Source organism: Isoptericola maris (assembly GCF_048065335.1).
Taxonomy (GTDB): Bacteria; Actinomycetota; Actinomycetes; order Actinomycetales; family Cellulomonadaceae; genus Isoptericola; species Isoptericola rhizosphaerae.
Window position 1 is genome coordinate 669,086 of the sequence record NZ_JBLUNY010000001.1, and the last position, 114,717, is coordinate 783,802.

Below are 114,717 nucleotides of genomic sequence, written 5' to 3' on the forward strand. Positions count from 1 at the left end.
CGTACCACGCGCTCGCCGAGGCCGCTCCCCTGGTCGACGAGCTGGCGCTCGTCCTGGGGGCCACCGGTCGGGTGCGGGACGCGAGCGACTGCCACCGCGCCGCGGCGGAGATGCGTCGCCGCATCGGCTCCGCCGAGCCTGGGGACACCGAGACGATGGGCGGTCAACCGGCGCTCTCGATCGCGGAGGTGGTGGCGCTGGGCCGTCGCACGACGACCCGCAGGCGTGGCGCGGCCGTCCTCACCCCGCGCGAGCTCGAGGTGGCCGAGCTCGTGGCCGAGGGCCTCACGAACCCGCAGATCGCCGAGCGCCTCGTCATCTCCCCCGGCACGGCCCGGACGCACGTCGAGCGGATCCGCACCAAGCTGGGCGTCGGCTCGCGTGTCCAGGTGGCTCGATGGGTGCTCGAAGAATACGTCGAACGACAGACGCGCTGAGCCCTCCGGCGGCGCAGGATGGAGCCAGATCGGGTGCGGGGTTCGAGGCGCCGTGCCCGAGACGGTGCGAGCCGTTCCCCCGGCGGCTCACCTGGCACCACGGTGGCGTCGGCGCTGTCGGCGCCACCGATGTCATCCGCCCCTCGCGCAGGTGAGCACCAGGCCGCCCTCGCGCACCGCGAGCGCCGACGTACCGCACTCGTCCGTGCGCACGAGGCGCGAGCCCACCGAGGTGTACATCGCGAGCGCCGCCTGCGTGGGGTGGCCGTAGTCGTTCTCCCCGACGGGCACCAGCGTCACGCGCGGCGCCAGCAGCCGCGCGAGCTCCGCGGACTGCGACGCCGAGCCGTGGTGGGCCATCTTGAGCACCTCGACCGGCTCCTCCGGGAGTCCGGACGCCTCCAGCAGCCGCACCAGCCGTTCCTGGCCCGGCTGCTCCAGGTCGCCGAGCGTGACGACGTCGATGCCGCCGGCGGTCCGCAGTGTCAGCACCACGCTCGCGTCGTTCGCCCCGGCCGCGCCGCTCGCGGACGACGCCTCGGGCGCCAGCACCCGCCATGCCACCGTGCCGGCGACCCCCTGCTGTTCGGGGCTGCCGACCACGACGGGCACGCCGGCGTCGGCGAGCGCACGCCGGGCGCGCTGTGCCGGCGCCGCCGGTTCGTCGAGCGGTGAGACGACTGCGGCGCGCACGCTGCGTCCGGCGAGCACGGCGTCCAGCCCGCCGACGTGGTCGGTGTGGAAGTGGCTCAGGACGAGCAGGTCGATCCGCTCCACCCCCAGCCGCCCGAGGCACCGTGCGGCGGCATCGCCCGGTGGGCCGACGTCGATGACGACGCCGGCGCGTGCGCCGCTGCGCACCACCAGGGTGTCGCCCTGGCCGACGTCGCAGGCCACCACCTGCCAGTCGTCCGGCGCCTCACCGGGGCCGCCGGGGACGAGCCGTGGCACCACCAGTCCGACCAGCAGCGCGCCCGTGACGAGGAGGCCGACGCACAGCACGCCGCGGACCCGGCGTCCCGGGCGCCGGTCGAGACGGCGCGAGCCCCGGGCGACGTGGCGCACCGCCTCCGCCAGGAGCTCGTGGGGTGGGCGCCGCCACCCCCGGCCCGGCGGCCTGCGCAGCAGGACCCACAGCACCGCCGTCGTGGCCGCTGCGAGCAGGAGGGCACCACCGACCCCGCCCGGCCACGGCAGGCTCGCCCCGGGCAGCCCGGCGAAGAACCGGGCGACCGCCGCGATCCACGCGGTCGCCATCCCCGCGAACCACGCCACCACGCCCGCCGTCGCCGGTGCCCAGGGCGCCAGGAGCGTGGCCACCAGCCCCAGCACCGTGGCGGGTACGAGCGCCGGTGCCGCCAGGAGGTTGGCGGGCACTGCCGTCGCGGGAAGCGCAGGGTCGAGGAGGACCAGCACGGGCCCGCACGCGGCCTGCGCGGCGAGCGGCACCGCGACGGCGAAGGCGAGGGCTCGCCCGCACCACGGCGCGAGCCGTCGGACGACCGGCCCGGTGAGCAGGATGATGCCGGCGGTCGCGGCGCACGACAGCGCGAACCCGAACGACCGTGACATCCACGGGTCGACGAGGAGCAGCACCGTCGAGGCCACCGCGAGCGCGGGCGGCCCGGCAGCGGGACGCCCGAGCGCCAGGGCGAGCAGCGCGACGGCGCAGGTCCAGGCCGCCCGGAGCACGCTGGGCTCGGGACGGACCAGCACCACGAAGCCTGCCGCACCGAGAACCAGGAGCACGACGCGTGCGGCGCGGGGTACCCGCAGGAGCACGCAGGCGACGGTGAGCGCTGCCACGACGATCGTGAAGTGGCTGCCGGAGACGGCGGTGACGTGCGTCAGCCCGGTGGCCCGCATGGCCTCGTCCAGGTCGTCGGGGAGCCGGGTGGTGTCTCCCACCGCAGCGCCCGGCACCAGTCCGCGGGCCTGCGGCGACAGCCCGTCGGTGACCTCCAGGAGCTCCTCGCGCAGGATCGTCGTCGCTCGCAGCACGGCACCGGGCGGGGTGGTGGTGCGTACCGCTGTCGCGGCCGCGGACGCGACCGTCCCCGCACCGATGCCCGGCGGGCCGAGACGCACGTCAACGACGACCGTGGCCCCGTAGCGCGGCGGAGGACCGGGCGCCGTGACCTCGACGTGCCCCCGCGCCGCCGACCCCGTGCCGCGGGCCCACACCTGTGTCACGGCGACCTCCCAGCGGGTCCCGGCACCGAACGTCGCCGGCCGCGGCTCGGAGACGACCGTGCCGCGCAGGGTCGCGACGGCACCGTCACCGGCAAGCTCCGGCAACGGGGCACGTGCCGCGACCTGGGTGTGCACCGAGACGCAGAGCGCGACCAGGCACACGCCGGCCAGCAGGAGGTGGCCGATGGCAGGCCGCCGGGACCGGCGCACGGCGACGAGACACCCGAGCGCGACCGCCGCGGCGAGGAGCGCGACGGCGAGCACGGCACCCCTGCCGGTGTCACCGCCGTCGTCCGCACCGGGCTCGACGGTCCCGGTGAGGCACCACGCCGCGACCCAGACGACGAGTGCCGTCGGGGCGAGCCGCAGGTCCGACGTCACAGCACGACGAGGTCGCGCACGTCCGCGAGCAGCGCGGGGCCGATCCCCGAGATCTCCGTCAGCTCCTCGACACGCGTGAAGGGGCCGTGCTCGTCGCGCCAGGCCACGATGCGCTCGGCGATCACCGGTCCCACACCGGGAAGGGAGGTCAGTGCCTCCGCCCCGGCGGTGTTCAGCGCCACGGGTGCGCCGCCCGCGCCGTCCGCCGTGCCGTCCGTCGAGCCTTCCGGGACGGGTGCCGGCACGGCGGGCGGGTCCTCCCCCGGCGCGGGGACGTGGACCTGCTCGCCGTCGACGACGGCCCGGGCGAGGTTGAGCGCCGCCAGGTCGGCGTCGTCGCCGGCCCCGCCCGCGCCCTCCACCGCGTCGGCCACCCGGGCTCCGGCCGGCAGGTCGACCAGGCCGGGTTCGGCGACCTCGCCGGTCACGTGGACGACGACGGCCGCCGGCGCCGTCGCGGACGCCGCAGCCGGCGCCGGGCTCGCCGACCCGTCCACGACGCCGGGCTGCGGGGCGAGCAGGTCCGTCACCGCCTCCTCCTCCGCGGGCCCCGCCTGCGGTCCACCGACGGCGACCCCCAGGTCCTCGCTGCTCGCGCCGGAGAGGTAGGCGAGCGCTGCGACGGTCAGCGCCAGGGCCAGGGTCACACCGCAGACGGCGACGGCGACCGGACCGGACAGCGCCCAGCGGCGACGCACCCCGCCGTCGTCCGCCGTCACCGGGTGGCCGTGCGCCGCGCTGTACGCGGCGGCCACGTGCCCGGCCGACCGGCGGGATCGCAGGCGCTCGACCAGCTCGGGGTCCGGCACGTCGGGCGCCATGCGTGCACCCGTTCCCGGCAGGGGTGCTGCCACGGGTGCGGACGGTTCCGCGACCGTCTCGTCGAGGGCTGCTCGCAAAGCGTCGAGTCGTGCGGCGGCGTCGGGGGTGCGCGGCGTGGCGGAGGTGGTCACGACGCGACGCTAAGGACCTCGTCGACCGTCGTGCCGCCGTCGACCGCTGATCTGTGGACGTCCCCGCCCGGGGGTGGCCTCTGGCGCTCGGGCCTACCAGGGACCGCCCGGCTCGAGGTCGTGGACGTGCCCGCCGCGGTCGACGACCATCACCGCCAGCGCCCCCGGCCCGACGTGCGCCCCCAGCACGGCGCTGACCGGCGTGACGACGGGCCGCAGGCCCAGCCGGTCGGCCAGCACCTCGGCCACCTCAGCGGCACGCTCCGGAGCGCCGAGATGATGCACCGCGACGGCCGGCCGGGTGGCCCGGCGCGCACGCTCGACCGCGATCGCCACGAGGCGCGCGACGGCGGCCCGGCGGGTGCGCACCCGCTGCACCAGCTCGACGCGGCCGTCCCGCACCCCGAGGATCGGCCGGACGCCGAGCGCCGTGCCCAGTGCCGCCGCGGGGGCCGAGAGCCGCCCACCGCGGCGCAGGTGGTCCAGGGAGTCCACCAGGAACACCGCCTCGGCCGAACCGGCGACCTCCGCGGCACGCCGCGCGACGTGCTCGGTGTCACAACCCGCGGCGGCGCACCGGGTCGCCTCGACCGCCGCGAACCCGAGGGCCATCGCCGCGGTCCTCGAGTCGACGGCGCGCACCGGGATCATCGCCCGGTGCCCGGCACGCTCCGCCGACGCGAAGGTCCCCGACAGCTCGCCCGACAGGTGCACGGAGACCACCGAGCGGGCACCGTCGGCGGCGGCCGCGCGGTAGGCGTCGGAGAGCTCGACCGTCGAGGGCTGCGACGTCGTCAGGCGCTCGCCACCGCTGATGCGTGCGGCCACGTCCTGCGGGCTGACGTCCACACCCTCGCGCAACGTCCCGTCCTCGGTGACGACCCGCAGCGGGACCACCATCGGGCCGCGGTCCAGCCCCTCCCAGAGCTCGGCATGTGCCGCGTCGTCGGGCGCGGGCAGGCAGGCGGTCGAGTCGGTCACGACGCGCACGGCGACAAATTCAGGCATCGCTGCCGAGTGTAGCGAGGCCCACGCCGCGCACCACGGCGCTCGCGGTCGTGGCGACTCCTGCGCGCGCGAATCACGCCGAGTCACGTTAGCGTGCACGACATGCCCGACGACGACAAGCCTGCCGCCCACGCCGCGGTCCGGGCCGTCGGAGGTGCCGGGGAGCACACCGGCCGGGCGCTCGTCACCGCCGGCAACGCCGTCGTTCCGGAGGAAGGGAGGCACGCACCAGGGCGTGCCCGACACCACCGTCCGGACCACGGCCGCCGGCCACGTCCCTGACAGGGGGAGCGATCGTCGGGGGGGGGGGGGGCCCCCCCCCCCCCCCCCCCCCCCCCCGCGCGGGGGGGGGGGCGCCCCCCCCCCCCCCCCCCCCCCCCGGGGGCGCCCACGGCGGCTCATGGCGAGGGCAGCACGCCCGCGTGCCAGACGCGGTCCAGGTAGTCCCGCATCGAGCGGTCCGAGGAGAAGAATCCTGAGCGGGCCACGTTGAGCACGGCGGATCGGCTCCACGCGTCCGGGTCGCGATAGGCCTCCTCGACCCGCTCCTGGGCGGCCAGGTAGGACCGGAAGTCGGCCAGGACCATGAAGCGGTCCTCCCCCAGCAGGTTGGACACCACCGGCTCGAAGGTCGACCGGTCGCCCCCGGAGAACTCCCCGTGCGCCACGAGGTCCAGCGCCCTGCGCAGCAGCGGGTCCGACTCGTAGTACGACGACGGCCGGTACCCGGCCTCCTGCATCGCGGCGGCCTCGGGCTCGGTGAGCCCGAACAGGAAGAAGTTGTCGTCCCCCACGAGCTGGCGGATCTCGACGTTCGCGCCGTCGTCGGTGCCGACGGTCAACGCGCCGTTGAGGGCGAACTTCATGTTCCCGGTGCCGGACGCCTCCTTGCCCGCCAGCGAGATCTGCTCGGACAGGTCCGCAGCCGGGATGAGCGTCTCGGCGACCGTGACGTTGTAGTTCGCCGGGAACGCGACCCGCAGCACCTTCGAGACCTCGGGATGGGCACCCACCACCGCTCCGACGTGGTTGATCAGCGCGATGATCTCCTTGGCCATGACGTACCCGGGCGCCGCCTTGGCGCCGAAGACGACGGTGCGCGGCACCACGTCGTCGACGTCGAGCTCGCCCGAGACGATCCGGTCGTAGACGCTGATCACGTGCAGGATCTTCAGCGTCTGACGCTTGTACTCGTGCAGGCGCTTGACCATCACGTCGAGCATGGTGGACGAGTCGACCTCGATCCCGTCCCGGCGCGCCAGGAGCTCGACGAGCCGGTCCTTGCCGGCCGCCTTGACCTCGCGGAAGCGGCGACGGAACTCGGCGTCGTCGGCCAGCGGCTCGAGCTCGCGCAACCGGTCGAGGTCGGTCACCCAGCCGTCCCCGATGGCCTCGGTGATCAGTGCGGACAGCCCAGGGTTGGCCAGCCGGACGAACCGGCGCGGCGTGACGCCGTTGGTCACGTTGGTGAACTTCTCGGGCCACAGCCGGGCGAAGTCCGCCAGGACCTTGTCCCGCAGGAGCTGGGAGTGCAGCTCCGCGACGCCGTTCACCTTGGTCGCGGCGACGGTGGCCAGGTGGGCCATCCGCACGCTCCGCGAGGGGTGCTCGCCGATGATCGACATCCGCCGCACCAGCAGCTCGTCGTCGCCGGAGTGCTCCCGCACGCGGGCCAAGAACTCGTCGTTGATGCGGTAGATGATCTCCAGGTGCCGCGGCAGCAGGCGCCCCAGCAGGTCGACGGGCCACACCTCCAGCGCCTCGGGGAGCAGCGTGTGGCACGTGTAGGCGAAGCAGCCCTGCGTGACCTCCCAGGCCTCGTCCCAGTCGAACCCGTTCTCGTCCACGAGGATGCGCATCAGCTCGGGCACCGCGATCACGGGGTGCGTGTCGTTGAGCTGGAAGCAGATGCGCTCCGGCAGCCGGTGCAGGTCGAAGTCCTCCGGCAGCAGCTGGTCGATGAAGTCCCGCAGCGAGCACGCCACGAAGAAGTACTGCTGCTGCAGCCGCAGCTCCTTGCCCTGCGGCGTCGAATCCTCCGGGTAGAGCACCTTGGAGATGTTCTCGGCGAAGGTCCGCGCCCGCACCGCGTCGGCGTAGTCGCCGTGGTTGAAGATCTTCAGGTCGAAGGCGTGCGTCGCGCGCGAGCTCCACAGTCGCAGCGTGTTGACCTGCCCGTTGCGGTAGCCCGGGACCATGTAGTTGTACGGCACGCCGAGCACCTGCCAGCCAGGCACCCAGCGCGTGCGCTCGCGCGCCGTCTCGCCCTCGCCCTCGGTGTACGTCTCGGTGCGCCCGCCGAAGCTGACCGTCACCTCGTGCTCAGGGTGCGCGAACTCCCACGGCGACCCGCCGGACAGCCAGTCGTCCGGCTCCTCGACCTGCCGGCCGTCGACGAACGTCTGGCGGAAGATCCCGTACTCGTAGCGGATGCCGTAACCGATCGCGGGCACGGACATCGTGGCCAGCGAGTCGATGAAGCAGGCCGCCAGCCGGCCGAGGCCGCCGTTGCCGAGGCCCGGCTCGACCTCTGCCTCGCGCAGCACGGCGAGGTCGATGCCCAACGAGGCGAGCGCCTCGGCGGCGATCTCCTCCAGGTCGGCGGCGACGAGCGCGTTGTCGAGCTGCCGGCCGAGCAGGAACTCCGCCGACAGGTAGGCCACCGCCTTGGGCTGGCGGCGGTAGTGCTCGGTCGTGGTGGTGATCCACCGGGCCATGAGGTAGTGGCGCACTGTGCGTGCCAGGGCGAGGTACTGGTCGTTGACGCTCGCCCGCTGCAGGATGGTGCCCTGCGCGAAGTTGAGCTCGCGCAGGTACTCGCGGACGAAGCCCTCGACGGTGTGCTCCGGCGTGGCGATCAGGGGGGTCGATTCGGTCACGGTCTCGACATTACCCACCGCCCGGCCCCGTGTCCCGGCACTCTATGGTTCTGCTCGTCCTTCCGCCCCCGACGTCGTGGAGCTCCGGTGACCGGTACCGCCCGACATCGTCTGGCCGATCGGCTGACTCGATCAGGCGCCGACGAGCGTCACCAGTCGTGAGCGCCCCGCAGCGTCCTTGACGGCCTGCAGCACGACGTCGACGTGCGGCTCGAGCGCGCTGACCTTGTCCAGCGGCGCACCGATCACGAGCTGGAAGCCCAGTCCGCGCCACGCGCCCACAGCTCGCCCGGCGAACCGCGCGTCGGCCTTGATGAACGCCTCGTCGAGGAACACCGGCGCGTACCGCGGGCGCTCGGCATCGGCGTCACCGAGCTGGTAGCGCAGCGCCGCCCCGACGATGAACGCCACGAGCTCCTGCGACTCCCCTCCGGACTTGCCGGCGATGTGGTCGTAGACGCTCACGTGGTGTCCTGCGAGGTCCACGCACTCGGCGCTGATGCGCACGTGCTCACGGACGTCCACCAGTCGGCGCCGCTCCGGCGAGTCGGGCCGGATCCGATCGACGAGGCGCGCCATGCGCTCGTACCTCCGCTGGCGCTCCGCGGGCGTCTGCTCGCCCGGGTCGCCGGCCAGGTCGCGCAGCTGCCGGCGGAACGAGGCCACGTCGCGCGCCTCGGTCACCTGGGCGGTGATGCGCAGGCGGTGGGTGTCGTCGCGGAACGGCAGCGTGGCCAGGATCGCGTTGACGGGTTCCATCCGCTCGCGGATCTCCGCGACCGACCGGTTCATCACGTTGCCGAGCAACGTCAGGTCGTGCCCGCTGAGCCGACCCAACGTGCGCGACCAGCGCTCGGTGAGCTGGTAGAGGCGCTGCTCCTCGATCTCGTCGAGGATCCGTGCGAAGTCGTCGTAGGACTCGTCGGGGTCCGTGCCCAGGTTGGGGTTGGGCCACGCGTCGCAGAACCGCTCGAACACGTTGCGCAGCGCCGCCCGTGCGGAGCGACCCGCCTCGAGCGCCTCGTCGCGGTCGCGCACGAGCTCGCGCACGACGCCGGCGGTCGCCTGCTCGAGCGCGGCGAGCGACAGCGTCTCCGGGTCCGACGGCGCCACCGCGGCCAGCGCCGCGTCCAGGCGGTCGCGCTGAACTGACGACGGCGCCACGTCCGCACGCTCGGCCTGGTCGACCGAGTCGGTCACCCGGTCCACGAGGTCGGTGATGGCCGCCCACTGCTCACCCAGCTCGCGCACCCGGTTCTCGGCGTCGGCTCGCTCACGGTAGAGCTCCGTGAGGCGGGAGCGTAGGCGCTGCTCGTCCTCGGCGAGGCCTCGCACCGCGTCGGATCCGTCGCGCAGCGCCGCGAGCCGTTCGGTGCGGTCGGCCACCGCCTGCTCGGCGCCGGCGACGTCGACGTCCTCCCAGGACAGGCGGAGGACCTGGCTGGCCGCCACGAACTCGTCGGTGTGCGCCGCCTGCCGCAGCCGAGCCCCCTCCAGCGCGGCACCGGCGTCGCGCAGTGCCGCCCGAGCGTCATCGACGTCGTGCTCGATGCGCGTGCGCCGGCGGGTGTTCGAGAACCCGAGCACCGACGCGCGTCCCGCACCGCCGTGCGCGCCGCGGGCGCCGTCGGACATCTGGCCCGTGCGCGTGAGCGCCCGCCGGTGGGCGCGCAGCTCGGTGGGGTCGTCCACGCAGACGTAGGCGAACTGCTCGGCCAGGCGTCGGGCGAGCCAGCCGCCGAACGGGCCGGCCTTGACCTCGAGCCGGCCGGGCAGGGTCGACGGGTCGGCGTCGTCGTCGAGCGGCAGCCCGGTGGGCACCCCCTCGAACCGGACGCGCCGGCGCAGCGGCACCCCGTCGATGGCTGCCCGGAAGTCCGCCAGCCGCTGTGCGTCGACGAGCAGCGTGGTGGCGAACCCGCCGAGCGCGACGGAGACGGCCTCGCGCCAGGGCTCGTACTCGCCGCGCACCTCGATCAGCTCGCCCACGAACGGCAGCTCGTCGACCTCGAGGCCGGCCGCCTCGGCCAGCGCGAGCCGCGCCGCGTGGTCCTCGGCCGGCATGTTGCCGCGACGTCCGGACAGCGACGCGCGCTCCTGCTCGAGCCGCGCGAGACGCTTCTCCGCCTCGGCCACCGCCTGGCGGGCAGCGAAGACCTCCTCCTCGTGCTCCCCGGCCCGGCGCGTGCGCGACTCGACCAGCTCGTGCGCGCGGCGCAGCACCCGGTCGAGGTCCCGGCGCGTGGCGACCTGCTCCTGCAGGACCCCGAGGTGGGTCTCCAGGCCGGTACGGGCCGTACGGGTCTCCTCCAGAGCCTCGGTCCGACGCCGGATCTCCCGCTCCGTGGACTCGATCGCGTCGCCGCCCTGGCTGCGCAGGGACGCCCGCACCTCCTCGAGGTCCGCCTCGGCCGACGCGATCCGCGCGACCGCGGCGGTACGACGCTCCTCGGCGGCACGGTGCGCCGACCTGTTCGCGCCCTCCTCCGCGCGCACCAACGCCAGCCGGCGATCGTCCCGCCAGGCACCGAACACCGTGGGGCCGGCGGACTCGCCCCCTGCACCGTTGTCGGGCACCCCGAGGGTGTCCAGCAGCGCGACCGAATGCTGCGCGGCCTCCGCCTGCTCGCGCAAGGTCCGCATCGGGCGGAGCACCTCGACCTGCCGGTTCGCGGTGAGCATCTCGGTGCGCACGGCGCTGAGCTCGTCGAAGTGCTCGACGGCGCGGTCCGCGACCTCGAGCGTCTCAGGCTCGGTGAGCACCATCGCCTTGTACAGCGCGTCGACGGTGGTGATCGCCTGCCCCGCCTGGATGCGGCCCAGCAGCTGCATCGCCTTGTGGCCGTCACCGGCGGCGCCGATGCCGAGCGCCGAGTGCAGCCGCGTGGCGAAGGCGACATCCGTGTCGTACGTCGTGAGCCCTGCGTCGGTCAGCCCTGCCCGGGCGAACCGCCCGGCGGCCAGCGGCTCCAGCTCGCGCAGGTCGAACGTGTCGTCGGCGGTGGCGCGCACGACGACGCACTCGTCGTTGCGGGTCGCCCCACGGGGCACGTACCAGGCGCGCAGCGCCGTCAGGACCCCGCCGGACTGGTCGGACCACGACATCGCGATGGCGGTCCACGTGTCCGCCCCGTCCCCGCGCAGCACCTGCTCGCGGCTCGTGGTGCCGTCCGCGCGGGACTCGTCGAGCTTCCCGCGCGCATAGGACAGCACGTTGCGCTGCTCGCGTCCTCGCGCCCGGCCGGCCGCAGCGCCGTTCGAGGCGCCGTTGAACGGCGTCGTGTGGCTCATCATCAGCGCGATGTAGGCGTCCAGCAGGGTCGACTTGCCGGAGCCCGACGCACCCGAGAGCAGCGTCGCCGCCGCGGAGAAGCGCACCTCGTGGTGCCCGTGGTAGCCGCCCCAGTTCACGAGCTGCATCGACCGGGCCGTCCACTGCCGGCCGTCCGAGGCCGCGGGGATCAGCCCGAACAGGGAGTCGTTCATCCGTGTCGGGGTCGTCACGCTCATTCGTCCGCCTCCTGCGGGCTCGCCGCGATGTCCTCGTCCGGCTGCGGGGCAGGCACGGCCTGCTCGTCGGCCCCGTGCAGCCACCGGGTCAGCTCGCGCAGCCGGTCCACCGGCAGCAGGATCTCCACCACCGGCAGGATCCGGTAGCGACCGGTGGCGACCTCCTCCAGCACCCGCTCGCGCGCCAGCGCCGCCACCGCGTTGTCGATCTCCCGCCTCCGTGCGGACAGGTTGGTCTCGTCGTGCGCCAGGAAGCCCAGCGCGTAGTCGGCCATCTCCTCGGCGTCCACGTAGGCCGCCGCCTGGCCCGCGCCCTGTTCCTGACGGAACCGGTTGCGCACGAACAGCATGAGCAGGGTCTCGACCCGCTTGTACGGCTCGTCCTTCAGCAGCACCGGGATGGTCAGACCGTCGGAGCGGACCTGCCGCTTGTAGGCGATCTCGTAGTCTCGGTCCACCACCAGCTCGACGAACAGGTCGTGCAGGCGCGAGGACACGACCTGCTGGTGGGTCAGCAGCGCCTTCCACTCCACCGGGTGGTCCGCCGCGGCGAGGTAGCGCCGCTGGAGCAGCAGAGCCAGCACCCGGCGGGCCTCGAACGGCAGCACACCGGTGTCTCCCGGGAAGAGCCCCGGATCGTCGTCCTCCACCGCCAGGGCCTCGACGAACGTGCCCGACGGCGCGGCCTCGTCCGGATCCGGCACCTGCGCCGCGCGTGACTCCGTGTCCAGCTCAGTCATCCGTCCTCCTGATCGGGGTGCGGGGCAGCACGAAGTCGCGGACCGTCCCGTCGGGACGTCTCGTGGCGACCTGTTCGAGGCCGTCCGCCGGGACGTCGCCCGACGCCCCGCCGTCGTCGGCGGCGAGGTCCAGGTAGCCGAGCAGCTCCACCGGGCGGCGCAACGACCCCGGGCCGGCGGCGAACGCCTGGCCGATGCTCGACGCGCCGTCGATCGTGCCCAGGTGCGCGAGGATCTCGGCGTGCTGCGGTCCCCCCATGGCGCGCAGGTCGGCGATCTCGTCGCCCGGGACGAGGCCGTCGGACCAGTCCTCCAGATCGTCCGGCGGGGTCTCCGGGCGCAGGTCGTGCAGCGCGGTGCGAAGCCGTCCGGGCCGCGCACGCTCGAACCAGCGCAACGGGTCGACGCGGGCCGCGCGCCCGGACGAGGGGAACCAGTCGGCCATGGCGGCGGTCGCCTCGCGCAACGCGTCGTCCAGCTCGCGGTCCCGCAACGGGTTGTGGTGGCGGATCTGCGCGGTGACCGTCCGCGAGGCACGGGCCTGTGCGGCCAGCACCACCTCGATCGCGCCGACGAGCTGGGCGCGCAACGTCTGCAGCATCGCCCGGTGGTCCGGGGGCAGCGCGGTCGCGAACGGGTGCTCGAGGATCGACCGGACCCGGTGCTCGAGCCCGTCGAGCAGGTCCGGGTCGCCGAGCAGCTCCATCGCGCCGGCGAACGCCCGGCCCTCCGGGGTGCGCTCCAGAAGGTTCTCCGAGGCGTCCAGGTAGTCGGCGACGACGACGCCGGTGGTGCGCTCGTCCTGCCGCAGCCTCGTCACCATCTCCCGCTGCAGGGTGGAGATCGACTCGGCGACCCGCGTGAAGTCGGCCGGCAGCTCGCGGACCAGGGACAGCACGTGGTCGTACTGCTCCGCCAGCCGTGCTGGCTCGACCGACTCCACCTCTCCGCCGGCCTCGAGCCTGGCCAGCTCCGTCCGTGCGTCGTCGATGCGCGAGCGCAGCTCGCGCATCCGCGCGTCCCGGTCCGGGTGGGCGTCGCGCGCGAGGTCCTCCACCGTCACGAGCAGCGTCCGGATGCGCGACTCGCTCACCAGACCGCGGGTCCCCTGGGTGCGGGCCACGACGTCGAGCGCTTCCGCGGCGTAGCTGGAGAGCTGATACCGCTCCGCTCCCACGTCGTCGAGCGACCGCACGAGCCAGCGCTCGCGGACCCACCGCGTGCACAGCACGCGGGCCGGGTCGCCGGGGACACCGGGGACACCGGGTGCGGGAGCGTCGGTCGCGTCGGCGGCGGGGACGGCCGTGCGCAGCTCGGCCAGCAGGTCGTCGACCTCCACGTGCAGCTGCTCCGTGGCGACCGTGGGCCGGTCCGGGGTGAAGACGCAGCGCAGCACCGCCACCACCAGCGGGGCCTCCGCCTTGTGCAGCAGCCCGAGCGTGGGCGCGGCGAAGGCGCGCCCGACCCCGGCGAGCGCCGTCGCCAGTCGTGCGCTCGTCACGAAGCCGCCAGACGACCGTGCCCTGCGTCGTCCGAGCCTGCGGTTCCGCTCCGGCTCAGACGACAATGTTCACGAGCTTCGGCGCACGCACGATCACCTTGCGGATCTCGGCGCCGTCGATCGCACGCTGCACGTTGGGCTCGTCCAGCGCGGCGGCCTGCAGGTCAACGTCGGAGATGTCCGGCGCCACCTCCAGGCGGCCCCGCACCTTGCCCCGGACCTGCACGACGCAGGTCACGGTCTCCGCTACCAGGTACTGCTCGTCGGCGACGGGGAACGGCTCGCGGGCCAGCGACTCGTCGTGCCCCAGCCGCTCCCACAGCTCCTCGGCGATGTGCGGCGCGATCGGCGCGACCATCTGCACCAGCGGCTCGACGGCGGCACGCGGCACCTCGCCGAGGCCGGTCAGGTGGTTGTTGTAGGTGATGAGCTTGGCGATCGCCGTGTTGGGCCGCATCTGCTCCATCTCGACGCGGACGTCAGCGATGGTGCGGTGCAGTGCCCGGAGGGTCTCGGTCCCGGGCTCGGTGTCCGAGACGACGGGCTCGCCCGTCTCCTCGCTGACCACGTTGCGCCACAGGCGCTGCAGGAACCGCTGCGAGCCGACGACGTCCCGGGTGTTCCACGGCCGGGAGAGGTCCAGCGGCCCCATCGCCATCTCGTAGACGCGGAACGTGTCGGCGCCGTACTCGGCGTACATGTCGTCCGGCGTGACGACGTTCTTCAGCGACTTGCCCATCTTGCCGTACTCGCGCTCGACGGGAGCGCCCTGGTACGTCCAGCCGGACTGCTCGTCGCCCTCGACGTCCGCGGCGGGCACGTAGGCGCCACGGTCGTCGGTGAAGGCGTACGCCTGGATGTAGCCCTGGTTGAACAGCTTGCCGAACGGCTCGCGGGAGCTGACATGGCCCAGGTCGTAGAGCACCTTGTGCCAGAACCGGGCGTACAGCAGGTGCAGCACGGCGTGCTCCACGCCGCCGACGTAGAGGTCGACGCCGCCGGCCGGGCCGGAGGTGTCGTTGTGCCGCGGACCCATCCAGTACCGCTCCAGCTCCGGGTCGACGACGGGGGTACCGTCCGCCGCGTCGCCGGAGCGCTCCGAGCCCCAGGTCGGGTCCAGGTAGCGCAGGTAGTACCAGCACGACCCGGCCCAGTTCGGCATCGTGTTGGTGTCGCGGCGGTACCGCCGGGGGCCGTCACCCAGGTCCAGGGTCACGTCGACCCAGTCCTCGTTGCGGCCCAGGGGCGCCTCCGGCTCGGAGCCGGCGTCGTCCGGGTCGAACGTGCGCGGGGAGTAGTCGGGCACCTCGGGCAGGTCGACCGGCAGCTGGTCGCCCGGGACGGCGACCGGGCGGCCGTCCTCGTCCCACAGGATCGGGAACGGCTCGCCCCAGTAGCGCTGGCGGCTGAACAACCAGTCGTTCAGCCGGTACGTCGTGGTGCCCTCGCCGGCACCCTTCGCCTCCAGCCAGTCGATGATCTTGGCCTTGGCGTCCGCGACGCCCAGGCCGTCCAGCGAGATCTCGTCGTTGGCCGAGTTCACGGTCACGCCGTCGCCGGTCCACGCACCCTCGTGGCCGTCCGGCAGCCCGCCCGCGGGCTCGACGGTGTGCACGACCGGCAGCTCGAAGGCCCGGGCGAACGCGAAGTCGCGATCGTCGCCGCCGGGCACCGCCATGATCGCGCCGGTGCCGTAGCCCATCAGCACGTAGTCCGCGGTGAACACCGGCACGGTGGCGCCGTTGACGGGGTTGACCGCCAGGTGGCCGGTGAAGACGCCCGTCTTCTTGCCGGCGTCGGCCTGCCGCTCCACCGCCGTCTTGGCGGCGGCCTCCTTGCGGTAGGCGGCGACGGCGTCGACCGGGCTGGTGTGCCCGCCCGTCCACGCGTCGCGCGTGCCGTCGGGCCACGAGGCGGGGACCTCGTCCAGCAGGGGGTGCTCCGGGGAGACCACCATGAACGTCGCACCGAACAGCGTGTCCGGACGGGTGGTGAAGACCTCGATCTCGCCGCCGGCGCCCGCGGCGTCCACGGCGGCATCGCCGGCACCGACCACGTGGAAGCGCACGTTCGCGCCGGTGGAGCGGCCGATCCAGTTCCGCTGCATCGCCTTGACCTTGTCCGGCCAGTCGATGAGGTCCAGGTCGTCGGTCAGGCGGTCCGCGTAGGCGGTGATGCGCATCTTCCACTGGCGCAGGTTCTTGGTGAAGACCGGCATGTTGCCACGCTCGGAGCGGCCGTCGGAGGTGACCTCCTCGTTGGCCAGCACCGTGCCCAGCCCGGGCGCCCAGTTGACCGGCGAGGAGTCCACGTAGGCCAGGCGCTGGGAGTCCAGCACGTCGCGCTGCTCGCCCTCGCTCAGGTCGGTCCACGCGTCCCCGCCGGGCACGGTCCGGGTCCCGTCGGCGTACTCGGCCTCGAGCTCGGCGATGCGACGGGCCTTGCCGCGGCCGCCGTCCGACCGCACGAACTCTGGGTCGTACCAGGAGTCGAAGATCTCCAGGAAGATCCACTGGGTCCAACGCACGTAGTCGGAGTCGATGGTCGCGAAGGAGCGCCGCGGGTCGTGGGCCAGCCCCATGCGCCGCAGCTGGCGCTTGTAGACCGTGATGTTGCGCTCGGTCACGCCGCGCGGGTGCTCGCCCGTCTGGACGGCGTACTGCTCGGCGGGCAGGCCGAACGCGTCGAAGCCCATGGCGTGCAGCACGTTGTCGCCGCACATCATCCGGAACCGGCCCACCACGTCGGTGGCGATGAAGCCGAGCGGGTGCCCCACGTGCAGACCCGCCCCCGAGGGGTACGGGAACATGTCCATGATGAAGAACGGCTTGCCGCCGCCGGCGCGCTCGCCGTCGCCACCCGTGAGCTCGCCCGTGGGGTTCGCGGCGTAGAACGTGCCGCGCTCGTCCCAGCGGTCCTGCCAGCGCTCCTCGATCTCCTGCGCGAGGGCAGGCGTGTAGCGGTGGGCGGGCTCGGCGGGGCGGCGCTGCGTCTCGGTCTCTGGCGTGCTCACGCCGGCGAGTCTACCGGCCGGGCGATCGTCGCCCGGCCGGTGTTCCACGGCTCAGAACGAGGCGACGAGGGCCGGTCCGACGGCGAGCAGCAGCCAGGCCACGGAGACGACGTAGCCGATGGCGAGGATCACCCAGCGGTTGCCCACGACGGCGCGTCGCAGCCCGTCGCCCGCCCGGAGGTCACCGGTCTGCACGGCGTGCACGACCTGCACCCACAGCAGGGGCCACATGATGGTCCACACCACCATGCAGGCCGGGCACAGCGCCACGAGGGCGTAGAAGCTGGTCCACATCATGAAGACGATCAGCCCTTGGCCCAGGACGCTGCCGGCCAACAGGCTCAGCATGTACCAACGCGGCAGACGTGCCCCGGTGAGCAGCACGATCCCGGTGGTGATCACCACCGGGAAGGCCGCCACCCCGAGGAACGGGTTGGGGAAGCCCAGGATCGCACCCTGCCACGAACCCATGGCGACACCGCAGTCCAGGAACACGTTGATGCTGCACGACGTGACGCGGTCCGGGTCCTGCAGCTTGAGGACCTTCTCGATCGCGAGCCACAGCGAGCCGCCGAACCCGATCCCGCCGAGCACCACCAGCAGCGTGCCGAAGGTCCGGCCGGACAACCGGCGCAGCCCGGGTGCGGCGCCCGCGCGGTCGAGGTCGTCAGGGCTCCCGTGGGAGCCGTCGGTGCTCACCGTCGTGTCGCTCACGCGGGTGAGGCTACCGCACGGTTCTGGGAGGGCGCTGGGTGCATCGTCAGGAGCTCGCGGCGCTCACCGGGGCGCGACGCACCCTGGTCCGCGCCGAGGCGAGCACGATGGCCAGACCCACGAACGTCAGCGCGAGGCCGGTCCAGGCGGGCGCGACGTACCCGTACCCGGCGGCGATGACGAGCCCGCCGAAGAACGCACCGCCCGCGTTGGCCAGGTTGAGGGCCGAGTGGCACAGCGCGGCTCCGAGCGACTCCGCCCGCGGCGAGAGGTCCATGAGCCGTGTCTGCATCGCCAGGCCCAGCACCTGGGAGGTCACGCCCAGCAGGAAGAGCCCGGCCACGGCACCGACCGGCGACCCTGCCGTCAGCGCGAACAGCACGAGCGCCGCGGCGGTGGTCAGGAATCCGCCGATCACCGTGCCGAGCACCGAGCGGTCGGCGAGCCGGCCGCCCACGAGCGTGCCGACGGTCATCCCGACGCCCATCACCGCCAGCACCCAGGGCACGGAGCCCTCCGACATCCCGGTGACCTGCGTGACCGTCGGCGCGACATAGGTGTACACGGCGAACAGCCCGCCGAAGCCGATGGCACCGGCCACGAACGCCACCCACATCGGCCCGTTCGCCAGCGCGCCGAGCTCCTTCCGCACGCTCGACTCCACCGGCCCCTGCTCGGGCACGAACCGCCAGAGCCCGACCAGCGCCGCTCCCCCGAGGACGCCGATGAGCACGAAGGCGAGGCGCCAGCCGAAGGCCTGGCCGACGGCGGTGGACAGCGGCACGCCGACCACGTTGGCGACCGTGAGCCCGGTCATCATCACGGCCACCGCGTGCCCGCGCCGTCCCGGTCCGGCGACGGAGGCGCCCACCGCCGCCCCGACGCCGAAGAACGCTCCGTGCGGCAGCCCGGCGAGGAACCGGCCGGCCACCAGCCACTCGATGCTCGGCGCGGCGGCCGAGAGCACGTTCGCCACGGTGTAGCACCCCATGAGCCACAGCAGCAGCCGACGGCGCGACATCCGCGCCGCGGCGACGGTCAGCAGCGGCGCGCCCACCACGACGCCGATGGCGTAGGCGGTGACGGCGTGCCCGGCCGTCGGGTCGCTGACGCCGAGGTCGGCGCCGAACTGCGGGAGCATGCCCATGGTCGCGAACTCGGTGGTGCCGATCGTGAAGCCGCCGAGCGCCAGGGCGAAGAGCGCCCAGGAGGCCGGGCTGAGGCGCGAGGCGGGGCGGGAGGGAGCCAGGGTCACAGGGGTCCTCGGGGTTCGGAAGCGCTCGAAACGATTCGACGGCGCGTCGCAAGCATCGCGAGCACGCCGTCGGGGATGCGCCCAGCCTACGCGGGGACCACGCGGATGCGCGAGGCCGCCAGGTGCCCGAGATCCACGGACACCGGCCCCTCCGCCCCGGTCCAGGTCACCGACAGCGTCCCGGCGTAGTCCCGGCGCCGGACCACGGTGACCTCGACGTCCAGCTCCAGGCCGAGCCCGGCGAGGTACCGCAGCGCCTCCGGGTCGGCGTCGGAGATCCGCGCGACGACGCCGCTCTGCCCGGCGGCGAGGTCGGCGAGCAGCACGGCGTCCGGCCGCACGACACGGCCGTCCGCCGTCGGGATCGGGTCCCCGTGCGGGTCGCGGTCCGGGTGGCCGAGGCGCGCGTCGATCCGGGCCACCAGGCGGTCGGAGACCGCGTGCTCGAGCACCTCGGCCTCGTCGTGCACCTCGTCCCACGTGTAGTCGAGCTCACGCACGAGCCAGGTCTCGATCAGCCGGTGCCGCCGCACCATCGTCAACGCGTGCCGCCGTCCGAGATCGGTCAGCCACACCCCGCCGTAGGGCTCGTGGCCCAGCAGACCCTGCGCCGTCAGCCTCCGGACCGTCTCGGAGACGGTCGACGGACCGACGCCGAGCCGGTCGGCGAGCAGCCCGGTGGTGACCTTCTCGTCGCTCCACTCCTGCGCGGACCAGATGGTCTTGAGGTAGTCCTGCGCCACGGACGTGAGGTCGGCCGGCTGCGTCTCGGTGTCGGTCACGCCTGAAAGCCTACGCGGGGCCCGCTCGCTCAGGGCGCGAGCGGGCCGCCGACGGCCGGGGACCCCGAGGGTGAGCTCGTGCCGGACGGCTCGCCCTCCGGCGTCGGCGAGACGGGCGTGGTCGTGTCGTCCAGCTCGCCGACCGGCGGCACGACGGCGGGCATCGGCACGCGGTCGTAGACCGTCGCCTGGCCGGTCGGCGTGACCGCGATCACCTGGCTGTCCAACCACTGACGGGCCTCCCGGTCGAACCGCAGCAGGGTCATCTCGGCCGTGCCACGCAACGGGCCCACGGTGGGCTGCCCGGACGCGGCACCGGCGGTGCTGGCCGAGACGTGCCGGAGCCCGCGGCCCACCTGCTCCGGGCCGGAGCGCCGGTGGGTGTGCCCGGAGACCTGCAGCGGGACGCACCCGGACTCGAGGGCGGGCAGGCCGATCACCGGGGTGTGGACGAGGAGCAGGTCCACGTCGTCCTCGCACGCCGTCACGGCCAGCTCGGCGGCCTGCTCGTCCGGCAGCTGCTCACGCGCCGCCCGCGTCCCCTCCCCGACCCGGGTCTCGAGGACGTCGCGGTCACCGAGCACGCGGACGCCGGCGATCTCGACGACGCTGCCGTCGAGCACGACCTGGCCGTGGGCGGCCTCCTGCTCGGACGTCAGGACCGAGTCGTGGTTGCCGTCGGCGACGACCATCTCGACGCCGTCGGGCACGGCAGAGGCGAACGCGTCCACGCAGACCTTCTCGACGGCGGTGCCGTTCATGGTGGTGTCGCCGGCGTTGAGCACCACCTCGGCGCCCGAGCGCTGGACTGCCTCCTCGATCACCGTCGACATGCCGGTATTGCAGTGCAGGTCCGACACGACAAGCATCGACACGACGTCCTCGCCGTCGTCCCCCGCCACGGCTTCGTCCGCACCGTCGTCCAGCTGCTCGGCCAGGCTCGTCCGGACGGCGTGCCGGATCTCCCACGCGTTCCACGCGCTGCCCAGGTCGTCACGCGCCGCCTCGTAGAACGCCTCGTTCTCGTCGTACAGCTCGACGAGCTGGCCGCCGTACGTGTCGATCACACCGGCGAGACGCCCCGTGATGCGCGCGCCCTCCAGCGCGGTGCCCTCGAAGACGACCGAGGCGGGCCGGCCGGAGCGGGGTACGCCGACGTCGGCCGAGACGAGCGACATGCCGATGAACGTCACCACCAGGACCCCGGCCGTGATCTGCCACGTCCGCGGCGCGAGGACGCGCGCGAGCTCACGCCGTCGCGAGCCGCCGAGCAGCGCCCGGACGCCCCAGCCGACCAGGCCGACCGCGGCCAGCGCGAGCAGCGCACGGCGCGCCGCGTCGGTGAGCAGCGCCGCGGTCACGGCGTCGACCGTCACCTGGGGGCTGTCGTAGAACTGCAGGTAGCTGTCGAGGTCGCCCACGAGCCGGTCGAGCGTCGACGACGCGCCCACGGCCGAGAGATCGGCGGGGATCTCCTTGACGGTGATGTCGACCCCGAGCCCGAGCGGCAGCGGCGAGTCGATCTCGAGCGTGCCGAGCGGCCCGAGGTCCACCACGACGAGCCCGTCGGTGTCCACCGCGTAGTCGGCCTCATGGGGCCCGAGGCTCAGCGTCGCCGTCGCGGTCGTCACCCCGAGACCGACGCAGAGGACGACGGCGGCGAGGGCGGCGAGCGCCCAGCGCAGCCAGCGGGGCGGAATGGGTCTGTCGCGCATGGTGGACCAACGATCACCGACGAAGCGGCCCGCTCACAACCCGGCGCGCTCAGCGGCGCTGGTCTCGTAGCGTGAGCAACGCGACACCGGCTGCGACGAGCATCAGCACGACGCCGATCGCCGCCGTGAGCCCCACCCCGCCGGCGAACGCCTGCTGGGCCGACTCGACGAGCGCCCGGGCCGTCGCCGCCGGCAGCCCCGCCGCCACCTCGGCTGCGCCCCCGAGGGTCTGGGTGGCCGCCGCGGCGTCCGACGCCGGCACCTCGGCGGGCACCACCACGGACGCGGCGTAGCTCGCCGTCAGGATGCTGCCGAGCACGGCGGTGCCCAGGACGGCGCCGAGCTCGTACGCGGTCTCGGAGATCGCCGAGGCGGCACCGGCCTTCGCGGCCGGCACGCTGGAGACGATGAGGTCGTTGCTCACCGTCTCGGCGGCACCGATCCCCAGCGAGAGCACGACGAAGGCGACGACCAGCGGGGCGAGCAGTCCCGATCCCCCGAAGAGGGCGACCAGCAGGTAGCCGAGCGACGAGACGAGCAGTGCCGTCGCCACGACGCGCTGCGCCGGGAGCCGCCGCACGATGCGCACCACGCTCAGGCCCGCGACGACCATGGCGACCGTGCCGGGCAGGAGCGCCAGCCCTGCCTCGACCGGGGCGAGCCCGTGCACCATCTGCAGGTCCTGGGAGACGAAGAACAGGAAGCCCACCAGCGAGAACACGCTGAGCAGGTTGACCACGACGCCGCCGCTGAACGCCGGGATCCGGAACAGCCGGACGTCGAGCATCGGCACCGGCCGGCGCAGCTGGCGGTGCACGAAGAGGATGCCGCTCACGACGCCGACCGTCACCGCGGCGAGCGCGGTCGCCGTGACGCCGTCGGCGGCGACCTTCTTGACCGACCAGACGAGCGGGGTCATGGTGACCATGGCCAGGGCCACGGAGACGAGGTCGAGCGGGCCGGGCTCCGGGTCCTTCGACTCGGGCAGCACGGCAGGCGCGAGCAGGAGGAAGAAGACCAGCACAGGAACCGCCAGGAGGAAGACGGAGCCCCACCAGAAGTGCTGGAGCAGCAGCCCGCCCACGATGGGACCCAGAGCGCTGCCGGCCGCCCACCCCGTGGCCCAGATCGCGATCGCCAGCCGCCGCTCCTCCCGGTCGACGAACACGTTGCGCAGGAGCGAGAGCGTCGAGGGCATGAGCATCGCCCCGAAGAACCCGAGAGCAGCACGGGTGGCCACGAGCATGTCGGCGGTCGGCGCGAAGGCGGCGACGGCGGAGACCACGGCGAAGCCGATCGACCCGACGAGGAGCAGCCGCCGGCGGCCGACGCGGTCGGCCAGGGATCCCATCGGCACGAGGAGGCCGGCGAGGACGAGCGGGTAGACGTCCACGACCCACAGGAGCTGCGTGCCGGTGGGCCGCAGGTCTGCCGAGATCTGCGGCAGGGCAAAGCTGAGGACGGTGTTGTCCACGGACACGAGCAGCACCGGCAGCATCAGTGCGACGAGAGCGATCCAGCGACGGTCGCGGAGCGCGGGTGCCGAGGGCTGCGGTGTCGTCACCGAGATGGTGGTCACGACGTTCCTCTCACGACGAGCGGCGGCCAGGGCGACGCCGCGCGCCGATCTTCTGTACCGTCCAGACGGTACAGTAACGCTTGGCCCGCTACCCTGACAACCATGCCTCCCGCCCCCGCCGCACGAGCCAAGGTCCTGCACGCCTTCGCCGAGCTCCTCGTCACCTCGGGCGAGCGGTCCGCCACCCTCGACGCGGTCGCGGAGCGCGCCGGCGTCTCCAAGGGCGGCCTGCTGTACCACTTCCCCACCCGGGACGCGCTGGTCGACGGGCTCGTGGACCACCTGCACGCCCTCATCGCCGCCGACGTGGCCGTCATGACGTCCGCACCCGAGGGGCCCGTGGCCTACCTGCTGCGGAGCTCACTGGAGACGGGGGGCGAGCTCGACCTCGCGTTCCGCGGCGTGTCCCAGCTCGCGCAGGGATCCGCACCGCACGCCCGCACCGCGCTCGACACGGCGCACGACACCTGGACCCGGGCCGTCACGACCCAGGTCGAGGACGCGCCGACCGCGCACGCGATCATGCTGATCAGCGACGGTCTCTACCACCGCAGCTCGATCGGGGCGCAGTCGCCCGACCTGGACGAGCTCCTGCAGATCGTCGATCGGCTCGTCGCGACCCAGCCCACCCGCACCGGCTGAGGTGGGGCGCTCCCGCCCGGCGGGTCAGCCGGTCTTGCGTTGGGACGACTTCGAGGACTTCGACGACTTCGACGACGAACCGGACTTCGACGACGACCTCGACGACTCGACGGACCGCTTCAGCGCCTCCATGAGGTCCACGACCTCCGCACCCTCGCCCTCCTCCTTGGCGCCGAAGGTCTCGGCCGGGTCGAGGGTGTCGCCCTTCTCGATCTTGGCCTCGATGAGCTGGCGCAGCTGAGCCTGGTACTCGTCGGTGTAGTCCTCGGGCGTGAAGTCGGACTCGTAGCTCGACACCAGCTGGGCGGACATCGCCAGCTCCTTGTCCGAGACAGAGGTCGAGCCGTCCAGGGACGGGAACTCGGCCTCCCGGATCTCGTCGGCCCACAGCAGCGTCTGCAGAGTGAGGACCTCCTCGCGCACCCGCAGCGCGGCCAGGCGGGTGCGCTGGCGCAGCGCGAACTTCACGATCGCGGTCCGGTCCGTCTCCTCGAGCGTGCGCCGCAGGAGCACGTACGCCTTCGGGCTCTTGGAGTCCGGCTCGAGGTAGTAGGTGCGGTCCAGCAGCACGGGGTCGACCTGGTCGCTCGGCACGAACTCCACGACCTCGATCTCGCGGTTGGTCTCGGCCGGCAGCGCGGCGAAGTCGTCCTTCGTCAGCACCACCATGCGCTCGCCGTCGTCGTAGGCCTTGTCGATGTGCTCGTAGGGCACCGTCTCGCCGTCGAGCTCGCAGACGCGCCGATAGCGGATCCGGCCGCCGTCGGCGTCGTGCACCTGGTGCAGCGAGACGTCATGGTCGGACGTCGCGCTGTACAGCTTCACCGGGACGTTGACGAGACCGAACGTCACCGCACCCTTCCAGATGGCCCTCATGACCCCATGGTCACGCGCAACGCGCGTGCGCGCAGCACGTCGCGGGTCAGCCGCCGTTCCCCAGGACGCCGAGCACCCCCACGACCCCGACCAGGAGGGCGAGGGCGACCGAGACGCCGACGAGGACCGCGTGCACGGTGTAGAAGCGCGTGGGCCGCCCGGCCTCGTCGCGGGCGCGCGGGTCCTTCGTCACGCGGCGCCAGAACTGGGGCCAGACCACGAGGTTCCACACGGCGGCGAGGATCAGGACGAGGGACCACACGACAGGGAGCTGCACGCCCCCGAGTATCCCACCGGGTGAGACAACGCTTTCCCCCGGCGACGGAACCGCTGTACGTTCATCGATGTAGAGCCGCGGCGAGGGGGCCGCCCGGCACGCCATCGATGCAAAGGAGCACGACGTGCGAACGATCGCTTTCCCGAGCACCACCCCGTGGCGGACCAGCAGGCGCCTGCTGGCGTCGCTGGTCGCCCTGATCATCGCCGCGGCGACGCTGACCGTCGCCGGAGCGCCCGCGGCCCGGGCCGCCACGATCGACACCGGCACCGAGTACGTGCTGGTCAACCGGCACAGCGGCCTCGTCGCCGACGTGCTCGACGCCTCCACCGAGAACGGCGCCGAGATCATCCAGTGGCACCGCACCGACGCGGCCTGGCAACGGTGGCACTTCGTCGACGCCGGCTCCGGCTACTACCGCATCGTCTCCGTCCACTCCGGCAAGGCCCTCGACGTCTGGGAGAAGTCCACGGCCGACGGCGCCGAGATCCGTCAGTACACCGACACCGGGGGCTCCAACCAGCAGTGGCGGCCGGTCGACACCGACGGCGGCGTCCAGCTCGTCAACCGCAACAGCGGCAAGGCGCTCGAGGTGTGGGAGTGGTCCACCACCCCGGCGGACCGGCTCAGCCAGTACACGTCGCTCGGCGGCGCCAACCAGGTCTGGGACCTCGTCCCGGTCGGCGACGAGCCGGGGAGCACCGAGTGCGGCAGCGGGAGCTTCACCACCGAGGCCGTCCGTTCCGGCTCCACCTGGACCGCGCACCGCGGCGGGACGACGCTCTACTCCGGCTCCGACATGGCCTCGGCCGTCCGTGCCGCCGTCGGCGGGCTCACCGCCGGCCGCACGACCCAGGAGCGCGTCGTCGTGCGCGGCTCCGGCTCGATGTCCGCCTCCAGCTCGATCGACCTGCCGAGCCACACCTCCCTCGAGGTCTGCGGCACGATCGACGTGACGGGCTCGGCCAGCGGGAACAACGCCCCGATCCGCATCCGCCACGCCCGCGACGTGTCGGTCCCCCACCTCAGCCTCACCGGCGCCCCGTACTTCGGGGTCTGGGTACGCACGTCCTCCGACGTGCATCTCGGCCAGATCGACCTGCGGCTGTCCGGCGGCCTCGGCATCCGCATCGACTCCCGGGACGACGATGCCGTCCGCGAGGCGCGGAACATCCGGATCGACGACGTCTACGTCTCCGGCACGAACAACCACGGGGTCGAGACCTACGGCGTCGACGGCCTGACCATCGGGACCGTCACCGCCCGGAACACCGGGTACTCCGGCCTGCTCCTCAACGACACGGTCAACGCCACGGTCGGGAAGGTCGACGCTCAGGGCGCGGGCACCGGGACCGGCTATGCCGCGTTCCGCATGGCCAACCGCAACGGGTCCGTCGACGGCTCCTACCCGACCAACGTCCGGGTCGGTGAGGTCGTCGCCCGCGGCGGTGGGCGCGGCATCTTCTGCGTCTCGGAGTCGGGCGGAGCGGTGATCGAGCGTGTCGACATCGCCGACACCGGGTCCAACGCGATCCTCGTCGAGAACTGCTACAACGTGACGATCGCGTCCCAGGGGGGCACGGTCTCCGGCCCGGGAGACATCCGCATCGCCGCCCGCTCGGAGTTCGCGAACACCCGCGACGTCACCTTCGCGAACCTCTCCCTGCACGGCACGTCGATCCGTGAGTCGCCCTGCGGGGACAACACCCGGCTGACGAACATCACCTGGAACGACAGCAGCGACCAGACCTGCTGAGCAGGGTTGTGGGCGGGAAATCTGGCGCCGACATCCGTACCAACCAGGCATATCGGGCCAGATTCCCCCCCCACAACACAGCTTGCTTGCGTCTCAACCGAGCAAGCCGTGGTGCAGCGCGCGCAGCACCGCCTTGGTCCGGTCGGTCGTGTCCAGCTTGAGCAGCACCGCCGAGACGTGGTTCTTCACCGTGCCGGGCGCCAGGTGGAGCACGTCGGCGATCACCCGGTTGGTGCAGCCCTCTGCCATCAGCCGCAGCACCTGCGTCTCACGCTCGGTCAGCGGCTGGACGAACGCCTCCCGCAACCCGGGCGCGACCTCCGGCACGGCACCCGACCCCAGCGCCCGGACCAGGCGGGCCGTCACCGACGGCTGGACATGGGTGCCGCCGTCGGCCAGCGTGCGGACCGCGCCCGCGAGCTGCTCGACCGTCACGTCCTTGAGCAGGTAGCCCTGAGCGCCCGCTCGCAGCGCCGCCAGCACGAGCTCGTCGTCGTCGAACGTGGTCAGCACCAGCACCGGCACGTCCAGCCGACGACGGCGGAGCTCGCCCAACGCCCACAGCCCGTCGGTGCCGGGCATGCGCAGGTCGAGGAGCACCACGTCAGGATCGTGCTCGACCACGGCCGAGACCCCGGAGCCGCCGTCGTCCGCCTCCGCGACCACCTCCACCCCGCCCGCGATCTCCAGCAGGCTGCGGATGCCGTGGCGCACGAGAGTCTGATCGTCCACCAGCACCACCCGCGTCGCGGGTGACCCGCCGCCCGCGACGCTCACGAGAGCACCCGCTGCGGCATCGCGACCTCGAGACGGAACCCGCGTCCGCCGGCGTACCGCACGCTGCCGCCCAGCGCCTCCGTGCGCTCGACGATCCCCCGCAACCCGTTGCCCGGCGTCACCCGGCCCGCGCCGTAGCCGTCGTCCTGCGCCACGAACGTCAGCATGCCGTTCGCGACGCCGACCTCGAACGTCAGCTGCGTCACCTCCTCCGCGTGCCGTACGGCGTTCGTCGCGGCCTCCTGGGCCACCCGGACCAGCGCTGCGGTCTGCTCCTCGTCCGCGGAGACGTCGTCGGCGACGGACACCACCACCCGGGGGTGCGGTACCGCGTCAGCCACCGCACCGAGCGCCTCGCGCAGGTCGGGTGCCCGACGGCGCAGCTCGCCCACCGTCGTCCGCACGTCACCCAACAGCTCGCGCGCCATGCTCCGCGCACGCTCCACGTGCTCGGTCTGCGCGGCACCCGTGCGGTGGGTCGCCGACTCCAGCTCCAGCGTGAGCACGGTGAGCTGGTGGCCGAGCAGGTCGTGCAGCTCGCGCGCGATCCGCAGCCGCTCCGAGGCGCGGCTCGTCTCGTCGCGCAGCACGGTGGCTGCGGCGAGGTCGGTGTGCGCCACGGACAGCTCGGTGCGCAGCCGCTGCTCGCGCTGCAGGACGGCGCTGACCAGTGCCGACGCGACCTGGAGCAGCAGGTACAGCCCGGCGCTCAGCACGATCTCCACCACCGGCACCTCGCTGTCCCGCAGCCGGGCGCCCAGCACCAAGCCGACCACCAGGACTGCGGTGTTGACGACGATGACCACCGCGGTGGCCCGCCACGACACCAGGTAGGTGCTCAGCGCCGCGCCGAACACGAGCAGGATCGGCAACCACCCGGCGCCCGGGATGCCGATGATGAGGACGCCGGCCAGCGCCGTCTGCGCGGCGACGCCGGCGACCGTACGGCGAGCGCCCGACGGCTGCATCATCACCCAGACAGTCACCGACAGGTAGCACGCGGCCGCGACCCACCAGGTCCACACCGGGATGAGGTATGCCGGGCTCTCCACGGCGAGCGGGACGATCAGCACGACGGTGAAGCACACCGCCAGCACGGTCAGGCCTGAGACGGTCTCGGCTCCGGGGCGTCGCACGGTTCCACGCTACGGCAGGTCGACGACGTGCGGCGGGTGCCACAAGTCATGGGCCCAGGTCATGACCCGTGGCACGCGACCGCCGGTGCCCGGCGTCCCTAGCGTCGAGACCATGACAGCGATACGAGCGAGGAACCTGCGCAAGGAGTTCCGCCGTCGGGGGCGGACCACCGTGGCGCTGGACGACGTCAGCCTCCATGTCGAGGTCGGCGAGATCGTCGGGCTGCTGGGCCGCAACGGGGCCGGCAAGTCCACGACGGTCGACCTCGTCAGCGGCCTGCGCGCCCCCGACGCCGGCACGGTCCGGGTGCTGGACCACGACCCCCGGACCGACCGCGCCAAGGTCCGTGGCGTCCTGGGCGTCCAGCTCCAGCAGCCCCGCCTGCACGACGCCCTGACGGTGCTCGAGCTCGTGCGGCTGCACCGCTCCTTCTACCCGACGGGCCGCGAACCCGACGAGCTCATCGAGGCCATGGGCCTGACCGGCAGCCGCCGTACCCGGTTCTCCGACCTCTCCGGCGGGCAGATGCAGCGCACCTCGATCGCCGTGGCACTGGTCGGCAACCCGCGGGTGGTGATCCTCGACGAGCTCACCACCGGCCTCGACCCCGAGGCCCGGCGCGGCATGCTCGACCTCGTCCGCGGCCTGCGCGACGACGGCACCACGGTGCTGCTGGTGAGCCACCACATGGACGAGGTCGAGAAGCTGTGCGACCGCGCCGTCGTCCTCGAGGCCGGCCGCGTCGTCGCCGCGAACACGCCGGCCGGCCTGGCCGCCGACGCCGGCCTGGCCCCGGACGCCGGGCTCGAAGAGGCGTACCTGACACTGACCGGAGGGACCCGATGACCGACACCCTGACCCCGTCCCTGCCCGAGGTGCGCCCCGGAGCCCGGGCGTGGCTGGCGATGACGGCCGCCGAGGCGAAGGTGGTCGCACGCGACACCGCCGGGCTCATCGTCCCCCTCGGCATGCCGACGCTCATCCTGGTCATGAACGGCATCAGCTTCGACACCGACGTCGTGATCCCCGGCACCGGCGGCCGCACGGCCCTCGACATCTTCGTGCTGCCCATCACCCTGGCCTTCGTGGTCGCCATGGTCGGCGTGGTCAACATGCCGAGCTTCCTGGCCGCCTACCGGCGCACCGGGATCCTGCGCCGCCTCGGCGTGACGCCCGCCTCCCCGGTGATGGTGCTGGTCGCCCAGGCGGTGGTCGGGATCGTGCAGATCCTGCTCGGCCTGGTGCTCACGCTGGGCGTCGCCTGGGTCGCGTTCGGCGCCCACCCGCCGGTGGACGGCTGGACGGCCGTCGCGGTGCTCGCCCTGACCGTCGCAGCCATGTACGGCGTCGGCATGCTCGTCGCCGCGATCGCGCCGACCCCGCAGTCGGCCGTGGCGATCGGCCTGGTCGCCTTCTTCGCGATGGCCGCGCTGGGCGGCATGTTCGGCCCCCGGGACAACCTGCCGGAGCCGCTCGCCGACGTCGGCGGGATGCTGCCCTTCGGCGCGGCGGTCGACGCGCTCGGGGCCGCCTGGGCGGGCGACGTCGTGCCCCTGTCCGCCGTCGCCGGGCTCGCTGTGGCGACCGTGGTCAGCAGCGCCCTGGCCGCGCTGTGGTTCCGGTGGGAGTGAGCCCGGACCTGCGCGTCGGCCCGGTGCGCGGCAGCATGGGCGCATGGCAGCAGCCGACGCGCCCCGGACCCGGCCCCAGACGGTCTCGGTCGACGGCCACCGGCTGCAGCTGACCAATCTGGGCAAGGTGCTCTACCCGGCGACGGGCACCACCAAGGGTGAGGTGCTGCACTACCTCTCTCAGGTGGCGCCCGCGCTCGTGGCGCACGCCGCGCACCGTCCGGCCACGCGCAAGCGGTGGCCGGACGGTGTCACCGGGCAGATGTTCTTCCAGAAGAACCTCGATGCCTCGACGCCCGAGTGGGTGCCGCGGCGCACCATGCGGCACACGTCCTCCACCAACGACTACGTGCTGGTCGACGACCTCGCCACGCTGACCTGGCTCGGGCAGACGGCCACGCTCGAGATCCACACCCCGCAGTGGCAGTTCGGTCGCACCGGTGCTCCGCTGGCCCCGGACCGTCTGGTCCTCGACCTCGACCCCGGGCCCGGGGCGGGCCTGGCCGAGTGCGCCGAGGTCGCCCGGCTGGCCCGCGACATCCTGGTCGGCATGAACCTCGAGCCGCTGCCCGTCACCAGCGGGTCCCAGGGCATCCACCTGTACTCGGCGCTCACGGCCGACCATGGCGAGCTGACGTCCGACGACGTCTCCGCCGTCGCGAAGGAGCTCGCACGCCACCTGGAGTCCGCCCATCCGGACCTCGTGGTCAGCGACATGAAGAAGTCGCTCCGGGCGGGCAAGGTGCTGGTCGACTGGTCGCAGAACAACGGCGCCAAGACGACGATCGCGCCGTACTCGCTGCGCGGCCGCGAGGAACCGACGGTGGCCGCACCCCGGACCTGGGACGAGCTCGACGACCCGGACCTGCGCCAGCTGGGCCACGCCGAGGTCCTCGAGCGGCTCGATCGCGACGGCGATCTCCTCGCTCCCCTGCTCACCGGCCACCTGTCCCGGCTCGAGCCCACGCCGGAACGCCTCGCGTCGTTCCAGCGGCTCGAGACGTACCGGTCCAAGCGCGACCCCGGCAAGACCCCGGAGCCGTTCGGCCCGGGTGCCGACCGCACGGACCCGCCCGGAGAGGCCGCGGGGACGACCGGCCCGTCGTTCGTCATCCAGGAGCACCACGCCCGGCGCCTGCACTGGGACTTCCGGCTGGAGCACGACGGCGTGCTCGTGAGCTGGGCGCTGCCCAAGGGCGAACCGACCGACCCGGCCCAGAACCACCTGGCGGTGCAGACGGAGGACCACCCGCTGGAGTACGGCGGCTTCGAGGGGACGATCCCTGCCGGCGAGTACGGCGCCGGCGAGGTGACGATCTGGGACGCGGGCAGCTACGAGCTCGAGAAGTGGCGCGAGGGCAAGGAGGTCATCGTCACCCTGCACAGCGAGCGGCGGGGACGACGGCGTCTCGCCCTCATCCAGACGGGCGGGCGCGACGGCAGCGAGAGCTCCTGGCTCATCCACCGCACCAAGGACCAGCCCGACGACGCGGGCGCACCGACGACCGGACCCGACGAGGTTGCGCCGTCGTCCACCACGGGGCGCGGATCGCCGGGCGCGCGCCTCGGCGCTCCACCACGCCCGATGCTCGCGACCACCGCCGCCCCCGCGGAGCTGACCAGGCTGGACACCGCCGAGTGGGCGTTCGAGGCCAAGTGGGACGGTTTCCGGGCCGTCGTGGAGGTGCTGCCCGGATCACCGGCTCGGGTGCGCCTCACCTCCCGCTCGGGCCGGGACCTCACGCCGACCTTCCCGGAGCTGGCCGCGATCGGCGAGATGGTGCCCGACGCCGAGCTGCCCCTGGTGCTGGACGGCGAGATCGTGGCGCTGGACGGGAAGGGGCGACCGAGCTTCCGGCGCCTGCAGCAGCGGGCCAACCTGGTCAGGCCGCGCGACGTCGAACGGGCGCGCCGCGGCGTGGGCGTGGACCTCGTGCTCTTCGACGTGCTGCGCGTGGCGGGCGTCGACGTCACGGACCACACGTACGACGAGCGCCGCGAGATCCTGGCGCGGGTGATCGCCCCCCGCCGGCCGGTGCACGTGCCGGAGGCGCTGCCCGGTGACGCGTCCGAGGCGATGGCGGAGTCCCGGCGGCTCGGGCTCGAGGGTCTCGTCGCGAAGCGGCGTCGGTCCGGGTACACGACCTCTCGTCGGTCGCGCGACTGGCTCAAGCTGAAGCACGCGCACACCCAGGAGGTCGTCGTGGTGGGTTGGCGCCCGCTGCACGCCGGGAGCGGCCGGGCCGACGTGCGCAACGTGGGATCGCTGCTGCTCGCCGTGCCGGTGCCCGTGCCCGACGGCGGGACGCGGCTGCGCTACGTCGGCAAGGTGGGCACGGGGTTCCGCGAGCGCGACCGTCGCGACCTCGCGGCCCGGCTCGCGGACCTGGAGCGCGACGACGCCCCGTTGGACGGTGTGCCGGCCTCGGAGGCGGCGCACGCCCGCTGGACGGAACCGACCCTGGTGGGAGAGGTCGAGTACGCCGACTGGACCGCTCGGCCGGACGACGTGGGTGCCGACGACGAGTCGCGGCTGCGGCACGCGGTGTGGCGTGGCTGGCGACCCGACAAGACCCCGCAGGACGTCACCACGGAGTGACACCGCCGTGGCCGTCCAACCGCTCAGCTCGACGCGGCCCTGCCGTGGCGCCAGTAGCCGAGGAACGTGATGTGCGTCTTCGGCATGCCCTCGGCCACGAGGTGGCGTCGCACGCCGGTGGCCAGCCCGGCCTCACCGGCCGCGTAGGCGGAGCCGACGCCGTCGGGCAGCGTGAGCCCGCACACCTCCGCGAGCGCGGCCTGCCCCGGTACGGCGTCCGCGCCGGTGGTCTCGTCGCGGGCCACCCAACGCACCTCGAGGCCGGCCGGCGCCCGGAAGTCCTGCTGGTCGTCCGCCGTCGGGACCTCGATGACGGCGGTGCCGCGGGCGTCGGCAGGCAGCGACTCGCAGATGCCGGCCACGGCCGGCAGTGCCGTCTCGTCACCCACGAGCAAGGTCCAGTCGTGGTCGTGCTGCGGGTCGTAGGAGGCGCCCTGGTCGAGCAGTCCGACGGTGTCGCCTGACCGTGCCGTCGTCGCAAAGTCTGCGGCCGGCCCGGTGCGGCCCTCCGCGTCGGCGTGGAGGACGAAGTCGACGTCGATCTCGCCCAGGTCGAGGCGTGCGGCGCGCACGGTGTAGTTGCGCACCCAGGGCCGCCGGGACTTCGGGGTGGCGAGGTACTGCAGGTACCAGCCCCACTCGGAGGAGCGGGTGGGCGGGCGCAGCACGTCCTGGCCGGGCCGCTGCAGGAACAGCCGGAACCACTGGTCGTACCCGAGTGCGGAGAACCGGTCGAGCCCGCCCAGCGTCACGCGCATCATGTGGGGCGTGACCTGCTTGGTGCGCACGACCTCGGCGACGACGACCTGGGGATCGACCGGCTTGCGACCGTGGTGAGACGACATACAGATAAGGTTAGGCGAACCTCATCCGTCAGGGAAGGGGCGTCCCGCCACGCGGACGCTCGACCGAGGTGCCCGGCGCCGCAGCCGTCGTCGGGCACGATGGGCCTGTGCGCCGGCCATCGCTCCCCGCCCTCGTCGTCCTGTCCTGCTGCCTGCTCGGAGCCTGCACGGCAGAGCCCGACGAGGCCGGGACCGAGGCGCCGTCGCCGGCCGCCGCGGCATCACCGAGCACCGGGCCACCGGCCGGCACCGCCGGACCTGCCGAGAGCACCTCGACGGAGGCGTCCTCCGCAGACACCGCCCTCACCGTCTCGGCGCCCGGCGAGAGCGGCCCCTCCGGCATCGAGGTGGTCCACGGGGACGACGGCGTGGCCACGATCCGGACCGGCGCAGCCCCGGGCGCACCGGCCACGATCACGCTGGACTCCCCCGGCCACCTGCGGGTGAACGCCGACTCCACCGTGACGATCCTGGACGACGACGGCGCCCCGGTCGCGGGCCTCTCGCGCGTCACCGGCGGCGCGCAACTCACCGCGGTCGACACCACGACCGTGCACGTCGAGGCGTCGGAGGCGACCACCGCCGAGACGATGCTGGGCACCGAGGCCGTCGAGAGCACCGCCTGGGGCCAGCGCGAGGGCGGCCGGTCGCTCGCCGTCGCCCCCACCCGCTGGGCACGGTCCGCCGGCGAGGCCGGGACGGACCTCGTGTGGGCCGAGCTGGTCGCGGCGGACCCCGAGGTGGACACGCCCGTCATGCACGACCAGCTCGTCTGCCACTCGATCGGCGCGCCCGACAAGGACACCTGGAACCTCGAACCGTGGCGGCCCGACGTCGGGCTCGTGGCCGTGCTGGCCGACCGCTGCAACCCCACGGACTAGGCACCCGGGTCGCAGGCTGCCGCTGTGCCGGGCCGCCGCACCTCAGCCGTAGACCGCTGGGTAGCCGATCGCACCGCGCAGCGACCTGTCGCCGGCGTCGTAGGACGAGAGCAGCCGCACCTGACCGGCCTCGGGCGGTGCCCAGTCGGGCAGCGTGAGACGGATCCCGTGGGGACGCGCGTCCTCGAAGCCGAAGCGTCCGTAGTAGTGCGGACTCCCCTCGAGGACGACGTACGGCTCGCCCGCGCGGTCCGCCAGTTCGAGCACCGACCGGACCAGGGTGGCGCCCCGCCCGCGCCGCTGCCGGTCGGGAGCGACGGCCAGCGGAGTCAGCATCGCCACCGTCCGTGACCCTGCCGGCCCGGTCACGGTGCACCCGGTGACCATCACGAAGCCCGCGACGCTCCCGCTGGTCCGCTCAGCGGTCTCCGCGTCGATCGCCACGAGCGAGAGCTCCGGGCGGTAGATCCACGACGCGCGGATCCGTTCCACGCCGTCGGCCACCTCACCACCGTCGTCGAAGGCGGCGGTGAGCAGCGCACGGACGGCGGCGAAGTCTGCCGGCCGCTCCGGCCGGATCAACCCGGTCCCTCCGGCCGCGGGGGTCGCCGCAGTCATCGGGCCTGACGTTCTGCCGCGGACCGCAGGACGCAGGACTCGTTGCCCTCGGGGTCCGCGAGCACCTGCCAGCCGCTCCCGGGCCCGATGCCGCGGTGGTCCGCGACCAGGGTCGCACCACGGCTCAGGAGGGCCTCGACGTCGTCGACGTAGCCGAGCGTCCTCTTCCACCATCGCGACAGCCCGTAGGCGTCGGCGCAGTCGATGACCAGGTTCGAGATGAGCGAGAGCATCCCTCGACCGTCCCACGGCGAGCGGCCGGGTGCACGGATTTTTCGTCAGCCCGCGGGCGTGGTCTCCCGCGGGCGGTCCCTGATCCCCACCATGCTCACCAGACCGCCCGCCACGAGCAGCGCGGCCGTCACGACCAGGGCCCAGTGGAACGAGTCGACGTCGAGCACCCCGCCGAGGATGACACCGGCGAACGCGATGACCACCAGGCCCGCGACCCGCGAGACGGCGTTGTTCACCGCCGAGGCGATCCCGGCGTCGGTGGGCGGCACGGCACCGAGGATCGCAGCCGTCAGCGGCGCGACCGTGATCGCCAGGCCGAGCCCGAAGACGAGGATCCCGGGGAGCACCTGGGTCACGTAGCTCGCGTCGGCGTCCATGGTGCGCATCAGCAGGAACCCGCCCCCGGCGACGATCGGACCGATCGTCATGAACCACCGCGCCCCGAAGCGGCCCGCGAGCGCCCCGAAGCGGGTGGACAGCGCCAGCATCGCGAAGGTGATGGGCAGCTGCGCCACGCCGGCGGCCGTCGCGGAGTAGCCCGCGACCTGCTGCAGGAACAGCGTGAGCACGAACCCGCCGAAGGCGAGCGCCCCGTAGACGGCTGCGGTCGCGATGTTGCCCCACGCGAAGTTGCGCACGGCGAACAACCGCATCGGCAGCATCGGGTCGGGCGCGCGGCGCTCGTAGAGGACGAACGCCACCAGCAGCACGAGGCCGACACCGGCGAGCGGCCATGTCTCCTCGATGAGCCCGTACACCGTGGCCCCGAGCCCGACGGCGGCGAGGGCAGCGCCGGGGACGTCGACGCGGCGGCCGCTCGTGGCCTCCGACGGCGGTACCGCCCGGAGCAGGTACAGGGTCACCGCGACGACGGGCACGTTGATCCAGAACACCCCGCGCCAGGAGACGAGGTCGACGAGCCCGCCCCCGACGAACGGTCCGACGATCATGGCGGTGCCGGTCCAGGCGGTCCAGGCCCCGATGGCCCTGCCCTGCGCCTGGCCCTCGAACGTCGAGATGATGAGCGCCAGGGAGCTCGGTACGAGCATCGCTCCGGCGACCCCCTGCAGCAGCCGGGCACCCACGAGCACCGCACCGGTGGGTGCCACCGCGCACAGCACGGAGGCGACGGCGAAGCCCAGGAGGCCGACGAGGAGCACCTGACGGCGTCCGTGCACGTCCGAGAGCGAGCCGGCCGCGAGGATGAGGGCGCCGAGGGTCACGAGGTAGCCGTCGACCACCCATTGCTGGAGCGTCAGTCCCGCCTCCCCGGGCCCCCCGAGCTCGTCGGCGATCGCGGGCAGCGCGACGTTGACGACGGTCCCGTCGAGGAACGAGACGAAGGACGCCAGGATCGCCACGAGAAGTACGCGTCGCTGCGTCGGCGTGGTGGTCACGCGCTTCACGCTACGACCGCCCGGCGGTCCTGACCAGCCGCACCCGGAGATCGGGGGCGCCGGGTGGGTAGCGTGGGTCCATGGCCCTCGAGATCCGCCGTTCCGTCGTTGCCGACGCGCCTGCCGCCCGCCGCCTCGGCGAGGAGGCGTTCGGCTCTCCCGCGGCGCGGCAGCCAGAACCTGAGGCCCGTCGCTGGCCGTCGGCGAACGTGCGCCCGTGGTCCGCTCACGACGGCGCGGAGCTCGTCGCCGCCCTGGGGGTGCGCCGCTTCACGTCCTGGTTCCACGGTGCCGCCGTGCCGACCGCCGGGTTCGCGGGGGTCACCGTCGCCGCCGAGCACCGCGGCGAGGGTGTGCTCGGTCCGCTCTTCGCCGCCGCCCTCACCGAGGCGCGCGAGCAGGGAGAGGTCGTCTCGACCCTCTACCCGAGCGCCGCCGGCATCTACCGCGGGCTCGGGTACGAGGTGATCGGCTCCTACGACGAGGTGCAGCTGCCGATGTCCGCGCTCGCCACGGTGCGGCCGCCGTCCGGCGAGGTGCGCGCCCGGCGCGCCAACCCGGCCGACGTCGAGGCGATCCGCGCCGTGTACGGCTCCTGGGCCGCCCGGCAGAACGGCCCGCTCACCCGCGAGGAGAAGCCGTTCACCGCCCAGCCCGAGGAGATGTTCGGGCCGGACGCGGCCTACACGGGAGTCAGCCTCGCCGTCGGCCCGGGCGACGAGGTGCTCGGGTTCGCCAGCTGGACCCGCGGCGCCGGGTACGACAGGACGGGCGCCCTCGAGGTCGACGACCTGGTCGCGCTCACCCCGGACGCCGCGCGGGCGCTGTGGCGCGTGCTGGGGTCGTTCACCGCCGTCGCCGGCTCGGTGCGGCTCTCGACGTCGGGCGGGTGGACCGGCTCGGACCCGAGCCGCCTGGTGCTGCCCGACCACACCGCCACCACCACGAGCCGCCCGTACATGCTGCGTCTGCTGGACGTCGCCGGGGCGCTCGGCGCCGCTCACCTACCGCCGGTGAGCGCTCAGGTGCCGTTCGCCGTCGTCGATCCGCGGACCCCCGACATCGAGGGCGCGTGGACGATCGTCGTGGACGACGGCGTCGCACACGTCCGCCCTGACGCCCCGCCCGCCCCGGGGGCGGGACCAGAGCGGCTGACGTTCACCTCCGCCGGTCTCGCCCTGAGCTACGCCGGTGCGGCCTCGACCGCGAACCTCCGGCTCGCCGGCCTCGTGTGGGGGCCGGCGACGCACGACCGGCTGTGGGACGCCCTGTGGCACGGCCGCGACGTGCACGTGCGCGACTACTTCTAGAGGGACGAGGACACACCCCGTGACCACCTTCCGCGAGCGCCTGCGCGCGCTGCCCGTCCTGCCCGACGGCCTGCCCGGCTGGGAGGTCGACGATCTCGCGAACCTCCCCGCGACGCCCCACGAGCTCTTCGAGAGCTGGTTCGACGAGACGGTCGCCGCCGGGGCGACCGGTCCGCACGCGATGACCCTGTCCACCTCGGACGGGCGCGGGGAGGTGCGCGCCCGCACGGTGATCCTCAAGGACCTCACCGCCGGCGGCTGGTGGTTCGCCGGCCACTCGACGAGCCCGAAGGGCCGTGACCTGACGGCCGACCCCCGGGCCGCCCTGACGTTCCTGTGGCGCGAGACGGGTCGCCAGGTGCGTGTCATCGGCACCGCCACGTCGCACCCCGACGCCGGCGGCGCAGACTTCCGCGCCCGCCCGGACGCCTCGCGCGCCGCCGGGCTGGTCGACCACCAGAGCGAGGTGCTGGACGATCTGGCGCAGCACCGTGCGGCGTGGGCCGACGCCCTGGACACCGTCCGCGCCGACCCCGAGCTCGTCGCGCCCGCCTGGACGGCCTGGCGGCTCGCTCCGCGCGAGGTCGAGTTCTGGCAGTCCGGCACGGGCACCGGGCAGACCCGCGTGCGATACCGCACCGACGCCCCGGCCGGCGCCACCGGCGCACCGGGGACCACCGACACCCCCTGGACCAAGGAGCTGCTGTGGCCCTGACCCCCGACACCTGATGTGATCCACATCACTGCAGGTCAGAGGGCTTGTGACCTTGCTCTCATTCTTTGTGACACTTTTCACCAGCGTCGTAGCATGGCGAGGTGACTTCGCGCGAAACGACCTCCAGCAACGGCTCCTCCGACGCTGTCGACGTCGTCCTCATCGGCGGCGGCATCATGAGTGCCACCCTCGGCACGCTGATCCAGCAGCTCGAGCCGACGTGGTCGATCCGCATCATCGAGCGCCTCGACGAGGTCGCGCTCGAGTCGTCCAACCCGTGGAACAACGCGGGCACCGGGCACGCCGCGCTCTGCGAGCTGAACTACACCCCGGAGAAGCCGGACGGCACCATCGACATCTCCAAGGCGGTGGCGATCAACGAGCAGTTCCACACCTCGCGAGAGCTGTGGAACCACCTGCTCGCCACCGGGCGCCTCGAGGACTCCTCGTTCATCAGCCGCACGCCGCACATGACGTTCGTGCGCGGCTCGAAGAACGTCGACTACCTGCGCCGCCGCCACCAGGCGCTCAGCGCGCACCCGCTCTTCCGCGATCTCGAGCTCTCCACGAACCGGGCCGACATCGAGCGCTGGGCACCGCTGCTCACCACCGAGCGCGACACGGACGAGCCGATCGCGGCGACGCGGTCCGCCGCCGGCACCGACGTCGACTTCGGCAACCTCACGCGCCAGCTCATCGACGGCCTCGTCGCCCACGGCGCCGAGCTCCAGCTCCAGCACGAGGTCCGCTCGCTGCGGCGCACTCGTGACGGCGGCTGGCGCCTGCGCGTCAAGGACCGCACGTGGAACGCACCGGAGCGGATGTCCACCGTCACGGCGCGCTTCGTGTTCGTCGGCGCCGGCGGTGGCGCCCTGCCGCTGCTCCAGTCCGCCCGCATCCCCGAGATCAAGGGCTTCGGCGGCTTCCCCATCTCCGGCGAGTTCCTGCGTACCGACGACCCGGAGCTCGTGGCGCAGCACCAGGCCAAGGTCTACGGCAAGGCCGACGTCGGCGCCCCGCCGATGTCCGTCCCCCACCTGGACACGCGCGTGGTCGACGGCAAGAGCTATCTCATGTTCGGCCCGTACGCCGGGTTCAGCCCCAAGTACCTCAAGAAGGGCAAGTACCTGGGCCTGCTCACCTCGATGCGTGCCCACAACCTCACGTCGATGATCGGCGCGGGCCTGAAGAACCTGGACCTCACGCAGTACCTCGTGGGCCAGCTCGTCGCCGCCCCCGAGACCAAGTTCCACGCGCTGCAGCAGTTCATGCCCACCGCGCACCCCAAGGACTGGGAGACGATCACCGCCGGTCAGCGCGTGCAGGTGATCAAGCGGGACGCCGACGGCAACGGGGTCCTCCAGTTCGGCACGGAGATCGTGTCCGCCGCAGACGGCTCGATCGCCGGCCTGCTCGGCGCCTCGCCGGGCGCCTCGACCGCGGTCTCGGCGATGGTCGACCTCCTCGGCCGCTGCTTCCCCACCGAGTTCGCCTCCTGGCGCCCGCGGCTCGCCGCGATGATGCCGAGCCTCGACGGTGTCCCCGCGGACGCCCGCGAGATCGACACCACGACCGACGCGGCTTCCGAGCTCTCCGCCAGCGAGCTCGCCGCCCGCAACGGCGGCGTCCTGCCCGCCAGCGTCTACGAGTCCCGCGCCGACTCCCGCATCTGAGCCGGCCGGACCACGGTCAGCCGACCCCGGCGCCGAGCTGCGCCACGACACGCTCGATCGTCGGGGTCGGCACCGACCGTGCCGCACCACGCCGCGCCACGGCGCCGCCGATCGCGTCGAGCTCGCCCGCGTGGCCGACCGCCAGGTCCGCCTGCAGCGACGACCGCATCGTCGGCGGGAACCCGCGCAGGATGCCGCGCAGGTCCCCGGGCGTCGTCGCGACCCCCTCGGCCGAGGCCACCGCGGCCACCTCTCCGAGGACCCCGTCGGTGAGAGCCGGATCGGCGTCCATCGCCTCACCGATCCCGGTCCGGTGCACCGACGTCAGCAGCGCCAGCGGCGCGAGGAAGCGCAGCTTGGACCACAGCACCTCGGTCTCGCTGCCCGCCGTCGCCACCTCGATGTCGGTGTCGCGCACGGCCTGGACCACGTCGAGGTCAGCAGCCTCCGCCGGCACGGTGATCCGCAGCAGCCCGCCGCGGTGCCGCACCGTCAGGGCCGTGTCCGGCCCCGACCCGGTTCGCAGCGTCTCGCCCGCGTAGGACGCGCCGACGACGACGCTCCCGTCCGGGTCCTCGCCGTCGGGCACCGCGAGCGACGCGCGCAGGGCCGCCATGTGCTCGATCCCGTTGAGGAGCGAGACCACCTCGGGCGGCCGCGCCGCCGCGATCGTGCCGGCGACCTCGGCGACACCCTCCGCCTTGACGGCCACGAGCACGCGCGCGCCGCGAGGTACCGACGTCGTCGCCCGGAGCGGGGCGTGCCAGGCACCGAACCGGTCCGTCACGATCTCGATCCCGTGCTCGGTGACGCGTCGGGCCGTGCCGGGCCGCCCGACGAGGACGACGTCGTGCCGCGCCTTCTGCAGGAGGGCGGCGACGAGGCCGCCCACCGCCCCCGGACCGACGACGGCGATGAGTGGGCGGTGTGCGTTCGCGCTGGTCATCGCCCGATGGTAGCGCTCAGAGCACTCACAGTGACTGGATGATCCGCTCCACCTGCTCCTTCGCGTCACCGAAGACCATCGCCGTGTTCTCGCGGAAGAACAGCGGGTTCTGCACGCCCGCGTAGCCGGTCGCCATCGACCGCTTGAACACGACGACGTCGCGGGCCCGCCACACCTCCAGCACGGGCATCCCCGCGATGGGCGACGCCGGGTCCTCCTGGGCGGCAGGGTTCACGGTGTCATTGGCCCCGATGACCAGCACGACGTCCGTCGCACCGAAGTCTCCGTTGATCTCGTCCATGCCCAGCACGACGTCGTAGGGCACCTTGGCCTCGGCCAGCAGCACGTTCATGTGGCCCGGCAGCCGGCCCGCGACCGGGTGCACGCCGAAGCGCACGTCCACGCCGCGGGCGCGAAGCTTCTCGGTGAGGTCGGCGACGGGATGCTGCGCCTTCGCCACCGCCATGCCGTAGCCCGGCACGATGATGACCGACGTCGCGGCCGTGAGCTGTTCCGCCACGTCGGCGGCGAACGTCTCGCGGTGCTCGCCGGCCGCGCCCTCCGCGACCGTGCCCGGGTCGGTGCCGAACCCGCCGAGGATCACCGAGACGAAGGACCGGTTCATCGCCCGGCACATGATGTACGACAGGATCGCGCCGGAGGAGCCCACGAGGGCACCGGTGATGATCAGCAGGTCGTTGCCCAGCATGAAGCCTGCCGCCGCCGCAGCCCATCCCGAGTACGAGTTGAGCATCGACACGACCACCGGCATGTCGCCGCCGCCGATGGAGGCGACGAGGTGCCAGCCGAGCGCGAGCGCGACCAGGGCGGCGAGGACGAGCGCCGTCAGCGCGGCGGCGTCCGCCCCGGCGCTCGCCGCGGACAGGAACCAGGTGAGCAGACCGGCCGACGCGACGACCAGGCCCAGGTTGATCGCGTTGCGGCCCGGCAGGTTCAGCGGTGCGGACCTGATCCTGGCCGCCAGCTTGAGGTTCGCGACGATCGAGCCGGTGAACGTCACCGCGCCGATGAGGATGCCGAGGAAGACCTCGACCAGGTGCACGGTGCCCGAGTGCGGCTCGGTCAGGTACGACCCGAACCCGACCAGCACGGCCGCGAGCCCCACGAACGAGTGCAGGAGCGCGATCAGCTCGGGCATCTGCGTCATCTCGACCTTGCGGACCCGCCAGGTGCCGACCGCCGCTCCCACGACGAGCACCACGAGGATCAGTCCGGCGGTCACCTGCCACGGGCGCTCCGAACGCTCGAGCGCGAGCGCGACGGTGGCCACGAGCGCCAGGGCCATGCCGAGCATCCCGAGCACGTTCCCGCGCCGGGCCGACTCCTGCTTGGACAACCCGGCCAACGACCCGATGAACAGGACTCCCGAGACCACGTAGGTGGCCTGGACGACGGACAGGACCGTCATCGGGCCACCTCCTGCGTGACAGGAGCGCCCGACGGCGTCCCCTTGCGGAACATGCGGATCATGCGGTTCGCCACGAGGAACCCGCCGAACACGTTGATCGACGCCAGCGTGGCGGCGACCACGGCCAGCGACGTGACGAGCCAGTCGTCGACGCCGATCTGCAGCAGCGCACCGACCAGGATGATGCCGCTGATCGCGTTCGTCTGCGCCATCAACGGGGTGTGCAACGCGTGGGTGACCGCGGAGATGACGTAGTAGCCCACCACGACCGCCAGGGCGAACACCGTGAAGTGGCCGACGGCGTCCGGCGGCGACGCGGCGACGGCCAGGCCTGCCAGGAGCGCGGCGAGCACCGTGAGCACCCCGTTCCGTCGCGACCTGCCGCGCCGTGCAGCCGCCTCCTCACCAGGGCTCGGGGTGCGGGGCGCGGGCTCGGCGGCCGGAACCTCGGCGGGCGCGGGCGTCGCCGAGACCTGGACCGGTGGTGGCGGCCACAGCACCGCACCGTCACGGGTGAGCGTCATGCCACGCACCACGACGTCGTCGAGGTCGACCACGAGGTTCCCGTCCCGGCCCGGCGTCATGAGCGTGAGCAGGTTGACGACGTTGGTGCCCAGCAGCTGTGAGGTGTGCTGCGGCATGCGGCCCGGCAGATCGGTGTAGCCGAGCACGATGACGCCGTCGTCGCTCACCGTGCGCTCCCCCGGGACGGTCAGCTCGCAGTTCCCCCCACCGGCGGCGGCGAGGTCCACGATCACCGAGCCCGGGCGCATCGCGGCGACCATCTCGGCCGTGATGGTGGTCGGTGCGGTGCCGCGCACCAGCGCGGTGGTGATCACCACGTCCGCCCCGGCGGACTCGGCGGCGTAGGTCCGCTGCGTGGCCGCTTCCTGGTCGTCCGTGAGCGCGCTGGCGTAGCCGTCGGCGCTGACCTCCTGCGAGGCGCCCTCGACCTGGACGGCGGTCGCGCCGAGGGACTCGATCTGCTCGGCGACCTCGGGGCGGACGTCGAACGCACGCACCTTCGCCCCCAGCGACGAGGCGGTGCCGATCGCGGCGAGGCCTGCGACGCCCGCGCCGATCACGAACACGGTGGCGGGCGGCGTCGTCCCGGCGGCCGTGACCTGCCCGGTGAACATGCCGCCGAACTCCTCCGCGGCCTCGATCACCGCGCGGTACCCGGCCACGTTGGACTGCGCGGACAGCACGTCGAGCGCCTGGGCCCGCGAGATCCGCGGTACCGCGTCGAGCGCGAGCGCCGTCACCCGACGTTCCGCCAACGCGTCGACCAGCTCTGGTCGCGCCGCGGGGGCGAGTTGCGAGACGAGCGTGGCCCCCGGCCGCAGCAGGTCCAGCTCCGGTGCGGCAGGAGCGTTCACGCTCGTGACGACGTCGGCCGCCCACGCGTCGGCGTGTTCTCCGAGCCGGGCACCGGCTTCGACGTAGGTCTTGTCGGGCAGGTTCGCGCGCTCCCCCGCACCGGCCTCGACGACGACGTCGTAGCCGAGCGCGGCGAGCTTGCGCACCGTGGTGGGCGTGGCGGCGACGAGTCGCTCGCCCGGGCGCGACTCGCGCGGGATACCGATCTGCACGGGCTCTGACCTCCTTTGGTCGAAACCCCTGCAACCTACCTGCTCGACCGGGTGAGGACGAGACTCGGTCGCTCCGTGAGACGAGGTATCAGCGGTCGGCCGTCACCAGGTCGTCCGGCTCCGCCTCCGGGACCGGCTGCGCGTTGCGCTTCGGCTTGGTCCGGTAGTGCGTGGTGTAGAGCATGAGACCGACGAACGTCAGACCCCCGACGAGATTGCCGATCACCGTGGGGATCTCGTTCCACACGAGGTAGTCGCCCACCGTGAAGCTGCCGCCCATGAGCAGGCCCGCCGGGAACAGGAACATGTTCACGATCGAGTGCTCGAACCCCATGTAGAAGAACAGCATGATCGGCATCCACATGCCGACGACCTTGCCGAGCACGCTCCGGGACATCATCGCGGCGACGACACCCGTCGAGACCATCCAGTTGCACATGACGCCCCGGACGAACAGCGTGAGCATCCCGCCGGCACCGTGCTCGGCGTAGCCGACGGTGCGACCCTCCCCGATGTGCCCGATCGCCTGCCCGACCTCGCTGGGCTCCGTGGACCAGCCGTAGGTGAAGTAGATGGTCATGAAGACGGCGACCATGAAGGCACCGGCGAAGTTCCCCACGAACACCAGGCCCCAGTTGCGCAGCACGGCCGCCACCGTGACCCCGGGGCGCTTGTCGAGCCAGGCCAGCGGGGCGAGCGTGAACACACCCGTGAGCAGGTCGTACCCGAGCAGGTAGAGCAGGCAGAAGCCCACAGGGAACAGGATCGCTCCCAGGAGCGGGTTGCGGGTCTCGACCGACACCGTCACGGCGAAGGCCGCCGCGACGGTGAGCAGGGCGGCACCCATGAAGGCACGGATCAGCGTGTCGCGCGTGGACAGGTGGACCTTGGACTCGCCGGCGTCGATCATCTGCGTGACGAGCTCGTTCGGCTTCACATACGGCACGCGGCGCTCCTTCCCTCGGACCTCGGCCCGCCCCCGGGACCGCTGAAGGACCAGCGTCTGCCACGCGTCTTACCTCCGGAGCACGACGGCGTAACGCCTGTGGTGCTTCTTCCTCTCCGCCGGCCGCCTACCTCCGTGAGGCTGACGGGGGCCTCCTCCCAAAGGAGGACGCGACGAGGTACCTCAGGTGGATCCGCCGACGCCACCGCGCACGCGACGATGGACCCATGATGCGTACAGGGAAGCTGCTGCTGACCGTCGTGGCAGCCAGTGCGGTGCTCGCCGCGGTCGGGGCAGTCCTCGACGCCCGGGCCGGCCGCGCCGCGAGCACGCGAGGCCCGGAGGGAACGTCATGACCAGACGCTCGATGTCCCTGCTCATCGCGGCCACGCTGCTCGGCGCGGCAGGTGTCAGCATGCTGATCCTCGTCGTGGATCGCGTGCTGCCCGGCACGCTCATACCGTGACCTCGAGTCCCCGGGAGGGGACCACCTCGCCGGGTGCCCTCGTGCGGCCCGGGTGCACGGTCAGCCGCGGCGCGGCCCCACCCAGACCTGCTGGGCGTTGACGAACTCGCGGATGCCGTGCGGCCCCAGCTCGCGGCCGTAGCCGGAACGCTTGATCCCCCCGCTCGGCAACCGGGGGTCGGTCTTGACGATGCCGTTCACCGCCACCTGTCCGGCCGCGATCCGTCCCGCCATCGCCTCGCCGCGCTCCGGCGTCGACCAGACGCTGGCCGCCAGGCCGTAGTCGGTCCGGTTCGCCATGGCGAGCGCCTCCTCGACGTCGGCCGCCTCCATGACCACCATGACCGGCCCGAACGTCTCCTCCCGGCACGCCGTCATGCCCTCCGTGACGTCGGCGAGCAGCGTGACCGGGTAGAAGTAGCCCGGCCCCGGCGGGATCTCGCCGCCCAGGAGCAGGCGGGCGCCGGCGTCGACCGTCTCGGCCACCTGCCGGTGCAGACCGTCGCGCAGGTCCTCGCGCGCGATGGGGCCCACGTCGGTCCCTGCCGAGCGCGGATCTCCCACGGTCAGCTTCTCGAGTCGCACGCGCAGGCGCTCGACCATGTCGGCGTAGACCGCGGACTCGACGATGATCCGCTTCGCGGCGATGCACGACTGGCCCGCGTTGATGATGCGGGACAGCGTGATCGTGTCGGCTGCGGCGTCCAGGTCGGCGTCCGCCAGCACGAGGCACGGGTCCGAACCGCCCAGCTCCAGGACCGTGGGCTTGATCTCGCCGGCCGCCAGGCTCGCGACGGCCGCGCCGCCCTTCGCGGACCCCGTGAAGGACACCGCGTCGACACGCCGGTCGCGGATGACGTCGGCCACCGCGGGCGTCTCCAGGGGCAGGTTGCCGAACACACCGGCCGGTGCACCGGCCGCCGCCAGCTCGGCGCCCACCACCTGCGCGATCGCCCGTGCGCAACCGGGCACGTGCGGGTCGTGCTTCATCAGGCACGTGTTGCCCGCCATCAGCGCCGGGGCGGCGAACCGCGCGGCGAGCCAGAACGGTGCGTTCCACGGCAGCACCCCGAGGACGGTGCCGAGCGGCAGGTGCTGCACATAGCTGTGGGTGGCGTCGGAGTCGATGGACTCTGGAGCCAGATAGTCGGCACCGTGGTCGGCGTAGTGCTCGAAGCACCACGCCGCCTTCTCCACCTCGCCGCGCGCCTCACCGATCGGCTTGCCCATCTCCTCCGTCATCAGCGGGGCCAGCTCCTCGACCTGTGCCCGCAGCCTGGCGGCCACCCCGCGCAGCACCTCTGCCCGCCCGTCCAGGCCTCGGTCCGTCCAGTCCGCCCGCGCAGCCTCTGCGGCGGCGAGCAACGGCTCCACCTCTGCCGCGCCGGCCGGCGCGACCTCTCGCACGACCTGTCCGGTGCTGGGGTCGATCGCAGTCAGCATGGATGCTCCTCTCAGGCGACTTCGGGACGGATGGGCGTGGCGCCCTCGTGCGGCACGGCGCTCGCCGCGTGATCGGGCTTGGTGACGAAGTCCTTGTCGAGGGTGAAGAAGGACTCGCACCCGTCGGCCGTGACGTGGACGGTGTCGGAGATGCCGACGGTCTTGTCGCCGTCGACCCCCCACATCCACGGCAGGATGTGGAACGTCATCCCCTCGCGCAGGATGGCCGGGTTGCCCTGGTTGAGGCTCAGGATGTAGCCCTCGTCCCAGCTCGGCGGGAACGCGATGCCGATCGAGTAGCCGGACCGCGTGATCAGCCGGGCACCGATCCGGTTGTCGCTGATGATGCTGCGCACGATGTTGTCGGCGTCGGACACGGTCAGGCCCGGGCGGATGGCCGCCTTCACCTCGGCCAGGGCCAGCTTCATGCGCTCCTGCGCCTCGAGCATCGAGCCCGAGAGGTCGTCGAGGACGGCGGTCCGCATCATCGCCGTGTGGTAGCGACGGAAGCACCCCCCGACCTCGAGGAACACGTGCTCCCCGGGCTGGACGGTCCGTCCTTCCCAGGTCGCATGACCGATCATGCTCCGCGGTCCGGACGTCACGTACGGCATCACGGCGGGGAACTCGCCGCCCGCGCGGAACATCGCCGAGCTGATCTCCGCCGCGATGTCGTTCTCCGTCACCCCGGCGACGCAGGCCTCCAGGCCCGCCCGCATCCCGGCCTCGGTGGCCTGCGCGGCCTTGCGCATCACCTCGATCTCGACCGGGGACTTGCACACCCGTCCCTCCTCGACGATGCCGAAGCAGTCGAGCAACCGGCCCTCCGTGAAGCTCGCGTGGATGTAGTCCTGGTGGTACGCCGGGAAGTAGTAGCTGTTGCGCTCGTAACCGACCTCCTTCGTGTGGAGGCCGAACTCGCGCATCGCCTGGACCAGCCCCTGGATCGCGTCACCGGTGTCGGGGTACGGCCGGGTCGTCTCGACCCAGGTCCGGGCATGGACGTTCGACTCCTCCATGGCTCGCGTGATCATGAAGGGTTCGCCCTCGAGCGGGACCACCAGCGCCTGGAAGAAGGAGTAGCCCGTCGTCTGGTAGTCCGTGAGGTACATCAGGTTCTCCGGGTCGGTGATCACCACCGCGTCCAGCAACCGGTCGGCCATGCGTCGGCGCAGCTCGCCCACGCGCCTCTCGTACTCCTCGAACGGGAACGTCATGTCCTCGCGGGGGTTCATCCCGGCCTCCTGTCGGTCAAGTGTCAGACAGCACGTCGCACAGCCTTGTCGAGGATCTGCAAGCCTTCCTCGAGGTCCTCCTGGGAGATGGTCAGCGGAGGGATCAGCTTCAGCACGCGCCCACCGCTGCCGCACGCACCGATCAGCATCCCGGAGGCGAAGCAGTCGGCGACGACGGCCTTGCCCAGCGCACCGTCTCCGACGTCGAGCCCGTAGACCATGCCGCGCCCTCGGACGTCGAACCCGGCGTCCACGTCGCCGGCGAGCGCATGCAGCGACCTCGCCATGGTCTCGCCCTTGGTCCGTACCTCGTCCATGAGCACGTCGTCGTCGAAGTAGGTCAGGGCCTCGCGGCCGGCCACGAAGGACAACCCCTGGCCGCGGAACGTCCCCGTGTGCTCCCCGGGCGACCAGTGCGCGTCGTGCTCCGGCTTGGCGAGGTTCATGGCCAGCGGCGTTCCGAACCCCCCGATGCCCTTGGCGAGACAGACGATGTCAGGGTCGAGCCCCATCCCGTCGAAGCTGAAGTAGCTCCCGGTCCGGCCGCAGCCGACCTGGATGTCATCGATGATGAACAGCGCGCCGACCTCGTGGGCGAGGTCCTGGACGGCACGCAGCCACTCGGCGCTCGCGACGTTGACGCCGCCCTCAGCCTGGATCGTCTCGACGATGAACGCCGCGGGCGGGACGAACCCGCTCGAGGCGTCGGCGAGGAGCGCGCGGAAGTCCTCGATCGCCTGGACGCCCCCGCCGGGCGCCGTCTCGAACGGCAGCCGCACCACGTTGTCCAGCGGTACCCCCGCCGCGTTGCGGAAGTAGTCGTTGGCCGTCGCGGCCAGGGCCCCGAGCGTCATGCCGTGGAACCCGTGCGTGAAGGCGACCACGTCCCGGCGCCCGGTGACCCGGCGAGCAAGCTTCAACGCGGCCTCGACGGCGTTGGTGCCGGTCGGGCCCATGAACTGCATCTTCATGCTCATGTCCCGGGGGGCCAGCACGGTCTGCGCGAACTTCTCGATGAAGTCGCGCTTCGTCGTGGTCGCCATGTCGAGGCTGTGCGCCACGCCGTCGGCCTCGAGGAACTCGATCATCGCGCGCTTCATGCGCGGGTTGTTGTGGCCGAAGTTCAGCACGCCCGCGCCGGCGAAGAAGTCGACATAACTCTTGCCGGCCTCGTCGACCTGACGCGCGTTCGATGCCGAGGCAAAGACCGTCGGATAGGTGCGGCTGTAGCCGCGGATCTCAGATTCCCACTTCGCGAACGCCTCCATTGACCACTTGTACGTGTCCCCCTGAGGCCTGTCAACAGATGCGGCGCATGGTTGACCGCGGCGTCGGCGGCTCGCGCCGCCGACCGGGCGACGGCGCGCACTCAGGGGCGGAGCGTCTGGGGGAACCCGGTCCACGCAGAAGTGCTGCGGGTGCTGACCGAGGCGAAGCGCAAAGGATGGGTGCAGCACACCGCCTTCGCCGACCTCGACGGCTGGTCGCTCACCGACTCGGGCAAGGTCGCGAACGAGCGTCAGCTCGCGGCAGAGCGCTCGGACGCTGACCCCGCAGGCGTGGTGGCGACTGCTTACCGCGCGTTCCTTCCACCCAACGCTCGCCTGCTCCGTGCCGTCTCCGATTGGCAGACGAAACCCTCAGGAGCAGACGAGCTCGCCCTCAACGACCACACCGACCCCGCCTGGGACGACCGCGTCCTCGATGAGCTCACGGCACTCGGTCAGGAACTCGCACCGCTGGTCGAGAGCCTCTCCGCAGTGCTGCCACGCTTCGGTGGCTACACGTCCCGGTTCGATGCAGCGCTGCGACGAGCGAGAGTCGGGCAGCACGACTGGATCGACCAGACCAGCGTGGACTCCTGTCACAGAGTTTGGTTCCAGCTCCACGAAGACCTGATCGCCACCCTCGGCATCGACCGGGGCAGCGACGACTTCATGGACGGGTGACGTCTCCGCGTGCGGTCTTCGTCAGGTGGCATCGAGGCTCGGCGAGCGAGACCCGCGCACGGGAAAAGGGCGACGATCCGGCTCGCTGAGCCCATCGCCGCCCTCGCACCTTTGCCAGCTTCCGCTGGTGTCAAGCGCCTCGTACGCCTTCAATGGTGGAGCTGAGGGGACTCGAACCCCTGACCCTCTGCATGCCATGCAGATGCGCTACCAGCTGCGCCACAGCCCCGAGAACCTGGCGAGGACGCCGGATTCGGATAGTTCGTGCACTTCCTCCGGGCTTTCGCCCCTCGGGAACGGAGATATCTTAGGCAGACTTGGGCTCAGGCTCCAAATCCGCGTGCGGGCCCGCCTGCCAGCGGTCGAGCGGGTACCCAGCCCCCACGTTGTGGGCCACCAGCCGCCATCCTGGCACCGCTCCCGGCGCGGATCGGTGCAGGTGGGACCAGTGGACGTTGTCCACGCCGGAGATGCCGCGCCAGCCCGTGGCGTCCAGCCCGAGCAGGCCGGTGATCGCCAGGGAGATCGCCGCCCCGTGCGAGACGACCACGAGACACTCGTCACCTCCCAGGCGGTCGGCGTGCTCGAGCACCGCCGCGACCATCCGGTCGGTCACTGCGGCCTTGGTCTCCGCACCGATGCCCTGCGGTTCGCCGCCACACCGCCATGCCTCGCGCTCGGCCGGCCAGCCGGCGGCCATCTCCGGTGCCGTCAGACCCTCCCAGTCGCCGAAGGACCTCTCACGCAGCCGCACGTCGACCTCGACCGCAGCGCCGACGAGCGCCGCGTAGGCGTTCGCGGTGTCCACGGCACGCACGAGGTCCGACGAGACGATCCGCGCCGCTCGGTGCGAGGCCACGAGGGCGGACGCTCCCTCAGCAGCCTGCCAGCGGCCGACCTCGTCGAGCGGGATGTCGATCTGACCCTGCAGCCGCATCGCGGCGTTGTATGCCGTGCGACCGTGGCGCAGCAGCACGATCGTGCCTGCCGTCACGACCGCCTCACCGCCCGCCGGCCAGGCGGATCGTCCCGTCAGGCGGGGTGTCACCGAACTCTTCCCGGGCCGCCGCACCGTCGCCGCCACGGGCGTCCTCGGGCAGCTCGATCGCCGGGCAGTCCTTCCAGAGCCGCTCGAGGGCGTAGTAGACACGATCCTCGGCATGCTGGACGTGCACGACGACGTCGCCGAAGTCGAGGAGGACCCAGCGCGCCTCCGCCTTGCCCTCGCGACGGATCGCCTTCGCCCCCGCGGCGAACATCGCCTCCTCGACGGCGTCGACGACGGCGCCGACCTGTCGCTCGTTCGTGCCGGACGCGATGAGGAAGACGTCGGTGAGCACCAGCTGCTCGCTGACGTCGAGGGCAATGATCTCCTGCGCCTTGCGGCCGGACGCGGCACGAGCCGCGGTGATGGCCAGCTCGACCGCACGGTCCGTGGCCGTCATCGCGGCCCTCCCTCGTGCATCAGCGTCACGGGAGCCGATGCCTCCTCGGTGCCGAAGTCCTCCGTGTCGGGACCGTCGAGGAGGAGGTTCCAGACCAGTGCGCCGAGGATGAATGCCACGACCACCAGCACGATGTAGTGCAGCCAGGTGTAGGACGGCTCCGGCTCGTCCCACTCGTCGTCGTCGTCGAGGTCCTGGTCGACCCGCGCGGGCCGCCCCTCCCCGACGACAGAGGCGAAGGGCGACGCACCCGGCGCCTCCTGTCGCGGTGGCGCAGGTGCCTGCGCTCCGGGGGCCGCGGCGCCCGACCCGCTCGTCGCTGTGCCCCACGGCAGCGCGGGTGCGACGGCGGTCGCGTCCGGATCCTGGTTCGAGGGAGCGCCCGGGCCCGAGGAGCTCGCCGCGCCAGGCCACGCCGGTGCCGTGCGGGAAGGTGTCGGAGCCGCCGCAGGCGGCGTGCTCGCGGGCGGCGCGACAGGAGCGCCAGGAGATCCGGACGACGAGCCGAAGGCCGAACGCCGGCTCGGCCCGCCGGCGTCGAACGGTGACGGAGCGGCCTCCGGGCCAGGAGCCGGAGCGGGCGCGCCGCCGGGGCGCGTCGCGCCAGGTCCACCGGGGGACGCGGCGCGAGGCGACTCTGTCCGTGCGGGCGACGCCCCGCCGGCCGCCGGGCCGCTCTCGCCACCGAACGGCGACGGACGCAGCGAGCTCCGCGTGGGAGTCCGGGGCGTAGCGGCGGGTGCCGGAGACCCGCCGGCGCCCGGATCACCACCGGGACGGCGCACCGGGGTCAGCCGGCCCGTCTCGTCGACGCCCCGCACTCCCCCGGACGTCGACGGCGGGCGGACGGTCGGCGCGGGACCGGGCGACGGGCTCGCAGCGCCGGGGTGCTGCTCGCGCAGCGAGCGGCGCGACGGCGGTGCGGCCGCGGGAGGCGCCGACGAGGCGCTCTGCGCCCCACGACCGAAGGCCGCGGGACCGGCGCCGGGAGCGGGCGCGGACTGGCCGGGCGGTGCTGCCTGTCGGGCCGCCGCCTCGGCGGCGGCCTGCTCGCGTTCGCGGATCTCCCGCCGCGTCAGCGGCCGGGACGTGTTGTCACTCATCGAGACCTCGATACAGACCGTGCTTGGCGATGTACTGAACGACGCCGTCCGGCACCAGGTACCAGACCGGCTGGCCCGCCTCCGCGCGCCGACGGCAGTCCGTGGACGAGATGGCCAGCGCCGGCACCTCGAGCGTGGTGACGCCCTCGGAGGGCAGGCCGTCGACCGTGAGCCGGTGACCGGGCCGGGTGACGGCCACGAAGTGCGCCATCTCCCACAGCGACCCCGCATCCTTCCATGTCAGGAGCTGCTCGATCGCGTCCGCACCCGTGATGAAGTACAGGTCGGCGTCGGGCCGATCCTGCCGCAGGTCGCGCAGCGTGTCGACCGTGTAGGTCAGGCCGGGCCGGTCGATGTCGACCCGGCTGACCGTGAACCGCGGGTTGGACGCCGTGGCGATGACCGTCATGAGGTAGCGGTGCTCGGCGGGCGACACGCGGGTGTCCTGCTTGAAGCTCGGCTTGCCCGTCGGCACGAAGACGACCTCGTCGAGGTCGAGCAACGCCGCGGCCTCGCTCGCGGCCACCAGGTGGCCGTGGTGGATGGGGTCGAACGTGCCACCCATCACCCCGATCCGGGGACGCCGCTGCTCACTCACCGGTAGGCGGTCTCGTCAGTGCTTGTTGCTGGCGTTGCGGAAGGCGAACGTCGCGAGCAGCGCGACGACGAATCCCCCGAAGGCGATCACACCGAGCATGACGGGCGGGATGCCGGACGACGCGTGCTCGGCTGCCTCCTCGGCGACCTGGACGGCGGTGTGCAGCACGGGGGCTCCTCAAGAAGTAGTCGGGGCAAGTCGGGGCACAGTCTCTCACGCCGTGCGGTCAGGGCCGTACGTGGCCGTCACCGTGCACCACCCACTTGGTCGTGGTCAGCTCGGCGAGCCCCATCGGTCCACGAGCATGGAGCTTCTGGGTGGAGATGCCGATCTCCGCCCCCATGCCGAGCTGGCCGCCGTCGGTGAACCGGGTCGAGGCGTTCACCATCACGGCCGCGGAGTCGACCTCCGCCACGAACCGCTCGGACGCTGCGAGGTCGCGGGTGACGATCGCCTCGGTGTGACCCGAGCTCCACGTGCGGATGTGCTCGATGGCCTCGTCGAGCGAGTCGACCACCCGGACGGCGAGCTCTGGCGCGAGATACTCGGTCGCCCAGTCCTCGTCCGTGGCCGGGGTGACGGCGACGTCCCCGGGGGCCGACGCCCGCGCTCCCTCGTCACCGTGCAGGACGACGCCCGCCCCGCTGAGCGCGGCCAGCGCGACGGGCAGGAAGCGCGCGGCAGCGTCCGCGTGCACCAGCAGGGTCTCCGCGGCGTTGCAGACCCCGACGCGCTGCGTCTTGGCGTTCATGATGATCTCGACGGCGGTCGCGGTGTCCGCCGAGGCGTCCACGTACACGTGCACGTTGCCCGTGCCGGTCTCGATGACCGGTACCGTCGACTGCTCGACGACGGTGCGGATCAGATCGGCTCCGCCGCGCGGCACGAGCAGGTCCACCAGACCACGCGCCTGCATGAGGGCGACCCCGCCAGGACGGCCGTACACGTCGATGGACTGGATCAGGTCGGCGGGCAGGCCGCGCGCTTCGAGCGCCGCTCGCAGGACCGCCGTGATCCTGGTGTTCGACGACGCCGCGGCGCTGCCCCCACGCAGGATGACCGCGTTGCCGGACTTGAGCGCCAGCCCGGCGGCGTCCACGGTGACGTTGGGGCGCGCCTCGTAGATCATGCCGACCACACCCATCGGGACGCGGAGCTGACGCATCCGCAGGCCGTTGGGCAGCGTCTGTCCGCGCACCACCTCCCCGACCGGGTCGGGCAGCGCGGCGAGCTCGCGCAGGGCGTCGGCGATGGCGACGACGCGCTCGCCGGTGAGCGTGAGGCGGTCGAGCAGGCCTTCGCTCATGCCGTTCCCCCGCCCGCGGGCGACGTCGTCGGCGTTCGCCGACACGATCTCGTCCGACGCCGCCACGAGGGCGTCGGCGAGCGCGTGCAGCGTCTCGTCCTTCTCGGCCCGGGTGGCGGTGGCCAGCACGCGCGACGCCGTCTGCGAGCGGCGCGCGACGTCCTGGACGGCGGCCGTCACCTCGGCGTCCGGCTGCGGTCGCTGGGCAGGGCCGGGCGTCGCGGTCGCTGCGGTCTCGAACGTCGTGGTCATGCCCTCGAGACTACGACGCCGAGGCCGACGAGGACAGGCCGTTCCGTCCTTCGAGCACCAGATCGTCGCGGTGCACGACCTCACGGTCGTACCCCTCGCCGAGGTCTTCCCGGAGCTCGTAGGTGGATCGTCCCAGCAGCGGCGGCAGCTCGGTCGCGTCGTAGGCGACGAGCCCACGGGCGACCACGGTGCCGTCCGGACCGACCAGCTCGACCGGGTCGCCGGCGTCGAACTGTCCCTCCACCCGGGTGATCCCGGCGGGCAGGAGGGAGGCGCGACCGCCGAGCACCGCGCGCGTGGCGCCGTCGTCGAGGTGCAGGACGCCCGCGGCCCGTGCCGCGTGCGCGATCCACAGCCGCCGGGCGGTGGTGCGCTTGCCTCCGGCGGTGAAGAACGTCCCGACGTCGTCGCCCGCCAGCGCCTGCGCCACGTTCGCGGCGGCGGTGAGGACCACGGGCACCCCGGCCTCCGTCGCGATGCGCACCGACTCGAGCTTGGTGACCATCCCGCCGGTGCCGACGCTGCTGCCCCGCGCCGTCACCTCGACCCCCGCCACGTCGGCGAGGTCCGCCACGTGGGAGATCCGGCGAGCACCGGGACGGCTCGGCGGAGCGTCGTGCAGACCGTCGACGTCCGTGAGCAGGACCATCGCGTCGGCCCGCACCAGGTGGGACACGAGAGCGGCGAGGCGGTCGTTGTCGCCGAAGCGCAGCTCGTCGATGGTCACGGCGTCGTTCTCGTTGACGACCGGCACCACGCCGAGCGCGAGAAGCTTCTCGAGGGAGCGCTGCGCGTTGCGGTACCGGACGCGGCGCACCGTGTCCTCCGCCGTGAGCAGCGCCTGGCCGACCCGGAGCCCGTGCGCGGCGAACGCCTCGCTGTAGCGCGCCACGAGCTGACCCTGGCCGAGCATCGCGCAGGCCTGCATGGTCGCGAGGTCGCGCGGCCGCGACGTCAGCCCGGCAGGCCCGATACCCGCGGCGATCGCCCCGGACGTGACGAGCACGACCTCCTGGCCTTTCGCGCGGCGCGCGGCCAGGACGTCCACCAGTGCGCGCAGCGCCACCACGTCGAGGTGGCCGTCCGGTCGCGTCAGCGAGGACGAGCCGATCTTGACGACGAGCCGACGAGCGGCGGGCAGCGCAGAGCGGGAGGTGGCGTTCACGAGGCCATCATCCCCGCAACCGCCGTCAGTCGTCGGCGGGGTCCGCCCAGTGACCCGCGTCGCGCTCCCTCCACAGCTCTTCGCGCGCCGCCGTCTTGGCGTCCATCCGTTCGCTGTGCTCCTGGCGCTTGCGCGCACGCGTGGGTCGCGACTCGTGCTCGAAGCGCAGGTCGGTGCCCCGGGCGCCCAGCAGCTCGGCACCAGTGGCCATGGTGGGTTCCCAGTCGAAGACGACGGCGTCACGCTCGGTGCCGATGCGCACCTCGTCGCCCGCGACGGCACCGGCCTTGAGGAGCCGGTCCTCGACGCCGAGCTTGGCGAGGCGGTCCGCGAGGTACCCGACCGCCTCGTCGTTGTTGAAGTCCGTCTGGCGGACCCAGCGGTGCGGCTTGCGCCCCTCGACCAGGAAGTACACGTGGCCGGTGCTGCCGTCCGTGCGGCGCGTGACCGTGAACCCGGCGTCGTTGACGGCCCGGGGACGCAGGACCACCCGGGCCGGCTCGGGCGGCGGTGCCGCGGCGCGGGCCCTGGCGACGATCTCACCGAGCGCGAAGGTCAGCGGTCGCAACCCCTCGTGGGAGGCCGTCGAGACCTCGAAAACCCGCAGTCCGCGCGCCTCCAGCTCCGGCCGGACGAAGTCCGCGAGCTCGCGGGCCTCGGGGACGTCGATCTTGTTGAGCACGACGAGCTGAGGACGCTCCAGCAGCGGGACCCTGCCGCCCTCGATCTCCAGGTCACCTGCGTAGGCGGCCAGCTCGGCCTCGAGGGCCTCGAGGTCGCTGATCGGGTCACGCCCGGGCTCCAGCGTGGCGCAGTCGAGCACGTGCACGATGACGGCCGTGCGTTCGATGTGGCGCAGGAACTCCAGGCCCAGCCCCCTGCCCTCGCTCGCGCCGGGGATCAGCCCGGGGACGTCGGCGACGGTGTACCGGACGTCTCCGGCCTGCACCACGCCGAGGTTGGGCACCAGCGTCGTGAAGGGGTAGTCGGCGATCTTCGGCCGGGCCGCGGAGACCGCGGCGATCAGGGACGACTTGCCGGCACTCGGGAAGCCCACCAGGGCGACGTCGGCGATCGACTTGAGCTCGAGGACGACGTCGCGTTCCTCGCCCGGCTCGCCGAGGAGCGCGAAGCCGGGCGCCTTGCGCTTCGGCGAGGCGAGCGCGCGGTTGCCCAGCCCGCCGCGACCGCCCTCGGCGATGACGAACTCGGTGCCGTCGCCGACCAGGTCGGCCAGCACGCCGCCGTCGCGGTCCTTGACGACGGTGCCGTCGGGGACACGCAGGATCAGGTCGTCGCCCTTGGCCCCGTCCCGGTCGTCACCCATGCCCTGCCCGCCCTTGGGCGCGCGGCGGTGGGGCGAGTGGTGGTACTCGAGCAGCGTGGTCGTCTGGGCGTCCACGACGAGCCGGACGCTGCCGCCGTCGCCGCCGTTGCCGCCGTCGGGCCCGCCGAGCGGCTTGAACTTCTCACGGTGCACAGACGCGACCCCGTGCCCGCCGTCACCGCCGGCGGCGTGCAGCACCACTCGATCGACGAAGCTGGCCATGGGTAGATCCTCTCAGGACGGCAGGCGGAGAACAGCACGAGGGGCGCACCCGAGATGGTGCGCCCCTCGTGGGAAGTGCGGCAGCGGTCCGCTGCGCGCGGCTCGGATCCGGTGGATCAGGCCTGCGCGGCCGCGACGATGTCGACGACCTTGCGACCACGACGCGTCGCGAAGGCGACCTCGCCGGCAGCCAGCGCGAACAGCGTGTCGTCGCCACCGCGGCCGACGTTCTCGCCCGGGTGGAAGTGGGTGCCGCGCTGGCGGACGATGATCTCGCCCGCGCCGACGACCTGGCCGCCGTAGCGCTTCACGCCGAGCGACTTCGCGTTGGAGTCACGACCGTTGCGCGAGGAGCTCGCGCCCTTCTTGTGTGCCATGTCTGACCTGCTTTCTCAGAAGTACGAAGAGTGCGGGGAACCTGGCGGGCGGCGACGCCCGCCGGACATCACTTGATGCCGGTGACCTTCAGGCGGGTCAGCTGCTGGCGGTGACCCTGGCGCTTCCGGTAGCCGGTCTTGTTCTTGTACTTGTGGATGGTGATCTTCGGGCCCTTGGCGTCCCGGACGACCTCCGCGGTGACCTTGACCTTCGCGAGCTTCTCAGCGTCGGAGGTCACCTTCTCCCCGTCCACGAGCAGGATGGCAGGCAGCTCCACGCTGTCTCCGGCCGACACCTGGATGCGGTCCATGACGACGATGTCGCCCACGGACACCTTTTCCTGACGGCCACCGGCCTTGACGATCGCGTACACCATGCTGATGCTCATCTCTCCTGGTCTTGGCGTGCTCGCACGACGTCGGTCACCGGCTTGATCTGGGACTCGGTCCGCCGCGGCGGTCGAGTGCGGTGCGCCGAGGGCACACGGGACAGGCACGCTGAGGGCGCGCCGACGCATTACTCTACGCGACGCCGCCAGCTGCGATCAACTGCCGCAGGGCCCAGGAGAGCGTGACCTGACCCACTGGTCCCCGCCTGCGGGTTCGCGAGGGACTCGGCAGCGACCCATGATAATCACGTGAGATCCGCTCCCGAGCCGCCCGGGGCACGGGGCGACGGCGACGACGCCGTCGCCACGGCCATGCGCGCCGTGGACCGTCGCGGATTCCTGCCACGCGCGCAACGGCACGTCGCGGACGCCGACAGGCCGTTGCCCATCGGCCACGAGCAGACCTGCTCGCAGCCGTCGACCGTCGCCGCCATGCTCAGGCTCCTGCAGGTGCACCGTGGCGCCACGGTGCTCGACGTCGGGTCCGGGTCGGGATGGACGACGGCGCTGCTCGCACACCTGGTCGGGCCGACCGGGGAGGTGCTCGGCGTCGAGCTCGTGCCCGAGATCGCGGCCTGGGGCGCCGCGAACCTGGCTCGGCAGGCGACGCCGTGGGCACAGGTCGTGCCGGCCACGAGCGGCACGCTCGGGTCGCCCCGTGACGGCGGATGGCAGCGCATCCTGGTCTCGGCATCGCCCGACGAGCTACCGGGGGAACTGGTGGAGCAGCTCGCCCCCGGGGGACGGATGGTCATCCCGGTGCGCCACGCCATGCTGCTGGTCGAGCGGTCCGACGACGGCGCTGTACGCACCACGGAGCACGGCACGTACAGCTTCGTCCCCCTCGTCCAGGACTGAGCACCTGCGCGAGACCTTCACGTGGGGGTCGCTGCCCCGGAACCTACGGTCCCGTAGGCTCGGGCCATCTGCACGACCGGGCACCTGCCCACCATCTCGGCTGGGAAGTCGACACCGACCCCTCTGCGAGGCATGCATGGCCCCCTCCGCCCCGTCCGTCATCGACGACAACGGTCCCCCGCCCAGCGCTGCTGCGAAGTTCACGAGCAGCTACAGCGACCTCGCACGACAGGTGCGGGAGGCGGGGCTGCTCCGCCGGGCCTACGGGTACTACCTCTGGACCGGGATCGGTGTGACCCTCGCGCTCGGCGGGGTGATCACCGGGATGGTGCTGCTCGGTGACTCCTGGTTCCAGCTCCTCATGGCGGGGGCGCTCGGCCTCGTGCTGACGCAGATCGCCTTCCTGACCCACGAGGCCGCGCACCGGCAGGTCTTCGCGAGCGGACCGGTCAACGACCGGGTCGGGCGGTGGCTGGCCAACGCCGTGGTCGGTATCAGCTACTCGTGGTGGATGACCAAGCACACGCGTCACCACGCCAACCCGAACCACGTGGGCAAGGACCCGGACATCGCGGCCGACACGATCCGGTTCACCCCGGAGGCCGCCGCCGAGGTCCGCGGCCCGCTGCGCCACATCACCCGACGTCAAGGCTGGCTGTTCTTCCCCCTGCTGACCCTCGAAGGGCTCAACCTGCACGTGACCTCGATCCGGTCGCTGCTGACCGGCCCCCCGAAGACCCTCGCCACCCGCCGTCGCGAGCTCGTCACGATCGCCGTCCGCCTCACGCTCTATGTCGCCGTGATCTTCTGGTTCATGCCGCCCGGGCTCGCCGCGGCGTTCATCGGTGTTCAGCTCGCCGTCTTCGGCGTCTACATGGGCGCTTCCTTCGCCCCGAACCACAAGGGCATGAAGATCGTCCCGGCGGGCGTCAAGATGGACTTCCTGTCCAAGCAGGTCCTGACCTCCCGGAACATCCGCGGTGGTTGGTTCATGAACGTCCTGATGGGCGGGCTCAACCACCAGGTCGAGCACCACCTGTTCCCGAGCATGCCGCGGCCGAGCCTGGCGAAGGCGCGCCTCCTGGTCCGTGAGCACTGCGCGAACCACGGCCTGCCGTACACGGAGACGAGCCTCGTCGCGTCCTACGCGATCGTCGTCCGCTATCTCAACCGCGTGGGCCTCGCCGCCCGTGACCCGTTCGACTGCCCGCTGCGGCAGGAGCTGCGCGGCTACTGAGGCAGGTCGGCCGCGGTCCGAGGCCGACCTCAGGCCCGACGGTGCGCCCGGCAGCGCGCCTGGTAGGAGTCCGTGCCCCCGACGTGAGCGGCGACGGCGACGAGGGCGTCGCCGGGCAGCACATCCGCGTCGGGCAACCGCACGTGGTAGGCGGCGTCCCGTCCGCACACCGCGCACACGGCGGTGAGCTTCGCGGCGGTCTCGGCCAGCGCCATGAGTGCGGGCACCGGTTCGAACGGGCGCCCGTCGAACGTCACCGTGAGTCCCGCGACGACGACGTCGAGGCCCGAGTCGAGCAGGTCGAGGACGACCGCCACGAGCTCGGGCCCGAAGAACTGGGCCTCGTCGACCGCCACCATCCGTGTCCGTGGACCGACGAGGCCGGGTATCTCCGCGGGTCCGTCCACGGACCGCGACGCGATCTCGACGCCCGAGTGGGACGCCACCACCCCCGCCCCGTAGCGGACGTCCAAGGTGTGCGCCACGGTCAGCACCTCGCGCCCGGCGATCTGCGCGCGCCGGACCATCCGGGCCAGCTCCTCTGTCTTGCCGGCGAACATGGGGCCGCCGATCACCGTCAGGCGACCGGCGTCTCGACCGTCATCCATACGGTCCAGTCAAGCATCCGCCCGGCGGTCGAACGGCCCGGAAACGCCGCACGCCCGTACCCGTCCCCTGAGGGCGGGCACGGGCGTGCGGCGTGGACGAGCTACCGGCCGTCGGCCGGCGGACCGTCCGTCAGCGTCGCAGCCTCGTCATCAGCCTGCTCAGGAGCCTCCTCGGCTCCGGCTCCTTTGGCGGGTGCCGGCTCCGGAGCCGGTTCGTCCTCCGGTGCGTCCGCAGCGGCGGCGCGCAGGTCCGAGACCGGCTCCCGCCGCTCGACCGGCTCGGGTGCCGGCTCCGGCAGCACGATCGCCTCCACCGCCGCCTCCACCGCGGCGCCCGACTCGGCGGCAGTGCCCTCGGTGACCGGCTCCGGCGGGTCCACGGTCTCCGCCGAGGCCACGGTGTCGGCAGCCCGTGCCGGCTCCTCGCCGCCGTGGTGCTCGTCGTGGTCGTGGGCATGGGCTGCTGCGGCGGCGATCGTGGCCAGCGTCGCCTTGACGGCCTCGCGTGCCTCGGACTTGTCGTCCGGCAGCTTGGCCATGTCGGCGCCCGACGGCTGCGACTCCTCCTTCTTGGCACCGCCACGCTTGCGGCGTGACCGCTTGGAGCTGTCGTCGCCGGCACCCGACGACACGGCACCGCCCCGCTCGACCGGTTCGCTGTGGACGATGAAGCCACGGCCCTTGCAGTGCTCGCAGGTCGAGGAGAAGGCCTCGACGAGCCCCTGCCCCACGCGCTTGCGCGTCATCTGGACGAGACCGAGCGAGGTGACCTCGGCCACCTGGTGCTTGGTGCGGTCCCGGCCGAGGCACTCGACCAGCCGGCGCAGCACGAGGTCACGGTTCGACTCAAGGACCATGTCGACGAAGTCGATCACGATGATGCCGCCGATGTCCCGCAGGCGGAGCTGACGGACGATCTCCTCCGCCGCCTCCAGGTTGTTGCGGGTCACGGTCTCCTCGAGCGTGCCGCCCGAGCCGGTGAACTTGCCGGTGTTGACGTCGACGACGGTCATCGCCTCGGTCCGGTCGATGACGAGCGACCCGCCGGACGGCAACCACACCTTGCGGTCCATGCCCTTGGCGAGCTGCTCGTCGACACGGTGCTTGGCGAAGACGTCGCCCGGCTCGTTCCACCGCGAGACCCGCTCCCGGAGGTCGGGTGCGAGCTCGGCCACGTAGGACGAGATCTCGGACCACGCGTGGTCGCCCTGCACGACGAGCGAGGTGAAGTCGTCGTTGAAGATGTCACGGACCACGCGGATCGCCATGTCCGGCTCACCCTGCAGCAGACTGGGCGCGCTGGTCGACGACCTGGCCGCCTTGTCGCTGATCGCCTTCCACTGCGCCTCGAGCCGTCCGACGTCGGCGCGCAGCTCGTCCTCCGAGGCTCCCTCGGCGGCGGTCCGCACGATGACGCCGGCGCCCTCCGGGACGACGTCGCGCAGGATCTTCTTGAGGCGGCTGCGCTCGGTGTCGGGCAGCTTGCGGCTGATGCCGGTCATGCCACCACCGGGCACGAACACCAGGTAGCGACCGGCGAGCGTGATCTGCGAGGTCAGCCGGGCGCCCTTGTGCCCGATCGGGTCCTTGGTCACCTGTACGAGCACGGAGTCGCCCGACTTGAGGGCCTCCTCGATGCGGCGCGGCTGGCCGTCGATGCCGGCGGCGTCCCAGTTGACCTCGCCCGCGTAGAGCACGGCGTTGCGGCCCTTGCCCACGTCGACGAACGCCGCCTCCATGGACGGCAGGACGTTCTGGACGCGGCCGAGGTAGACGTTGCCCACCATCGAGGCCTGCTCCTGCTGGGAGACGTAGTGCTCCACGAGGACGCCGTCCTCGAGCACGGCGATCTGGGTGCGTCCGTCCTCCTCACGCACGAACATCGAGCGCTGCACGGACTCGCGCCGTGCCAGGAACTCCGCCTCGGTGATGATCTGGCGGCGGCGCCCCGCGTCGCGCCCGTCCCGGCGACGCTGACGCTTCGCCTCGAGCCGGGTGGACCCCTTCAGTGCGGTGACTTCGTCCTCGGCCCGCTCCCTGCGGCCGGTGTCCCGGTCGCTGCCGCGGCCGCCGCGACGGCGGCGTCGACGACGACGGCTCGAGCTCGACGAGTCGGAGTCCTCCGGCCCGCTCTCCCGCTGGGCACCGGTCTCGGCGGGCGCGTCGTCCTGCTCGGCGGCCTTCGACGGCTGCGAGGTGCCCTCGTCCGCCGAGGCCGTCGACTCGTCGGCGCTGTCCTCGCCCTGCTCGTCGTCCTGCTCGTCGTCGTCACGCGGGTCGACCTTGCGGCCACCCCGGCGACCCCGTCCACCACGACGACGGCGGCGCCGCGGGCGGATCTCGGACTCCTCGCCGTCCTCACGGAAGTCCTCGGGGCGCAGCTCGGGGAGCGTGACACCCTCCGACTCCAGCTCGGTCTCGATGATCTCGAGCTCGGAGACGGCGGCCTCCTCGGCCTCGCTCAGCGTGAGCGCCGCCGGTTCCTCCGACGCGGCCTCCTCCGGCTCGGCGGAAGACGTCCCGGGCGCCTCGGCGGCTGAGGACTCGACGGCCTCCTCGAGCGCCTTCGTGGACCGGGTGCCCTGGCCCGTCGATCTCGTCGCCCTCCGGGTCTTCGCGGCCGGCTGGCCGGTCGTCGGCTCCTCGGCCGGCTCGGTGGTCGCGGCGGTCTCGCCGGTCTGCTCGGGCCCCGAGCCGGTGCGCTCGGCGACGTCGTCGTGCGACCGCGGCGGGCCTGCCGGCGCCTGGGCCCGGCGGGACTTGCGGGCCCCGGAAATCTCCGGGGCCTGGAACAGCAGCGCGGTGGTCGCGAGGCGCGGTGTGCCCGCCCCGCCGGCGGTGCGCGCGGTCGACGCCTCGGACTCGGCCGCGGGCTTCTCGGCCTCAGGCTTCTCGGCCTCGGGTTCTGCCGCCGGCGCCGTGGCCTCCGCGGACGCACCAGCCGCGCGGCCGGCCCGGCGCCGCTTGGGCGCCGCCGTCTCAGGTGCGGGCTCTGCTGCGGGCTCGAGTGCGGGCTCCGCTGCGGCGGCCGGTTCGGCCTTCTTCGTCGCGCGCGACCGGGACCGCCTCGGCGGCTGCTCGGCCTGGTCCGCGCTCTTGGTGCGCGAGGACTTCTTCGGCGCGGACGACGGCGCGGTCTCCGGGCCACCGGGGAGGACGATGTCGTCCAACGACAGCGACGAGGCGGACGCGGCCGGCTCCTGAGCAGGTTCGGGCAGCGTGATCGGCTCCGGGCTCGCGGTGGTGTCGGCGCTGTCGGTCATGGGTGCTTCGACGGCCGACGACGCGGCGTCTGCGGCCGCCTTCGTGGCGGGTCCGGCGGTGCGACGGGTCGCCCGGCGCGGGCGGCGCCCGGAGCCGGAGGCCGGAGCCTCGCCGACGACGGGCTGCTCGGGCGCGGAGGTCGCCGGCGGCTGCGTCGGCTCGTCAGCGGGTCCTGCCGTCTCCGGTGCCGGCGTGGCGGGCACGACGATCGGTGCGGGGCCGGTGGTCTGCGGGGCCGAGGTCGGCCGGGTGACCCGGCGGCGGGTCGCGCGGCGGGGCGGGGTGCTCCCGGCCTCGTTCGTCGCCTGGTCGCCGGTCGGGATGTCGGACGTCACGAAATACGCTCCTGCTCCCGGTCGCCGGCCCACACCTACCGGCCGCCGGGTGGTCGCCGTCGGGGTGGCAGCGCTGCTCAGCGCGCCGCCCGGACGGAAGTCTCGGTCTCGGCTGCGTCACCCCCGTCTTCGCGGCCGCCGGCTGCCGGGCCCCTTCACGCCCCGCCGCGGCACCGCGTGCGGGACGCGGGAGCTGCAAGCTTGTCGACCGGCCGGGGGATGTGGCCCCGGCGGTCTGCCGTCCAGTATCGCACTCCTGGATCAAGGTGCAGACCGAGGCGGCCAGGTCGGCGTGGCGCCGCTCACAGTCGTCCGCTCCGGCTTGACTTGTGAAGATCTTCACGAGAACGTTCGTGAAGATCTTCACAAGACGTGCCTCGCACCCAAGGAGTCCGTTCGTGGACGCTCTCGCCCTGGCTCGGTGGCAGTTCGCCATCACCACCGTCTACCACTTCATCTTCGTCCCGCTGACGATCGGGCTCGCGCCGATCGTCGCCGGGATGCAGACGGCGTGGGTCGTCACGCAGAAGGAACGCTGGCTGCGGCTGACCAAGTTCTTCGGCAAGCTCCTCCTGATCAACTTCGCCCTCGGTGTCGTCACCGGCATCTGGCAGGAGTTCCAGTTCGGCATGGCCTGGAGCGAGTACTCCCGGTTCGTCGGTGACGTGTTCGGCGCACCGCTGGCCATGGAGGCGCTGGCCGCGTTCTTCGTCGAGTCGATCTTCCTGGGCGTGTGGATCTTCGGCTGGGACCGCGTGTCGAAGAAGATCCACCTCGCCTCGATCTGGCTCTTCGCGCTCGCCACCAACCTGTCGGCGTTCTTCATCCTCGCCGCCAACTCGTGGATGCAGCACCCCGTGGGCGCCGTCTTCAACCCCGAGACCGGCCGCGCCGAGATGGAGTCGATCTGGGCGGTGCTGACCAACAACACCCTCCTGGCCGCGTTCCCCCACACCATCACAGCCGCATTCCTCACCGCCGGCACGTTCGTCACCGGCATCGCGACCTGGTGGATGGTGCGCCTCGTCCGCAGTCGCAGGCCCGAGCACATCGAGACCGCTCGGACCGTCTACCGCCCCGCCGTGCGCGTCGGCATCTGGGTGATGATCGTCTCCGGCGCAGGGCTCATCTGGTCGGGCGACGTCCAGGGCAAGCTCATGTACGAACAGCAGCCCGGCAAGATGTCCTCCGCCGAGGCGCTGTGCGAGGGCACCGAGTCGGCGGAGTTCTCCATCCTCGCCGTCGGGCCGCTGCACGCCGGGTGCGAGGACGTCGACCACCTCATCTCCATCCCCGGCGTCACGAGCTTCCTGGGCACCGGCCAGTTCTCCGGACCCGAGTCCTACCTGCCCGGCGTCTACGACGTCCAGGAGGAGTACACCGAGCGGTACGGCGACACCACGGCGTCCGGCGACCCCGTCACGTACACGCCACCCCTGGCCATCACCTACTGGTCGTTCCGGCTCATGATCGGCCTCGCCGCGTTCTCCGTGGCGCTCGCCCTGGCCGCCCTGTGGTTCACGCGCCAGGGACGCGTGAGCGACAACGTCTGGCTGTCACGCCTCGGTCTCCTCGCCATCCCCATGCCGTTCGCCGCCTGCTCCTTCGGCTGGATCTTCACGGAGGTGGGACGCCAGCCGTGGGTGGTGGTACCGAACCCGACCGGCATCGACCAGATCCGGCTGCTCACCGAGCGCGGCGTGTCCACCGCGGTCCCTCCCGGCGTCATCCTGACCTCGATGATCGTCCTGACCGTCGTCTACGCGGTGCTCGCCGTCGTCTGGTACCGCCTCATGCACCGGTACACGATCGAGGGCGCACCGGAGACGGTGCGCGACGAGTCGCCCGAGGCGCAGGAAGCCGACGACTCCGACCGCCCCCTGTCCTTCGCGTACTGATCGCCCGGACCTGAAGAGACTGGAGACCTGACGTGGACCTCGCGATCCTGTGGTTCGTCATCATCGCCGTGCTGTGGACCGGCTATCTCGTGCTCGAGGGCTTCGACTTCGGTGTCGGCATGCTGCTCTCGATCCTGCCCCGCGGCGACCGCGAGCACCGGGAGAAGGAACGGCGCGTGCTCGTCAACACGATCGGCCCCGTCTGGGACGGCAACGAGGTGTGGCTGCTCACCGCGGGCGGCGCGACGTTCGCCGCGTTCCCCGAGTGGTACGCGACGATGTTCTCCGGCTTCTACCTTCCGTTGCTCATCATCCTGGTCGGGCTGGTGGCCCGCGGCGTCGCGTTCGAGTACCGGGGCAAGATCGCCGACGCCGTCTGGGCGCGGCGCTGCGACCTGGCGATCCAGGCCGGTTCGTGGATCCCCGCCGTGATGTGGGGCGTGGCGTTCGGCAACCTCGTGCGGGGGCTGCTGCTCGACGCCGACCACCAGTACGTCGGCGGCTTCTGGGCCCTGCTCAACCCCTTCGCGCTGCTGGGCGGTCTGACGACGGCGACGCTGTTCCTGCTGCACGGCGCCGTCTTCGTCGCGCTGAAGACCGACGGGGACATCCGCCGTCGTGCGGCCCGGCTCGCGTCGGGCCTGTCGATGGTCGCGCTGGTCGTGGCCGGCGGCTGGGCCGTCTGGGCGCAGGTGGCCTACTCCGTCCCGTGGACCTGGGCGGCAGTGGTCGTGGCGGCCGGTTGCCTCGTCGGGGTGGTCGTCGCCACGCGCGCCCGCAGCGAGGGCATCGCCTTCACCCTGTCGGCGGTCACCATCGTGGCGGCCGTGGTGCTCATCTTCGGCTCCATGTACCCGGACGTGATCCCGGCCGTGGACGGTGGCGTGGCGCTCAGCGTGGCCGACGCCTCCTCCACCGACTACACCTTGACGGTGATGAGCTGGGTGGCCGTGTTCCTCACCCCGCTGGTGATCGCCTACCAGGCCTGGACGTACTGGGTCTTCCGCCGTCGCCTGAGCACGCGGGACATCCCGGCCCCTGCCGGGCTGTCGTGGCAGAAGATCAAGGATGCGGCGTTCTGAGGTGCGGCCGCTCGACCCACGGCTGCTGCGCCAGGCCCGCGCCGCCCGCTCCTACGTCCTGCTGACCACGGCGCTGGGTGCTGCCTCGGCTGCGCTCGTGGTGGTGCAGGCCTTCGCGATCGCGCACGCTCTCGCGCCCGTCGTGGTCGCCACGAGCCCCGGTCTCGACGGCACGGTCGACCGGGCCGAGCTCGTCCGCTGGTCCGCGGTACTGGCGGGTGCCGCCGTCGGCCGCACCCTGGTGGCCTGGGCCCAGGAACGGTTCGGGCGCCGCGCCGCGACGCGGGTCGTGGCGGACCTGCGCCGGCAGGTGGTGACGCGCGCGGTGGCGCTGGGTCCGCGGCCTCCGGCCGGAGCGCGGCCCGCCGACGTCGCCACGCTCGCCACCCGGGGGCTCGGTGACCTCGAGCCGTACCTGGTCCGGTTCCTGCCGCAGCTGCTCCTGACGGCCCTCGTCACCCCGGCGACGGTCCTGGTGGTGCTGGGCCTCGACTGGATCTCGGCGCTGGTCGCCGCGGCGACGCTGCCGCTGGTGCCGTTCTTCATGTGGTTGATCGGCACGATGACGGCGGGTACGTCCGAGCGACGGCTCGCCACCGTGGAGCGCCTGGGATCGCAGGTGCTGGACCTCGTCGCGGGCCTGCCGACGTTGCGGGCTTTCGGTCGGGAGGTCGGCCCGGCCGCTCGCGTGCGGGCGCTCGGCGAGTCGTCCCGGCGGGCCACCATGAAGACGCTGCGGGTCGCGTTCCTGTCCGGGGCGGTGCTCGAGCTGCTGACCACGCTGTGCGTCGCGGTCATCGCGGTGGGTGTCGGGCTGCGTCTGGTGCACGGGGGCGTCGAGCTCGTGCCCGCCCTGGCGGTGCTCGTCCTCGCTCCGGAGATCTTCCTGCCGCTGCGCCGCGTCGGCGCGGAGTTCCACGCCTCGAGCGACGGTCTGGCGGCCACGGCGCGCGCCTTCGGTGTGCTGGACTCCCCCGTCGCGCCGGCCGGGGACCGGCAGCCTCCCCGCGCCGTCGGGGGAGCGCTCGTGCTCGACGACGTCACCGTGCGCGCGCCGGGGCGGCACGTCGACGCGCCCGCGCACCTGTCGGCCCGCATCACGCTCGGCACCGGCGAGCCTGGCGGCGGCCGGGTGGTCGCGCTGCGTGGGCCCAGCGGCGCCGGCAAGTCGACGCTCGTGCTGCTCCTGCTCGGCCTGCTGCGCCCCGACTCCGGACGCGTCCTCCTCGCTCCAGGTCCGGCGCAGGACGCGGCGCAGGACCTGGCCGACGTCGACGCCACGGCGTGGTGGGAGCAGGTCGCCTGGGTCCCGCAGCGCCCGGCGATCGGTCCGGGCACCGTGCACGACGTCGTCACGGACGGCCGCGACGTCCCCCCGGCCACGCTGGACGCCGTTGCTCGCACGACCGGGCTCGACGCCGTCCTCGCTGACCTGCCGGACGGTTGGCATACCCGCGTGGGCCTCGGCGGCGTCGGGCTCAGCGTCGGGCAGCGCCAGCGGATCGCCCTGGCCCGGACGCTCGTCGGTGCCACCGACCGTCCCGTGGTGGTGCTCGACGAGCCGACGGCCCACCTGGACGCCCGCGGCGAGCAGGTGGTGCTGGACACCGTGCGGACGTGGCGGGAGGCCGGGCGGACCGTCGTCGTCGTCGCGCACCGGGCGTCCCTGCTCGCGCTGGCCGACCAGGTCGTCGACGTCGAGGCGCGAGAGGTGGTGGGGTCGTGACCGACCCGCTGCGGCAGCTCCTGCCATTGCTCGAGATCCGCTGGGGCCGGGTGGCCCGTGCCGTCGCGCTCGGCACGCTCACCCTCGTGTGCGCGATCGGGCTGGCGGCCGCGGCCGCGTGGCTCGTCGCGCGTGCCTCGCAGATGCCACCCGTGCTGGTGCTGTCCGTGGCGGCCGTCGGCGTGCGCGCGTTCGGCACGGGCCGGGCGTTCTTCCGCTACCTCGAGCGGCTCGCGTCCCACGACGTCGCGCTGCGGGGCATGGCCGCGCTGCGTGCCAACCTGTACGACCGGATCGCCCGCGGCGGCGCCGACGTCGTGGCGCTGCGGCGTGGCGACCTGCTCGCGCGGGTCGGCAACGACGTCGACGCCGTGGGGGACGTCGTCGTCCGAGCGCTCATCCCTGGTGCCGTCGCTGTCGTCACGGGGATCGGCTCCGTCGTGCTGGTGGGGGTCTTCCTGCCCCCTGCCGGGCTCGTGCTGCTAGCCGGCCTGCTCCTGACCGGTGTGGTCTCCCCGTGGCTGGCGTCCCGCGCGTCGGCGTCCGTCGAGGTGCGGGGCGCGGCGGCGCGCGGCGAGGTATCGGCGCGCACGCTCGAGCTGTTGGAGGACGGCCAGCAGCTCCGGGTCGCCGGGCGGCTCGCCGACCGCCGGGCCGGCCTGGCCACGGCTGAGGACCGCCTCGCCGCCGCGACCGACGACGGCGCGCGCGTCGCGGGCGTCTCCGCCGGCCTCGAGGCGGGTGCCCAGACCCTCGCCGTGCTCGGCTGCCTGCTGCTCGGCGTCCCGGCGGCGCTCGCCGGGGACCTCGCCGCGACCGAGCTCGCCGTGGTCGTCCTGACCCCGCTGGCCGTGTTCGAGGTGACCGCGGCCCTGCCTGCCGCCGCGGTCCAGCTGCGCCGGTCCCGTGCGGCGGCGCGGCGCCTGCTCGAGCTGCTCTCCCCCGACGCCCCGGCACGGCCCGGACCCGACGGACCGCAGACCCGGGCCGGTGCGTCCGGCCGGCTGGTCCTGGACGGCGTCGCCGCCGGGTGGGGCGGCCCGGCGGGTACGTCGGTCGTCGAGGGCGTCGACCTCGCCGTCGGGCCGGGCTCGGTCGTCGCGCTGGCCGGGGCGTCGGGCGTCGGCAAGTCCACGCTGCTGCTCACGGCCGCCGGGCTCCTCGCGCCCGCGGAGGGCGAGGTGCACGGGCAGGGCCTCTTCGTCGCCGAGGACGGCCACGTCTTCGGCACCACCGTGCTGGAGAACCTTCGCGTGGCCCGGGCGGACGTCGACGAGCGCGAGGCGCACGACGCCCTGGCCGCCGTCGGGCTCGACGACTGGCTCGACGGGCTGCCCGACGGCCTCGGCACGCTGCTGGACACCGGCGGCAGCGACGTCTCGGGCGGTGAACGACGACGCCTCCTCGTCGCGCGGGCGCTGCTCGCTCCGCAGCGTGTGCTGCTGGTCGACGAGCCGGCGGAGCACCTCGACGCCCGTACGGCCGACGCGCTCGTCGAGACCCTCGCGAAGATCGCCCGCACCAGCGGCCGGGCCGTGGTGGTCGCCTCCCACCGCCTCGCCCCGCTCGGAGCGGCCGACGAGGTGCTCCTGCTCGGGCACGACGACGCAGATCCTGCCGGCGTGCCGGCTCGCGTCGTCGCGCGGGGCACCCATGCCGAGCTGCTCCGTGACGTCCCGGCCTACCGCTGGGCCGCGACCCAGGAGCTGACCTCGGCCGGAGCCGGCCCTGGCTCCGCCTGAGCGGACCCTGGGCGTCCCGCACCCCTCCCAGGGTGCGGTTGGGGGTCATCCCTGATGCCCCGACCTCCCGGGCGTCCGTAGCGTTCCAGCCATGATCAGGATCGACTCGCTCACCAAGCGCTACGGGACCTTCGCCGCCGTCGACGACGTCTCGTTCACCGCGTTCCCCGGTCGTGTCACCGGCTTCCTCGGTCCCAACGGTGCCGGGAAATCCACCACCCTGAGAGCCCTCACCGGTCTCGCGACCCCGACGGCGGGTCGCGCGACGGTGCTGGGCCACCGCTACCAGGACCTGCCGAACCCCGGGCTCGACGTCGGCGTCCTGCTCGACGCCTCCGCCCAGCACGGCGGACGCACGGGCCGCGAGACGCTGGTCCTGTCCCAACGCACCATGGGGCTCCCCCCGATCCGGGTCGACGAGATGCTCGACCTGGTCGGGCTGACCTGGGCCGAGGGGAAGCGCCGCGTCCGCGACTACTCGCTCGGCATGCGCCAGCGTCTCGGGATCGCGACCGCCCTGATGGGTGACCCGAAGGTCCTCGTCCTCGACGAGCCCGCCAACGGGCTCGACCCGGCCGGCATCCGCTGGATGCGCGACCTCCTGCGCGGCTTCGCCGACGACGGCGGGACGGTCCTGCTGTCCAGCCATCTGCTCTCCGAGATCGAGATGATCGCGGACGACATCATCATGATCGGCCGCGGCCGCATCGTCGCCTCCGGGGCGACCCACGAGCTGCTCGCCGGGGTCGGCACGCTGGTGCGGTCCGACGACGGCACGCTGCTCGTCGACGCCCTCACCTCCGCAGGCTTCCAGGCCACACGACGACGTGACGGCGCGGTGGCCACCGATGCCGACCTGGAGACCGCCGGCCAGGTCGCGTTCCGCGCCGGGCTGCCCGTCACCGAGCTGCGCTCCGCGGACGGTCACGGCCTGGAGGACATGTTCCTCGAGCTCACCGCACCCGACCAGCGCGAGGAAGCTCCCTCGCGACGCACCTCCTTGCCGAACGGAGTCGCAGCATGAGCGCCCCAGTCCTGGACCCGACCGTCGTCGGGCCACGCGCCACCACCGCACGACCGCGCATCCCGATGACCCGGCTGGTCGACGTCGAGTTCCGCAAGCTGGTCGACACCCGGTCGAGCCGGTGGCTGCTCGCCGCCGTGCCCCTGCTCACCCTCGTGGTCGTCACCGGCGTCACCCTCTGGGGCAGCGACGAGGAGGTGACCTTCGGCATGCACACCACGACCAACATGATGCCGATGGAGCTCCTTCTTCCGCTGGTCGCCGTCCTGTCCGTGGCCGGCGAGTGGAGTCAGCGGAGCGCGCTGACGACGTTCGCGCTGGTTCCTCGCCGTGGCCGCGTCCTGTCTGCCAAGGCCGCCGCCCTGCTGGTCGCGACGCTCGCGGCGACGGCGACCGTCCTCGCTCTCAGCGCGATCGGCACGGTGGTCGCGGCGCAGGTCCGCGGCATCGGGACCGTCTGGGACCTCCCGCTCGAGCTGGCGCTGCGCCTCGCTCTCGCGAACGTCGTCGCCGTGGCGTTCGGGTTCCTCGTCGGTGTCGCGATCCGCAGCACGGCGCCGGCGATGGTCGCCTACCTCGCCTTCATGTTCGTGGTGCCGATCCTGTCCAGCATGGTCGCCGGCATGTGGAGCTGGTGGGCCGAGAACGGCCCCTGGATCGACCTGAGCTGGTCGACGGCCTTCGTCACGGCACCCGAGATCACCGGCGAGCAGTGGGCCCAGGTGGGTACCTCGACGCTGATCTGGATCGTGGTGCCGCTGGCGCTCGCGACGCGACGGGTGCTCCGGACCGAGATCCGCTGAGCGCTCAGCGGGCCAGCAGCGACATCGCCGCGGCCCTGCCCGGGATCCCGCTGACGCCACCGCCACGGCGTGCCCCGGCACCGGCCAGCACCACCCGCGGATGGACGGTCTCGACGCCCCACGTCCCGGGAGCGTCGAGGCCGTCCGTCCCGTCGTCGCCGTCCGTCTCCGACCACGGCCACGACAGGTCCCGGTGGAAGATGTGCCCGCCCGGCAGCCCGACGCTGCGCTCCAGGTCGACGGGTGTGCGCGCCTCGAGGCACGGCTGCCCGTCCGGCGACCGCCACAGCACGTCCTCGACCGGCTCGGCCAGCACCGAGTCGAGCGAGCGCAGCGTGGCCGCGAGCGCCCTCTCCCGCGCGTCCTCCGGATCGTCGCGGAACAGCCGCGCGGGCATGTGCAGGCCGAACAGCGTCAGGGTGTGCGCCCCGGCCGCCCGCAGGTCCGGCCCGAGGATCGAGCCGTCCGTCAGCGAGTGGCAGTAGATCTCGCAGGGCGGCACCTCGGGGACCTGCCCCGCCGCGGCCTGGCGGTGAGCCGCCTGGAGCTGGCCGTACGTCTCGTTGACGTGGAACGTCCCCGAGAACGCCGCCACGGGGTCGATGCCCTCACGCAGCCGGGGCAGCCGGCGCAGCAGCATGTTGACCTTCAGCTGGGCACCTTCGGGCGCCGCAGCGGTGGCGCGTCCCGACGGCGCCGCGCCGGTAGCGGCGAGCAGCGCGTCCAGCGTGGCGGGGGCCGCCCCGCTCACGACCGTCCCGGCGCCCACGGCGTGCGTGCCGCCGTCGGCGTCGGTCCACGTCACCTCGGCGTCGGAGCGCGACGACCCGGGGCCGACGCCGGTGACGTCCGCACCGGTGACGACGGTGGCGCCCGCTGCCAGGGCGGCATCGCGCAGGGCGCCCGAGACCGCGCCCATGCCGCCCACCGGCACGTCCCAGTCGCCCGTCCCACCGCCGATGACGTGGTATAGGAAGCAGCGGTTCTGGATCAGCGAGGTGTCGTCGAGGTCGGCGAACGTGCCGATGAGCCCGTCGGTGGCCACCACGCCACGCACCACGTCCGAGCCGAACGTGGCGCGCAACGTCTCGCCCAACGGCTGCTCGACGACGGCACGCCAGGTCTCGTCGTCGGCCACCAGGGCGCGGGCCTCGGCGCGGGAGACCAACGGCGCCGTCACCGTGGGGAAGAGCCGCTCGGCCAGACGTCCGAGCCGGGCGGAGAAGTCCTGCCAGGCGGCGTGGTCCGGGCCGGCGCCCAGCGCCTCGAACGAGGCGCGCGTCGCGGCGTCGGAACCGTTGTCGATCAGGAGGCCGCCCCCGCCCAACGGGGTGTACGAGGAGAACCTCCGGCGACGCAGGGTGAGGCGCAGGCCGAGCTCGTCGACGACCTGGCGCGGCAGCAGGGAGACGAGGTAGGAGTAGCGCGACAGGCGCGCGTCGACGCCGTCGAACACGCGCGCGGACACCGACGCCCCACCCACCTCCGCGAGACGTTCCAGCAGCAGCACGGAGCGCCCGGCGCGGGCGAGGTAGGCGGCAGCGGTCAGGCCGTTGTGGCCGGCGCCGACGATCACGGCGTCGTAGCGGGCGGCGAGGTCCGGTGCGCTCATGCGCGTCATCCTGGCACGGCGTCTCGGGTAACGTCCGAACCGTGAAGATCCTCGTGCCGAGCAACGTCCCCTTCGACCTGACGATCGACATCGACGGCGTCGAGGTCGCCCCGTACGTCATGCGTGAGGAGGTGCCGGACGAGCATCTCGACGCCGAGGCGATGGTGACGTGGGCGAGCCCGCAGCGCGTCATGGACGACGCGGCCCGCCGCCTGTCCCGGCTGCGCTGGGTGCAGACCCTCAACGCCGGACCGGACCAGGCGCTGGCTACCGGGTTCGCGCCGGACGTGGTCATCGCCTCAGGCCGGGGGCTGCACGACACGACGGTCGCGGAGCACACCCTCGCGCTGCTGCTCGCCTCCGTGCGCCGGCTCGACCGCACGCTGGCGGCACAGCGGCGGCACGAGTGGGACCGGGAGCTGGGCCGCGAGCAGGCGCAGGCCGAGCACACGTTCACGCTGTCCGGCGCGCACGTGGTGATCTGGGGCTTCGGCTCGATCGCGGCCGTCCTGGCACCGCAGCTCGCGGCGCTGGGCGCCCGCGTGACGGGTGTGGCGTCGTCGGACGGTGAGCGCTACGGCCACCCGGTCGTGGCGGCGTCGCGCCTGGCAGAGGTGCTGCCGACGGCGGACGCCCTGGTCTCGCTGCTGCCCGCGACGCCGCAGACGCACCACGCGCTCGACGCCTCCGTGCTGGCGATGCTGCCCCCGCACGCGCGCTTCGTGAACGCCGGCCGCGGCGCCACGGTGGACGAGGCGGCCCTGGTCGCCGCGCTCCGCTCGGGCGCGCTGGCCGGCGCGGCGCTGGACGTCACCGAGACCGAGCCGCTGCCCGCCGACTCCGAGTTGTGGGACGCCCCGGGTGTCATCCTCACCCCGCACGTCGCGGGTGGGCGCCCGCAGGGCGCCGCGCGGTTCGTCGCCGAGCAGGCACGGCGATGGCTGGCCGGCGGCGCCGCGGAGCTGCGCAACGTCGTCGACCGCTGACTCAGCGGGCGGCCCGGCTCCGCTGCCGCACGTGGCGGCGCTCCTGGAGGTAGGTCGCGCCGATGGTGACGAGGAAGAAGAAGCCGACGCTCTTGAGGCGCTCCTCGGGCGGCGTCGTCGCGAGGACGACCACGAGCAGTGCCACCACGACGCCGAGATAGAGGGCGAACCAGAGGTGACGGCGCGTGTCATCGTCGTCGCGCGCCACCCAGTAGCGCGTGGTGAGGAACGACGCCGCCACCGGCCCGACCAGGGCCACGGCAGAGTTGAGGCTGGCAGCGTCCAGCACGGGTGCTCCTTGTCGATCGGTACGAGGCTCGGCGACCGATCCTCGAGGTGTCCTGCGCGGCGCTCGGCCACCGGTCGACTTTCAGCCCCGCGTGTACTCGGCGAGCACCACGCCGGAATCGTACGACGTGATCGCCAGCGGCCGCAGCGCCGTCGGACGGTAGGGCGAGTCACCGAAGAGGCGGACACCGTCGCCGAAGAGCACCGGGTTGAGCTTGAGCGCGAGGCGGTCGATCTCGTCGGCGAGCACTGCGGCGAGGCCGCCGCCGCCGCAGAGCCAGATGCCGGCGCCGTCCTCGGCCTTCAGCTCACGCACGACCTCGACGGGATCGCGATCGGTGAACTCGACTCCCTCGGCTCCCTGCGGGGCCTCGTGCTCGCGGGTGAACACGATCTGGCGCAGGTGCCGATAAGGGCTCGGGAGGGCCGGGAGCCCGACCGCGTAGGTGTTCCAGCCCATCAGGACCGTGTCGAAGGGCCCGTCGTCGACGGCGAGGCCCGCCGCCTCCGCGAGCTCCGTGGGCGCCGTGCCGCGGTACTTGTGCCAGATCCCGGCGGCGTGGTCGCCCTCGACGAGGAAACTGTCGAACTCGTCGGAAGGACCCGCGATGAATCCGTCCGTGCTGGCAGCGACGAAGTAGGTCAGCTCGCGCACAGGTTCTCCCATCACGACATCTGCAGTGGTCGGCGCAACCATAGCAGATGTCGTGGTTGGGGCTAGAGTGGTGGAATGGTCAAGAACGAGGCACGGCGCCACGCCCTCTCCGACGCGGGTATCGCCGTCCTGGCCCGGGAGGGGTCGCGAGGGCTCACGCACCGGGCCGTCGATGCCGAGGCCGGCGTCCCCGTGGGCACGACGACGAACTACTTCCGCAGCCGGGAGTCGCTCATCACCGGACTGTTCGATCGCATCGGTACGCGGCTCGCACCGACCCCGGCAGACCTCGCGGCGAGGGCGGGCCTGCAGCCGAGCCGCGAGCTCTTCGCCGACTACGTCCGGGACATCGTGCGTCGGCTGACAGCCCAGCGCGAGGTGACCCTCGCTCTCTACGAGCTGCGCCTCGAGGCCGTCCGACGCCCCGAGCTGGCACGGATGCTCGGCGACTGGCAGCGAACCGGGCTCGAAGCCGACATCGCGTTCCACGAGGCAGCAGGGCTTCCCGGAGGCCGTCGCGAGATCGCGCTCTTCCACTACGCGATCGAGGGTCTCGTGCTGGACCGCCTCGTCTCGCCCATCGATCCGGACACCCCGACCGACGAGGTCGTCGACGCGCTGGTGGCCGGACTTCTCCCGTAGCACCTGCCGGCTGCGGAGGTCGGTCAGCGGCCCGCGGTGGCACCGACTACCAACGGCCCTGACGCGGGCGGGGCTGGCAGCGCGGGCACGTGAACGACGAGCGGTTCATGAACTCGTCGCGACGCACCGGCGTCGCGCACCGGGGGCACGGCTCGCCGGCCTGCCCGTAGACCGCCAGGGAGCGGGAGAAGTAGCCCGACTCACCGTTGACGTCGACGTAGAGCGCGTCGAAGCTCGTGCCACCCTGGCCGAGCGCCTCGGTCATCACCTCGGCCGCCGCGTCGAGCACGCGGTGCACCACCGGCCGCGTCATCGTGTCGGTGGCGCGGGCGAAGTGCACGCGAGCACGCCACAGCGCCTCGTCCGCATAGATGTTGCCCACGCCGGAGACCACCGTCTGGTCGAGCAGCGCACGCTTGATCCCGGTCCGACGACGGCGCACCGCCGCCACCACGAGTTCGCGGTCGAGCGCGGGGTCCAGCAGGTCGCGGGCGATGTGCGCCACCGGCTCGGGCACCGCGGGCAGCGGCGAGCCGTACCCGCCGGGCGCGCCGTCCGCCGTCGGTGCCAGGTCGGTCACCGAGAGATGACCGAAGGTGCGCTGGTCGACGAAGTCCACGTAGCGCGCACCCGAGGGCGCTCCCTCGACGTGCAACCGGACGCGCAGGTGGGGGTGCGTCCACTCCCCCGCGACCGCCGGGTCGCGGACGAGGAGCTGGCCGGACATGCCGAGGTGCGCGAGCAGCGCCGCCGACGGCTCGTGCCCCGGCTCGTCGAGCGGGAGCCACAGGTACTTGCCGCGGCGCGCCGCGCCGACGACGCGCCGGCCGCGGAGCTGGTCGGCGAAGCCGCCCGGGCCGCCGTCGTGCCGCCGCACGGAGTAGTCACGGAAGACCTCGGCGTCCTGCACCACGGCGCCGACGACGAGACGGTCGAGACCGTCGCGCACGGTCTCGACCTCGGGGAGCTCAGGCACCGACGGGGATCGCCGTGATCGCGCGGTAGGCCTGCTCGGCGGCGGCCTGCTCCGCGTGCTTCTTCGCGGTGCCCCGGCCGATGCCGATCACCGGGCCGGCCGTCACCTGCGCCTCGAACCGGCGTGCGTGCTCGGGGCCGTCCCCGACGACCGAGTAGACCGGCGCCCCGAAGCCCCGCTCTGCGGCGGCCTCCTGCAGGGACGTCTTCCAGTCGAGGCCGGCGCCGAGGTCCGCCGCGTGGTCGAGGGTCTCGTCGACGAGCCGGTGCACCAGCTCGCGGGACACCTCGAGACCGTGCGAAAGATAGGTGGCACCGAGGAGCGCCTCGACGGTGTCCGACAGGATCGAGTCCTTGTCGTACCCGCGGGTGCGCATCTCGCCCTTGCCGAGCAGCACGTAGCGCCCGAGCTCGAGGCGGCGGGCGATCGCCGCGAGGGACCGCTGGGACACGGTCGCGGCGCGCATCTTCGCCAACTCACCCTCGGGCTTGCCGGGGTGCCGTCGGTACAGTGCCTCCGTCACCACGAGGCCGAGCACGGTGTCGCCGAGGAACTCGAGCCGCTCGTTCGTGGGGATCCCGCCGGCCTCGTGCGCGAAGGAACGGTGCGTCAGGGCAAGCACGAGAAGCTCGGGATCCAGATGGACCCCGAGCTTCTCGAGGAGATCACGCGGCGCCGGCCTCCCGGAAGAAGCTGCGGGGCCGGTTGCAGGCATCTCAGCCGGCGTGCTCGGTACGCAGCGCCTCCGCGTACTGACGACCCTTGTACGCACCGCAGGTCGGGCACGCAGTGTGGGACAGCTTCTGTCCCTTGCAGCTCGGGCACGTGGTGAGGGTCGCCGCGGTGGTCTTCCACTGCGATCGACGCGCACGGGTGTTGCTGCGCGACATCTTGCGCTTCGGAACAGCCACGGTCAGCTCTCTTTCGTCTCGTCGGACACGCTCGACTGCTCGAGCATGGTCTGCAGCGCCGCCCAGCGAGGGTCGACGACGTCATGGTGGTGCTCGGGGTCGTCCGCCAGCCGCGCTCCGCACTGGGAGCACAGCCCGGGACAGTCCGGCCGGCACAGCGGTTGAAATGGTAGTGCAGTCACGAGCGAATCCCGAACCACGGGCTCGATGTCCGCCAGGTCGTCGGTCAGCTCCGGCTCGTCCTCTGCCTCGTCGTCGCCCGACTCGTCGGCCGCCTGGGCCCGCTCCGGGTAGACGAAGAGCTCCTGGACGCGCACCGTCACCTCGTCACGGACCTCGTCGAGGCACCGCACGCACTCCCCCACGGCCGTCCCCCGGACGACGCCGGAGACCAGCACGCCCTCCATCACCGACTCGAGGCGCAGCCCCAGCGTGAGGTCGGCCCCCTCGGGCACTCCGATGACCGCCGTGCCCAGGTCGGCAGGCGCGGCGACGACACGCGCGACCTCCCGCATGGTGCCGGGACGTCGCGACAGCTCGTGCGTGTCGAGCACGAGCGGCGATCGCTTGTCGGTCGTGATGAGCAGCTCCTGAGGATGGGCGCGCCGAGAGCGGCACACGCAGGTGGTGGGGATTCTGTGGTCCGAGCGGACCAGCGCTCCATTCTACGCGATCCCCCGACCTCGGCCAACGGTGCGACGGCGTGACGTGCGCAACGCCGACCGCTCAGGCGCTGCGTTCCTGTGCACGGTCGCCGTTCTGGGGCCACTCCGGGTCCTGGACGGCATCCCAGCGCACCCGCGGCGCACCGGTGTTCAACCGGTCGGCGAGCTTGGCGCGGCCGGCCTGGACCTGGGCACTCAGCTTGCCGAGGTCGGCCTCGAAGTCGGCGAGCCGCCCGTCGCAGTACTCGTCGGCGTCCGTGCGCAGCGCGGCGGCCTGCCGCTCGGCGTCGGCGACGATCTCCGCGGCACGCGACTCGGCCTGCACGACGACCTGCTCGGCCTGCACCAGCTCGATCGCCCGTGCCCGGGCCGTCGCGAGGACCTCCTCGGCCTGGCGATGCGCGTTCTCGAGCGTCCGCTCGGCATCGGCGAGGACGTCGTCGGCCCGTGCGACCTGCGTCGGCAACGCGTCACGCAGCTCCTCGACCAGAGCCAGAGCCTGCTCACGGTCGACCTTGACGTTCGTCGACAGCGGCGACGTACGCGCGTTCTCGATGAGAGCGGCCAGGTCGTCGATGATCTCGAGCAGTCCGGCGGTCGGGTTCTGTGTCTCGGTCATGTGGTGCTCCTCACGCTCGGTGCGCGACGGCGGCGCGCACCGCCTCGGCCGCGGCGGGCGGCACGAGGTCGTCGATCGGCCCGCCGTAGCGGGCGATGTCCTTGACCAGCGACGACGCCACGTGGGCGTAGCGCTGCTCGGCCGGCAGGAAGACGGTCTCCACGCCGCTCAGGTGTCGGTTCATCAGGGCCATCGGATGCTCTCCGTCGAAGTCCGCGCCACCCCGCAGGCCCTTCACCACGGCACTGGCCCCGACCTGTCGGCAGAACTCGACCAGCAGACCGGGCACGGGTTCCACCCGCACCGCAGCGAGGTCCGGGTCCTCCGCGAGCGCGCCGCGCACCACCTCGATCCGTTCGTCAGGTGTCAGAAGGGCGGACTTGGAGGCGTTGCGGGCCACACCGACCACGACGACCTCGAACAGGCGCGCCGCGCGGCGCACGATGTCGAGGTGTCCGAACGTGATCGGGTCGAAGGACCCGGGACAGACTGCGATGCTCACGCCCCGACGCTAACGCGGTGGGCGCCGGATCCGGCCGAGGCTCCCCGGAGTGGCCCGCAGCCGACCGCGACCGGCCTCAGGACCGCTCGGCCGGTTCCGCGTAGTGCACCGCCGTGTCCCCGTAGGTCTTCGTGGCGATGGCCGCCAGCCCGTCCGGCCAGTCCGGTTCGCCGCTGCGCCGCGCGCGCTCGACCACGACGACCGCCTCCGGTGCGAGCACGCCCGGCACGGCCAGGTCGGCGAGGATCCCCGCCAGCACCGTGCCGGACAGGTCGTACGGCGGGTCGACGAGCACCAGGTCGAGGGGTCCGCCCGGACCGTCCGCGACGCCGTCGGCCGCCAGCCGTGCCGTGCAACGCTCCGCGGGCTCGGCCAGGACGCGTACGGTGCCGCCCAGCCCGAGGGTCTCGACGTTGCGCCGGGCGACCTCGGCGGCCCTGCGCGCCGACTCCACCAGCAGCACCTGCGCCGCACCACGGCTGGCGGCCTCGATCCCCAGCGCCCCGGACCCGGCGAAGAGGTCCAGGACCCGACCGCCGTCGATCACCCCGTAGTGCTCCAGACGGGAGAACATCGCCTCGCGGACACGTTCGCTGGTGGGCCGGGTGCCCGACGGCGGCACCGCGAGGGTGCGCCCGCCGACGGTACCGGCGACGATCCTGGTCATGCCGCCGAGCGTAGCCGCCGTGGGTCAGTCGGACGGGAGCGCGACCTCGGCCACCACGGGACGGTGGTCGCTGCCCGTGCGCCCGAGCGTGGCGACCCGCGTGATCTCTGCACCTCGCGCCAGCACGTGGTCGATGCGGACCACCGGCAGGGCGGCCGGGAACGTGAAGCCCCACCCGGCAGGCGTCGCCACCTGGTCGAGCACAGGATCCAGGGCACGGTCGGCGAGGGTGGTGTTGAGGTCGCCACCCACGACGATCGCGGACGAGGAGTCCTCCGCCAGCACCTCCGCGAGCATCCGCAACGACGCGTCCCGCGGTCCGGAGCCGAACCCCTGGAGACCCAGCCGGACGGACGGCGCGTGCACGGCGTACACCCGCACATCCGAGCCGTCCGGGGTGTCGACGACGACCCGCAGGCCGCGCTCCCACGACGCGTCCACGTCCGGCGGGCGGATATCGACCGGCTCGCCACCGACCAGCGGGAACCGTGACCACACGCCGACGGTCCCCTCGACCGCTCGGTACGGCAGATCCTCGGCGAAGGCCCCGGTGAACGCCTCGTCGAGCTGCGGCGTCACCTCCACCAGCGTCACGACGTCGGGCTCCGGCTCGAGCAGCACCGCTGCGGTCGCGCCCGGTTCGGCGTTCGTGTCGGCGACGTTGTGGTGCACGACGACGAGGTTCGGCCGGGGCGCCGGCGTCGCGGAGGAGAAGGGCCAACAGACCCACAGCCATATGCCGGTGGCGAAGAGCACCGAGAGCCCGGCACCCGTCGCCCGCCGCCGCGCCGCCAGCACACCCAGCACCAGCAGCACCAGGCAGGACCACGGCAGGAACGTCTCCACCAGGCTGCCGAGGCCGCCGACGTCCGGCAGCGCTCCGTGGGCGACCAGCAGCAGACCTGTCGACGCCGCCACCACGGCCAGGACCGTCCCGGAGCGTCCGTCAGCCGGCAGCCCTGCCGCCCGGATCGAGGGCCGGTCCTGCGGTCGGCTCGACGGCCGCTTTCCCGGACGGGCCGCAGGCCGACCCGCCCGGCCCGAGCGGCGAGCGGCCGGCCGTCGCCGGGGGCGCGCCGGGCGGCCGGGCGTCGCGACGGTGTTCACGACCCGACCGTATCCAGCGGCGGCGGACCGCGCCGGTCGCCACGCTCAGGCCCGTTCCAGGAACTCCTCCTGCTCGGCATCGAGCTGCGCGGCGATGGCGTCCCGGAGCGCCGGGTGGCCGCTCAGCCCCGGGTCCGCCGCGACCACCTGCGAGGCCTCGGCGCGCGCCTCGGCGATCAGGTCGGCGTCCTTGACCACACGCAGCAGCCGCAGCGAGCTCGACCGGCCGGACTGGGCGGCCCCCAGCACGTCGCCCTCCGACCGCAGCTCGAGGTCCAGGGTGGCGAGCTCGAAGCCGTCGGTCGTCGCCGCGAGCGCCTCGACGCGGGCCGCCGCGGGCGTCCCGGGCTGCGCCGTGGAGACCAGCAGGCACAGGCCAGGATGGCCCCCGCGCCCGATGCGGCCGCGCAGCTGGTGGAGCTGGGAGATGCCGAACCGGTCGGCGTCGAACACCACCATGACGGTGGCCTCCGGCACGTCCACCCCCACCTCCACGACCGTGGTGGACACGAGCACGGGCGCCTCGCCGGACGCGAACCGCGCCATGGCCGCGTCCTTCTCGGCCGGCGGGAGCTGGCCGTGCAGCACTCCGACCTCGATCTCCGCGAGCCGCGGCATCGAGCGCAGCATGTCGGCGACCTCCAGCACGGCCCGCAGCGGCGCACGGTCGGAACCCTCGCCGTCGGACAGGTCGAGGAACTCGGGGACGTCGTCGAACTCCGCCGTGCGTGCGCTCGCGCCGCCGGGCACGTCGACGTCGTCGTCCGGGTGGATGCGGGGGCACACCACGTAGGCGCGCCGGCCCGCGTCGACCTCCTCGCGCACCTTCTCCCACACACGTTCGTTCCAGCGCGGGTTGGCAGCCGGCACCACGTGGGAGGTGATGCCCGCCCGCCCCGCGGGCAGCTCCGTCAGCGTCGAGGTCTCCAGGTCGCCGAACACCGTCATCGCGACGGTGCGCGGGATCGGCGTCGCCGTCATGACCAGGAGGTGCGGGGCGACGCGGCCCTTGGCCCGCAGCGCGTCCCGCTGCTCGACGCCGAACCGGTGCTGCTCGTCGACCACCACGAGGCCGAGGTCCGCGAACTGCACCTGCTCGCCGAGCAGGGCGTGCGTGCCGACCACGATCCCTGCCTCGCCGCTCGCCGCCTGCAGCAGGGCCTCCTTGCGTGCGGCGGCGCCCAGCGAGCCGGTGAGCAGGGCGACCCGGGTGCCGTGCGCGGCACCGCCGAGCAGCCCGCCCTCGGCCAGCGGACCGAGCATCCCGCGCAGGGTGCGGGCGTGCTGGGCCGCGAGCACCTCGGTCGGCGCGAGCAGCGCCGCCTGCCCACCGGCGTCGACCACCTGGAGCATGGCGCGCAGGGCCACCACGGTCTTTCCCGAGCCGACCTCGCCCTGCAGCAGCCGCTGCATCGGCCGGCATTGCGAGAGCTCGGCGGCGACCTGCTCGCCCACCTGACGCTGACCGTCGGTGAGCGTGAACGGCAGCGTCGCGTCGAAGTCGTCGAGCAGGCCCGCCGGGCGCGGTGGCCGGGCCGTGGCCTCCTCCGCGGCGGCGCGGGACCGGCGCTCGGCCAGCGCGGACTGCAGCACGAACGCCTCCTCGAACCGCAGCCGACGGCGGCCCCGCTGCCAGTGCTCGGCCGAGTCGGGCACGTGCACGGCACGCAGGGCGTCGAGGCGTGTCGGGAGGCCGAGCCGCGCCCGGACCTCGTCCGGCACCGGGTCGTCGACATCGTCCTCGGTCAGCGGGTCCAGCACCGTGCGCACCGCCCGCTGGATGCGCCACGTCGGGACGGAGGCGGTCGCCGGGTAGATGGGGATGGGGCGTGACGCCTCGACCATCGCCTCCTCGTCGTCGTCCGCGTCGACGCCCACCAGGATGTAGTCCGGGTGGGTGAGCTGGCGGGTGCCGCGGTACTCGGAGACCACGCCGGTGAACAGCCCGGACCGGCCGGGGCGCAGCTTGTCCTCGTGCGGGCGCAGCGCACCGGCACGCTTGGCGAAGAACGTCAGGCCGAGCTCGTGGTGCCCGTCGGTGACGGTCGCCTGCAGCAGCGCCCCGCCGCGGCTGCGCATCGGGCGCACCGTAGCCCGGGCGACGCGCGCCATGACCGTCACGTGCTCGCCGAGCTGCAGCTGGTTCATGTCCGTGAGGCGGCCCGGGTCGCCGTACCGCCGCGGATAGTGGCGCAGCAGGTCGTCGACGGTCTCCAGCCCCATCTTGGCCAGCGGTCCCGCCGCGCGCTTCCCGAGCGTCGTCGTGAGCGGCTCAGCCAGCCGTCCGGTCACCAGGCCTCCCTGCTCAGCACCCCGATCGCCGGTTCGTCCCCGGGATCCTCCGCCGGTTCGACGCCGATCCCCACCTGATCGCCAGCCCGCCCGGTGGGCAGCACGAGGACGTCGGCTCCCGCAGCGACCGACGCTGCGTGCTCGGCAAGCGACTCCACCACCTCCGCCGGCACGTCCAGGTCGGGCAGCAGCGCGACGATGCCCGCCTCTGCCCCGAGCGTCGGCACGAGCCGCGCCAGCTCGTCGGGCGCGTCCGCCGCGGCCGCCCGCGCTGCGCGCAACCGGTCGAGGGCCGCGCGGACGACGGCGGGGACGTCGGCGTGCTGCCGGGCATGACCTGCGGCGTCGAGCGCTCCCGCGAGCGCCGAGACGGCGGTCACCAGGTGCACGTCGCTCGCGGCAGGGACGACGACGACGACGGGCACGTCGGCGGGTTCCTCGGCCACCCCGTCGCGTCCGGCCAGCGCGTCGACCGCGTCCTGCAGCCCGGCGTCTCCGAGCACGGCCGGCGGCGCGAGGACGAGCACGTGCGGCGTCCCCGCGCCGAGGACCGCCTGCGCGAGGTCCTCCGCGACCGGAGGGACGTCGAGGTCGAGCAGGACGACGGCACCACCGGAGGCGAGCTCCGTGGCCAGGGCGGGGGCCGACGTCGTCGTCACGACCGCCCAGTCCGCTGGCGGCACGGCGAGGTGACGGACGTGCACCCGGGAGACGGCGCCGCGGCCCGACCATCGGCGCGTGACCTCGAGGGCCCGGTCCAGCTCCGGCGTGTGCACGTGGGCCTGCCAGACCGACTCGTCCTCGCCGGCCGCGTCGCCCGTGCCCCCGCCCACGACGACGACGGAGTTGCCCACCTCGTCGAGGTCGGCACGGAGGGCGTCGGCCACGGCTCCCGGCCGGAACCCCGAGGCGTCGGCGGCACGGTGGAGGACGAACATGAGCTCCACCTCGTCGCTCACCCCGGCCTCGCTCTCCGTCGCCGGGGACAGGTGACCGGTGCCGGTCCCGCCGTCCGAGCGCTGGTAGCCGTTGAGGTCCAGGTCGAGCAGCACGGGTTCCATAATGCCCTCGGGCTCCGACACTCCCCTGCGGCCGGGCGCCACGCCCACGAACCGTTGGGCCTCGGCGAGCGCGGCGAGCACGAGCAGCAGGCCGCACGCACCGGCGTCGAGCACGCCGGCAGCCCGGAGGGGAGCGAGCGTGCCCACGCTGCGCAGCGCGGCCTCCCGGGCGCCCCGGCGTGCGGCGTCCAGGACCGTGAGGCGCTCCGGCGCGCCCAGCGGGCCGACCATGCCACCGGCTTCGGCGTGTCGGGCCGCGGCGGCCGCGGAGTCCGCGGCCGTGAGGATGGTGCCCGGCGCCGGGTGCGCGACGGCCTGGCGCGCCGACCGCGCGGCGACGTCCAGCGCCACGCCGAGGCTGTCGCGCCGGCTCGCGGCGAGCGCCAGTCCTCGCCACCACTCGCTGAGGATCACGCCCGAGTTGCCACGGGCCTGCAGCAGCGCGGCCCGGGCGCCCAGCCGGAGCAGGCGTGCACCGCTCGCTCCGTCGTCCGCGTCGTGGATCGCGGCGCCGGCCTCCCGCACGGTGAGGTACATGTTGGTGCCGGTGTCGCCGTCGGCCACCGGGAAGACGTTCACGCCGTCGAGCCCCGTCCGAGCGGTGGCGAGGGCGTCGGTCGCGGCACGTGCCCACGCACGGACGACGGAGGCGTCGAGAAGCTCGGGCTGGACCACGTCCCCCACCGTAGCGGTGACCAACCCGACGTCGGCGCTGTTGAGCCCGGAGCCGTCTATCGGCTATCCTCGTGTGGTTGCCCGGACTTCCGGGCGCCCCCAGACCATCAACACCTCACGTCTTGCTGCCATGGTGCGCGGGACGTGCACGACGATTCAGGAGAAACCGTGGCTGCCAACTGCGACGTCTGCGGCAAGGGCCCGGGCTTCGGGCACAGCATCTCGCACTCCCACATCCGCACCAAGCGCCGCTGGAACCCGAACATCCAGCGCGTGCGTGCTGTCGTCGCGGGCACTCCCAAGCGCGTGAACGTGTGCACCTCGTGCCTCAAGGCCGGCAAGGTCCAGCGCAAGGCATGAGCCCGCGCCGTCTCGGCGCAACGACATGACAGACGCCCGTCGGGTCCTCCCGGCGGGCGTTCTGCTGTGCCCGGGACGTCCGCCGACGGCAAAGGATTCGTGAAGTGTTCACCCGTAGCTCTAGGCGAACCTTCCTCGACGTGGCAGTCTGATTTCATGATGGTGGAGACCGACAACGACGTGGTGATCCGTTCGGCGACGACCTCCGACGCCGCCGCGATCGCCCGGGTGCACGTGACCTCCTGGAAGAGCGCCTACTCGCACGTGCTCCCGGCCTCCTACCTCGACTCCCTGGACGTGGCGGAGCGCGCCGAGCGGTGGGAGACGATCCTGACCTCCGGCCGGGGCACCACCATCGTCGCGGAGGCCGACGGCCGCACCCTCGGGTTCGCCAGCTACGGCCCGTCCCGCGACGAGGACGCCGAGGACGGCTGCCTGGAGCTCTACGCCATCTATCTGGACCCCGAGGCGTGGGGGCGCGGCGTCGCCCGAGACCTCATGCGCACGGTGCTGGCGGACGTCTCGCCGACGGTGCGCATGACCCTGTGGGTCCTGAACGAGAACGCACGAGCCCACCACTTCTACCGCCGTCACGGTTTCCAGCCCGACGGCATCGAGCGCATCGAGGACATCGACGACGTGCCGGTGACGGAGATCCGCTTCCTCCGTGCCGCCGAGCGCTGACCCGTAGCGCAGCGGACGGTGCGGGCCGAGGGACGAGGCACGCGCCGGTAGCGGAGTGCAGGGGCAGCGCGACCGGCAGAACGAGCGCTGACCCGTAGCGCAGCGGACGGTGCGGGCCGCGCCGACCTTACGCCCTGAAGTGGTCCCATCCTTCCGGCTCGTGGGGCTCCTCGCCGTCGAGCAGCACCCGCGGTCCGTCACCGGCGACCTCCCCGACCTCGCCGATCTCACGGAATCCGGCGGGCAGCCCTTGGTCGGCGACCTCGGCGGGAAACGTGGCGAGGAGCCCGTGGTCCTCTCCCCCGGACAGCACCCAGCCGTGCGCCCGGTGCCAGCCGTCCGCGCTGTCGGCGCCGACCGCGAGCTCGACCGCTGCGGGGATCAGTGTCGTCACGTCGCGGGTGAGGTGGCCGCTGGCCAGGTCGATGGTGACGCCGCTGGCCCGGGCGAGCCGTCCGGCGTCTCGCAGCAGTCCGTCGGAGACGTCCAGCATGGCGCTGGCTCTCGCTGCAGCGGCGGCCGGGCCGTCGGCGAGCGGCGGGTCGGGGCGCAGGTAGGCGGCGACGTAGGGCGCGAGCGGCCCGGATGCGCCCGGGAGCCCGTCGCCGGGCGTCGCCGCACCGGAGGCGAGCAGCGCGAGGCCGGCGGCGGAGGTGCCGAGGACCCCGGAGTGCGCGAGGACGTCGCCGGGTCGGGCCCCGGAACGCAGGACGGGCGCATGCCCGTCGAGGTCGCCGTGCACGGTGACGGCGACGACGATCGCGTCGCCTCCGGACAGGTCACCGCCGACGACGGCAGCACCGGCGGGGGTGGCGACGTCGGCGAGCCCGCGGGCGAACCCGGTGACCCAGTCGACGGGCAGGTCGTCCGGCACGACGAGGGACACGACGAGAGCCGTGGTCCGCGCACCCATCGCCGCGATGTCGGCGAGGTTCTGGGCGGCGGCTCGCCGTCCGACGTCGAACCCGGTGGACCAGGACCGGCGGAAGTGACGGCCTTCGACCAGCACGTCGGTCGAGACGACGGCTCGCCCGTCGGGTGCCCGCACGACGGCGGCGTCGTCGCCCGGCCCGACGTCGACGGCGTCGCCGGACGGCAGGAGCGGGAAGATGCGGGCCAGGAGCTCTGTCTCGTCGAGGTCACGCACTCGCTCGGTGGGGTCGGTCACGACGGAACCCTAACCGTCGGCCGGCCGGTCGCGGGCGGGTACCGTGGGCGCGTGCCCGTTCGTCGCCTCCGCGCGCTGCTCTGCCTGCCCGCCCTCGCACTGCTCGCTGCCTGCGCCCCCACGATCGGGGTCGAGGCCGCCGAGGACGCGACGAACCCGGAATGCGCGTCGGTGATGCTGGCCCTGCCGGACGTCGTCTCGGGCGACCTGGAGATGGCACGGACCAACTCGCAGGCGACCGCCGCCTGGGGCGTTCCCGGGGCTGCGGTGACCCTGCGCTGCGGCGTGACGCCGCCCGGCCCGTCCGCCGACTGCCAGCGCATCGAGTCCTCCAGCGGGACGGTGGACTGGATCGTGGCGAGCGGCGACGACGGCACCTGGCGCTTCACCACCTACGGTCGCGAGCCGGCCATCGAGGTGACGGTGCCGCCCGCGGTGACCCAGGACCACTCGACGTCGTTCATCGCGGACCTGACCCCGGCCGTCGACCTGGTGCCCGCCACCCGGCACTGCACCTGATTCCCACCCGTCCGAGGTAGTGCCAGTCCCGCCGAGGCCGTCAGGGGACCACGAGCTCCCCCAGCGGCCCCGGCGCGAAGGCCACCTCCCAGAGGAAGCTGTCCGGGTCCGTGAAGTATCCGGAGTAGCCTCCCCACTCTCGCTCCACGGCGTCGCCGATGGTCGGTGCACCGGCACGGCGCGCATCGTCCAGCACGGCGTCCACCTCGTCGGGCCGGCCGACGTTGTGCGCCAGCGTCACGGGCGGCGTCCCACCGCGGAGGACGGGGCCGATCTCGTCGAGCGCGGCCTTCTCGTCCCACAGCGAGAGCACGAGGTGCGGACCGACCTGGAACATGAGGACTTCCCCGGGGACGTCCAGGTAGCTCTCCCAGCCGAGACCGTCCAGGTAGAAGCGACGGGTGGCGCCCAGGTCGGCGACGACGAGCGTGACAAGACTCAGCCTCTGGTCCATGCGCTCACCGTGCCAGACGGGTCCGACACGACCCCGGAAAGGCGAGCCCGTGGTCAGCGAAGCCCGGTGGGCCGTTCCAGCGCGAGCTGGATCAGCTCGTCGACCAGCTCGGGATAGCTCAGGCCGGACGCCTCCCACATGCGCGGGTACATCGAGAACGGCGTGAAGCCCGGCATCGTGTTGATCTCGTTGACTATCACCTGCTCGTCCGGCGTCACGAAGACGTCCACCCGTGAGAGCCCCTCGGCCTCGACGGCCTCGAACGTGCGGACGGCGAGCTCGCGGATCCTGTCGACGACGGCGTCCGGCAGCTTGGCGGGGCAGTCCAGCTCCACGTGGGCCTCGTCGAGGTACTTGGCCTCGAAGTCGTAGAAGGCGTGCGTACCGTCGACGACGATCTCTCCCGGCAGGGAGGCTCGTGCCGCTTCCCCGCGACGGCCTCCCAGCACGGCGCACTCGATCTCACGGCCGTCGATGCCTGCCTCGACGACGACCTTGGGGTCGTGCTCCCGGGCCGCCTCGATCGCGGCCGGGAGCTCGGCGAGGTCGTCGACCCGGGTGATGCCCAGCGACGACCCGGCGCGAGCGGGCTTGACGAACAGCGGCAGGCCGAGCCGACCGATCCGGGCCACGCATGCCTCGGGGTCGGCCACCCACTCATGGGGCTTGACCACCTCGTAGGGTCCGACGGGCAGGCCGTGACCGGCCAGCACGAGCTTCATGAAGTGCTTGTCCATGCCGACGGCGGAGGCCAGCACGCCCGCCCCGACGTAGCGCACGTCGGCGAGCTCGAGCAGCCCCTGCACCGTGCCGTCCTCGCCGAACGGGCCGTGCAGCAGGGGGAAGACGACGTCGACCTCGCCGAGCAGGCTCGGCACCTGACCGGGCTCCAGCACGCGCAGCGCACCCTCGCCCGAGGTGAGGGACAGCACGACCTCCGTGCCGTCGTCGGACGTCACCTCGGGGAGCCGGCCGTCGGCGATCTGCCAGCGTTCGACGCGGTCCTCGGCGACCACCCAGCGGCCCGCGCGCGTGATCCCCACCGGGATGACGTCGTACCGGTCGCGGTCGATCGCTCCGAGCACGCCGGCCGCCGTCGACGCGGACACGGAGTGCTCGCCGGAACGGCCTCCGAACAGCAGTGCGACACGGGGCTTGCGCGCGGGGGCAGGAGGCTTGTTCTCGGACATCGGCCCCGACACTACCGGACCTGTCACCTGCTCCGACCCCCGCGCACGGGGGCGTTCACGCGGCCTTGAGGTCCTTGCGCAGGATCTTGCCCGCGGCGGACTTGGGGATGGCGTGCGTGAACTCCACCAGCCGGATCTTCTTGTACGGGGCCACCTTGGCGGCCACGTACTCCATGACGTCGTCGGCGGACAGCTCGGCGCCGTCTGCGAGGACGACGAACGCCTTGGGCAGCTCCTCGCCCGCCCCGTCCGGTACCCCGACCACCGCGGCGTCGGCGATCTGCGGGTGTGCCACCAGGAGCGCCTCGAGCTCCGCGGGAGGCACCTGGTAGCCCTTGTACTTGATGAGCTCCTTGAGCCGGTCCACCACCGTGAACACGCCGTCCGCGTCGACCGTGACGATGTCACCGGTGTGCAGGAACCCGTCCGCGGTGATGGTGTCTCGCGTCTCCTGCTCGTTGTCGAGGTAGCCGACCATGACGTTGGGACCGGCACACATCAGCTCGCCGGGTGCGCTCGTGCCCTCGGTCGGCTGCTCGATCTCCTCGCCGGTGGCGGGGTCGACGATCTTGGCCTGCATGTTCGGCACCAGCAGCCCGATGGAGCCGGGCGAGATGTCGGACCGCCCGGTCGGGATGATGTGGGAGATCGGGGACAGCTCGCTCATGCCGTATCCCTGGCCGACGTGGGCGTGCGGCATCCGCTGCACGACGGCTGCGGCGAGCTGGGCGTCGAACGGTGCGGCCCCGGAGTTGAGCAGCCGCACGCTCGACAGGTCGGCCTGGAGCGCCAGCGGGTGCTTGGCCAGCGCCAGCGCGATGGGGGGCGCGACGAACAGCACCGTGGCCCGGTGCTTCGTGATGATGCCGAGGTACTCCTCGAGGTCGAACCGGGGCATGGTCAGCAGGGCCGACCGCTGGTACAGACCGCCGTTCATGAGTGCCGTGATGCCGTAGATGTGGAAGAACGGCAGGACGGCTGGGATCACGTCGTCGTTCGTCAGCGGGATGTAGGGCTCGGCCTGCAGCACGTTGGCCACGAGGTTGCGGTGGGTGAGCATGACGCCCTTGGGCAGACCGGTCGTCCCCGAGGAGTACGGCAGCACGGCCAGGTGGGTGGCCGGGTCGAACGTCACGTCGGGCGCCGGCGCCCCGGAGGTCAGCAGGTCCCGCAGGTTCGCGTGCCCCTGCGCGCCGTCGAGCACGACGACGTCGTCGGGGCCCGCGCCCGCCGCCCCCCCCCCCCCCGGGGCCGCGGCCCCCCCCGGGGCGGGGGCCCCGGCGCGCCGTCGCGCCCGCCGCGGGGGGCGGCGCCGAGGCCGGCAGCCTCGGCGCCCGCGGTGGCCTGGGCCAGCAGGGGGGAGACCGTGATCAGCGCCTTCGCGCCGGAGGCGATCAGCTGCTTGCCGACCTCCGCCCCGGAGGCGAGGGCGTTGACGGTGGTGACCGTGACGCCGGCGCGCAGCAGTCCGTGGAACACGCTGACGAAGGCGGGCACGTTCGGGCTGTGCAGCGCCACGACGTCGCCGGGCTCGAGCCCGCGGGCCGCGATCGCGCCGGCGACGGCGTCGACGTGGGCGCGCAACGTGCCATAGGTGGTCTTGTCGCCGCTCGGGCCGTCGATGAGGGCGACTCTGTCGAGGTCCGCACCGGTCAGGTCGGCGAACAGGAAGTCGTACAGGCTGACGTCAGGAATCTCCACGTCTGCCTGAGGGCTACGGATGACCAACGGTGGCTCCTCTCGTCGTTGCGGTCGTCGTCGACCGCTCTGGGTGCAGCCTAGCGGAAAAGACCGACCGGACGGTATGCCCTCGAGCGACACATCCTCGCCGGGTGGTGGTTGAATCGACGGATGGCCGTCGACCCTGCCTCCTTCACCCACCGCCAGCTCCTCTCGGACGACCTGCTCGCGACGATCCGCGGGCGCGCCGCGATCCACGACCGCGAGAACTCGTTCTTCACGGAGGATCTGGCCGACCTGGCCGGCGCCGGCTACCTGCGCGCCATGGTCCCGACCGAACTGGGCGGCGGCGGCCTGACCCTGCGCGAGACGATCCGCGAGCAGGCCCGCCTCGCCGGCGCGGCGCCCGCCACCGCGCTCGCCGTCAACATGCACCACGTCTGGGTGGGGGTCGCGCGCTACCTCCACGAGCGCGGCGACGACTCGCTCGACTGGCTGCTCGCCGAGGCCGTCCGCGGCGAGGTCTTCGGGTTCGGCTACTCCGAGGCCGGCAACGACCTCGTGCTGCTCGGCTCACGCACCGAGGCCCGGCCCGACGACGAGGGCGGCTACAGCTTCCACGGCCGGAAGATCTTCACCTCCAACTCCCCCGGCTGGACCCGCCTGGGCCTGATGGGCCTGGACTCGACCGACCCCGAGGACCCGCGGATCGTGCACGCCTTCGTCACCCGCGTCGGGGGCGGCTTCGAGATCCTCGACGACTGGGACACGCTCGGCATGCGCGCCTCGCAGTCGTGCACCACGGTGCTCGACGGCGCCCGCGCCCCGGCCGACCGGATCATGCGCCGGCTCCCGCCCGGCCCGAGCCTCGACCCGTACGTGCTGGGCATCTTCACCAGCTTCGAGCTGCTGCTCGCCGGTGTGTACACGGGTATCGCGGACCGTGCGCTCGAGCTCGCCGTCGAGACCTCCGGCCGGCGCACCTCCATGAAGTCCGGCAAGGCGTACTCGCAGGACCCGGACATCCGCTGGCGCATCGCGTCGGCCGCGCTGGCCCTCGACGGCATCTGGCCGCAGCTCGACCAGGTGGCGGGCGAGATCGACGGCCAGGTCGACCGGGGCGCCGGATACTTCCGCGCGACGTCGGGGCTCAAGGTGCGCGCCACGGAGACGGCGCGGTACGTGGTGGACGAGGCGATCCGGTGCTCGGGCGGCTCGACGTACTTCAACCGCTCGGAGCTCGGCCGGCTGTACCGCGACGTGCTGGCCGGGATCTTCCACCCCAGCGACGACGAGTCGGCCCACGCCCAGGTGGCCCAGTCGCTGCTCGGCCCGCTCGCGGAGTAGAGCCTTGCGTGCTGCTGAAGTGCGTCCAGGGCACTTCAGCAGCACACGGGGCTCTACTTCGCGGCGAGGCGGCCCGCTCCAGCCCGTCGAGCAGCAGGTCGAGCGTGAACTCGAACTCGGGCCGTGGAGCCGGAAGACGCCGGGCCGGATCGACGCCCATGACGCGAGCAACCCGGGCAGCCCACGGATGCCGGAGCGCCACCCCACAGGCGGCTGGGCAGCACGTCCGGACCTCCTCGACCCAGCCGCCGTCCGGCACCGGTGCACCGGCGACCCCTCGGCGACCTCCGCCGCGACCGAGCCGACCAACCCGCCGGCCGCCCGCGGCAGGAAGCACCATCACGTCCTGAGGGTGACACCCGTCACGCCGCGTCTCGTAGGATCCCCGCATGAGTCTGCGCGCGGGCACTGTCGCCCGGTACGCCGTCGGGTCGGTCGGGACGGGTGGCTTCGGCACCCTGCCCGGCCTCGTCCTGGTCTACTACCTCACGGACACGGTCGGTGTGGCCGCCCTGATGGCCGGTCTCATCGTCACGCTCGCCAAGGTGTGGGATGTGACCATCGACCCGGTCATCGGCGCCGCCAGCAACCACGACCGCGTCCACCACGGCTCCCGGCGCCGGCTCATGGCCGCGGGCGGGCTCCTGCTCCCCGTATTCTTCGTGCTCACCTTCGCCGTGCCCGAGTCGTGGAGCCCGACGGCCGGCGCCGCCTGGGTGCTGCTGGCGTTCCTCTGCGCGGCGACCGCGTTCTCGCTCTTCCAGGTCCCCTACATCGCGCTGCCGGCCGAGCTGACCGACGACTACGACGAGCGCACCCGCCTGCTCACGGCACGCGTCGTCGTCCTGACGGTCGCGATCCTCGCGTTCGGCGGCGGTGCGCCGGCGCTCCGCTCGGTGGTGCCGGACGAGCACGCCGGCTACCTGGTCATGGCCGCCGTCGCCGGGCTCGTCCTCGGCCTCTCGCTGCTGGTGTCGGCCGGTGTGGAGCACGGTGCCGGACGGCGAGACGCCCGGCTGCCCGCCAGCCCTCGGTCCGCGAGCACCGCACCCGGTGCCGCGCCGTCGTCGTCCCGGTGGCACGGCGTCGCCGGCTCGTACCGCGACGGGCTGGCCGCGCTCAGCACGAGCCAGCCGTTCCGTATGCTGCTCGCCACGTTCGTCCTGCAGGCGCTCGCGACGGGGACCATGCTGGCCGGTGCCCAGTACGTCGCACGCTGGGTGCTCGGCGACGAGGCGGCCGTGACGTTCCTGTTCGCGGCACTGGTCGGTCCGGCCGTCGTCTTCGCGCCGGTGTGGGGCGCCGTCGCGCGCCGGGTCGGCAAGGAGCGTGCCTTCCGGATGGCCTCGTCGGTGTTCGCGCTCGCGGCGCTCGCCCTGGTGGGCATGGCGTGGTCGCCCGGAGCGTGGGTGTACGCCGTCGTCGCGGTCGCCGGCGCCGCCTACGCGGGCCTGCAGTCGCTGCCGATGGCGATGCTGCCCGACGTCGTCGCGCACGACGCCCGCACCCGCGGGCCGGGCCGGGCCGGGACGTTCTCCGGGGTGTGGACCGCCGGGGAGACGACCGGCTTCGCGCTCGGGACCGCCGTGCTGGCTCTGACTCTCGCCGTGACGGGATACGTCGAGTCACGGGCCGAGCAGCTCGTGGTGCAGCCGGAAAGCGCGGTCCTGGGTATCGTGCTCGCGTTCTCCGTGCTGCCCGCAGCCCTGGTGGCGGCCAGCCTGGCGACCCTGCGCCGCTACCCGCTGCGTCGGGCCGACATCCACGCCGCGGGACCCGCGGCCGTCCACGAGGAGCCCGCATGAGGTTCGCCGTACCGCCCGACGACGTCCTGGCCCGGCTGACGGCCCTCCGGGAGCGCGACGCCCCGACGCACGGGGGCCGTGTGCTGAGCTACGTGTACGACTCGGGCGAGCCGGAGCTCGACGAGCTCGCCGCCGCCGCGGTCCGCGCCATGCAGCCGGTCAACGGTCTCGACCCCACCACGTTCGGCTCCGTGGCCGCGCTGGAGCGGGACCTCGTGGCGTTCACACGCGACCTGCTGGGCGGGGACGACGGTGGCGAGCCGGTCGTCGGGACGGTGACGTCCGGAGGTACGGAGAGCTGCCTGCTCGCCGTCAAGGCGGCCCGGGGCGCGTGGCTGGCGGCTCACGGCGCGGAGCCGGGCGCCGCACGGCCGCGACTGGTGGCGCCCGTCACCGCGCACGCCGCGTTCCAGAAGGCCGCGCACTACTTCGGGCTGGCGCTGGACCTCGTCCCGGTCCGGCCGGGCGGCGCCGTGGCGGCCGACGCAGTCGCGGAACGCCTCGCCGACCGCCCGGACGACGTCGCGCTCGTCGTCGTCTCGGCGCCGTCCTACCCGCACGCCGCACTGGACCCGGTCGCCGAGGTCGCCACGGTCGCCGCCGCCCGCGGGGTGCCCGTGCACGTCGACGCGTGCATCGGGGGCATGGCGCTGCCGTTCTGGCCCGGCCTGCCGCCGTGGGACCTGCGTGTGCCCGGTGTGACGAGCCTGAGCGTGGACCTGCACAAGTACGGGTACGCACCCAAGGGCGTCTCGATGCTGCTGCACCGGGGCCGCGACCGGCAGCGCGGGCAGCACTTCGCCACGACCCGCTGGCCCGGCTACCCGGTGGTCAGCCCGACCCTCCTGGGGTCCCGCTCGGGAGGGCCGCTGGCCGCGGCGTGGGCGATCGCCCAGGCCCTCGGGCGAGACGGGTTCGCCGAGCTCGCCGAACAGGCCCGCCAGGCCACGGACGCGCTGCGTGCCGCCGTCGGTCAGATCGACGGTCTCCGGGTCGTCGGGGAGCCGACCGGGCCGCTGTTCGCCGTCGCCACCGACGAGTCCGTCCCCACGGCGCGTCGGGTGGACCCGCACGTGTGGGCCGACACCGTGGCCAACCACGGCTGGGTCCTCCAGCCTCAGCCCGCGCTCCGGCAGGCGGACGGCACGGTCCTACCGCACACCACCCACCTGACGGTCACTCCGGTCACCGCCCGGGTGCTCGACGAGCTGGTTCCCGCACTCGCGGCCGCGGCCGACGCGGTGCGCGGTACGCCGCGCCCTGAGGCCTCGCCGCTGGTGGACGGCGGACCGGCGACGGTCCCGGACTCCGACACCGCCGCCGCCCTGCTCCGCGGACTCGGGCTGGACACGTCGCGGATCGGCGAGACCGGTGCAGGCCTCGGGCCGATGGCCCCCCTGCTCGCCGCCGTCGAGGCTCTGCCCGCGCCGGTCGCCGAGCGTCTGCTCACCGAGCTGCTCGGACGGCTGGCCGAACCGCGCTGAGCGGCTGTTCGCCGACCACCCGGGAACATACCGATCGGTATGCTCCCCGGTATGACGACTCGACCGACCCCGCCCGCCGACCGCCTCACCGTCGAGGCCGGCCCCGACCAGCTCGCACGGCTTGCCGCGCTGCCTGCCGACGAGCCGGTCACCATGCTGAACCTGATGCGGTTCCGTGAGACGGCGGACTACTCGCACGCCCCCGACCTCGCGCCCGCCGAGACGATCTCCGGCTCGCACGCCTACGCCCGGTACGGCAAGGAGGCGCAGGCCCACATGCAGCGGGCCGGGGTCGAGGTGCTTCACCACGGCCCGTGCGGGCCCACCGTGATCGGGCCGGACGGCGAGGACTGGGACGCCGTCCTGCTGGTCCGCTACCCCTCGCCCGCGGCATTCGTCGCGATGGTCACCTCACCGGAGTACCAGGCGCTGTCGCGCCACCGCACCGCGGCGCTCACCGACGCCCGGCTGATTCCGACGACCATCCCCTGACCACGCCGACGTACCCTGACGCCATGACGCACGAGCACGCCGACACCGTTTCCCCGCACTCCCCCGCCACCGTCGCGGTGACGGCCGGCCGGCCCCCACGGGTCCAGGGTGGGCCGGTCAACGCGCCGGTCGTCCTCAGCTCCACCTACGTGTCCCAGGGGGTCCCCGGGAGCGAGCAGCTCTACACCCGCGGCGGCGCGGAGACGTGGGAGCCGTTCGAGACCGCGCTCGCGGCGCTCGAGGGCGGCGCGCACGGCATCGTGTTCGGTTCCGGCATGGCGGCCATCGCCGCAGCCCTGGGCGACGTGCCGCCGTCGGGCGTGGTCGTCGTGCCGCGGCACGCCTACCAGGTGACGCTCGGCTACCTCGACGACCTCGCTCGGCGCCACGGCCTCGAGGTGCGGCGCGTCGACGTCGCGGACACCGACGCGGTGGTCGCGGCGCTGGACGGCGCCGACCTGCTCGTGGCCGAGTCCCCCACGAACCCGATGCTGGAGGTCGCCGACCTGCCCGCGATCCTCGCCGCAGCCCGGGAGCGCGGCGTGCCGTCCGTCGTCGACAACACGTTCGCCACGCCGCTCGGGCAACGACCGCTCAACCTCGGGGCCGACGTCGTCGTCCACTCGGTCACCAAGTATCTGGCCGGCCACTCCGACGTCGTCCTCGGCGCCGTCGTGACGAACGACGACGACGCCGCCGCTCGGGTCTGCGCCTACCGCACGCTGCACGGCGCGATCGCCGGGCCGATGGAGGTCTTCCTCGCACTGCGAGGCCTGCGCACGCTCCACCTGCGCGTCGAACGCGCGAACGCCAACGCCGCCGAGATCGCGCGGCGGCTGGCTGACCACCCTCGCGTCGCCGAGGTGCGGCACCCGTCCCTGCCGTCCGACCCCGGGCACGAGCGGGCCGCGGCGCAGATGGCGTCGTTCGGCGCGATCATCGGCATGCGGCCCGTCGGGGGCATCGAGGCAGCCGACGCCGTCGTCGCCGCGGTGGAGCTCTGGGTGCCCGCCACGTCGCTCGGCGGGGTGGAGTCCACGCTGGAGCGCCGCCGCCGCTTCACCACCGAGTCCCTGACGGTGCCCGAGGACCTGGTGCGCATGTCGGTCGGCGTCGAGGACGTCGAGGACCTCTGGGCGGACCTGTCCCGCGCGCTCGACGGCCTGCCCGTCTAGGGTGGGACGAGGGGCCGCACCGCGCTCCCGTGCGACCCGGGAGGCCTCATGCGTGCGACCCGTCACAGCCGGTCCGGACGGAGGGCTGCCACCACGGCCGCGGCCGTCGCGCTCCTGCTCTCCGCGGGCTGCGGCGGCGGGGCCGACCTGCCGGGTTACGGAGACGGCGGCGGCGCCACGGAGATCACCTCACCACCCGAGGACACGGCGTCGCCGGAGGACGCTGCTTCGCCTGACGCCACGGCATCGCCCGACGGCGGCACGTTCGAGGGCAGCACGGACGCCGCCAGCGGGGAGCCCGGCGGCGACCAGCTGCTCACCGTCACCGACGTCGCCGTCGAGCCGCAGGACGGGTTCGACCGGGTGACCTTCACGCTGGACGGCAGCGGGACGCCGGGCTGGCGGGTCGAGTACGTCGACCAGGCCCTCGATCCCGGCAAGGGCGACGCCGTGGACGTCGCCGGCGACGCGGTGCTGCAGGTCGTCGTCCTCGGCACCGCGATGCCGATGGACTCGGGCGTCGAGGAGTACGACGGCGCACCGGTCGAGCCCGACGGCGCGACGTCCGTCGAGGAGGTCGTCTACCGCTTCGTCTTCGAGGGGCAGAGCACGGCCTTCGTCGGGGTCGACGGCGAGGCCAGGCCGTTCGCCGTGTCGGTCGAGGAGGACCCGACGCGCCTCGTGGTCGACGTCGGCCACTGAGGCGGGACGGCTCAGTCCGTCAGCCGCTCGGCCTTCTGCGGGCGCGAGAGAAGAGCACGGGCCATGTCGTCCACCGACATCCCCTCGTGCAGCACCGCGACGACTCCCGCGGTGATCGGCATGTCCACGCCGTGCTTCTGCGCCAGCTCCAGCACCGATCGGGAGGACTTCACGCCCTCGGCCGTGGTGCCGGTGGCGACGAGGGCGTCCTCGAGCGACATCCCCTGGCCGACGTACTTGCCGAGGGTGTGGTTGCGAGACAGCGGTGAGGCGCACGTCGCCACCAGGTCACCCATCCCTGCCAGGCCGGCGAACGTCTCGGCCTGCGCGCCGAGCGCCCGGCCGAGCCGGGTGATCTCGACCAGACCGCGGGTGATGACCGTCGCGGTGGTGTTCCAGCCGAAGCCGCGGCCCTGGGCCATGCCGATCGCCAGCGCGATGACGTTCTTCACCGCGCCGCACAGCTCGACGCCGACGACGTCCGAGTTCGTGTACGGGCGGAAGTACGCGTTGGAGCACGCCTCGGCCGCGAGGCGCGCGTTGGCCTCGTCCGGGCACGCGACGACCGTCGCCGTGGGCTGACGTGTCGCGATCTCCTTGGCGAGGTTCGGGCCCGAGACGACGACGACGCGGTCGAGCGAGATGTCCAGCGCCTCGGCGATGACCTGGCTCATGCGCTTGTCGGTGCTGAGCTCGATGCCCTTCATGAGGGACACCACCACGGCGTCCGGCTCCAGGTGCTCGCGCAGCCCTTCGAGAGTCGTGCGCGCCACCTGGGACGGGATGGCGACCACGACGACCCGGGCGTCGGAGAGCGCGGCGGCGGCGTCCGTCGTCGCGCGCATGGCGGGCAGCTCGACGTCCGGAAGGTACTTGGCGTTGCGGCGGTCCTCCGCGACCTCTCGCGCCACGGCCTCGTCGCGACCCCACAGCGTGACGTCGCAGCCGGCGTCGGCCATGACCATGGCGAAGGTGGTCCCCCAGGATCCGGAACCGAGGACGGCGGTCTTCAGGACGCCGCTCACGGGCGCTCCACCGGTGGGTAGTGCATCTTCTTCACCTCGTAGTCAGGGTGCTTGCGCAGGTCGAACCGCTGCTCCGGCGGCTGCTCGTCGCGAAGGTCGGCGAGCAGCACGGTGATCGCGTCCATCACGCGGTTCATCACCTCGCGCAGCGTGGCGGCGTCCTGCGGGCGGTCGTACAGGTCGGACAGGTCCACGGGCGGTCCAGCGACGACCTGCACCCGCTTGCGCGGGAACGGCTTGGGCAGCTTGCCGTAGCGCGGCAGGATGTCGACGGCTCCCCACTGCGCGATCGGCACCACCGGCAGCCGGGTGGTCAGCGCGATGCGCGCGAGACCGGTCTTGGGTTCCATCGGCCAGCAGTCCGGGTCGCGCGTGAGCGTCCCCTCGGGGAAGACCGCCACGCAGGCGCCGTCGCCGAGCTCCTCACCGGCACGCTGCAACGAACGTGCCGCGGCCGCGCTCCCCCGGTCCACCGGGATCATGTTGGTGGCCCGCAGCGCGGAACCCACGACGGGAGCCGTGAACAGGCTGCGCTTGGCCAGCACGCGCGGCTCGAAGCCCTGGTCGAACAGGTAGTGCACGAACGTCAGGGCGTCGAGCTCGGTGACGTGGTTCGCCGCGGCGATGAAGCCGCCCTCGGTCGGGAAGTTCTCGCTGCCGCTCCACTCGTAGCGGCACATCGAGAACATCGTCGACCGGACGATCTTCGCGATGACGCGATAGAGACGCGACTCGGGTCTGGCGGGGGGCACGGCCACAGAGCCTACCTGCCCGACGGGGGCACGGTGCCCAGTGGGCCCGGCCCCGGCGAGCAGATGGACCTCGGCGCGTCAGCCGCGGGTGACGTCGGCGCCCAGGGCGACGAGCTTGTCCTGGAAGGACTCATAACCCCGGTCGATCAACGAGATACCCCGCACCGTCGAGGTGCCCTTGGCCGCCAACGCAGCGATCAGGTGGGAGAACCCGCCGCGCAGGTCCGGCACCTCGATGTCCGCCGCCGCCAACGGCGTCGGCCCCGAGACCACCGCCGAGTGATGGAAGTTGCGCTGCCCGAACCGGCAGTCGCCCCCACCCAAGCACTCCTTGTACACCTGGATCGTGGCACCCATCTGCCGCAACGCCTCGGTGAACCCGAAACGGTTCTCATACACCGTCTCGTGCACGATCGACAGCCCCGTGGCCTGCGTCAACGCCACCACCAACGGCTGCTGCCAGTCCGTCATGAAGCCCGGATGCACATCCGTCTCCAGCACGATCGGGCGCAGATCACCGCCGGGGTGCCAGAACCGGATCCCGTCGTCCTGGACGTCGAACTGCCCACCCACCTTGCGGAACGTGTTCAAGAACGTCATCATCTCCGGCTGCGAAGCGCCCTTGATCGTCACGTCCCCACCGGTGGCCAAGGCTGCCGAGGCCCAGGACGCCGCCTCGATCCGGTCCCCCAACGCCGTGTGGTTGTACCCCTCGAGACGATCCACACCCTCGATCCGGATCACCCGATCGGTGTCCACCGAGATGATCGCGCCCATCTTCTGCAGCACCGCGATCAGATCCATGATCTCCGGCTCCGTGGCCGCACCCGACAGCTCCGTGATCCCCTCAGCACGCACCGCCGTCAGCAACAGCTGCTCCGTCGCCCCCACCGACGGGTACGGCAACGTGATCTTCGTGCCCTGCAACCGCCGCGGCGCCCGCAGATGGATCCCGTTCGGACGCTTGTCCACCACCGCACCGAACTGCCGCAAGATGTCCAGGTGGTAGTCGATCGGCCGATCCCCGATCCGGCAACCACCCAGATCCGGGATGAACGCCTCACCCAACCGGTGCAACAACGGACCACAGAACAAGATCGGGATCCGGCTCGCCCCCGCATGCGCATCGATGTCCGCCACGTGCGCCGACTCCACGTTCGACGGATCCAGGTCCAAGATCCCCGCGTCCGGGTCGTACTTCACGTTCACCCCGTGCAGGTCCAACAACCCCGAGACCACACCCACGTCCCGGATCTGCGGCACGTTGCGCAACACGCTCGCGGACTCACCCAGCAACGACGCCACCATCGCCTTGGACACGAAGTTCTTCGCACCCCGCACCGAGATGGTGCCCTGCAACGGCGTCCCACCGTTCACGTACAGCAGATCAGTCATAGCTCGTCGTACATCCTGTCGTCACGGGGTGCAGCAGCACGATGGTGCTGCCCTGGAGCGGGCCGTGAGGGCTCGCGGCGCGCGGGTGTGCGCAGCGCGTTCGATCCTGCCCTCGCAGGCCCGATGGTGCCAACATCCGGCACGCCCGCAGTATTCACGTTCACCACACCTTCACGCCGCGGACGCGGACTCGCGCGACGGCGTGCCGGTCTTCACGGGATCGTGACGTATCGGGCGACCAGCTCGGCGCCGAGGCGGGCGAGCTCCGCACGCACCTCGGGCGGATCCTCCACCACGGCTCCGTCGCCCCAGCCGGCGAGGTGCCTCGCGATGTCGAGCGGCGTCGGTGCGCCGACGCGCACCCGGACCACGCCGTCGTCCGCCGCGCCCTCGACGCTCACGTGCCGGCCGAACTGGGCTCGCAGGACCCCGACGTGCCGCTCCGGGACGCGGACCGTGGCCCAGGTCGTCGAGCGCAACGTCTCGACCTCGTCGACCACCTGCGCCCACACGGCGCCGAGGTCCAGGTCCGCCGGCACCTCGGCAGCGTCATCGGTGACCTCCGCCGCGACGACGCGGTCGACCCGGTAGGTGCGCGGTCCGCGGTCCGTCCCGGCCACGAGGTACCAGGTGCCGTCCTTGTCCACCGCGCCCCACGGGTCGACGACACGGTCCGACGACCGCCCGGTGGCGCCGGTGTACCGCAGCCGGACGCGCCGCCGTCGGACGACGGCGTCCTGCAGCGCCTCGAGGTGCGGCGCCTGTTCCCGGGCGGCAGCGCCCCATCGCTCGCGGTCGACGACGGTGGCGACGGCCGCCGCCTCGGCCTCGGCCCGGAACGGCGTGGGCAGCGCCCGGACGAGCTTGCGCAACGCCGCGCTCGCGTCGTCGTCCGCGGCGATGGCCGGTCCCGCACGGAGGAACAGCGCGCGGGCCTCCGGCGCGGTGAGACCGCTGAGGTCGGTCCGGGCGCCGCCGAGCAGCGACCATCCGCCGCCCCGGCCGCGCTGCGGGTACACGGGGACCCCGGCGGCCGACAGCGCCTCCAGGTCGCGGCGTGCGGTGGCCACCGAGACCTCCAGGGCGTCGGCGAGCTCGCCGGCGGTCACCCGCGGCCGGGACTGCAGGTGCAGGAGCACCTGGATGAGGCGATCGGCTCGCACATCTCGAGACTGCCACAGAAAGTAGTCAGAAGGTGAGCACTTTGCCGCGCAGGATGGATCTCGACGGTGTCACCGAGGCGCCGCACCACCGGGAGGATGACCATGCTGCGCGGACTCACCACCATCACGTACTTCGCCGACGACGTCGCCGCGGCCCGCGACTGGTACGCCGAGGTCCTCGGCGCCGAGGCCTACTTCGCCCGCGAGGTCGAGGGCACCCTGGCGTACGCCGAGTTCCGCATCGGCGACTACCAGCACGAGCTCGGGATCATCGACCGACGGTTCGCGTCGGTCGCCCGTACCGAAGAGCCGACCGGCGCGGTCGCCTACTGGGCGGTGGACGACGTCGCGGCGACGTACGAGCGGCTGCTCGCCCTGGGCGCCGTCGGCCACGACGAGCCGACCGAGCGCGGCCCGGGGTTCGTCACCGCGACCGTCGTCGACCCTTTCGGCAACCTGCTCGGGGTGATGGAGAACGCCCATTACGACGAGGTGCTCGACTCGCTGCGGTGACGACGGGTTGGTGTCAGTTCAGCATCAGCACGACGCCGTCACCCGCGGCGGCTGCCGCGGAGCAGAAGCGCCGCAGCTCGTCGTACCGCTCGCCGAGCACCTGGGGTCGTTCCTCGGCCAGGTGCTCGGCGGGGTCGGGGCACCCGTCGCCGTCGCAGAGGCGCGTGACGTCATACCCGTCGGCCAGCGCCGCGAAGGGCGTCGCGCTGAGGAACGCGGCGGCGTGACGTACCTCGTCGGGAGTGAGCGAGCGCACCGGGCCCAGCCCGCCGTCGATCCCCAGCGGCGTGCCGCCGTGGACGACGTCGACCGCCGGCTCCCGCGCACGGAGCAGGGCGTCCAGCGGGCCCCACGCCCGGCCGACGCTGAAGTAGCGCGCCTCCTCGGGCTCCAGGTCGAGCTCGACCCACTCCTCGGCGAGCGCGTCGAGACGTTCCGCGGCCCACGCCGCGTCCGACTGCGCCCTGTCCATGTCCGCGGCCGCGAGCCGCGCGTACTCGCAGTGAATGCCCATGGCCCGCGACCGTAGCGGTACGGCGGGCACCGCAGGGCGGGCAAAACGGCCGGACCGGTGCTGACCGCGCAAAACGTCACCCAAGACTGTGAGATGCGACAAGTTTTGCGCGGCGATCCGGGCACAACTCGGGTGTAGTCATCAGGGGTGTGCTGGCGATACGTCAGCGGGCACAGCTTCCGGGCGTGACCGCGGCGTCCAGGTCGGGGGCCTGCGCGACCACGGGCATCAGCTCGGTGGTGGTCACGCCGTACGCGAGGGCGTCACCTCCGCTGGACCGCCCGAAGATCACGCCGACGACGTCACCGTCGGTGGACAGCACCGGACCACCGGAGCTGCCGGGATGCACGCTGGCGGCGAGCGCATAGATGTCGCGCTCGCCACCTCCCGTGCCACCGGACCCGGGGATCCGCACCGGGCCGACGTCGAGCACCTCGGCGCCCGTCGAGGTGAACGGACCGCCGTGCGGATACCCCTGGACGGCGGCCGGGTCGCCGGTCTCGAGCGTCGGCGCGACGCTCAGGGGGTCGGCGTCCAACCCGTCGACGGCGACGACGGCGAGGTCCGCCCCGGGGTCGTAGTACACGACCCGCCCCTCCTGCGCCGGTCGTCCCGGGAGCTCGACCAGCGGCCGGTCCACGCCCGCCACCACGTGCGCGTTCGTCACCACGCGGTCCGGGGAGCTGACGAAACCCGACCCGGTGATCCCGGTCCCGCAGGCGTACGCCGTGCCCCAGATCCGCGCGACCGACTGGGCAGACGCCTCGAGTGCCGGGTCGTCCAGGTCGACCGTGGGTGCCGTCGTCGTCCGGCGCGGATCCAGCAGGCCGTCCAGACGCGGCAGGCCGTCGTCCAGCACCGCGCCGCGGACCTCGGCCAGGGACCGACTGACCGGCGTCGGCGTGAGGTCCTCGATGGTGCGCAGCACCGCGGACGACGAGACGGCGGACGCGACGCCCGGCGTGCCGGTCGCCTTCACGGCTGTTCCGACGAACGACAGTGCGAGAGCCGCCACCACCAGGCTGGCGACGCCGCCGAGGAGCCGGTCGAGCGGCCGCAGCCCCGAGCGGTCCACCTGCTGGCGCAGGCTGTGTCCTACGCCGGCACCCATCGACGCCCCGAGCAGCGGCAGCGCGACGGCCAGGAGCACCGTCGCCGGACCGCGCCACTGCGGTTCCGGCAGCGCGTCGACCACCAGCGGGACGACGAGGAAGGCGGCCACTCCCCCGACGACGAGACCGACGAGCCCGCCGAGCGTGGCGAGCAGCCCGCGGCTCAGCCCCGCCATCAGGGCGAACAGCAGGACGACGACGAGCACCAGGTCGAGCAGGGTCACGGGGCCTCCGCGGGCGGGCTGGGACGTCGGGGACCGCTGAGAATACGCGGTCGACCTGGATGTCCGCTGAGGTCCTGGTCCGCGCCTCGAGAGGCCCGGCGTACACTCCCGGGAGGAGCTGACCCTGGTTCCCCGATCATGGGAGTCCGGATGCCCGGCGCCACACCCCCGTCCCCTGCCGTCCCTGCCGACACGCTGCTCAGCCTCGGGCTGCTCGCCGGTTCGTCGATGGAGAACGAGCGGCGGCTGCCGATCCATCCACACCACCTGGACCGGATCGACGAGGACGTCCGCGCGCGCATGATCGTCGAGCGCGGCTACGCGGCCGACTTCCGGCTGGAGCGCGGCTACGTCGAGTCCCGGGTGGGCCGAGTCGCGGAACGCTCCGAGGTGATCGAGTCCGCCGACGTGCTGCTCCTGCCCAAGCCGCAGGCGGCGGACGTCGCCGCGATCCCTGAGGGCCGCGTGCTGTGGGGGTGGCCGCACTGCGTGCAGGACGCCGGGATGACGCAGACGGCGATCGACCGCCGGCTCACCCTGATCGCCTTCGAGGCGATGAACCACTGGACGTCCCGGGGTGACTTCGGCTTGCACGTGTTCCACAAGAACAACGAGCTCGCCGGCTACTGCTCCGTCCTGCACGCCCTGAGCCTGACCGGCTCGACCGGCGACTACGGCCCGCGGCTCAGCGCTGTCGTCATCGGGTTCGGTGCGACGGCACGAGGCGCCGTCACCGCGCTCAAAGCGCACGGGATCCACGACATCCAGGTGCTCACGCAGCGAGGCGCCGCAGCGGTCGGGTCCCCGATCCACAGCGCGCACATCACCCAGCTCCACACCAGCGAGGGGGCCGCCTACCTCAGCGAGGTGACGACGCAGGACGGCGAGGTCCCGCTCCCGGAGTTCCTCGCCTCGCACGACATCGTCGTCAACTGCACGCTCCAGGACGTCGCCGCACCGCTGACCTACCTGCGCACAGAGGACCTGGCGGGCTTCGCCACGGGAAGCCTGATCGTCGACGTCTCGTGCGACCAGGGCATGGGGTTCGAGTGGGCCGTGCCCACCACGTTCGACGACCCGATGCTCACCGTCGGCGACGGCGTGAGCTACTACGCCGTCGACCACACCCCGTCCTACCTGTGGAACTCCGCGACCTGGGAGATCAGCGAGGCGATCCTGCCCTTCCTGCGCACGATCCTGGAAGGACCGGCCTCGTGGGCGGCGAGCCTCACCGTCTCGCGGGCGATCGAGATCCACGACGGGACGATCAAGAACCCGAGCATCCTGAGCTTCCAGGGTCGGGACGCCGCCTACCCGCACGCCCTGACCACCCCGGCCTGACGGGCTCCGCGCGTCGGGGCCGGGGATCAGCCCGTCGGCGAGACCAGGCCCACCCGGTAGGCGAGCACCACCGCCTGCACCCTGTCGCGCAGGCCGAGCTTGGCGAGGATCCGTGAGACATAGGTCTTGACCGTCTCCGGAGTGATGACCAGCTCGCCGGCGATCTCCGCGTTCGACAGCCCGGCGGCGAGCTGCTCGAGCACCTCCAGCTCCCGGGCGGTCAGACGGGCCACGACGTCGTCCCGCTCGGGCCGCGCCGTGTCCGCCGGGCGCAACCGCTCGGCGTACCGGCCGATCAGCGTGCGCGTCACGGTGGGCGCGAGCAGCGAGTCGCCGCGGGCGATCGTCCGGAGGCCGTCGATCAGCTCGGCCGGGGAGGAGTCCTTGAGCAGGAACCCGCTGGCCCCCGCACGGAGCGCCTCGTACACGTACTCGTCGACGTTGAACGTGGTGACCACCAGCACCTTGGCCGGCGTCTCGGCGTCCGGCCCCGCGATCCGGCGCGTCGCCTCGATGCCGTCCAGCACGGGCATCCGGATGTCCATCACGACGACGTCAGGGCGCAGCCGCAGCGCCGCCTCGACGGCCGCACGGCCGTCTCGCGCCTCGCCCACGACCTCCATGTCGGGCTGTGCGGAGAAGATGGTCACGTAGCCGACCCGGACCAGCTCCTGGTCCTCGCAGACGAGCACGCGGATCGGGTTGCCTTCCGCCGGTGCGACGGTCATGAGCTCCTCCTGGTCGAGGCCGACGGGATCAGGGCGTGCACACGGAACCCGCCGTGCGGCAACGGGCCGGCCTGCAGGTCTCCGCCGACCACCCGGACACGTTCGCGGAGCCCGGCGAGGCCGCGGCCGCCGGTCGACGACACCGGGCCGGCAGGCGACGTGGTGCTGGGTATTACGGCCGGCGCGCCACCCGGCGCGCCGGACCCGTGCGTGATCACCTCGATCTCGAGGCGCTCGTCCCCGTGCCGCAGGCGCACGGCGGTCGGTCGCCCGGCAGCGTGCTTGAGCGCGTTGGTGAGCGACTCCTGCACCACCCGGTACGCCGCGAGCTCGACGGCGTCCGGCAAGGGCCGCGGGTCGCCGTCCTGCACCCACTCGATCGGCTGAGCCGCCTGCCGAGCCTGCTCGACGAGGTCACCGACCTGGCCGAGAGCCGGCGCCCGCCGCGCAGGCTCCGACTCCCCGGTCGCCTCGAGGACGCCCAGCAGGTCCCGCAGGTCGGTCAGGGCTCGGCGGCCCGTGCTGCCGATGGCCGCGAGCGCCTCCCCCGCCCGCTCGGGCGTCGCGGGCAGGTGGTACTGGGCCGCGTCGGCCTGGACGACCATGGCCGTCACGTGGTGGGTCACGACGTCGTGCAGCTCCCGAGCGATCCGGGCTCGTTCGTCGGACGTCGCCACGGCGGCGGCCAGCCGTCGGCGCTCGGCCTCCTCCGCCCGCCGACGGCGCACCACCGAGCCGGCCGTCCAGATCACCACCAGGGCGAGGTAGAAGGTGAGGAAGTCCAGCATCCGGTTGGGTGAGCCGAGGCCCGACAGCACCGCCGCGAGGGCGGCAAAGCCGACGGTCGCCAGGACGGCGACGACACGGCGACGCCGCGCGAGGTGTGCCCCCGCCGAGTACAGCGCGACGTAGAGCCCGACGCTCGCGAACGTCGGCGGGTAGGCGAGGGCCTGGTTGAGGGCGAGCGCCGTGCCGACCGCCGCGAGGCTGGCCGCCGGCCATCGACGTCGCGCCACGAGCGGGAGGGACTGCGCGAGGACGAGCACCACGGCCAGCGGGTCCGTCGCTCGCTCGGGCAGGTCGCCCAGCTCGACCGCGATGGTGGACAACGTCGGGACGAAGCCGAGCCCCGCGAGGAGCACCGCGAACAGGCCGTCCCGGACGGCCGGTCGCAGTGCGCGCCACGCCTGGAGCGGTGAGCCGGCACGGGTGAACCGGCTGGTGAGGGAGTTGACGGGCACGACCTGAGCCTACGGGCGAGGGCCGCGCGCCGGGACCAGCGTTCCGCGGCGCCGGGCGAGCACGATCATCAGGCCGGCGAGGAGCACGCCGAGCGTCACGGTCACCAGCGATCCCTCGATGCCGAAGGCGCCACCCGTGAGCAGGGCCGGGCCCGAGACGTGGGCGACCAGGAGGCCCGGGGACACGTGCCCGGAGACCGCGATGCCGAGCAGCCCGACGGCGGTGTTCCAGGCGAGGTGGAGACCGATGACGAACCAGAGGTTGCGGCGCCACAGGAACGCGGCGCCGAGCATCGCGCCGGCCTCGATGCTGATCGCCAGCCCGGTCCAGAGCGTGGCGCCCGGGTTGAGCATGTGCATCAGCCCGAAGAGCAGGGCGGTGACCGCCAGGGCGGTCCAGCTCCCGAGCAGGCGCTCGACGGCCTGGATCCCGAGGCCGCGGAACATCAGCTCCTCGGTGACGGCCGCCCCGCACGCGACGGCGGCCACCGGGGCCATGACGGCGAGGACGTCGACGTCGGCCCAGGTGAACGAGTAGCCACCGAGGGCCGTGATGACGACCGCGGAGACCAGGACGAAGCCCAGCCCGATGGCGGCACCCGACAACGCCTCGGGCACGGCGCGGTGACCGGCGATCTCCGGCGTGCGACGCCCGGCGACGAAGCGCATGACGGCCCGGTAGAGGACGATCGCGAGGACTGCGCCCAGCACCGGGAGCGGCGTGAACGGTTCGCTCTGCGCCGTCAGGCCCCCGACGGCGCCGACACCGACCAGGCCGATCAGCATCCAGACGAGCGGATATCGGACGACGCGGCCGACCGCGCCTCCGGCGTCGTCACGCGTGCCGTGGCGATGTGTGGTGCTCATGCTGCTCGTGCTGCTCATGTGGGCCTCCGTCGGTGTGCGGCCGCGGACCCGCGACCAGCAACGACGCTACGAGCGTGCACGTCCGGGCGAATCGCCCGCGGGTGAGCAACCGGGGTAGCTCCTCCGGGGGATGTCGTCGACGACGACGGCCCCTGCGGTACCGCTCGAGCGGTACGGCAGGGCCGCCGTCGTCCGTGCCCGTGCACGTCAGCCCTTGACCGCTCCTGTGAGCCCGCCGACGATGCGGCGCTGGAAGAGGGAGAAGAAGATCAGGGCCGGGATCGCCGACAAGGACACGAAGGCGAGCACCCGCGCCGTGTCGGTCGAGTACTGCGACGCGAACGCCTGCACGCCGAGCGGAAGCGTGTAGAGCGCGTCGTCGCTCAGGAGGAACAGCGGCAGCATGTAGCTGTTCCAGCTGGCCACGAACGCCAGGATGCCGACGGTCACGACGCCCGGCATCGAGAGCGGGATCACCATGCGGGCGAAGAACCCCAGCCGGCTCGCGCCGTCGATGGACGCCGCCTCCTCGATGTCCCGGGGGATCGCCCGCAGGAACGGCACGAGGATGATCACCGTGACCGGAAGAGCGAACGCGACCTGCGGCAGGATGATGCCCGCGAGCGTGTTCGTCAGGCCGAGGTTCCGTACCAGGATGTACAGCGGCGTGATGGCCACCGTCATGGGGAACATCAGCCCGGCCGCGAAGAGCGAGTACATCGCCTCCTTGGCCTTGAACGGGTAGCGCGCGATGACGTAGCTCGCTCCGAGGCCCAGCACCACGACGCCGACGGTCGTGCCGATACCGGCGACGAGCGAGTTGAACATCTGCTGCCAGAACATCGAGCCCGTGAGCACGCCGACGTAGTTGTCGATCTGCCACGGTGCGGGCAGGCCCGCCGGTGACTGGATGATCTGCGAGTTCGTCCGGAACCCGCCGAGCACGATGTACAGCACCGGTGCCAGGCACACCCCGACCAGCCCGAACGCGACGAGGTACGCCGTCGGGCTGCCCCATCCGCCGCTCTCGTGCGACTTCCTGAGCGTCTGTGGCGTCGTCGGCTGCGGCGTCGTCGTCGTGGCCGTCACGAGGCACCTCCGGTCAGCGCGCCCTCGGTGTCGCGGCGCAGGACGAAGCGCTGGTAGACCAGCGCGATGGTCAGAGAGATCAGGAAGATCACGACGGCGACCGCGTTGCCGTAGCCGTAGCTGCCGGAGATCCGGCCGTTGACGACCATGTACGTCGCCATCGTCGAGGTACCCGCGGTCGAGGCCACGTACTGCCCCCACATCACGTACACGAGGTCGAAGAGCTGCAGCGAGCCGATGATCGACAGGAACGCCCAGATCCGGATGGTCGGGCCCAGCAGCGGCAGCGTGATGTACCGCTGCGCCTTCCAGTAGGAGGCGCCGTCGATCGCTGCCGCGTCGTGCAGCTCCTCGGGGATGCTCTGCAGCCCCGCGAGCATGAGGATCACCGCGAAGCCGATGTACTTCCAGACCAGGACGGCCATGAGGGACCAGATCGCCACGTCCGGGTCGGCGAGCCAGTCACGGGTCAGCCCGTCCAGGCCGATGCGCGCCAGCAGGTCGTTGGCCGCACCGGTGGTGTGCAGCATCAGGCCCCACCCGATGCCGACGATGACCTCAGAGAGCACGTACGGGACGAAGATGAGCACGCGGATCAGCGCACGGCCCCGCATCCGCTTGTTCAGCAGCAGCGCGACGCCGATGGCGGCCGGCCCCTGCAGCACCAGGGACATGACGAGGATGAACCCGTTGTGCGCCAGGGCGTCCTGGAACGCGGGATCGGTGAGGATCAGTCGGTAGTTCTGGAGCCCCACGAAGTCTGTCGGCGGCCCGTAGCCCTTCCAGCGGAAGAACCCGTAGTACGCCGCCATGACGACGGGGAAGATCACGAAGGCGACGAAGACGACGATGCCGGGGCCGGCGAGCAGGGCGATCTCCGCCCACTTGCCCCACGGGAGGCGCCGGGCCTTCCGCGGCCGTCCAGCCGGTGAGGGTGCGCGAGTGGCACCCTCACCGGCCGGACGGGGCTCCGGAGGCACGTCGACGACGGCGGTCGGAGCGTGGTTCATGTCGGTCAGCCCTTGGCCGCAGCGTCCGTGATCGCCTGGACGAGGCCCTCCGCGTCGGTGTTGCCGGCCAGGAGCTCGACGACGGCCTGGTTGAGGGCGGTGCCGACGTTCTGGCCGTAGTTGGTGTCGAGCCAGTCGGAGACGTAGGTGGCGTTGTTCAGCGCCTCCATCATCTGGATGTTGTACGGCTCGGTGACAGCGTCCTTCGCCTCCTTGTTCAGCGGGATCGTCCCGAACGCCGCGTAGAAGGTCTCCTGGTTCTCCGGGGAGTTCATCAGGGCGATGAAGTCCGCGCAGAGGTCCTTGGGGGCGCTCACGGAGCACGAGTAGCCACCGCCGCCGCCCATGAACGCGCCGGGGTCGCCGCCGCCGTCAGGCAGCTGCGGGAACGGGAACCAGCCGAGGTCCGGCAGCGGCTCCTCGTCGGGCGTGAGCGAGGTGACGACGCCGGGCTGCCAGGCGCCCATGAGCTCCATCGCGGCCTGGTGGTTGGCGAGGAGCCCGGCGGAGCTGCTGGCACCCTGCTGGGCCGAGGTCGACAGGAAGCCCTCGTTGAACGGCTCGACCGCCGCGAGATCCGCGAGGTCCTGACCGGCCTGGAGGTAGCACTCGTCCGAGAAGTCCAGCGACTCGTTCGTCGCGGTCAGCGTCTCCTGCGAGCACTCGCGCAGGGCGAAGAAGTAGAACCAGTGGGCCGCGGGCCAGGCGTCCTTGCCGCCCAGGGCGATCGGCGTAATGCCCGCCGCCTTGAGCTTATCGACGGCGTCGTACAGGTCGTCCATCGTCTCGGGCGTCTCGGTGATGCCAGCCTCGGCGAACAGGTCCTGGCTGTACCAGATGCCGCCCGGCTGGATGAGCTGCGGGCCCGCGACGAGCTCGCCGTCGACCGTGAGCGCCTCGTACGCAGCGTCGCCGAGCTGCTCGCGCAGCTCCGGGGCGTCGACGGCGGTCCCGGTGAGGTCCGCGAGCTGGCCGGCGGCGGCCATGTCCTTCATCTTGCCGCCACCGCGCTGCATGAAGACGTCGGGCGCGTCGCCCGAGTTCAGCGCGGTCTGCAGCTTGCCGTCGACCTCTTCGTTCTGGATGTGCTGCGCCTCGACGGTGATGTTCTCGTGCGCTGCCTCGTACTGGGCGGCCACGTCGTCGAACCACGCCTTGCCGGGCCCGGTCGTGTAGTTGGTCCACACGGTGAGGGTGTACGGCTCGCCCTCGGCGATTTCGGTGCCGCCGGGATCGGGGGTGCCGGAACATGCCGAGAGCACGAGCGCTCCCGCGAGGATGCCGGCCGCAGCGCCTGCGGCCTTACGGCGGTTGTTGGGGGTCATCGTTGACAATCTCCTTTGTTTGCCGGCGGGGTATAACGTTAAACCTCGCGATCGAGAGTTCACCACCACGACTCCCAGGCCGTCAAGAGAGGCCACTGATCGTCACCGTTCCGTGACCGGGCGCGAGACCAAGATGTGCGGACCTGAGCGGGCCTGGCAGAGTGACCCGTCGTGGGAAAGAAACGGACGACCCAGATGAGCGACGTGGCCCGGGTTGCCGGGGTCTCCCTGATGACCGTGTCGAACGTGCTCAACGGGCGCCCCAACGTCGGCGCCGAGACGCGGCTGCGCGTGCTGGAGGTCGTCGACGAGCTCGGCTACGAGATCAACCTGACCGCGCGGCGGCTGCGCACCGGGCGGACCGGCACGGTGGGCCTCATCGTGCCGCGGTTCGACCACCAGTACTACAGCGAGCTGGCGGCCCGGATATCCGACGCGCTCGCCCCCGAGGGCCTGCACCTGGTGGTGGAGCAGTCCGGCGCCAACCGCGAACGTGAGCTCTCCGCCCTCTCGCTCGCCCGCCTCCAGCAGTACGACGGCGTCCTGCTGAGCGCCGTCGGCCTCGACTTCCGCGACCTCGACCGCATCCACCCCGACGTCCCGATCGTGCTCCTCGGCGAGCAGGACGTGCCCGACCGCTACCACAGCATCAAGATGGGCAACGTGGCCGGAGCTCGGCTCGCGACCGAGCATCTGCTGGCGGGCGGGGCTCAGCGCATCGCGGTGCTCGGCGGCCGGCTCGACGCACCCCACCTCGACATGGCGTCGTCGCGGGCGCAGGGCTGGGCCGACGCGCTGGACGCCGCCGGGCTGGACCCGGATCCGCAGCTCGTGATCCCCCTGGAGTTCTTCTCGATCGCCGAGGCGCGCTCCGCGATCGCCGATCGGATCGCGGGCGGGCTCGC

General features: G+C 72.9%; 105 protein-coding genes and 1 tRNA gene (2 of these 106 only partly in view). 35 read left to right on the forward strand and 71 right to left on the reverse strand.

All coding sequences use genetic code 11. From position 1 onward, the window contains the following. Positions 1–437, forward strand: partial view of an ATP-binding protein gene (locus ACH5HR_RS03360; protein ID WP_416476231.1) — the 3' portion only. It extends 1,759 nt beyond the left edge of the window; the window shows 437 of its 2,196 coding nt (coding positions 1,760–2,196); its start codon lies off the left edge, out of view; it ends in the stop codon at positions 435–437. A gap of 132 nt (positions 438–569) precedes the next feature. Here ACH5HR_RS03360 and ACH5HR_RS03365 read toward each other — a convergent pair whose 3' ends face one another. From ACH5HR_RS03365 to ACH5HR_RS03375, 3 genes are all read right to left on the reverse strand, one after another. After that, positions 570–3,011 carry a ComEC/Rec2 family competence protein gene (locus ACH5HR_RS03365; protein WP_416476233.1) on the reverse strand — a complete coding sequence of 814 codons (2,442 nt, stop codon included), beginning with the start codon at positions 3,009–3,011 and terminating at the stop codon, positions 570–572. Beyond that, positions 3,008–3,964: a ComEA family DNA-binding protein gene (locus ACH5HR_RS03370; RefSeq protein ID WP_416476235.1), complete on the reverse strand. Its 957-nt coding sequence runs from the start codon at positions 3,962–3,964 to the stop codon at positions 3,008–3,010. Before ACH5HR_RS03370 ends, ACH5HR_RS03365 begins: the two co-directional genes overlap by 4 nt. Positions 3,965–4,057: 93 nt before the next feature. Next, the gene (locus tag ACH5HR_RS03375) at positions 4,058–4,972 is read right to left on the reverse strand and encodes a DegV family protein (RefSeq protein WP_402371155.1); all 915 of its coding nucleotides are present in this window, start codon (positions 4,970–4,972) and stop codon (positions 4,058–4,060) included. Between the two features lie 102 nt (positions 4,973–5,074). Between ACH5HR_RS03375 and ACH5HR_RS03380 the strand changes: the two genes are divergently transcribed. Further along, a complete protein-coding gene (locus ACH5HR_RS03380; protein ID WP_416476236.1) occupies positions 5,075–5,254 on the forward strand; it encodes a hypothetical protein in 180 nt (59 codons plus the stop codon). Positions 5,255–5,370: 116 nt separating this feature from the next. On the opposite strand, the gene ACH5HR_RS03385 is transcribed toward ACH5HR_RS03380, so the two are convergent. From ACH5HR_RS03385 to ACH5HR_RS03430, 10 genes are all read right to left on the reverse strand, one after another. Next, positions 5,371–7,851, reverse strand: a complete 2,481-nt coding sequence (locus ACH5HR_RS03385; protein WP_402371151.1) for a glycogen/starch/alpha-glucan phosphorylase — start codon at positions 7,849–7,851, stop codon at positions 5,371–5,373. A gap of 132 nt (positions 7,852–7,983) precedes the next feature. Beyond that, positions 7,984–11,361, reverse strand: a complete 3,378-nt coding sequence (locus tag ACH5HR_RS03390) for an ATP-binding protein (RefSeq protein WP_416476238.1) — start codon at positions 11,359–11,361, stop codon at positions 7,984–7,986. Beyond that, positions 11,358–12,101, reverse strand: a complete 744-nt coding sequence (locus ACH5HR_RS03395) for a DUF4194 domain-containing protein (protein ID WP_416476239.1) — start codon at positions 12,099–12,101, stop codon at positions 11,358–11,360. The genes ACH5HR_RS03390 and ACH5HR_RS03395 overlap by 4 nt, the downstream gene beginning before the upstream one ends. After that, on the reverse strand, positions 12,094–13,602 hold the full coding sequence (locus ACH5HR_RS03400) for a DUF3375 domain-containing protein (protein ID WP_416476240.1): 1,509 nt from the start codon (positions 13,600–13,602) through the stop codon (positions 12,094–12,096). Before ACH5HR_RS03400 ends, ACH5HR_RS03395 begins: the two co-directional genes overlap by 8 nt. A 55-nt stretch (positions 13,603–13,657) precedes the next feature. Beyond that, positions 13,658–16,615, reverse strand: coding sequence for a leucine--tRNA ligase (gene leuS / locus ACH5HR_RS03405; RefSeq protein ID WP_416476242.1), 2,958 nt, complete (start codon positions 16,613–16,615; stop codon positions 13,658–13,660). A gap of 51 nt (positions 16,616–16,666) precedes the next feature. Further along, positions 16,667–17,329: a vitamin K epoxide reductase family protein gene (locus tag ACH5HR_RS03410; protein WP_416476243.1), complete on the reverse strand. Its 663-nt coding sequence runs from the start codon at positions 17,327–17,329 to the stop codon at positions 16,667–16,669. A gap of 46 nt (positions 17,330–17,375) precedes the next feature. Next, positions 17,376–18,584: an MFS transporter gene (locus tag ACH5HR_RS03415; protein WP_416476244.1), complete on the reverse strand. Its 1,209-nt coding sequence runs from the start codon at positions 18,582–18,584 to the stop codon at positions 17,376–17,378. Between the two features lie 86 nt (positions 18,585–18,670). Continuing rightward, on the reverse strand, positions 18,671–19,366 hold the full coding sequence (locus ACH5HR_RS03420) for a metal-dependent transcriptional regulator (RefSeq protein WP_402371136.1): 696 nt from the start codon (positions 19,364–19,366) through the stop codon (positions 18,671–18,673). A gap of 29 nt (positions 19,367–19,395) precedes the next feature. Then, positions 19,396–21,081, reverse strand: a complete 1,686-nt coding sequence (locus ACH5HR_RS03425) for a metallophosphoesterase family protein (protein ID WP_416476245.1) — start codon at positions 21,079–21,081, stop codon at positions 19,396–19,398. A 49-nt stretch (positions 21,082–21,130) separates the two neighbouring features. Continuing rightward, entirely contained in the window at positions 21,131–22,660 is a 1,530-nt protein-coding gene (locus ACH5HR_RS03430) for an MFS transporter (protein WP_416476246.1), read from the reverse strand. Between the two features lie 102 nt (positions 22,661–22,762). Here ACH5HR_RS03430 and ACH5HR_RS03435 point away from each other — a divergent pair, with 102 nt between their 5' ends. After that, positions 22,763–23,302: a TetR/AcrR family transcriptional regulator gene (locus ACH5HR_RS03435; protein ID WP_402371127.1), complete on the forward strand. Its 540-nt coding sequence runs from the start codon at positions 22,763–22,765 to the stop codon at positions 23,300–23,302. A 24-nt stretch (positions 23,303–23,326) separates the two neighbouring features. On the opposite strand, the gene ku is transcribed toward ACH5HR_RS03435, so the two are convergent. Both ku and ACH5HR_RS03445 read right to left on the reverse strand, forming a co-directional pair. Beyond that, complete coding sequence (ku, locus tag ACH5HR_RS03440; protein ID WP_416476247.1) at positions 23,327–24,178, reverse strand: non-homologous end joining protein Ku; 852 nt, start codon at positions 24,176–24,178, stop codon at positions 23,327–23,329. A 46-nt stretch (positions 24,179–24,224) separates the two neighbouring features. Next, entirely contained in the window at positions 24,225–24,455 is a 231-nt protein-coding gene (locus ACH5HR_RS03445) for an SCO4848 family membrane protein (protein WP_402371123.1), read from the reverse strand. Positions 24,456–24,579: 124 nt separating this feature from the next. Between ACH5HR_RS03445 and ACH5HR_RS03450 the strand changes: the two genes are divergently transcribed. Next, positions 24,580–26,211, forward strand: a complete 1,632-nt coding sequence (locus ACH5HR_RS03450; RefSeq protein ID WP_416476249.1) for an RICIN domain-containing protein — start codon at positions 24,580–24,582, stop codon at positions 26,209–26,211. 93 nt (positions 26,212–26,304) lie between these two features. On the opposite strand, the gene ACH5HR_RS03455 is transcribed toward ACH5HR_RS03450, so the two are convergent. Continuing rightward, positions 26,305–26,943 (reverse strand): response regulator, encoded by a 639-nt coding sequence (locus tag ACH5HR_RS03455; RefSeq protein WP_416476251.1) that lies wholly within the window; start codon positions 26,941–26,943, stop codon positions 26,305–26,307. A gap of 41 nt (positions 26,944–26,984) precedes the next feature. Beyond that, positions 26,985–28,124 (reverse strand): sensor histidine kinase, encoded by a 1,140-nt coding sequence (locus ACH5HR_RS03460; protein WP_416476253.1) that lies wholly within the window; start codon positions 28,122–28,124, stop codon positions 26,985–26,987. A 112-nt stretch (positions 28,125–28,236) separates the two neighbouring features. Between ACH5HR_RS03460 and ACH5HR_RS03465 the strand changes: the two genes are divergently transcribed. The 3 genes from ACH5HR_RS03465 to ACH5HR_RS03475 are packed head-to-tail and all read left to right on the forward strand — an operon-like array spanning position 28,237 to position 32,355. Further along, entirely contained in the window at positions 28,237–28,971 is a 735-nt protein-coding gene (locus tag ACH5HR_RS03465; RefSeq protein ID WP_416476255.1) for an ABC transporter ATP-binding protein, read from the forward strand. Beyond that, positions 28,968–29,756 carry an ABC transporter permease gene (locus ACH5HR_RS03470; protein ID WP_402371113.1) on the forward strand — a complete coding sequence of 263 codons (789 nt, stop codon included), beginning with the start codon at positions 28,968–28,970 and terminating at the stop codon, positions 29,754–29,756. Before ACH5HR_RS03465 ends, ACH5HR_RS03470 begins: the two co-directional genes overlap by 4 nt. Before the next feature lie 43 nt (positions 29,757–29,799). Beyond that, positions 29,800–32,355, forward strand: coding sequence for an ATP-dependent DNA ligase (locus ACH5HR_RS03475; protein ID WP_416476257.1), 2,556 nt, complete (start codon positions 29,800–29,802; stop codon positions 32,353–32,355). A 23-nt stretch (positions 32,356–32,378) separates the two neighbouring features. Here the strand turns inward: ACH5HR_RS03475 and ACH5HR_RS03480 are convergent, their stop codons facing one another. Continuing rightward, positions 32,379–33,200 (reverse strand): siderophore-interacting protein, encoded by an 822-nt coding sequence (locus tag ACH5HR_RS03480; RefSeq protein WP_402371108.1) that lies wholly within the window; start codon positions 33,198–33,200, stop codon positions 32,379–32,381. Positions 33,201–33,307: 107 nt separating this feature from the next. Here ACH5HR_RS03480 and ACH5HR_RS03485 point away from each other — a divergent pair, with 107 nt between their 5' ends. Next, positions 33,308–34,081, forward strand: a complete 774-nt coding sequence (locus tag ACH5HR_RS03485; RefSeq protein ID WP_416476259.1) for a DUF2599 domain-containing protein — start codon at positions 33,308–33,310, stop codon at positions 34,079–34,081. Positions 34,082–34,123: 42 nt separating this feature from the next. Here ACH5HR_RS03485 and ACH5HR_RS03490 read toward each other — a convergent pair whose 3' ends face one another. Genes ACH5HR_RS03490 through ACH5HR_RS03500 form a run of 3 tightly spaced genes read right to left on the reverse strand, consistent with a single transcriptional unit; the run spans position 34,124 to position 36,339 of the window. Continuing rightward, positions 34,124–34,699 carry a GNAT family N-acetyltransferase gene (locus ACH5HR_RS03490; protein ID WP_416476261.1) on the reverse strand — a complete coding sequence of 192 codons (576 nt, stop codon included), beginning with the start codon at positions 34,697–34,699 and terminating at the stop codon, positions 34,124–34,126. Continuing rightward, positions 34,696–34,932, reverse strand: a complete 237-nt coding sequence (locus tag ACH5HR_RS03495; protein WP_416476262.1) for a VOC family protein — start codon at positions 34,930–34,932, stop codon at positions 34,696–34,698. Before ACH5HR_RS03495 ends, ACH5HR_RS03490 begins: the two co-directional genes overlap by 4 nt. Positions 34,933–34,977: 45 nt before the next feature. Beyond that, entirely contained in the window at positions 34,978–36,339 is a 1,362-nt protein-coding gene (locus tag ACH5HR_RS03500) for an MFS transporter (RefSeq protein WP_416476263.1), read from the reverse strand. A gap of 71 nt (positions 36,340–36,410) precedes the next feature. Between ACH5HR_RS03500 and ACH5HR_RS03505 the strand changes: the two genes are divergently transcribed. From ACH5HR_RS03505 to mqo, 3 genes are all read left to right on the forward strand, one after another. Continuing rightward, entirely contained in the window at positions 36,411–37,640 is a 1,230-nt protein-coding gene (locus tag ACH5HR_RS03505; protein ID WP_416476264.1) for a GNAT family N-acetyltransferase, read from the forward strand. A 19-nt stretch (positions 37,641–37,659) separates the two neighbouring features. After that, positions 37,660–38,355: a pyridoxine/pyridoxamine 5'-phosphate oxidase gene (locus ACH5HR_RS03510; protein ID WP_416476266.1), complete on the forward strand. Its 696-nt coding sequence runs from the start codon at positions 37,660–37,662 to the stop codon at positions 38,353–38,355. Positions 38,356–38,456: 101 nt separating this feature from the next. Next, positions 38,457–40,028 (forward strand): malate dehydrogenase (quinone), encoded by a 1,572-nt coding sequence (gene mqo / locus ACH5HR_RS03515; RefSeq protein ID WP_518486613.1) that lies wholly within the window; start codon positions 38,457–38,459, stop codon positions 40,026–40,028. Positions 40,029–40,044: 16 nt separating this feature from the next. On the opposite strand, the gene ACH5HR_RS03520 is transcribed toward mqo, so the two are convergent. From ACH5HR_RS03520 to ACH5HR_RS03535, 4 genes are all read right to left on the reverse strand, one after another. Further along, entirely contained in the window at positions 40,045–40,974 is a 930-nt protein-coding gene (locus ACH5HR_RS03520) for a ketopantoate reductase family protein (RefSeq protein WP_402371093.1), read from the reverse strand. 25 nt (positions 40,975–40,999) lie between these two features. Then, entirely contained in the window at positions 41,000–42,403 is a 1,404-nt protein-coding gene (pntB, locus tag ACH5HR_RS03525) for a Re/Si-specific NAD(P)(+) transhydrogenase subunit beta (protein WP_416476268.1), read from the reverse strand. Then, the gene (locus tag ACH5HR_RS03530) at positions 42,400–43,995 is read right to left on the reverse strand and encodes a Re/Si-specific NAD(P)(+) transhydrogenase subunit alpha (RefSeq protein WP_416476270.1); all 1,596 of its coding nucleotides are present in this window, start codon (positions 43,993–43,995) and stop codon (positions 42,400–42,402) included. The genes pntB and ACH5HR_RS03530 overlap by 4 nt, the downstream gene beginning before the upstream one ends. A gap of 88 nt (positions 43,996–44,083) precedes the next feature. After that, the gene (locus tag ACH5HR_RS03535; RefSeq protein ID WP_416476272.1) at positions 44,084–44,941 is read right to left on the reverse strand and encodes a formate/nitrite transporter family protein; all 858 of its coding nucleotides are present in this window, start codon (positions 44,939–44,941) and stop codon (positions 44,084–44,086) included. Between the two features lie 227 nt (positions 44,942–45,168). Between ACH5HR_RS03535 and ACH5HR_RS03540 the strand changes: the two genes are divergently transcribed. Next, on the forward strand, positions 45,169–45,297 hold the full coding sequence (locus ACH5HR_RS03540) for a hypothetical protein (protein WP_402371085.1): 129 nt from the start codon (positions 45,169–45,171) through the stop codon (positions 45,295–45,297). Between the two features lie 170 nt (positions 45,298–45,467). On the opposite strand, the gene ACH5HR_RS03545 is transcribed toward ACH5HR_RS03540, so the two are convergent. From ACH5HR_RS03545 to ACH5HR_RS03555, 3 genes are read right to left on the reverse strand one after another with little or no spacing between them, the layout of a single operon-like run. Beyond that, on the reverse strand, positions 45,468–46,850 hold the full coding sequence (locus ACH5HR_RS03545; RefSeq protein WP_402371083.1) for an aldehyde dehydrogenase family protein: 1,383 nt from the start codon (positions 46,848–46,850) through the stop codon (positions 45,468–45,470). 11 nt (positions 46,851–46,861) lie between these two features. Further along, positions 46,862–48,085 carry an ectoine hydrolase gene (gene doeA, locus ACH5HR_RS03550; RefSeq protein ID WP_416476274.1) on the reverse strand — a complete coding sequence of 408 codons (1,224 nt, stop codon included), beginning with the start codon at positions 48,083–48,085 and terminating at the stop codon, positions 46,862–46,864. Positions 48,086–48,108: 23 nt separating this feature from the next. After that, on the reverse strand, positions 48,109–49,353 hold the full coding sequence (locus ACH5HR_RS03555; RefSeq protein WP_416476275.1) for an aspartate aminotransferase family protein: 1,245 nt from the start codon (positions 49,351–49,353) through the stop codon (positions 48,109–48,111). A 150-nt stretch (positions 49,354–49,503) separates the two neighbouring features. On the opposite strand from ACH5HR_RS03555, the gene ACH5HR_RS03560 reads away from it, so the two are divergent. Further along, positions 49,504–50,034, forward strand: a complete 531-nt coding sequence (locus ACH5HR_RS03560; RefSeq protein WP_416476277.1) for a transcriptional regulator — start codon at positions 49,504–49,506, stop codon at positions 50,032–50,034. Positions 50,035–50,187: 153 nt separating this feature from the next. On the opposite strand, the gene ACH5HR_RS03565 is transcribed toward ACH5HR_RS03560, so the two are convergent. The 11 genes from ACH5HR_RS03565 to rplU all read right to left on the reverse strand — a co-directional run bounded on the left by ACH5HR_RS03565 (position 50,188) and on the right by rplU (position 58,206). Next, positions 50,188–50,263, reverse strand: a tRNA-Ala gene (locus tag ACH5HR_RS03565). A 78-nt stretch (positions 50,264–50,341) separates the two neighbouring features. After that, positions 50,342–51,028, reverse strand: a complete 687-nt coding sequence (locus tag ACH5HR_RS03570) for a histidine phosphatase family protein (protein ID WP_402371064.1) — start codon at positions 51,026–51,028, stop codon at positions 50,342–50,344. A 7-nt stretch (positions 51,029–51,035) separates the two neighbouring features. After that, positions 51,036–51,479 carry a ribosome silencing factor gene (gene rsfS / locus ACH5HR_RS03575; protein ID WP_402371062.1) on the reverse strand — a complete coding sequence of 148 codons (444 nt, stop codon included), beginning with the start codon at positions 51,477–51,479 and terminating at the stop codon, positions 51,036–51,038. Next, the gene (locus ACH5HR_RS03580) at positions 51,476–52,582 is read right to left on the reverse strand and encodes a hypothetical protein (RefSeq protein WP_416476279.1); all 1,107 of its coding nucleotides are present in this window, start codon (positions 52,580–52,582) and stop codon (positions 51,476–51,478) included. The genes rsfS and ACH5HR_RS03580 overlap by 4 nt, the downstream gene beginning before the upstream one ends. Beyond that, a complete protein-coding gene (gene nadD, locus ACH5HR_RS03585) occupies positions 52,575–53,180 on the reverse strand; it encodes a nicotinate-nucleotide adenylyltransferase (RefSeq protein WP_402371056.1) in 606 nt (201 codons plus the stop codon). Before nadD ends, ACH5HR_RS03580 begins: the two co-directional genes overlap by 8 nt. Positions 53,181–53,195: 15 nt before the next feature. Beyond that, the gene (locus tag ACH5HR_RS03590; RefSeq protein WP_402371054.1) at positions 53,196–53,348 is read right to left on the reverse strand and encodes a hypothetical protein; all 153 of its coding nucleotides are present in this window, start codon (positions 53,346–53,348) and stop codon (positions 53,196–53,198) included. Between the two features lie 58 nt (positions 53,349–53,406). Further along, positions 53,407–54,738 carry a glutamate-5-semialdehyde dehydrogenase gene (locus tag ACH5HR_RS03595; RefSeq protein ID WP_416476281.1) on the reverse strand — a complete coding sequence of 444 codons (1,332 nt, stop codon included), beginning with the start codon at positions 54,736–54,738 and terminating at the stop codon, positions 53,407–53,409. 10 nt (positions 54,739–54,748) lie between these two features. After that, positions 54,749–55,903 (reverse strand): glutamate 5-kinase, encoded by a 1,155-nt coding sequence (gene proB / locus ACH5HR_RS03600; protein ID WP_416476283.1) that lies wholly within the window; start codon positions 55,901–55,903, stop codon positions 54,749–54,751. A gap of 25 nt (positions 55,904–55,928) precedes the next feature. Beyond that, a complete protein-coding gene (obgE, locus tag ACH5HR_RS03605; RefSeq protein WP_416476284.1) occupies positions 55,929–57,452 on the reverse strand; it encodes a GTPase ObgE in 1,524 nt (507 codons plus the stop codon). 116 nt (positions 57,453–57,568) lie between these two features. Continuing rightward, positions 57,569–57,829, reverse strand: coding sequence for a 50S ribosomal protein L27 (rpmA, locus tag ACH5HR_RS03610; protein WP_277211664.1), 261 nt, complete (start codon positions 57,827–57,829; stop codon positions 57,569–57,571). A gap of 68 nt (positions 57,830–57,897) precedes the next feature. Continuing rightward, complete coding sequence (rplU, locus tag ACH5HR_RS03615; RefSeq protein WP_402372073.1) at positions 57,898–58,206, reverse strand: 50S ribosomal protein L21; 309 nt, start codon at positions 58,204–58,206, stop codon at positions 57,898–57,900. Between the two features lie 261 nt (positions 58,207–58,467). Between rplU and ACH5HR_RS03620 the strand changes: the two genes are divergently transcribed. Next, on the forward strand, positions 58,468–59,076 hold the full coding sequence (locus ACH5HR_RS03620; RefSeq protein WP_416476285.1) for a protein-L-isoaspartate O-methyltransferase family protein: 609 nt from the start codon (positions 58,468–58,470) through the stop codon (positions 59,074–59,076). A 136-nt stretch (positions 59,077–59,212) separates the two neighbouring features. Beyond that, a complete protein-coding gene (locus ACH5HR_RS03625; RefSeq protein WP_416476287.1) occupies positions 59,213–60,313 on the forward strand; it encodes a fatty acid desaturase family protein in 1,101 nt (366 codons plus the stop codon). 29 nt (positions 60,314–60,342) lie between these two features. On the opposite strand, the gene ACH5HR_RS03630 is transcribed toward ACH5HR_RS03625, so the two are convergent. Both ACH5HR_RS03630 and ACH5HR_RS03635 read right to left on the reverse strand, forming a co-directional pair. Further along, the gene (locus tag ACH5HR_RS03630) at positions 60,343–60,921 is read right to left on the reverse strand and encodes a thymidine kinase (protein WP_416476288.1); all 579 of its coding nucleotides are present in this window, start codon (positions 60,919–60,921) and stop codon (positions 60,343–60,345) included. 101 nt (positions 60,922–61,022) lie between these two features. Next, on the reverse strand, positions 61,023–64,184 hold the full coding sequence (locus ACH5HR_RS03635; RefSeq protein ID WP_416476412.1) for an Rne/Rng family ribonuclease: 3,162 nt from the start codon (positions 64,182–64,184) through the stop codon (positions 61,023–61,025). Between the two features lie 734 nt (positions 64,185–64,918). On the opposite strand from ACH5HR_RS03635, the gene ACH5HR_RS03640 reads away from it, so the two are divergent. From ACH5HR_RS03640 to ACH5HR_RS03665, 6 genes are all read left to right on the forward strand, one after another. Continuing rightward, positions 64,919–66,418: a cytochrome ubiquinol oxidase subunit I gene (locus ACH5HR_RS03640; protein WP_416476290.1), complete on the forward strand. Its 1,500-nt coding sequence runs from the start codon at positions 64,919–64,921 to the stop codon at positions 66,416–66,418. A 32-nt stretch (positions 66,419–66,450) separates the two neighbouring features. Continuing rightward, complete coding sequence (cydB, locus tag ACH5HR_RS03645; RefSeq protein WP_402371027.1) at positions 66,451–67,500, forward strand: cytochrome d ubiquinol oxidase subunit II; 1,050 nt, start codon at positions 66,451–66,453, stop codon at positions 67,498–67,500. 1 nt (position 67,501) lies between these two features. Continuing rightward, the gene (gene cydD, locus ACH5HR_RS03650; RefSeq protein ID WP_416476414.1) at positions 67,502–69,226 is read left to right on the forward strand and encodes a thiol reductant ABC exporter subunit CydD; all 1,725 of its coding nucleotides are present in this window, start codon (positions 67,502–67,504) and stop codon (positions 69,224–69,226) included. Next, positions 69,223–70,968, forward strand: coding sequence for a thiol reductant ABC exporter subunit CydC (cydC, locus tag ACH5HR_RS03655; RefSeq protein ID WP_416476292.1), 1,746 nt, complete (start codon positions 69,223–69,225; stop codon positions 70,966–70,968). Before cydD ends, cydC begins: the two co-directional genes overlap by 4 nt. Before the next feature lie 91 nt (positions 70,969–71,059). Further along, complete coding sequence (locus ACH5HR_RS03660) at positions 71,060–71,992, forward strand: ABC transporter ATP-binding protein (protein WP_416476294.1); 933 nt, start codon at positions 71,060–71,062, stop codon at positions 71,990–71,992. Continuing rightward, the gene (locus ACH5HR_RS03665; RefSeq protein ID WP_402371017.1) at positions 71,989–72,795 is read left to right on the forward strand and encodes a hypothetical protein; all 807 of its coding nucleotides are present in this window, start codon (positions 71,989–71,991) and stop codon (positions 72,793–72,795) included. Before ACH5HR_RS03660 ends, ACH5HR_RS03665 begins: the two co-directional genes overlap by 4 nt. A gap of 4 nt (positions 72,796–72,799) precedes the next feature. On the opposite strand, the gene ACH5HR_RS03670 is transcribed toward ACH5HR_RS03665, so the two are convergent. Then, a complete protein-coding gene (locus ACH5HR_RS03670) occupies positions 72,800–74,416 on the reverse strand; it encodes a phytoene desaturase family protein (RefSeq protein ID WP_416476295.1) in 1,617 nt (538 codons plus the stop codon). A 32-nt stretch (positions 74,417–74,448) separates the two neighbouring features. Here ACH5HR_RS03670 and ACH5HR_RS03675 point away from each other — a divergent pair, with 32 nt between their 5' ends. Next, a complete protein-coding gene (locus ACH5HR_RS03675; RefSeq protein WP_416476297.1) occupies positions 74,449–75,393 on the forward strand; it encodes an NAD(P)-dependent oxidoreductase in 945 nt (314 codons plus the stop codon). Between the two features lies 1 nt (position 75,394). Here the strand turns inward: ACH5HR_RS03675 and ACH5HR_RS03680 are convergent, their stop codons facing one another. Together ACH5HR_RS03680 and ACH5HR_RS03685 are read right to left on the reverse strand one after the other, a co-directional pair. Then, entirely contained in the window at positions 75,395–75,682 is a 288-nt protein-coding gene (locus ACH5HR_RS03680; protein ID WP_416476298.1) for a hypothetical protein, read from the reverse strand. An 81-nt stretch (positions 75,683–75,763) separates the two neighbouring features. Beyond that, positions 75,764–76,348, reverse strand: a complete 585-nt coding sequence (locus ACH5HR_RS03685; RefSeq protein ID WP_416476300.1) for a dihydrofolate reductase family protein — start codon at positions 76,346–76,348, stop codon at positions 75,764–75,766. A gap of 63 nt (positions 76,349–76,411) precedes the next feature. On the opposite strand from ACH5HR_RS03685, the gene ACH5HR_RS03690 reads away from it, so the two are divergent. Further along, entirely contained in the window at positions 76,412–76,978 is a 567-nt protein-coding gene (locus ACH5HR_RS03690) for a TetR/AcrR family transcriptional regulator (protein ID WP_416476301.1), read from the forward strand. 46 nt (positions 76,979–77,024) lie between these two features. Here the strand turns inward: ACH5HR_RS03690 and mutM are convergent, their stop codons facing one another. The 10 genes from mutM to ACH5HR_RS03740 form a co-directional block, all read right to left on the reverse strand. Further along, on the reverse strand, positions 77,025–77,954 hold the full coding sequence (mutM, locus tag ACH5HR_RS03695; protein ID WP_402370999.1) for a bifunctional DNA-formamidopyrimidine glycosylase/DNA-(apurinic or apyrimidinic site) lyase: 930 nt from the start codon (positions 77,952–77,954) through the stop codon (positions 77,025–77,027). Beyond that, positions 77,947–78,669, reverse strand: coding sequence for a ribonuclease III (rnc, locus tag ACH5HR_RS03700; protein ID WP_402370997.1), 723 nt, complete (start codon positions 78,667–78,669; stop codon positions 77,947–77,949). Before rnc ends, mutM begins: the two co-directional genes overlap by 8 nt. 1 nt (position 78,670) lies before the next feature. Then, positions 78,671–78,865: a 50S ribosomal protein L32 gene (gene rpmF / locus ACH5HR_RS03705; protein WP_106268541.1), complete on the reverse strand. Its 195-nt coding sequence runs from the start codon at positions 78,863–78,865 to the stop codon at positions 78,671–78,673. Between the two features lie 2 nt (positions 78,866–78,867). Then, positions 78,868–79,419: a YceD family protein gene (locus tag ACH5HR_RS03710; RefSeq protein ID WP_402370995.1), complete on the reverse strand. Its 552-nt coding sequence runs from the start codon at positions 79,417–79,419 to the stop codon at positions 78,868–78,870. Positions 79,420–79,591: 172 nt separating this feature from the next. Beyond that, the gene (locus ACH5HR_RS03715) at positions 79,592–80,149 is read right to left on the reverse strand and encodes an SPFH domain-containing protein (protein ID WP_402370993.1); all 558 of its coding nucleotides are present in this window, start codon (positions 80,147–80,149) and stop codon (positions 79,592–79,594) included. A gap of 10 nt (positions 80,150–80,159) precedes the next feature. After that, the gene (coaD, locus tag ACH5HR_RS03720; RefSeq protein ID WP_402370990.1) at positions 80,160–80,651 is read right to left on the reverse strand and encodes a pantetheine-phosphate adenylyltransferase; all 492 of its coding nucleotides are present in this window, start codon (positions 80,649–80,651) and stop codon (positions 80,160–80,162) included. A 76-nt stretch (positions 80,652–80,727) separates the two neighbouring features. After that, positions 80,728–81,318, reverse strand: a complete 591-nt coding sequence (rsmD, locus tag ACH5HR_RS03725; protein ID WP_402370987.1) for a 16S rRNA (guanine(966)-N(2))-methyltransferase RsmD — start codon at positions 81,316–81,318, stop codon at positions 80,728–80,730. Positions 81,319–81,342: 24 nt separating this feature from the next. Beyond that, a complete protein-coding gene (locus tag ACH5HR_RS03730; protein WP_416476302.1) occupies positions 81,343–82,425 on the reverse strand; it encodes an endonuclease/exonuclease/phosphatase family protein in 1,083 nt (360 codons plus the stop codon). Positions 82,426–82,470: 45 nt separating this feature from the next. After that, positions 82,471–84,717 carry an ATP-dependent DNA helicase RecG gene (locus ACH5HR_RS03735; protein ID WP_402370983.1) on the reverse strand — a complete coding sequence of 749 codons (2,247 nt, stop codon included), beginning with the start codon at positions 84,715–84,717 and terminating at the stop codon, positions 82,471–82,473. Then, positions 84,714–86,453 carry a DAK2 domain-containing protein gene (locus ACH5HR_RS03740; protein ID WP_402370980.1) on the reverse strand — a complete coding sequence of 580 codons (1,740 nt, stop codon included), beginning with the start codon at positions 86,451–86,453 and terminating at the stop codon, positions 84,714–84,716. Before ACH5HR_RS03740 ends, ACH5HR_RS03735 begins: the two co-directional genes overlap by 4 nt. A 168-nt stretch (positions 86,454–86,621) precedes the next feature. Between ACH5HR_RS03740 and rpmB the strand changes: the two genes are divergently transcribed. Further along, a complete protein-coding gene (rpmB, locus tag ACH5HR_RS03745; RefSeq protein ID WP_106268555.1) occupies positions 86,622–86,813 on the forward strand; it encodes a 50S ribosomal protein L28 in 192 nt (63 codons plus the stop codon). Positions 86,814–86,969: 156 nt separating this feature from the next. Further along, a complete protein-coding gene (locus ACH5HR_RS03750) occupies positions 86,970–87,497 on the forward strand; it encodes a GNAT family N-acetyltransferase (RefSeq protein ID WP_402370978.1) in 528 nt (175 codons plus the stop codon). A 127-nt stretch (positions 87,498–87,624) separates the two neighbouring features. On the opposite strand, the gene ACH5HR_RS03755 is transcribed toward ACH5HR_RS03750, so the two are convergent. After that, the gene (locus tag ACH5HR_RS03755; RefSeq protein WP_416476305.1) at positions 87,625–88,665 is read right to left on the reverse strand and encodes a thiamine-phosphate kinase; all 1,041 of its coding nucleotides are present in this window, start codon (positions 88,663–88,665) and stop codon (positions 87,625–87,627) included. 51 nt (positions 88,666–88,716) lie between these two features. Here ACH5HR_RS03755 and ACH5HR_RS03760 point away from each other — a divergent pair, with 51 nt between their 5' ends. Next, on the forward strand, positions 88,717–89,184 hold the full coding sequence (locus ACH5HR_RS03760) for a DUF3515 domain-containing protein (protein ID WP_402370974.1): 468 nt from the start codon (positions 88,717–88,719) through the stop codon (positions 89,182–89,184). Positions 89,185–89,224: 40 nt separating this feature from the next. Here ACH5HR_RS03760 and ACH5HR_RS03765 read toward each other — a convergent pair whose 3' ends face one another. From ACH5HR_RS03765 to ACH5HR_RS03780, 4 genes are read right to left on the reverse strand one after another with little or no spacing between them, the layout of a single operon-like run. Next, complete coding sequence (locus tag ACH5HR_RS03765; protein WP_402370972.1) at positions 89,225–89,638, reverse strand: VOC family protein; 414 nt, start codon at positions 89,636–89,638, stop codon at positions 89,225–89,227. A gap of 53 nt (positions 89,639–89,691) precedes the next feature. After that, positions 89,692–90,828 (reverse strand): D-alanine--D-alanine ligase family protein, encoded by a 1,137-nt coding sequence (locus ACH5HR_RS03770; RefSeq protein WP_402370969.1) that lies wholly within the window; start codon positions 90,826–90,828, stop codon positions 89,692–89,694. Positions 90,829–90,883: 55 nt separating this feature from the next. Beyond that, complete coding sequence (locus tag ACH5HR_RS03775; RefSeq protein WP_416476307.1) at positions 90,884–92,032, reverse strand: AMP-binding protein; 1,149 nt, start codon at positions 92,030–92,032, stop codon at positions 90,884–90,886. Beyond that, complete coding sequence (locus ACH5HR_RS03780) at positions 91,987–92,529, reverse strand: AMP-binding protein (RefSeq protein WP_416476309.1); 543 nt, start codon at positions 92,527–92,529, stop codon at positions 91,987–91,989. The genes ACH5HR_RS03775 and ACH5HR_RS03780 overlap by 46 nt, the downstream gene beginning before the upstream one ends. A gap of 150 nt (positions 92,530–92,679) precedes the next feature. Between ACH5HR_RS03780 and ACH5HR_RS03785 the strand changes: the two genes are divergently transcribed. The 6 genes from ACH5HR_RS03785 to ACH5HR_RS03810 all read left to right on the forward strand — a co-directional run bounded on the left by ACH5HR_RS03785 (position 92,680) and on the right by ACH5HR_RS03810 (position 99,513). Next, positions 92,680–93,855, forward strand: a complete 1,176-nt coding sequence (locus ACH5HR_RS03785; protein ID WP_416476310.1) for an acyl-CoA dehydrogenase family protein — start codon at positions 92,680–92,682, stop codon at positions 93,853–93,855. 389 nt (positions 93,856–94,244) lie between these two features. Beyond that, on the forward strand, positions 94,245–95,660 hold the full coding sequence (locus ACH5HR_RS03790; RefSeq protein WP_416476311.1) for an MFS transporter: 1,416 nt from the start codon (positions 94,245–94,247) through the stop codon (positions 95,658–95,660). Continuing rightward, the gene (locus ACH5HR_RS03795; protein ID WP_416476312.1) at positions 95,657–97,144 is read left to right on the forward strand and encodes a pyridoxal phosphate-dependent decarboxylase family protein; all 1,488 of its coding nucleotides are present in this window, start codon (positions 95,657–95,659) and stop codon (positions 97,142–97,144) included. The genes ACH5HR_RS03790 and ACH5HR_RS03795 overlap by 4 nt, the downstream gene beginning before the upstream one ends. A 51-nt stretch (positions 97,145–97,195) precedes the next feature. Next, on the forward strand, positions 97,196–97,636 hold the full coding sequence (locus ACH5HR_RS03800; protein ID WP_416476313.1) for a DUF1330 domain-containing protein: 441 nt from the start codon (positions 97,196–97,198) through the stop codon (positions 97,634–97,636). 23 nt (positions 97,637–97,659) lie between these two features. Next, positions 97,660–98,811 (forward strand): trans-sulfuration enzyme family protein, encoded by a 1,152-nt coding sequence (locus ACH5HR_RS03805; protein WP_416476315.1) that lies wholly within the window; start codon positions 97,660–97,662, stop codon positions 98,809–98,811. Between the two features lie 48 nt (positions 98,812–98,859). Continuing rightward, a complete protein-coding gene (locus ACH5HR_RS03810) occupies positions 98,860–99,513 on the forward strand; it encodes an AMIN-like domain-containing (lipo)protein (protein ID WP_416476316.1) in 654 nt (217 codons plus the stop codon). A gap of 11 nt (positions 99,514–99,524) precedes the next feature. Here the strand turns inward: ACH5HR_RS03810 and ACH5HR_RS03815 are convergent, their stop codons facing one another. From ACH5HR_RS03815 to ACH5HR_RS03830, 4 genes are all read right to left on the reverse strand, one after another. Beyond that, positions 99,525–100,538: an NAD(P)H-dependent glycerol-3-phosphate dehydrogenase gene (locus ACH5HR_RS03815; RefSeq protein WP_416476318.1), complete on the reverse strand. Its 1,014-nt coding sequence runs from the start codon at positions 100,536–100,538 to the stop codon at positions 99,525–99,527. Further along, a complete protein-coding gene (locus ACH5HR_RS03820; protein WP_402370948.1) occupies positions 100,535–101,290 on the reverse strand; it encodes a lysophospholipid acyltransferase family protein in 756 nt (251 codons plus the stop codon). Before ACH5HR_RS03820 ends, ACH5HR_RS03815 begins: the two co-directional genes overlap by 4 nt. A gap of 78 nt (positions 101,291–101,368) precedes the next feature. Continuing rightward, a complete protein-coding gene (murA, locus tag ACH5HR_RS03825) occupies positions 101,369–102,685 on the reverse strand; it encodes a UDP-N-acetylglucosamine 1-carboxyvinyltransferase (protein WP_402370946.1) in 1,317 nt (438 codons plus the stop codon). 212 nt (positions 102,686–102,897) lie between these two features. Continuing rightward, complete coding sequence (locus ACH5HR_RS03830) at positions 102,898–103,848, reverse strand: helix-turn-helix transcriptional regulator (protein ID WP_416476319.1); 951 nt, start codon at positions 103,846–103,848, stop codon at positions 102,898–102,900. A 96-nt stretch (positions 103,849–103,944) separates the two neighbouring features. Between ACH5HR_RS03830 and ACH5HR_RS03835 the strand changes: the two genes are divergently transcribed. Beyond that, the gene (locus ACH5HR_RS03835) at positions 103,945–104,361 is read left to right on the forward strand and encodes a VOC family protein (protein ID WP_402370941.1); all 417 of its coding nucleotides are present in this window, start codon (positions 103,945–103,947) and stop codon (positions 104,359–104,361) included. Between the two features lie 13 nt (positions 104,362–104,374). Here the strand turns inward: ACH5HR_RS03835 and ACH5HR_RS03840 are convergent, their stop codons facing one another. Continuing rightward, positions 104,375–104,875 (reverse strand): DUF1877 family protein, encoded by a 501-nt coding sequence (locus ACH5HR_RS03840; protein ID WP_402370938.1) that lies wholly within the window; start codon positions 104,873–104,875, stop codon positions 104,375–104,377. Positions 104,876–105,038: 163 nt separating this feature from the next. Further along, entirely contained in the window at positions 105,039–106,211 is a 1,173-nt protein-coding gene (locus ACH5HR_RS03845; protein ID WP_416476320.1) for a MarP family serine protease, read from the reverse strand. A 150-nt stretch (positions 106,212–106,361) separates the two neighbouring features. Between ACH5HR_RS03845 and ACH5HR_RS03850 the strand changes: the two genes are divergently transcribed. After that, complete coding sequence (locus ACH5HR_RS03850) at positions 106,362–107,552, forward strand: N(5)-(carboxyethyl)ornithine synthase (RefSeq protein ID WP_416476321.1); 1,191 nt, start codon at positions 106,362–106,364, stop codon at positions 107,550–107,552. A gap of 26 nt (positions 107,553–107,578) precedes the next feature. On the opposite strand, the gene ACH5HR_RS03855 is transcribed toward ACH5HR_RS03850, so the two are convergent. The 6 genes from ACH5HR_RS03855 to ACH5HR_RS03880 form a co-directional block, all read right to left on the reverse strand. After that, the gene (locus tag ACH5HR_RS03855) at positions 107,579–108,280 is read right to left on the reverse strand and encodes a response regulator (protein WP_402370931.1); all 702 of its coding nucleotides are present in this window, start codon (positions 108,278–108,280) and stop codon (positions 107,579–107,581) included. Further along, entirely contained in the window at positions 108,277–109,521 is a 1,245-nt protein-coding gene (locus ACH5HR_RS03860) for a sensor histidine kinase (protein ID WP_416476323.1), read from the reverse strand. The genes ACH5HR_RS03855 and ACH5HR_RS03860 overlap by 4 nt, the downstream gene beginning before the upstream one ends. A gap of 9 nt (positions 109,522–109,530) precedes the next feature. Continuing rightward, entirely contained in the window at positions 109,531–110,406 is an 876-nt protein-coding gene (locus ACH5HR_RS03865) for a CPBP family intramembrane glutamic endopeptidase (protein ID WP_402370927.1), read from the reverse strand. Between the two features lie 189 nt (positions 110,407–110,595). Further along, positions 110,596–111,477, reverse strand: coding sequence for a carbohydrate ABC transporter permease (locus ACH5HR_RS03870; RefSeq protein WP_402370924.1), 882 nt, complete (start codon positions 111,475–111,477; stop codon positions 110,596–110,598). Beyond that, complete coding sequence (locus ACH5HR_RS03875) at positions 111,474–112,487, reverse strand: carbohydrate ABC transporter permease (protein ID WP_416476325.1); 1,014 nt, start codon at positions 112,485–112,487, stop codon at positions 111,474–111,476. Before ACH5HR_RS03875 ends, ACH5HR_RS03870 begins: the two co-directional genes overlap by 4 nt. 5 nt (positions 112,488–112,492) lie before the next feature. Beyond that, entirely contained in the window at positions 112,493–113,812 is a 1,320-nt protein-coding gene (locus tag ACH5HR_RS03880; RefSeq protein ID WP_416476326.1) for an ABC transporter substrate-binding protein, read from the reverse strand. A gap of 195 nt (positions 113,813–114,007) precedes the next feature. Between ACH5HR_RS03880 and ACH5HR_RS03885 the strand changes: the two genes are divergently transcribed. Next, positions 114,008–114,717, forward strand: partial view of a LacI family DNA-binding transcriptional regulator gene (locus ACH5HR_RS03885; RefSeq protein ID WP_416476328.1) — the 5' portion only. It continues 292 nt past the right edge of the window; the window shows 710 of its 1,002 coding nt (coding positions 1–710); its start codon is at positions 114,008–114,010; its stop codon lies beyond the right edge, outside the window.

Bases quoted from the DNA above. Each gene is read 5' to 3' on its own strand.
- ACH5HR_RS03425 (WP_416476245.1), bottom strand. From the start codon at position 21,081: ATGCGCGACAGACCCATTCCGCCCCGCTGGCTGCGCTGGGCGCTCGCC.
- ACH5HR_RS03665 (WP_402371017.1), top strand. From the start codon at position 71,989: ATGAGCGCCCCAGTCCTGGACCCGACCGTCGTCGGGCCACGCGCCACC.
- ACH5HR_RS03660 (WP_416476294.1), top strand. From the start codon at position 71,060: ATGATCAGGATCGACTCGCTCACCAAGCGCTACGGGACCTTCGCCGCC.
- ACH5HR_RS03765 (WP_402370972.1), bottom strand. From the start codon at position 89,638: ATGGACCAGAGGCTGAGTCTTGTCACGCTCGTCGTCGCCGACCTGGGC.
- rpmA (WP_277211664.1), bottom strand. From the start codon at position 57,829: ATGGCACACAAGAAGGGCGCGAGCTCCTCGCGCAACGGTCGTGACTCC.
- ACH5HR_RS03435 (WP_402371127.1), top strand. From the start codon at position 22,763: ATGCCTCCCGCCCCCGCCGCACGAGCCAAGGTCCTGCACGCCTTCGCC.
- ACH5HR_RS03465 (WP_416476255.1), top strand. From the start codon at position 28,237: ATGACAGCGATACGAGCGAGGAACCTGCGCAAGGAGTTCCGCCGTCGG.
- ACH5HR_RS03390 (WP_416476238.1), bottom strand. From the start codon at position 11,361: ATGAGCGTGACGACCCCGACACGGATGAACGACTCCCTGTTCGGGCTG.
- ACH5HR_RS03855 (WP_402370931.1), bottom strand. From the start codon at position 108,280: ATGACCGTCGCACCGGCGGAAGGCAACCCGATCCGCGTGCTCGTCTGC.
- ACH5HR_RS03395 (WP_416476239.1), bottom strand. From the start codon at position 12,101: ATGACTGAGCTGGACACGGAGTCACGCGCGGCGCAGGTGCCGGATCCG.
- ACH5HR_RS03790 (WP_416476311.1), top strand. From the start codon at position 94,245: ATGAGTCTGCGCGCGGGCACTGTCGCCCGGTACGCCGTCGGGTCGGTC.
- ACH5HR_RS03470 (WP_402371113.1), top strand. From the start codon at position 28,968: ATGACCGACACCCTGACCCCGTCCCTGCCCGAGGTGCGCCCCGGAGCC.
- ACH5HR_RS03625 (WP_416476287.1), top strand. From the start codon at position 59,213: ATGGCCCCCTCCGCCCCGTCCGTCATCGACGACAACGGTCCCCCGCCC.
- ACH5HR_RS03375 (WP_402371155.1), bottom strand. From the start codon at position 4,972: ATGCCTGAATTTGTCGCCGTGCGCGTCGTGACCGACTCGACCGCCTGC.
- ACH5HR_RS03595 (WP_416476281.1), bottom strand. From the start codon at position 54,738: ATGACCACGACGTTCGAGACCGCAGCGACCGCGACGCCCGGCCCTGCC.
- ACH5HR_RS03865 (WP_402370927.1), bottom strand. From the start codon at position 110,406: ATGAGCAGCACGAGCAGCATGAGCACCACACATCGCCACGGCACGCGT.
- rplU (WP_402372073.1), bottom strand. From the start codon at position 58,206: ATGGTGTACGCGATCGTCAAGGCCGGTGGCCGTCAGGAAAAGGTGTCC.
- ACH5HR_RS03875 (WP_416476325.1), bottom strand. From the start codon at position 112,487: ATGAACCACGCTCCGACCGCCGTCGTCGACGTGCCTCCGGAGCCCCGT.
- rnc (WP_402370997.1), bottom strand. From the start codon at position 78,669: ATGCCTGCAACCGGCCCCGCAGCTTCTTCCGGGAGGCCGGCGCCGCGT.
- ACH5HR_RS03380 (WP_416476236.1), top strand. From the start codon at position 5,075: ATGCCCGACGACGACAAGCCTGCCGCCCACGCCGCGGTCCGGGCCGTC.
- ACH5HR_RS03810 (WP_416476316.1), top strand. From the start codon at position 98,860: ATGCGTGCGACCCGTCACAGCCGGTCCGGACGGAGGGCTGCCACCACG.
- ACH5HR_RS03795 (WP_416476312.1), top strand. From the start codon at position 95,657: ATGAGGTTCGCCGTACCGCCCGACGACGTCCTGGCCCGGCTGACGGCC.
- ACH5HR_RS03475 (WP_416476257.1), top strand. From the start codon at position 29,800: ATGGCAGCAGCCGACGCGCCCCGGACCCGGCCCCAGACGGTCTCGGTC.
- ACH5HR_RS03505 (WP_416476264.1), top strand. From the start codon at position 36,411: ATGGCCCTCGAGATCCGCCGTTCCGTCGTTGCCGACGCGCCTGCCGCC.
- ACH5HR_RS03490 (WP_416476261.1), bottom strand. From the start codon at position 34,699: ATGACTGCGGCGACCCCCGCGGCCGGAGGGACCGGGTTGATCCGGCCG.
- murA (WP_402370946.1), bottom strand. From the start codon at position 102,685: ATGACTGATCTGCTGTACGTGAACGGTGGGACGCCGTTGCAGGGCACC.
- obgE (WP_416476284.1), bottom strand. From the start codon at position 57,452: ATGGCCAGCTTCGTCGATCGAGTGGTGCTGCACGCCGCCGGCGGTGAC.
- ACH5HR_RS03785 (WP_416476310.1), top strand. From the start codon at position 92,680: ATGGCCGTCGACCCTGCCTCCTTCACCCACCGCCAGCTCCTCTCGGAC.
- ACH5HR_RS03715 (WP_402370993.1), bottom strand. From the start codon at position 80,149: ATGACCGAGACACAGAACCCGACCGCCGGACTGCTCGAGATCATCGAC.
- ACH5HR_RS03545 (WP_402371083.1), bottom strand. From the start codon at position 46,850: ATGCTGACTGCGATCGACCCCAGCACCGGACAGGTCGTGCGAGAGGTC.
- ACH5HR_RS03835 (WP_402370941.1), top strand. From the start codon at position 103,945: ATGACCATGCTGCGCGGACTCACCACCATCACGTACTTCGCCGACGAC.
- ACH5HR_RS03495 (WP_416476262.1), bottom strand. From the start codon at position 34,932: ATGCTCTCGCTCATCTCGAACCTGGTCATCGACTGCGCCGACGCCTAC.
- ACH5HR_RS03770 (WP_402370969.1), bottom strand. From the start codon at position 90,828: ATGTCCGAGAACAAGCCTCCTGCCCCCGCGCGCAAGCCCCGTGTCGCA.
- ACH5HR_RS03520 (WP_402371093.1), bottom strand. From the start codon at position 40,974: ATGACCAGCGCGAACGCACACCGCCCACTCATCGCCGTCGTCGGTCCG.
- ACH5HR_RS03805 (WP_416476315.1), top strand. From the start codon at position 97,660: ATGACGCACGAGCACGCCGACACCGTTTCCCCGCACTCCCCCGCCACC.
- ACH5HR_RS03685 (WP_416476300.1), bottom strand. From the start codon at position 76,348: ATGGGAGAACCTGTGCGCGAGCTGACCTACTTCGTCGCTGCCAGCACG.
- ACH5HR_RS03540 (WP_402371085.1), top strand. From the start codon at position 45,169: ATGATGCGTACAGGGAAGCTGCTGCTGACCGTCGTGGCAGCCAGTGCG.
- pntB (WP_416476268.1), bottom strand. From the start codon at position 42,403: ATGACGGTCCTGTCCGTCGTCCAGGCCACCTACGTGGTCTCGGGAGTC.
- ACH5HR_RS03630 (WP_416476288.1), bottom strand. From the start codon at position 60,921: ATGGATGACGGTCGAGACGCCGGTCGCCTGACGGTGATCGGCGGCCCC.
- ACH5HR_RS03555 (WP_416476275.1), bottom strand. From the start codon at position 49,353: ATGGAGGCGTTCGCGAAGTGGGAATCTGAGATCCGCGGCTACAGCCGC.
- ACH5HR_RS03480 (WP_402371108.1), bottom strand. From the start codon at position 33,200: ATGTCGTCTCACCACGGTCGCAAGCCGGTCGATCCCCAGGTCGTCGTC.
- ACH5HR_RS03840 (WP_402370938.1), bottom strand. From the start codon at position 104,875: ATGGGCATTCACTGCGAGTACGCGCGGCTCGCGGCCGCGGACATGGAC.
- ACH5HR_RS03670 (WP_416476295.1), bottom strand. From the start codon at position 74,416: ATGACGCGCATGAGCGCACCGGACCTCGCCGCCCGCTACGACGCCGTG.
- ACH5HR_RS03800 (WP_416476313.1), top strand. From the start codon at position 97,196: ATGACGACTCGACCGACCCCGCCCGCCGACCGCCTCACCGTCGAGGCC.
- ACH5HR_RS03850 (WP_416476321.1), top strand. From the start codon at position 106,362: ATGCCCGGCGCCACACCCCCGTCCCCTGCCGTCCCTGCCGACACGCTG.
- ACH5HR_RS03880 (WP_416476326.1), bottom strand. From the start codon at position 113,812: ATGACCCCCAACAACCGCCGTAAGGCCGCAGGCGCTGCGGCCGGCATC.
- ACH5HR_RS03635 (WP_416476412.1), bottom strand. From the start codon at position 64,184: ATGACCGACAGCGCCGACACCACCGCGAGCCCGGAGCCGATCACGCTG.
- rsmD (WP_402370987.1), bottom strand. From the start codon at position 81,318: ATGACCAGGATCGTCGCCGGTACCGTCGGCGGGCGCACCCTCGCGGTG.
- rsfS (WP_402371062.1), bottom strand. From the start codon at position 51,479: ATGACGGCCACGGACCGTGCGGTCGAGCTGGCCATCACCGCGGCTCGT.
- ACH5HR_RS03750 (WP_402370978.1), top strand. From the start codon at position 86,970: ATGATGGTGGAGACCGACAACGACGTGGTGATCCGTTCGGCGACGACC.
- ku (WP_416476247.1), bottom strand. From the start codon at position 24,178: ATGAGGGCCATCTGGAAGGGTGCGGTGACGTTCGGTCTCGTCAACGTC.
- ACH5HR_RS03690 (WP_416476301.1), top strand. From the start codon at position 76,412: ATGGTCAAGAACGAGGCACGGCGCCACGCCCTCTCCGACGCGGGTATC.
- doeA (WP_416476274.1), bottom strand. From the start codon at position 48,085: ATGAACCCCCGCGAGGACATGACGTTCCCGTTCGAGGAGTACGAGAGG.
- ACH5HR_RS03580 (WP_416476279.1), bottom strand. From the start codon at position 52,582: ATGAGTGACAACACGTCCCGGCCGCTGACGCGGCGGGAGATCCGCGAA.